92 protein-coding genes (1 of these 92 running past the window's edge) are annotated in these 115,343 nt (G+C 35.2%); 32 read left to right on the forward strand and 60 right to left on the reverse strand.

Annotated elements, in window-relative coordinates; translation table 11 throughout:
• Nucleotides 1-303 precede the first annotated feature (303 nt).
• The 9 genes from DWB61_RS09280 to fbp form a co-directional block, all read right to left on the reverse strand.
• Nucleotides 304-882, reverse strand: coding sequence for a PhnA domain-containing protein (locus tag DWB61_RS09280; RefSeq protein WP_125030630.1), 579 nt, complete (start codon nucleotides 880-882; stop codon nucleotides 304-306).
• A 70-nt stretch (nucleotides 883-952) separates the two neighbouring features.
• The gene (locus DWB61_RS09285) at nucleotides 953-1,318 is read right to left on the reverse strand and encodes a cupin domain-containing protein (RefSeq protein WP_125030631.1); all 366 of its coding nucleotides are present in this window, start codon (nucleotides 1,316-1,318) and stop codon (nucleotides 953-955) included.
• Nucleotides 1,319-1,531: 213 nt separating this feature from the next.
• On the reverse strand, nucleotides 1,532-3,655 hold the full coding sequence (locus DWB61_RS09290) for a peptidylprolyl isomerase (protein ID WP_125030632.1): 2,124 nt from the start codon (nucleotides 3,653-3,655) through the stop codon (nucleotides 1,532-1,534).
• A gap of 272 nt (nucleotides 3,656-3,927) precedes the next feature.
• A complete protein-coding gene (locus DWB61_RS09295) occupies nucleotides 3,928-5,187 on the reverse strand; it encodes a hemolysin family protein (protein WP_125030633.1) in 1,260 nt (419 codons plus the stop codon).
• A gap of 356 nt (nucleotides 5,188-5,543) precedes the next feature.
• Nucleotides 5,544-6,125, reverse strand: a complete 582-nt coding sequence (gene lptC / locus DWB61_RS09300; protein WP_125030634.1) for an LPS export ABC transporter periplasmic protein LptC — start codon at nucleotides 6,123-6,125, stop codon at nucleotides 5,544-5,546.
• 73 nt (nucleotides 6,126-6,198) lie between these two features.
• A complete protein-coding gene (locus DWB61_RS09305) occupies nucleotides 6,199-7,530 on the reverse strand; it encodes a tetratricopeptide repeat protein (protein ID WP_197091175.1) in 1,332 nt (443 codons plus the stop codon).
• 219 nt (nucleotides 7,531-7,749) lie between these two features.
• Nucleotides 7,750-8,478 (reverse strand): type III pantothenate kinase, encoded by a 729-nt coding sequence (locus DWB61_RS09310; RefSeq protein ID WP_125030635.1) that lies wholly within the window; start codon nucleotides 8,476-8,478, stop codon nucleotides 7,750-7,752.
• Nucleotides 8,479-8,484: 6 nt separating this feature from the next.
• The gene (gene mfd / locus DWB61_RS09315) at nucleotides 8,485-11,844 is read right to left on the reverse strand and encodes a transcription-repair coupling factor (protein ID WP_125030636.1); all 3,360 of its coding nucleotides are present in this window, start codon (nucleotides 11,842-11,844) and stop codon (nucleotides 8,485-8,487) included.
• 152 nt (nucleotides 11,845-11,996) lie between these two features.
• On the reverse strand, nucleotides 11,997-13,019 hold the full coding sequence (fbp, locus tag DWB61_RS09320) for a class 1 fructose-bisphosphatase (RefSeq protein ID WP_125030637.1): 1,023 nt from the start codon (nucleotides 13,017-13,019) through the stop codon (nucleotides 11,997-11,999).
• 211 nt (nucleotides 13,020-13,230) lie between these two features.
• Between fbp and DWB61_RS09325 the strand changes: the two genes are divergently transcribed.
• The gene (locus DWB61_RS09325) at nucleotides 13,231-14,493 is read left to right on the forward strand and encodes an aspartate kinase (RefSeq protein WP_125030638.1); all 1,263 of its coding nucleotides are present in this window, start codon (nucleotides 13,231-13,233) and stop codon (nucleotides 14,491-14,493) included.
• A gap of 458 nt (nucleotides 14,494-14,951) precedes the next feature.
• A complete protein-coding gene (locus DWB61_RS09330; protein ID WP_125030639.1) occupies nucleotides 14,952-15,275 on the forward strand; it encodes a hypothetical protein in 324 nt (107 codons plus the stop codon).
• 371 nt (nucleotides 15,276-15,646) lie between these two features.
• Here DWB61_RS09330 and DWB61_RS09335 read toward each other — a convergent pair whose 3' ends face one another.
• The 24 genes from DWB61_RS09335 to DWB61_RS09450 form a co-directional block, all read right to left on the reverse strand.
• Entirely contained in the window at nucleotides 15,647-16,546 is a 900-nt protein-coding gene (locus DWB61_RS09335; RefSeq protein WP_125030640.1) for an SPFH domain-containing protein, read from the reverse strand.
• Nucleotides 16,547-16,644: 98 nt separating this feature from the next.
• On the reverse strand, nucleotides 16,645-17,241 hold the full coding sequence (locus tag DWB61_RS09340; protein ID WP_125030641.1) for a tyrosine-type recombinase/integrase: 597 nt from the start codon (nucleotides 17,239-17,241) through the stop codon (nucleotides 16,645-16,647).
• A gap of 311 nt (nucleotides 17,242-17,552) precedes the next feature.
• On the reverse strand, nucleotides 17,553-19,307 hold the full coding sequence (locus DWB61_RS09345; RefSeq protein WP_125030642.1) for a prenyltransferase/squalene oxidase repeat-containing protein: 1,755 nt from the start codon (nucleotides 19,305-19,307) through the stop codon (nucleotides 17,553-17,555).
• A 13-nt stretch (nucleotides 19,308-19,320) separates the two neighbouring features.
• The gene (locus tag DWB61_RS09350; RefSeq protein ID WP_125030643.1) at nucleotides 19,321-20,292 is read right to left on the reverse strand and encodes a prenyltransferase/squalene oxidase repeat-containing protein; all 972 of its coding nucleotides are present in this window, start codon (nucleotides 20,290-20,292) and stop codon (nucleotides 19,321-19,323) included.
• On the reverse strand, nucleotides 20,289-21,893 hold the full coding sequence (locus DWB61_RS09355; RefSeq protein ID WP_125030644.1) for a polyprenyl synthetase family protein: 1,605 nt from the start codon (nucleotides 21,891-21,893) through the stop codon (nucleotides 20,289-20,291). Before DWB61_RS09355 ends, DWB61_RS09350 begins: the two co-directional genes overlap by 4 nt.
• Before the next feature lie 69 nt (nucleotides 21,894-21,962).
• Nucleotides 21,963-23,156 carry a radical SAM protein gene (locus tag DWB61_RS09360; protein WP_125030645.1) on the reverse strand — a complete coding sequence of 398 codons (1,194 nt, stop codon included), beginning with the start codon at nucleotides 23,154-23,156 and terminating at the stop codon, nucleotides 21,963-21,965.
• A 15-nt stretch (nucleotides 23,157-23,171) separates the two neighbouring features.
• Nucleotides 23,172-24,014 carry an ATP-binding protein gene (locus tag DWB61_RS09365; RefSeq protein WP_125030646.1) on the reverse strand — a complete coding sequence of 281 codons (843 nt, stop codon included), beginning with the start codon at nucleotides 24,012-24,014 and terminating at the stop codon, nucleotides 23,172-23,174.
• Between the two features lie 71 nt (nucleotides 24,015-24,085).
• The gene (locus tag DWB61_RS09370; RefSeq protein WP_125030647.1) at nucleotides 24,086-25,300 is read right to left on the reverse strand and encodes an outer membrane protein assembly factor BamB family protein; all 1,215 of its coding nucleotides are present in this window, start codon (nucleotides 25,298-25,300) and stop codon (nucleotides 24,086-24,088) included.
• A gap of 67 nt (nucleotides 25,301-25,367) precedes the next feature.
• Nucleotides 25,368-28,652: an ABC transporter permease gene (locus DWB61_RS09375; protein WP_125030648.1), complete on the reverse strand. Its 3,285-nt coding sequence runs from the start codon at nucleotides 28,650-28,652 to the stop codon at nucleotides 25,368-25,370.
• Between the two features lie 91 nt (nucleotides 28,653-28,743).
• Complete coding sequence (locus DWB61_RS09380; protein WP_125030649.1) at nucleotides 28,744-29,430, reverse strand: ABC transporter ATP-binding protein; 687 nt, start codon at nucleotides 29,428-29,430, stop codon at nucleotides 28,744-28,746.
• A gap of 21 nt (nucleotides 29,431-29,451) precedes the next feature.
• A complete protein-coding gene (locus tag DWB61_RS09385; RefSeq protein WP_125030650.1) occupies nucleotides 29,452-30,558 on the reverse strand; it encodes a beta-alanine-activating enzyme beta-propeller domain-containing protein in 1,107 nt (368 codons plus the stop codon).
• A 95-nt stretch (nucleotides 30,559-30,653) separates the two neighbouring features.
• Nucleotides 30,654-30,965, reverse strand: coding sequence for a GIY-YIG nuclease family protein (locus tag DWB61_RS09390; protein WP_125030651.1), 312 nt, complete (start codon nucleotides 30,963-30,965; stop codon nucleotides 30,654-30,656).
• A 120-nt stretch (nucleotides 30,966-31,085) separates the two neighbouring features.
• Complete coding sequence (locus DWB61_RS09395; RefSeq protein WP_125030652.1) at nucleotides 31,086-32,597, reverse strand: 2Fe-2S iron-sulfur cluster-binding protein; 1,512 nt, start codon at nucleotides 32,595-32,597, stop codon at nucleotides 31,086-31,088.
• 164 nt (nucleotides 32,598-32,761) lie between these two features.
• Nucleotides 32,762-35,110 carry an NAD(P)H-dependent oxidoreductase subunit E gene (locus tag DWB61_RS09400; RefSeq protein WP_125030653.1) on the reverse strand — a complete coding sequence of 783 codons (2,349 nt, stop codon included), beginning with the start codon at nucleotides 35,108-35,110 and terminating at the stop codon, nucleotides 32,762-32,764.
• A 60-nt stretch (nucleotides 35,111-35,170) separates the two neighbouring features.
• Nucleotides 35,171-37,066: an outer membrane protein assembly factor BamB family protein gene (locus tag DWB61_RS09405; protein WP_125030654.1), complete on the reverse strand. Its 1,896-nt coding sequence runs from the start codon at nucleotides 37,064-37,066 to the stop codon at nucleotides 35,171-35,173.
• Between the two features lie 414 nt (nucleotides 37,067-37,480).
• Complete coding sequence (locus DWB61_RS09410) at nucleotides 37,481-38,782, reverse strand: 4Fe-4S binding protein (RefSeq protein ID WP_125030655.1); 1,302 nt, start codon at nucleotides 38,780-38,782, stop codon at nucleotides 37,481-37,483.
• Between the two features lie 30 nt (nucleotides 38,783-38,812).
• On the reverse strand, nucleotides 38,813-39,382 hold the full coding sequence (locus tag DWB61_RS09415) for a 4Fe-4S dicluster domain-containing protein (protein ID WP_125030656.1): 570 nt from the start codon (nucleotides 39,380-39,382) through the stop codon (nucleotides 38,813-38,815).
• An 11-nt stretch (nucleotides 39,383-39,393) separates the two neighbouring features.
• Nucleotides 39,394-39,600, reverse strand: coding sequence for a hypothetical protein (locus DWB61_RS09420; RefSeq protein ID WP_125030657.1), 207 nt, complete (start codon nucleotides 39,598-39,600; stop codon nucleotides 39,394-39,396).
• 91 nt (nucleotides 39,601-39,691) lie between these two features.
• Nucleotides 39,692-40,657, reverse strand: coding sequence for an NHL repeat-containing protein (locus tag DWB61_RS09425; RefSeq protein WP_125030658.1), 966 nt, complete (start codon nucleotides 40,655-40,657; stop codon nucleotides 39,692-39,694).
• Between the two features lie 109 nt (nucleotides 40,658-40,766).
• A complete protein-coding gene (locus tag DWB61_RS09430; RefSeq protein WP_125030659.1) occupies nucleotides 40,767-42,194 on the reverse strand; it encodes an outer membrane protein assembly factor BamB family protein in 1,428 nt (475 codons plus the stop codon).
• Between the two features lie 10 nt (nucleotides 42,195-42,204).
• Nucleotides 42,205-43,452 carry an outer membrane protein assembly factor BamB family protein gene (locus tag DWB61_RS09435; RefSeq protein WP_125030660.1) on the reverse strand — a complete coding sequence of 416 codons (1,248 nt, stop codon included), beginning with the start codon at nucleotides 43,450-43,452 and terminating at the stop codon, nucleotides 42,205-42,207.
• 207 nt (nucleotides 43,453-43,659) lie between these two features.
• Nucleotides 43,660-44,865, reverse strand: coding sequence for an outer membrane protein assembly factor BamB family protein (locus tag DWB61_RS09440; protein WP_125030661.1), 1,206 nt, complete (start codon nucleotides 44,863-44,865; stop codon nucleotides 43,660-43,662).
• A 290-nt stretch (nucleotides 44,866-45,155) separates the two neighbouring features.
• Nucleotides 45,156-45,746, reverse strand: a complete 591-nt coding sequence (locus tag DWB61_RS09445; RefSeq protein ID WP_125030662.1) for a class I SAM-dependent methyltransferase — start codon at nucleotides 45,744-45,746, stop codon at nucleotides 45,156-45,158.
• Between the two features lie 48 nt (nucleotides 45,747-45,794).
• Nucleotides 45,795-46,232 (reverse strand): hypothetical protein, encoded by a 438-nt coding sequence (locus tag DWB61_RS09450; protein ID WP_125030663.1) that lies wholly within the window; start codon nucleotides 46,230-46,232, stop codon nucleotides 45,795-45,797.
• Nucleotides 46,233-46,570: 338 nt separating this feature from the next.
• On the opposite strand from DWB61_RS09450, the gene DWB61_RS09455 reads away from it, so the two are divergent.
• The 15 genes from DWB61_RS09455 to DWB61_RS09525 all read left to right on the forward strand — a co-directional run bounded on the left by DWB61_RS09455 (nucleotide 46,571) and on the right by DWB61_RS09525 (nucleotide 63,638).
• The gene (locus tag DWB61_RS09455; protein WP_125030664.1) at nucleotides 46,571-47,029 is read left to right on the forward strand and encodes a division/cell wall cluster transcriptional repressor MraZ; all 459 of its coding nucleotides are present in this window, start codon (nucleotides 46,571-46,573) and stop codon (nucleotides 47,027-47,029) included.
• A gap of 50 nt (nucleotides 47,030-47,079) precedes the next feature.
• Nucleotides 47,080-47,985, forward strand: a complete 906-nt coding sequence (rsmH, locus tag DWB61_RS09460) for a 16S rRNA (cytosine(1402)-N(4))-methyltransferase RsmH (RefSeq protein ID WP_125030665.1) — start codon at nucleotides 47,080-47,082, stop codon at nucleotides 47,983-47,985.
• A 21-nt stretch (nucleotides 47,986-48,006) separates the two neighbouring features.
• Nucleotides 48,007-48,387 carry an FtsL-like putative cell division protein gene (locus DWB61_RS09465; RefSeq protein ID WP_125030666.1) on the forward strand — a complete coding sequence of 127 codons (381 nt, stop codon included), beginning with the start codon at nucleotides 48,007-48,009 and terminating at the stop codon, nucleotides 48,385-48,387.
• A gap of 4 nt (nucleotides 48,388-48,391) precedes the next feature.
• Nucleotides 48,392-50,509: a penicillin-binding protein gene (locus tag DWB61_RS09470; RefSeq protein WP_125030667.1), complete on the forward strand. Its 2,118-nt coding sequence runs from the start codon at nucleotides 48,392-48,394 to the stop codon at nucleotides 50,507-50,509.
• 44 nt (nucleotides 50,510-50,553) lie between these two features.
• Entirely contained in the window at nucleotides 50,554-52,011 is a 1,458-nt protein-coding gene (locus DWB61_RS09475; RefSeq protein WP_125030668.1) for a UDP-N-acetylmuramoyl-L-alanyl-D-glutamate--2,6-diaminopimelate ligase, read from the forward strand.
• A gap of 2 nt (nucleotides 52,012-52,013) precedes the next feature.
• The gene (gene mraY / locus DWB61_RS09480) at nucleotides 52,014-53,267 is read left to right on the forward strand and encodes a phospho-N-acetylmuramoyl-pentapeptide-transferase (RefSeq protein WP_125030669.1); all 1,254 of its coding nucleotides are present in this window, start codon (nucleotides 52,014-52,016) and stop codon (nucleotides 53,265-53,267) included.
• On the forward strand, nucleotides 53,268-54,611 hold the full coding sequence (gene murD / locus DWB61_RS09485) for a UDP-N-acetylmuramoyl-L-alanine--D-glutamate ligase (protein ID WP_125030670.1): 1,344 nt from the start codon (nucleotides 53,268-53,270) through the stop codon (nucleotides 54,609-54,611).
• Between the two features lie 10 nt (nucleotides 54,612-54,621).
• Nucleotides 54,622-55,794 (forward strand): FtsW/RodA/SpoVE family cell cycle protein, encoded by a 1,173-nt coding sequence (locus DWB61_RS09490; RefSeq protein ID WP_125030671.1) that lies wholly within the window; start codon nucleotides 54,622-54,624, stop codon nucleotides 55,792-55,794.
• Nucleotides 55,781-56,884, forward strand: a complete 1,104-nt coding sequence (gene murG / locus DWB61_RS09495) for an undecaprenyldiphospho-muramoylpentapeptide beta-N-acetylglucosaminyltransferase (protein WP_125030672.1) — start codon at nucleotides 55,781-55,783, stop codon at nucleotides 56,882-56,884. The genes DWB61_RS09490 and murG overlap by 14 nt, the downstream gene beginning before the upstream one ends.
• A gap of 44 nt (nucleotides 56,885-56,928) precedes the next feature.
• The gene (murC, locus tag DWB61_RS09500; protein ID WP_197091176.1) at nucleotides 56,929-58,305 is read left to right on the forward strand and encodes a UDP-N-acetylmuramate--L-alanine ligase; all 1,377 of its coding nucleotides are present in this window, start codon (nucleotides 56,929-56,931) and stop codon (nucleotides 58,303-58,305) included.
• On the forward strand, nucleotides 58,302-59,030 hold the full coding sequence (locus DWB61_RS09505; protein WP_125030673.1) for a cell division protein FtsQ/DivIB: 729 nt from the start codon (nucleotides 58,302-58,304) through the stop codon (nucleotides 59,028-59,030). The genes murC and DWB61_RS09505 overlap by 4 nt, the downstream gene beginning before the upstream one ends.
• 4 nt (nucleotides 59,031-59,034) lie before the next feature.
• Nucleotides 59,035-60,285: a cell division protein FtsA gene (gene ftsA / locus DWB61_RS09510; RefSeq protein ID WP_125030674.1), complete on the forward strand. Its 1,251-nt coding sequence runs from the start codon at nucleotides 59,035-59,037 to the stop codon at nucleotides 60,283-60,285.
• A gap of 106 nt (nucleotides 60,286-60,391) precedes the next feature.
• Entirely contained in the window at nucleotides 60,392-61,705 is a 1,314-nt protein-coding gene (ftsZ, locus tag DWB61_RS09515) for a cell division protein FtsZ (RefSeq protein WP_125030675.1), read from the forward strand.
• Nucleotides 61,706-61,858: 153 nt separating this feature from the next.
• On the forward strand, nucleotides 61,859-63,133 hold the full coding sequence (gene ftsZ / locus DWB61_RS09520; protein WP_125030676.1) for a cell division protein FtsZ: 1,275 nt from the start codon (nucleotides 61,859-61,861) through the stop codon (nucleotides 63,131-63,133).
• 58 nt (nucleotides 63,134-63,191) lie between these two features.
• Complete coding sequence (locus tag DWB61_RS09525) at nucleotides 63,192-63,638, forward strand: GatB/YqeY domain-containing protein (RefSeq protein WP_125030677.1); 447 nt, start codon at nucleotides 63,192-63,194, stop codon at nucleotides 63,636-63,638.
• 76 nt (nucleotides 63,639-63,714) lie between these two features.
• Here DWB61_RS09525 and miaB read toward each other — a convergent pair whose 3' ends face one another.
• Nucleotides 63,715-65,049, reverse strand: coding sequence for a tRNA (N6-isopentenyl adenosine(37)-C2)-methylthiotransferase MiaB (gene miaB / locus DWB61_RS09530; protein ID WP_125030678.1), 1,335 nt, complete (start codon nucleotides 65,047-65,049; stop codon nucleotides 63,715-63,717).
• Between the two features lie 339 nt (nucleotides 65,050-65,388).
• Here miaB and DWB61_RS09535 point away from each other — a divergent pair, with 339 nt between their 5' ends.
• Both DWB61_RS09535 and DWB61_RS09540 read left to right on the forward strand, forming a co-directional pair.
• Nucleotides 65,389-66,222, forward strand: a complete 834-nt coding sequence (locus tag DWB61_RS09535; protein WP_125030679.1) for a 1-acyl-sn-glycerol-3-phosphate acyltransferase — start codon at nucleotides 65,389-65,391, stop codon at nucleotides 66,220-66,222.
• A gap of 190 nt (nucleotides 66,223-66,412) precedes the next feature.
• Entirely contained in the window at nucleotides 66,413-67,393 is a 981-nt protein-coding gene (locus tag DWB61_RS09540) for a GNAT family N-acetyltransferase (RefSeq protein ID WP_125030680.1), read from the forward strand.
• A 94-nt stretch (nucleotides 67,394-67,487) separates the two neighbouring features.
• Here DWB61_RS09540 and DWB61_RS09545 read toward each other — a convergent pair whose 3' ends face one another.
• Both DWB61_RS09545 and DWB61_RS09550 read right to left on the reverse strand, forming a co-directional pair.
• Complete coding sequence (locus tag DWB61_RS09545; RefSeq protein WP_125030681.1) at nucleotides 67,488-69,389, reverse strand: amidophosphoribosyltransferase; 1,902 nt, start codon at nucleotides 69,387-69,389, stop codon at nucleotides 67,488-67,490.
• A 122-nt stretch (nucleotides 69,390-69,511) separates the two neighbouring features.
• A complete protein-coding gene (locus tag DWB61_RS09550; RefSeq protein WP_125030682.1) occupies nucleotides 69,512-70,078 on the reverse strand; it encodes a hypothetical protein in 567 nt (188 codons plus the stop codon).
• Between the two features lie 878 nt (nucleotides 70,079-70,956).
• Between DWB61_RS09550 and DWB61_RS09555 the strand changes: the two genes are divergently transcribed.
• From DWB61_RS09555 to DWB61_RS09570, 4 genes are all read left to right on the forward strand, one after another.
• Complete coding sequence (locus DWB61_RS09555) at nucleotides 70,957-72,474, forward strand: sensor histidine kinase (protein WP_125030683.1); 1,518 nt, start codon at nucleotides 70,957-70,959, stop codon at nucleotides 72,472-72,474.
• Nucleotides 72,475-72,479: 5 nt separating this feature from the next.
• Entirely contained in the window at nucleotides 72,480-73,166 is a 687-nt protein-coding gene (rprY, locus tag DWB61_RS09560) for a response regulator transcription factor RprY (RefSeq protein ID WP_125030684.1), read from the forward strand.
• Between the two features lie 172 nt (nucleotides 73,167-73,338).
• Complete coding sequence (locus DWB61_RS09565) at nucleotides 73,339-73,710, forward strand: BlaI/MecI/CopY family transcriptional regulator (RefSeq protein WP_125030685.1); 372 nt, start codon at nucleotides 73,339-73,341, stop codon at nucleotides 73,708-73,710.
• Nucleotide 73,711: 1 nt separating this feature from the next.
• Nucleotides 73,712-74,986 carry a M56 family metallopeptidase gene (locus DWB61_RS09570; protein ID WP_125030686.1) on the forward strand — a complete coding sequence of 425 codons (1,275 nt, stop codon included), beginning with the start codon at nucleotides 73,712-73,714 and terminating at the stop codon, nucleotides 74,984-74,986.
• 65 nt (nucleotides 74,987-75,051) lie between these two features.
• Here DWB61_RS09570 and DWB61_RS09575 read toward each other — a convergent pair whose 3' ends face one another.
• Nucleotides 75,052-76,596 (reverse strand): hypothetical protein, encoded by a 1,545-nt coding sequence (locus DWB61_RS09575; protein WP_125030687.1) that lies wholly within the window; start codon nucleotides 76,594-76,596, stop codon nucleotides 75,052-75,054.
• A 157-nt stretch (nucleotides 76,597-76,753) separates the two neighbouring features.
• Between DWB61_RS09575 and DWB61_RS09580 the strand changes: the two genes are divergently transcribed.
• Nucleotides 76,754-77,074 (forward strand): hypothetical protein, encoded by a 321-nt coding sequence (locus DWB61_RS09580; protein ID WP_125030688.1) that lies wholly within the window; start codon nucleotides 76,754-76,756, stop codon nucleotides 77,072-77,074.
• A 312-nt stretch (nucleotides 77,075-77,386) separates the two neighbouring features.
• Here the strand turns inward: DWB61_RS09580 and DWB61_RS09585 are convergent, their stop codons facing one another.
• From DWB61_RS09585 to DWB61_RS09600, 4 genes are all read right to left on the reverse strand, one after another.
• Nucleotides 77,387-79,870, reverse strand: coding sequence for a TonB-dependent receptor plug domain-containing protein (locus tag DWB61_RS09585; RefSeq protein ID WP_125030689.1), 2,484 nt, complete (start codon nucleotides 79,868-79,870; stop codon nucleotides 77,387-77,389).
• Nucleotides 79,867-80,718, reverse strand: coding sequence for a FecR family protein (locus tag DWB61_RS09590; protein WP_158614390.1), 852 nt, complete (start codon nucleotides 80,716-80,718; stop codon nucleotides 79,867-79,869). Before DWB61_RS09590 ends, DWB61_RS09585 begins: the two co-directional genes overlap by 4 nt.
• Nucleotides 80,719-80,735: 17 nt before the next feature.
• Nucleotides 80,736-81,254, reverse strand: a complete 519-nt coding sequence (locus tag DWB61_RS09595; protein WP_125030691.1) for an RNA polymerase sigma factor — start codon at nucleotides 81,252-81,254, stop codon at nucleotides 80,736-80,738.
• A gap of 125 nt (nucleotides 81,255-81,379) precedes the next feature.
• A complete protein-coding gene (locus tag DWB61_RS09600; protein WP_125030692.1) occupies nucleotides 81,380-82,297 on the reverse strand; it encodes a hypothetical protein in 918 nt (305 codons plus the stop codon).
• Nucleotides 82,298-83,132: 835 nt separating this feature from the next.
• Between DWB61_RS09600 and lepA the strand changes: the two genes are divergently transcribed.
• The 3 genes from lepA (at nucleotide 83,133) to DWB61_RS09615 (ending at nucleotide 88,194) form a co-directional block, all read left to right on the forward strand.
• A complete protein-coding gene (gene lepA, locus DWB61_RS09605) occupies nucleotides 83,133-84,920 on the forward strand; it encodes a translation elongation factor 4 (protein ID WP_125030693.1) in 1,788 nt (595 codons plus the stop codon).
• 136 nt (nucleotides 84,921-85,056) lie between these two features.
• Nucleotides 85,057-87,402, forward strand: a complete 2,346-nt coding sequence (locus DWB61_RS09610; protein WP_125030694.1) for a cache domain-containing protein — start codon at nucleotides 85,057-85,059, stop codon at nucleotides 87,400-87,402.
• Nucleotides 87,403-87,531: 129 nt separating this feature from the next.
• Nucleotides 87,532-88,194, forward strand: a complete 663-nt coding sequence (locus tag DWB61_RS09615; protein ID WP_125030695.1) for a hypothetical protein — start codon at nucleotides 87,532-87,534, stop codon at nucleotides 88,192-88,194.
• 283 nt (nucleotides 88,195-88,477) lie between these two features.
• On the opposite strand, the gene DWB61_RS09620 is transcribed toward DWB61_RS09615, so the two are convergent.
• Nucleotides 88,478-89,101, reverse strand: coding sequence for a DUF6266 family protein (locus tag DWB61_RS09620; protein WP_125030696.1), 624 nt, complete (start codon nucleotides 89,099-89,101; stop codon nucleotides 88,478-88,480).
• A gap of 77 nt (nucleotides 89,102-89,178) precedes the next feature.
• Complete coding sequence (locus tag DWB61_RS09625) at nucleotides 89,179-89,424, reverse strand: hypothetical protein (RefSeq protein ID WP_125030697.1); 246 nt, start codon at nucleotides 89,422-89,424, stop codon at nucleotides 89,179-89,181.
• Nucleotides 89,425-89,548: 124 nt separating this feature from the next.
• Between DWB61_RS09625 and DWB61_RS09630 the strand changes: the two genes are divergently transcribed.
• On the forward strand, nucleotides 89,549-89,998 hold the full coding sequence (locus tag DWB61_RS09630; RefSeq protein ID WP_125030698.1) for a DUF5675 family protein: 450 nt from the start codon (nucleotides 89,549-89,551) through the stop codon (nucleotides 89,996-89,998).
• A gap of 354 nt (nucleotides 89,999-90,352) precedes the next feature.
• A complete protein-coding gene (locus DWB61_RS17895; RefSeq protein ID WP_262701948.1) occupies nucleotides 90,353-90,481 on the forward strand; it encodes a hypothetical protein in 129 nt (42 codons plus the stop codon).
• 802 nt (nucleotides 90,482-91,283) lie between these two features.
• Here DWB61_RS17895 and DWB61_RS09635 read toward each other — a convergent pair.
• From DWB61_RS09635 to DWB61_RS09695, 12 genes are all read right to left on the reverse strand, one after another.
• The gene (locus DWB61_RS09635) at nucleotides 91,284-92,618 is read right to left on the reverse strand and encodes an HlyD family secretion protein (RefSeq protein WP_125030699.1); all 1,335 of its coding nucleotides are present in this window, start codon (nucleotides 92,616-92,618) and stop codon (nucleotides 91,284-91,286) included.
• A gap of 23 nt (nucleotides 92,619-92,641) precedes the next feature.
• Complete coding sequence (locus DWB61_RS09640) at nucleotides 92,642-94,831, reverse strand: peptidase domain-containing ABC transporter (RefSeq protein ID WP_125030700.1); 2,190 nt, start codon at nucleotides 94,829-94,831, stop codon at nucleotides 92,642-92,644.
• The gene (locus DWB61_RS09645) at nucleotides 94,831-95,712 is read right to left on the reverse strand and encodes a thiopeptide-type bacteriocin biosynthesis protein (protein WP_125030701.1); all 882 of its coding nucleotides are present in this window, start codon (nucleotides 95,710-95,712) and stop codon (nucleotides 94,831-94,833) included. The genes DWB61_RS09640 and DWB61_RS09645 overlap by 1 nt, the downstream gene beginning before the upstream one ends.
• A gap of 10 nt (nucleotides 95,713-95,722) precedes the next feature.
• On the reverse strand, nucleotides 95,723-97,945 hold the full coding sequence (locus tag DWB61_RS09650) for a lantibiotic dehydratase family protein (protein WP_125030702.1): 2,223 nt from the start codon (nucleotides 97,943-97,945) through the stop codon (nucleotides 95,723-95,725).
• 41 nt (nucleotides 97,946-97,986) lie between these two features.
• A complete protein-coding gene (locus tag DWB61_RS09655; protein ID WP_125030703.1) occupies nucleotides 97,987-99,177 on the reverse strand; it encodes a lanthionine synthetase LanC family protein in 1,191 nt (396 codons plus the stop codon).
• A gap of 264 nt (nucleotides 99,178-99,441) precedes the next feature.
• Nucleotides 99,442-99,639, reverse strand: a complete 198-nt coding sequence (locus DWB61_RS09660) for a class I lanthipeptide (protein WP_125030704.1) — start codon at nucleotides 99,637-99,639, stop codon at nucleotides 99,442-99,444.
• A 58-nt stretch (nucleotides 99,640-99,697) separates the two neighbouring features.
• Nucleotides 99,698-99,955: a class I lanthipeptide gene (locus DWB61_RS09665; RefSeq protein ID WP_225423374.1), complete on the reverse strand. Its 258-nt coding sequence runs from the start codon at nucleotides 99,953-99,955 to the stop codon at nucleotides 99,698-99,700.
• A 17-nt stretch (nucleotides 99,956-99,972) separates the two neighbouring features.
• Nucleotides 99,973-100,182 (reverse strand): class I lanthipeptide, encoded by a 210-nt coding sequence (locus DWB61_RS09670; protein WP_125030706.1) that lies wholly within the window; start codon nucleotides 100,180-100,182, stop codon nucleotides 99,973-99,975.
• 334 nt (nucleotides 100,183-100,516) lie between these two features.
• Nucleotides 100,517-100,876, reverse strand: a complete 360-nt coding sequence (locus DWB61_RS09675) for a LytR/AlgR family response regulator transcription factor (protein WP_125030707.1) — start codon at nucleotides 100,874-100,876, stop codon at nucleotides 100,517-100,519.
• Nucleotides 100,877-100,943: 67 nt separating this feature from the next.
• Nucleotides 100,944-102,659, reverse strand: a complete 1,716-nt coding sequence (locus DWB61_RS09680) for a S41 family peptidase (RefSeq protein ID WP_125030708.1) — start codon at nucleotides 102,657-102,659, stop codon at nucleotides 100,944-100,946.
• Between the two features lie 2,034 nt (nucleotides 102,660-104,693).
• Nucleotides 104,694-105,389 (reverse strand): HNH endonuclease, encoded by a 696-nt coding sequence (locus tag DWB61_RS09690; protein WP_125030709.1) that lies wholly within the window; start codon nucleotides 105,387-105,389, stop codon nucleotides 104,694-104,696.
• Nucleotides 105,390-106,652, reverse strand: a complete 1,263-nt coding sequence (locus DWB61_RS09695; RefSeq protein ID WP_125030710.1) for an AAA family ATPase — start codon at nucleotides 106,650-106,652, stop codon at nucleotides 105,390-105,392. It lies immediately after the preceding gene.
• Nucleotides 106,653-107,064: 412 nt separating this feature from the next.
• On the opposite strand from DWB61_RS09695, the gene DWB61_RS09700 reads away from it, so the two are divergent.
• From DWB61_RS09700 to DWB61_RS09710, 3 genes are read left to right on the forward strand one after another with little or no spacing between them, the layout of a single operon-like run.
• Entirely contained in the window at nucleotides 107,065-108,651 is a 1,587-nt protein-coding gene (locus DWB61_RS09700) for a DNA cytosine methyltransferase (protein WP_125030711.1), read from the forward strand.
• A complete protein-coding gene (locus tag DWB61_RS09705; protein ID WP_125030712.1) occupies nucleotides 108,651-111,416 on the forward strand; it encodes an ATP-binding protein in 2,766 nt (921 codons plus the stop codon). Before DWB61_RS09700 ends, DWB61_RS09705 begins: the two co-directional genes overlap by 1 nt.
• A gap of 3 nt (nucleotides 111,417-111,419) precedes the next feature.
• Nucleotides 111,420-112,271, forward strand: coding sequence for a response regulator (locus DWB61_RS09710; protein ID WP_125030713.1), 852 nt, complete (start codon nucleotides 111,420-111,422; stop codon nucleotides 112,269-112,271).
• 208 nt (nucleotides 112,272-112,479) lie between these two features.
• Here the strand turns inward: DWB61_RS09710 and DWB61_RS09715 are convergent, their stop codons facing one another.
• From DWB61_RS09715 to DWB61_RS09735, 5 genes are all read right to left on the reverse strand, one after another.
• Complete coding sequence (locus DWB61_RS09715; RefSeq protein WP_197091177.1) at nucleotides 112,480-112,626, reverse strand: SHOCT domain-containing protein; 147 nt, start codon at nucleotides 112,624-112,626, stop codon at nucleotides 112,480-112,482.
• Nucleotides 112,627-112,958: 332 nt separating this feature from the next.
• Nucleotides 112,959-113,546: a hypothetical protein gene (locus DWB61_RS09720; RefSeq protein ID WP_125030715.1), complete on the reverse strand. Its 588-nt coding sequence runs from the start codon at nucleotides 113,544-113,546 to the stop codon at nucleotides 112,959-112,961.
• 190 nt (nucleotides 113,547-113,736) lie between these two features.
• Nucleotides 113,737-114,498: a hypothetical protein gene (locus DWB61_RS09725; protein WP_125030716.1), complete on the reverse strand. Its 762-nt coding sequence runs from the start codon at nucleotides 114,496-114,498 to the stop codon at nucleotides 113,737-113,739.
• 118 nt (nucleotides 114,499-114,616) lie between these two features.
• Nucleotides 114,617-114,907 (reverse strand): helix-turn-helix domain-containing protein, encoded by a 291-nt coding sequence (locus tag DWB61_RS09730; protein WP_125030717.1) that lies wholly within the window; start codon nucleotides 114,905-114,907, stop codon nucleotides 114,617-114,619.
• 336 nt (nucleotides 114,908-115,243) lie between these two features.
• On the reverse strand, nucleotides 115,244-115,343 hold the 3' end of the coding sequence (locus DWB61_RS09735; RefSeq protein WP_125030718.1) for a nucleotide exchange factor GrpE. 881 nt of this gene lie beyond the right edge of the window; only the last 100 of its 981 coding nucleotides appear in the window; the start codon falls outside the window, past its right edge — the gene reads right to left on this strand; the stop codon is at nucleotides 115,244-115,246.

Raw genomic sequence — 115,343 nt, forward strand, 5'->3', positions numbered from 1 at the left:
TCGTGTCCTATCTGATTTACCCTATGGGATTACGGTTGAATTTTGGGCGTTCCCAATCTATGGCTCGGTTACCCTTCCCATTTGAGCCTTATATCAGATTTCTGTTCGTTAGAACATCGACTTTGCTGATGGCTTCCTTCAGATTTGTAGTCACCTACAACACCCTTGCCAATCGCTAGTACTTCCTATCAACTCGGCGTACACAGGAACTTACATCCTGCTAGTATATCACCATGCCCGACATACCAAAAAAGCGAGATGGTTTTACCATCTCGCCTTAAAATATATTTATATCAGAGAGCCTTAAGCCTTCTTCACATATTGTGTCAGAATCACAATCATCTGTCCGCTCACACGACCTTCGATTTGTTCAGCATTATCATGAACCAAAGAGATATTACGAACATGGGTACCACGCTTGGCTGTAAATCCACCACCTTTTACGTTTAAGTCTTTTATCAAGACAACTGAATCGCCAGCTTGTAAAACTGCACCATTGCTATCGATGTGTTTCACTTTATCGTCATCATCTTCTCCCTCACCTGTTGCCTGAGCCCAAGCCATTGTGTCTTCATCTAAATAAAGCATATCCAACAAGTCCTGTGGCCATCCTTCAGCTTTTAACCTATTCAACATACGCCATGCCATTACCTGAACCGCTGGCACCTCACTCCACATACTATCATTCAAACATCTCCAGTGGTTAGAATCTACTTTATCAGGATTTTCTAATTGCTCAGAACAGGTTGAACAAAGCAATAGGCACTTTTCACTACCCTCTTTGGCTGCTGGTGGCACTTCGTATACATTTAAATTATCAGTCGCACCACAAAGTTCGCAAACCGAACCACTTCTTGCCTGTAATTCCTTTAAAACACTCATATCCTAATTGTCTTTTAATTTTATTATTCTAATATACAATCCCCAAACGAGATAGTATCCTTTATTGAGCCTACACCGATTTTAATTGCTGATCAGTAGACTTTGTAATCTCTGACACAACATCTCCAGTATGAGCCGTCCCTTTATTCTCAATCAGCATTATCTGACATTCATCTGTTGAAGAAACACGATGATTGATGCCTCTTTTAATAATATAAATATCGCCGGTCTTCATCTCAAAACACTCTTCACCTTCAACTTCCATAAAAAGCGTACCCGATATAATATAAAAAAGCTCATCTTCATTGGTATGATTATGCCAGGGCACTTTATCACCTTTAATTTTAGCTACTTTCACATATACGTCATTTACTTCACCTATCACCTCAGGAGAGAAATAATCCTTTACATGACTTAAATATGCTTGTAAATTCATAGCAAGTAATTTTATTAAAGCTGTAATGTGATGAAAGCAATTAACTTAAAAACAAGCTTTAAATTAAGGCAAAAGTAACAAATCTATCGGAATTATTATTCGCAGATTTTAAACGCCATCTAAGGCTTTTATCAGAAAAAGCGAGATAGTTTCCCATCTCGCTTTTATATATTCTTAATATAAAGAGTAAAACCCCGATATTAAGCTTATCTACTAATAGAATTTGTAACGCTTATCATCAATATTTGCATTTTCTCTAAGAACTTGCATTGACTGATAGTTTGTACGATATTGGTAATTCTGATTCATACGTGACTTGAACACTTCAATAGCATCTTCGGTAAGTGCATCTTCTTTCACATCATTTACAAGAATCATATAAACACCTTGGTTTCCTTTAATAGGAGCCGAAATCTTACCTTTCTCAGTATTACTAGCATTAGCAATTACGTTAGGTTCGATACCTGCGCCAGGAATCTGGAATGACTGGAATGAAACATCTGCAGCATTCTTCACTTCTAAATTTTCTTTTTGAGCTATAGACAATAAAGACTGAGCACCAGCAGAATTTTTAGCCATAGAAGCGATTATCATATCAGCTTTCTTATTCTTTCTAACTTCTCTTTCGATAGATGCCTGAACATCATTTATAGAAGCAAATCCTTCTTCTTTGATATCAGAAAGAATAGCAACAACAAATTTTTCACCAAACTCGAATACTGCCGAATTATCATTATTCAAAAGAACAGATTCAATATTCTCAGTTTTATATGCAGCACGAACTAAATCTCTTGAATTTTCAAGACCGGGAATCAATTTTGTATCCTTCTTAAGATTTGCAACACGACGTGTTAAGTTTTGCTCAGAAATGGCTTTAAAGAAAGCATCTCGATCTTGATTCTCACCAGCAAATTTACGAGCCGCTGCATAAGCCGCCTGAAATGTTTTCTGACTAGCTTCAACCTTACGATCAAGAACAGCAACCTGAACTTTCTTAACTGCCTTGCTCAAGTCTACAACCTGAATAAGGTGAGCTCCAAATTGAGTAGTCACAATCTTAACTTCGTTTTTATTTGAAGAAAAAGCAGCATTATTGAACTCAGGAACCATACGCCCTTGAGTAAACCATCCTAGATCACCACCATTAACAGCAGAACCTTGATCATCAGAATTAGTTTTAGCCAATTCAGCAAAATTTGCACCCTTACTAATTAGTTGCTTCAAACTGTCAGCCTTTGCTTCAGCAGCTTTGAAATCACCATTAACTGGACGAATTAAAATATGACGAGCTTTCACCGAGTCAGCCATCATTTTAATATCAGAAATCTTAGCTAGTTTATAAGCATCTTTCTCATCGTAAGGACCGAACACATCACCTTTACTACCACCAAACATGAAAGCATCAAGCTCTTTGTTTGAATTTTCACCCTTAGCAAAGTAATAAGTATTAAGTTTTGTATCAGAATTTAACTCTAAGAATTGAGCTACATTTTCTTCAGCAGTGAAATCTGCTTTCATATCTGCAATCCATTTCTCAGTGTATTTGTAGTCATCAGTTGATGGCTCAATATTGAAAGGAACATAGTCAATTTTTCTTGACTCACCTTGCTTGAAAAGCTCTTTATTTTCTTTATAATAAGCCTTAATCTCTTCAGCAGTTACGTTAACCGTAGAATCAGAGATCGAATTATAACTTTTCACAACATAGTCGAAACTTACTTTCTTAGAACCGTTACCAGCCATGTTTTTGGCGTAAGCGGCAGGAATATAAAGACCTTTTGCAATCAAAGTATTGTACTTAACCAATGTTCTTTGTGCAATAAGTTGCTCCTCGATATTCAACCAATAAGCCTTTTGAGGTGTTCCGTCAGGAGCAGAAATCAATTGCTTAAGCGTTCTAACAACATTGTCTTTGTCGAATTGTCCATTCTCACCTGTAAACAACTGACGAATAGTTGGATCAATATTATTACCACTAACCATATCCCATAATTCCTGAGAAGTTAAGCTAATTCCTAGCTCATCATACTCACGATTCATTACGATCTCTTGAACCATTTGTTGCCAAACTTGCTCTTTAATCTTATCCATCTGATCAGAGGGAATTGAGCTTTGCCCACTCATTAATTTGGTCACTTCAAGATTGTGGTTGAATCTGTTTTGGAAATCGCGAATATTTACAGACTCCCCTGCAATTTCAGCCATCTCATTTCGTGAGTTTGTCAAAAGAGAACCACCCGATTTTAAGGCATCACCGGCTATAAATGCCAACAAGGCTCCACCAATAATAATTCCTATAAAAACTCCGCGGTTTCTTATTTTCTGTAATGTTGCCATCTAAAAAGATTTAATTATTCTTAAAATAGGCTACGAATATACAAAAAAATGAACAAGAACAAGGCTTTTCTCAAAAGAGGTTTTAGGCTTTTTATAGATAAATATCGAACCAACTAAATATTAGTAAATAAGAAGACAAATCAAAGTAGTATTATTCTAATAATGAATAAGAAAATCTCAATATTAAGATAACATTATGACAAAAGACCAGGTATCATTATCCTAATTTCAATGGCTCGAAACCAGATTTAGATCTAAAAAAATATAATGAATTATGAGATCAGGGTGAGTTTTACTTTACTAATACGTGTATTGGAAACTTCAATAATTTGAATTTTAAATCCTTCAATTCGGATAATTTCATTAACACTTGGAATACTTTCATGATTAAATATGATAAAGCCATTCAAAGTTTCAAAATCATCTGACTCTGGCAGCTCTAGTCTATACTTATCATTCAAATAGTCAATCTCAATTCTACCAGAAAAAATAAATTCAGTTTCACTCAACTGTTCTTCAACCAGATCGATACTATCATGCTCATCTTCAATTTCACCGAATATTTCCTCCATAATATCCTCAATAGTCACCATGCCAGATGTTCCTCCAAATTCATCAACAACAATAGCCACGCTTTTTTGTTCACGGGTAAATAGCTTCAATAATTTATGAGCAGCCATCGTTTCTGGTACAATTAAAACACGACTTAATGCTGCTTTTATACTCTGTGGATTTCTAAAAAGGACTGATGAATGCACATACCCAATGATATTATCGATAGATTCTTTATATATCATGATACGAGAATATCCTGTTTCAATAAATCGCTGTGTCAATTCTTGGATTTCACCACCAATCTCCATCGCTTCAATTTCTGTTCGAGGCACAAAACACTCACGCAATTTCACGTTAGAGAAATCCAATGCATTTCTGAAAAGCTTCATATTATGTTCCTCATCTTCCATTACTGTCTGCCTATCCTGTCCCTCCTGAACCAAATGATCTAAATCAACTTTACCAAAAGCACGAGACTCTGCCTCTTCTGTAATATCAGTATTTAAGACTCGACTAATTATGCTCTTAGAAAACATCATTATTACCACTGTAACTGGATAAAAAATGACATAAAAAAACATGACTGGCACCGCAAAAAAGTTCAGAGAGAAGTTGGGATTTAATCTGAAAAGTGTTTTTGGTAAAAACTCGGCTGTAAAAAGAATCAAGAAGGTAGAGAAAAGGGTCTGTAACGTCATTATAAACAACTCTGATTCGACCCACAAGGCTATCGTTGGTTCAAGAATTTTTGCCATCATGATACCATAAACAACCAAGGCGATATTATTCCCTACCAACATAGTAGAAATATAATGACTCGGATGACTCGTAAAAACATTGATGATCCGGGAGGTCACCGTATTCTTACTCCTATCAAGTTCCATTCTCAACTTATTGGCAGCAATAAAAGCAATTTCCATACCAGAGAAAAATGCAGAAAGAGCCAACATGGCTAGAATAATAAAGAGGTTGTTCATTATTTTCTATCTTGATTTATGGCTTCTCTCGTTTTTCGTAGATATCGGCGAGATCCATACATTAAACATGCAAGCATTGTAACAACATACAACATGATATTTTCTTTAAACCCAAAATTGTAGGTTCTAACAATAGCAAACAGGATACTAAAAATAGCAACAAGTAACCAGATAATTTCTAGAAGGAAAGGCATTTTTTTTTTCATCTTTTATTTTAAACTTTAAGATACTCGTTTATCTACCCTGCGAAAGTACATTTAAAGATGGAGATTTTGATCTAAAATAAAAACCTCTGAAAAAAAAAAAATTACTTACATCTTATCTGTAAGTAATTTTATAAAGCTCAGTTGAAGCTCCTATTTTTTTAAGTTCTTGTCTTCGAGAAAAACTTCACCGCTAACTCGACTCAATAATATTTGATTTAATTTGTCATCGGCAGTAAAACTATCTCCTTCTATCATTTGACCATCCTCTTCGGTAATTCGAACATATTGGTCAGAATAAATTGTTTGCTTTTTCTGATCCCAATACATAAGTTCACTGTTTATGGTTTTGCCATCATCACTAACAGCAACAACATCATTTCGAAGTTCCCACAGCTGTTCATCATCCATGAATTTCGCATAATTAGATTTGATATTCCAAGCTTGAGAACCATCTTCATTATATGAAATTACATTACCTCCTTTAGGAAATTCTTTATAAACTTCTTCTTCTGTTTTGATCTCCAAAAATTCAATAGCATATGCCTTATACTGAATTCGAGTTGAATCGGTAAAAGTGAATTCTACATTTTCACCATAAATTTCGGGTCGAGTTTCTTCAGCTGTTATACTTTCAACTTCTTTAATACTGTTTTCACAAGACAAAAGCATTGTCGCCCCCAATAGGGCAACAATGCTTTTATATATAAGTTCTATTTGAATCTTTTTTTTCATGTGTCTATAATTTCATGTCTCTTGCCACATGGAAGTTGCCATTGAAATTTATTTCACGGCACATTTCAACAAATTACTCGTTTAGTCTGATTTTTGTTGTTTCATTAATCCAAGAACCGATTTTGTAAGTTTCTCCTTCTTTAAGACCTTGCATAAATGCTTCTTCTTTAGCTGGGAAATACTTTGAATAAGTCTGAATCAATTTATTCGCTTCAACAGCACATTCAGGATCAACGCTTTTCGCTTTCATAAACTTATCTACAGCTACCCAGTATAAAGCTTGCTTCTCGTGCAATTTACCAGGAAAATCTTTACTAGCAGCAGCATAACACTTACCAATTAGCAGGTATGCATTACCCAAATTTGGTTTATTTTTAATAGCATCTAAAGCATTCTTTTTAGAATCAACTAAGTTGTTTTCCATAAGAAGGATACTTCCCAATTTAAAATGAAGATCTGCTTTAACTTCAGCATCCCCTTCTAATTCAATTGACTTCTGAATATATTCCTTACTCTTAGAGAATTGCTTTTTCTTAATAAACATTTTAGCTAAGTCATGAGCTGCATCAGCACTTGGCTCAAGTCTGTATTTTTGCTCAGCTACTTTTGCATATAAGGCACCATCTTCACACTCCTGACGGTTCAACATCTTCATAATCTTGTCGATCAAAACCATATCCTTAGGATTAGCTTCAAACTTAGGAGTGAAAATACTACTTAAAGTTTCACAGTCAGCTACACCAGCAGCAAAGAAATCATTCTCAACATTAACAATAGCTCCTTTTATATTTTCAGCCTTCTTAGGATACTTCTCAATTTGAGCTTTCAAAAGATCCATGAATGCTAAGTAATCATCGATTACTAGATCAGGAGCTAATTCACCAGCCATCACTAAAAGCTTGCCAGCTTCCATTGTTTTATTAACAACTGCAGCTTCAGTATCTAAACCACCCATTGCAATTGACTTCTTCATAATATTATAAGCTTCTTTAATTGAAGCCATATTATTCTTATTGAAAGCAAATAAGTCACCACCTTTACGTCCTAGAATCCATGCTTCATTGTACGTTTTGTGAACTCCAAAATATTTAATTCTCTGATCGTAAACCATCATCAGAGTATCAATATATTTTTTATCCTTAGTTGCATAGTACATGCCACGCATGATATCCACACCCTTTGAATAAGTTGATCTTTGAAATTTAGGTGCATTATTAAAAATATATCTCCAACTAGGAAGAGCTTCTTTATAATTTTTTTGCTTTACCATCTCACCATAAAGAGAGGCACTCAAAATTGTTTTTGCACTATCTACTCCATACTTCGACTCTTTGGTCTGGGCGTTTACCCCGAACATTGTCGAAAGTAATAAGAGAGCTGTTAGGATTGTAAGTCTAGTTTTCATGATATTTTATATCTAGTTAGTTATTGTGTCAAAAAATACTTTAATGATTTTAAATATAATTAATCCCATGGCAAAGCATATACCATTTTCAATATCTAATAGTTAAAAAAACTTAACAGAAGATAGTATCACTGGCAGCCTAGAGATCTCAAAATTCTGACAAGTGCAAAACTATAAATAAATTAACAAGCTGCAAAACCTTATCGAATAATCTCGATATTAGGAATTATTATAATTAAGAATAGAATTTAATCCACTCAATAAAAGCTCATTACTTAAAAAAACCTTATTATTCAATTTCGAAGATATAAAATTCGAATCGCCTCCTGTTAGAAAGATTCTGGCATCAGGGTATTTTTCTTTTAGCTGATTGATATAAGTATCTATTTCAAAAAGCATACTATTCTGAACCCCAGAGGTAATTGCTTGTATTGTATTCTTCCCTATTAAATCAAAAGAATCAGATTTTTCGAGCAAGGGTAATTTCTTGGTAAATGTGTTAAGTGCTTTAAATCTCATACTTAAGCCTGGAGAAATTGTTCCTCCTAAATATTGATTTTCGGCACTAACAAAATCGAAAGTCATTGCAGTACCTGCATCAATTACTAGGAGATTTACATGAGGGCATATTGCATTAGCCCCCACGCAAGCGGCTAAGCGATCATACCCCAGAGTTTCTTTTGATTCATAAAGGTTCTCCAAAGGGGTTGGTGTATTCTGATCGAAAAAAATCAATCGAGAAAATTTGGATCTCAAAATATAGAGGAAGTCATTAGGCTTCCCCTGTACTGATGATACAATGGCCGCACTCAATCTTGCATATTTATTTTGCCATTCTTCAATCAAAGCAACATCCTGAAATTGAGACACACAAAATTCAAGCATCTCTTCATTATCAAAGAGTGCATATTTTGTTTGCGTGTTTCCTATATCAATAATTAAATTCATATCTTCTTACAAAGTTACTGGTTCTGAAAATGTGGACAAAACCTCCGTTGCATGTTTAATGCTTCTTACGTTCTCAAAACTCAAACTTAACCTATGTTTCGCCTCCTTCATTTTACAAGGCAAAGCTTGTGATTGCACAAAAGCAAGTACTTTTGAAAACTGTGGAGACTGATAATAGGCCGACTGATGGTCGTTCACGAAATATAGCACCATTTTTTTCGATTTAAGAATCAACTTCTCAATACCCAAATCCAGAGCAAACCATCTTAATCGAACAACATTAAGCAACTCAATAGATGCTTCGGGTATTTCACCAAACCTATCTTTTAGTTGAATCGCAAAAGTTTCAATTTCTTCTTCGCTTTGAATATTATCTAACTCACGATACAAACGAATACGCTCAGATATGCTTTCTATATATGACTCAGGGAATAGAATTTCCAAATCAGTATCAATCTGACAATCTGCAATAAAACGCTTTATTTCACCGACTTCTTGAGCTTTTTCTTCTTCAAATACATCTTTAAACTCCGTTTCCTTAAGCTCCAGGATAGCCTCATTAAGAATTCGCTGATAAGTTTCGTAACCAATATCAGAGATAAAACCACTTTGTTCTCCACCCAAAAGATTACCAGCTCCACGAATATCCAAATCTTGCATCGCAATATTAAAACCACTTCCCAGCTCAGAAAAACTCTCAATAGCACTCAAGCGTTGACGAGCTTCCTGAGTCATTGACCCCATTGGTGGAGTCAGCAAATAACAGAACGCTTTTTTATTTGATCGACCCACTCGACCACGCAACTGGTGCAATTCACTCAATCCAAAATTCTGTCCATTATTAATGATAATGGTATTTGCATTTGGGATATCAAGACCCGATTCGATAATGGTCGTCGCAATTAATACATCGTAATCACCTCGAATAAACTCAAGCATAATCTTTTCCAATTTCGGACCATCCATTTGCCCATGAGCTACAATGGTTGAAATACCCGGAACCACGCGATGCAACATCGCTTCCACCTCATGAATATTCTGAACCCTGTTATGAATAAAAAAGACTTGACCATTTCGTTCAACCTCGTAAGTAATGGCTTCTCGAATGATATCTTCGTTAAAATTATGAATTTCAGTGGCAATAGGGTAGCGATTTGGAGGAGGCGTATTAATAATAGATAAATCACGAGCTCCCATCAGTGAAAACTGAAGCGTACGCGGAATAGGCGTAGCCGTTAAAGTTAAAGTATCCACATTAACTTTCATTTGCTTCAACTTCTCTTTTACTGAAACGCCAAACTTCTGCTCCTCATCAACGACTAATAAACCCATATCCTTAAACTGAATATCTTTACCAATAATTCGATGTGTTCCAATTAAAATATCAATTTTACCTGTCTTTAAATCTTTAAGAATCTCTTTCTGATCCTTAGGTTTTCTCATTCGAGAGATATAATCAATTCGACAAGGAAAATCCTTCAATCGATCGCTAAAAGTTTTAAAGTGTTGAAATGCAAGAATGGTTGTTGGCACAAGAATAGCAACCTGCTTATTATCGGCAACCGCTTTGAATGCAGCCCGTATCGCAATCTCAGTTTTCCCAAAACCAACATCCCCACAAACCAATCTATCCATAGGGAAAGGCGATTCCATTCCTTCTTTCACCGATTGAGTTGCCTTAACCTGATCTGGAGTATCCTCATATATAAAAGAAGCCTCGAGCTCCTGCTGCATATAACTGTCAGGACTAAACTGGAATCCTTGTTCTGCTTTCCGTTTTGAATAAAGTAGAATCAGATCCTTAGCAATGTCCTTAATCTTAGTCTTGGTTTTATCTTTCAGCTTTTGCCAGGCACCTGTTCCCAGTTTATAGATTTTGGGAGCACTACCATCTTTGCCTTTATACTTTGATATTTTATGCAAAGAATGGAGACTTACAAAAAGAATATCATCATCCTTATACACTAAGCGAATAACTTCCTGTGATTTCCCATTTGTTTCGATACGCTGCAAACCACCAAAACGGCCAATACCATGATCGGAATGCACTATAAAATCGCCTGGATGAAGTCGATTTATTTCTTTTAAGGTAACTGTTTCTTTGGCTTTATGAACCGTTGCATTTTTTAATTTGAACTTATGATGTCTGTCAAAAATTTGATGATCGGTATAACAAGCTATCCTAAGATCAGAATCTGAAAAACCCTGATGTAAAGTTCGATTCACGTCAGTAAAAATGACTTCAATACCTTTATCCTCAAAAATATTGTGAATACGTTCTATCTGTTTTGGATTATCAGAAAAGATATAATTCTCAAAAGCTTTGGCATTATTATTTAATAACTCTTGACCCAGCAAATCAAAATTCTTATTGAAAGCTGGCTGTGGGCTTTGGTTGAATTGAATCATGTTTTCGGCTGGAAAATAAAACTTCTGCCCGAATTCCAAACCCTTAAAAGCATTAACCTGATCAATAAAATCAGCCCCTTGAATTAAATAATCTTGAGCGGCAACTCTATCCTCACCAAACTCAATATAAGCTTTCTTTTCAATTGTCTTTGCAAAAATCGAATTGATTCTGTCTGCGATAAAGGCAACATTCTTAATCCAGCAAATAGAATTCTTAGGTAAGAATTTGAAAAAAGAAATTCGAGCCTCATCATTCAAATTCTCTTGAATATTAGGAATGATATCAACCGTCTTCATCTTGTCTTTTGATAACTGATTCTCGACATCGAACAAGCGAATTGAATCCACTTCCTCTCCAAAAAAGTCAATACGATATGGGTATTCATCCGAAAAAGAGAAAATATCGATAATCGAACCACGGATGGAATATTGCCCTGGTTCAACGACAAAGTCGGCTCTCTCAAATTTGTAATCAACTAATACCTCTTCGATAAACTCAGGAGACAATCTCTCTCCAACTGAAATCTTCAGTGTATTTTCCTCCAACTGTTCCTGACTAATCACCTTTTCAGCTATAGCCTCAGGGAAAGTCACAATATAACTTGGATACTGATTAGAAAGCAGACGATTTAAAACCTCAGCACGAAGAATTACATTCGAATTATCAGTCGTTTCGTATTGAGCCGATCGCTTAAAGGATGATGGAAAGTATAAAACTTGTTTATCATCAATCAGAGTACACAGATCATTGTAGAAATAAGCTGCCTCTTCTTTATCGTTCAAAACAAAGACTTGAGCTCTATTATCATTAGGTAACGAAGCTGCTAAAACTGCCAAGAATGAACCTTGCAAGCCCTTTATATGAACCTTATTTTGAGATTCCTGTTCTAAAAATTTCTGGATAGTATAACGAGCGGGATGCTCATTAAATAAGTTGATAATCTGATTTAATTCCAATGTTTCTCCTTTTTTGTAATGCTCACAAATTTAAGGAAATTGTTTGGGAATAGATAATTGTATCAAATTATAGCATAAGCCAGTTAACCTCACAAAAAAAAGCAGAGCTGTAAATTTGCTCTGCTTTCTCTATTTTTTCAATCTAAAAAGTATTAGATATTATTAAAAAAGTCTAAAAAATCTTCAGCCTTCTTCACCATATTAAGAGATCCTGTATAAAAAGGAACACGCTGATGAATAGACTCAGGCTTGATCTTTAAAATACGACCAGTCCCATCTGTTGCTTTACCACCCGCCTGTTCAGCAATAAATGCAATAGGATTGCATTCATAAAGCAAACGCAACTTTCCGTTACTATTTTTGCTGGTATTAGGGTAGATAAAGATCCCACCCTTCAATAAGTTTCTGTGAAAATCGGCTACTAAGGATCCAATGTATCGAGATGTATAAGGACGATTCGTCTTTGTATCATCTTCCTGACAGTACTTAATGTACTTTTTTACACCTGCAGGAAGATTAATATAATTCCCTTCGTTAATGGAATAGATGTTTCCATTTTTAGGCGTCTTGATATTAGGATGCGAAAGACAGAATTCGCCAATTGAAGGATCAAGCGTAAATCCATTTACACCATTACCTGTTGTATAAACAAGCATAGTCGATGATCCATAAATCACATATCCTGCTGCAACCTGCTTGGTTCCTTCTTGCAAGAAATCTTCTTTTGTTGGCAATTCTCCTTTTTTACTTACTCGAAGGTAGATGGAAAAGATTGTTCCTATCGAAACATTCACGTCAATATTTGATGAACCATCAAGAGGATCCATACAAAAAACGTACTTGGCGTTACGTCCCATTTCATCATCAAAAATGATAATTTCTTCATTTTCTTCAGAAGCAATTGCAGCACATTCACCACTTGCTCTCATTGCATTTATGAAATGATTATCTGCAAAAACATCTAATTTCTGTTGGTCCTCACCCTGTACATTTTGATCTCCATGGGCGCCTAAAACATCAACTAAACCTGCTTTATTTACGGCACGGTTAACAATTTTAGATGCAATCCCAAGGTGATGTAGCAAACGTGATAATTCTCCTGAAGCGTTAGGATAATCAGCCTGACGCTGAATAATGAATTGATTCAGAGTTTGAACGTTATTGTGTTCAGTCATTTTTTTTGGCTTTTGGTTTGGTCTTGTTTGGTGCCATAAAGTTAATTTATTTTATTAAACCTCCTAAAGCTTATTTCAAACGTGTGCGACGAAGATTTCTGTTAAAAAAACACAAGATGAGTTTCCCTCTGCAGTTTATTTACTACTTTCATATATCGATAATCTTTATGATTATCGTTTTTTTTTATTTTAAGATTTAATAAGGATAAGAATGGATGTTTTTAAATTCGGGGGAGCCTCGGTAAACTCGGCAGAAGGTGTTCAAAATTTCTTTAAGATTGTACAATCGTATAAGAACGAGAGCCTAATTGTTGTTTCAGCCATGGGGAAAACCACCAATGCTCTGGAACAAATCGCAGATAATTTCTTTCACAAGAAAAATGATTTGGTTCAAAAGCAATTTGAAGAAGTAAAGGCCTATCATTTCGATATAATAAAAGCTTTGTTCTCAAAAGAGAACACATTATCTGTCGCAAAAATTGATGTTTTATTCAATGATCTAAATGCCTATCTTCAAAAACCGGCATCACTAAATTATGAGTTTGAATACGATCAGATTGTAGCCTATGGAGAACTTTTATCGACTACAATTATATCTGAATACCTACGACAAAAAGGTGTGAAAAACCAATGGGTTGATATCCGAAGATATTTGAAAACGAACGATACTTTTGGAGAGGCAAAAGTTGATTGGGAGCTATCAAGACAATTAATCCCTACTGCTTTTACTTTTCAAGATACCTTTATTTATATTACTCAAGGTTTTATTGGAGGAACCAGTTCCAATCTAACGACAACTTTAGGCCGGGAGGGTTCAGATTATACAGCTGCAATTCTTGCTAATATTCTAGATGCTCGCGAAGTTTCTATTCTCAAAGATGTTCCTGGAGTGATGAATGCTGATCCCAAATGGTTACCTGATGCAAAACAGCTTAAACGTATCTCGTATCAGGAAGCTATTGAACTTGCTTTTTTCGGAGCTAAGGTTATTCACCCAAAAACAATTCAGCCCATTCGAGAAAAGAACATACCCATGCATGTCCGTTCTTTCATCAACTTCTTTGATCAAGGAACACTTGTAAGTGAAGCTTCAATTGAAAAGTCTGCTAAAATTCCAATTTTCATTCAGAAAAAAGATCAAAGATTGATCTCGATTCGTCCAAAAGATTATTCCTTTGTTATTGAGGAAAACCTAGGTCCGATTTTTTCAATGATAGCTAAACATCGTTTAAAAGTAAACTTGACTCAGAACTCAGCCATTAGTTTCTCACTGTGCGTTGATAACAGTAAGAATATCGACAAGCTGATTGAATCGTTGAAGGAAAATTACGAAGTTAGATATAATGATAATTTGGAATTGATCACCATTCGTCATTACGATAGCGATTCGATAAATCAAATGACAGAAGGGCGCAACATACTACTGGAACAGAAAAGCAGAGATACGGCTCAATATGTACTCGAGTGCAACTAAGACCAAATTAACATCAAAACTGCCCTTTTGTAAGCCGATATTTTCCCAAGGGAAAAACAATTCATACGAAGAAGTACTTAGGACGCTTATCAAATATGATTTTTTTTGATTAAAACGAATCGCATTTTCAAGTCATTAAAATTCCGCTCTTTTTTTTAAAAGTAGAGGTAGGAAATTTTGCTTGACGTAATGGTTCTAGCAACATGCTTTTGTATGCAGATACTTTGTATTTTTTCCAAGGCTTATAGTCTTAGGTATTCATTAGATCTTGTTTACAAACTTATTTTCATAAATTTGCACTGTTTATAATAAGGTGTTGCTATGCCACTTATTTGATGGTACTAGAGCATCATTTAGTTCGACATATTAATAAGTTGTGCGAAACGACCCATGGAAAAATAATCGAATGATATTACTAAACTACATTTAGCTACTTATTTTAATACATTACACAGAGTATGACAAAATTATCATCAAGACCATCAACAGAAGCGAAAGCGCTTTCACTTTTTTTAATGGCTTATAAAACGATAGACCCAATCTACAAGGAAAAATCTAAACGTATTAATAAACGCTGGAGCATGGTGTTATCAGATGAAATAAGCAGAGCTGAGTATAATGAAGAGGTGCTTGAAATGTTAACATCTTATGGTGGTTATGCAGAAGTTGTAGAAAAAACAGTTAGATTTTATATTGAAAAAACCGGCGAATGGCAATTACAAGGTGATGACAAATATTGCCGAGACGCTAAGGTAATTGCTGATAAAATCTTGAAAAAGTAGAAAGACTAAAAGCAAGTCTTGCCTTTTAGAACATATGGCCCATTCTCCACAAAAGAGTTTGGGCTTTTTTTATGTCCTTCTATTTAATTCACAGGCTCCCCTGCGTTTTATCTGAGTCTTTCCAAAAACTTAGGGAAGTACCCTCAATCAGTGATTTGCCATTTCCTCATATCTGCAAATCTCCAATCGTGTAACAATTAGGTCAACTAGATTTCGCTGGTATCACGTTCCTTAGAAGCTAAATTCAAAACCAGACGATACAAACAAAACTAATCGTACAGGAGCAACTCCAACATATATCTCTGAAAATGCTCTCTCACAATTTAGCAAGAGGGCATTATTTTTAATAATATCTATTTATGATTCTAGCTTTAATTTTTCTGATGATTAGAAACAATATCTGCCCCAACCATAGCCTCCATCACTTGTCCTTTTATGCCAATATCAGAGGTCATGAAAATGACATTTTTATTCTTCTCCCCCATGCTGATTAGCGTATCCTGATCAATAAGTTTCATTACTAACTCAGTAGCATCTTTAATTTGCATATTAGTACCAACCGTTAAATCTTTAATCGCCTTTTCACGCCCTTTTAAAACAGCCATTTGTTGTAATGCTACACCTTCACCTTGTAATTTTTTACTTTCTTTTTCAGCTTCAGCCGCTTTGATAATTAAGATTTTATCAGCTTCACCTTTTTCTTCAGCAGCTTGTCTAAGTCTTTTCTGCTCATTAATGGCATTCATGGCACCTACAACTTTAGCGTCAGGTAAAATATCTACGACTAAAGTTTTTTTGATATCAAATCCGTAATTGGATAATAAAGAGTTAAGACCTTCCATTACTGTGTTGGCAATATGGTCTTTATTTTCGTAAACCATATCCAATTCCATCTTGGGCACTTCAGCTCTAACAGCGTCAAAAACAAAGGATTCAATCTGCGAAGTAGAGTCTGCAAGCTCGTAAAAAGAATTCTGAATACTCTCCATATCAGCCTTAATAAGGTACTGAATAGCCACTTCAATTTTCAAAGTCACTTTATCTTGAGTAATGGTTTCTACAGGAACACGTAGTTCTTGAATTTGTAAATTCTGAATCCCTGCAACCTGATCGATAAGTGGAATTCTAAAACTGATACCCGCTCGACGTACAGAATGAAACTTGCCTAAGCGTTGCATAATTTTAGCCTCCTTCTGGTTGACAATAATCATCGATAAGAAGAAAAATAATATTGCGATTACGATAAAGATAATGATTAATACAGTTTCCATTTTAAAGTTTTATAAATTGATTAATAATTAGGTTTATTTTTACTATAAAATTATATTGGGTTAATAATTGCACATATTTTCAATACTTCATTGTCATATTAAAAATCCATATCCATAGAAAAAGCGTTATAATTGTCCTTATCCTCTGAATCATTTGAGTAGCCTAAAAATTGGGCCGTAATGGTCCAGGAGCCATGCCCTAGTATTTTTGATATCCACCTTTTAGCTTCGCTTGTAAAATCTTTCAATTCTAAATATTTAATACAAAAAGTTTTTAAAAAACTATCGGACGAAAGATTCTGATAAGGTATTTCATACTTTGTAAAAAGCAATTTGACTTGCTTATTGACATATTGTGAGGACAAAACCTGCTTGCCACTGTTGTTTAAAAATATATATTGATCCAGCTCTGCAGACCCCAATTTGATATAAATCCTACGAATGAGATTTCGAATATCATCTACGATAAAGATGGTCCTGACCTTGCTTTTATCTTTTATTTCGAAAGATTCCTTATTAAGGACATCCTCCCAACGAAGAGTTAATATGCTCTTTAATCTAAGACCAAAAAAACATCCAAAAGCAACAATTAGAGCTATTTTGTATTTCTTATCCAATTCTAGCTTTTGAATAGTAATTGGAATGTATCTCCAATCAATATGTTCAGATTTTGATATATCTCCTTTTAGTGTCATCCTCTCTTCTTACTTGTAATTCCTTATGTGAAGTTAAATAAATAGTTTCAATAAACAAATATTTATATCAAAAGTGAAACTTTTTCTTTTATTTTACACTCATCTAAAAACCAATTTAAGCTTGGGATATCATGTACCGAATTCTATGCCTAAGCCATATTCGCATAATGACAAAATTTACAGAAATTTTGATAGTTATGAAAATCCTTTAATTTATGTGATTTTCTTCTGCTTTTTGTGTAAGGCTATATCAGGACGAGACAGTAAAAAAGAAAAAGGGAAAAGACTTAAACATCTTTTCCCTTTTTTCTTTACTCCAACTCCTTAAGTGCTGCACAAGCAAACACCAAAGGGTACATATCTTCGTAATACCAAAGCGAGGCAAAATAAAGCCCGATTGGTGTCGCTTTAATGTCGTCCAGATTTTCTGGAATAATCTTCATTAAACAGTCAGCTGCACGATTAGCCAAACTTGTCTTACCACAAGCTGCCATGGCTCTAAGTGCCAAAGAGGTTTCCTCTATACTTGGTGGCAAATCTTTATCAGCCCCCCATCCTCCATGGTGATGTTGAACCATAGCTAAAAAGCGAATGGCTTTCTCCATCATAGAATTTAGTCCTGAGTAGCCAGCCTTTTTAAGATCTGAAAGACTATATAGAACGATAGAAGTTCCATAAACAGGGTTTTGATGATGTTCGGCCAGTTCGTTTCCAAACCAAAGCGGTGCAAACGATCCATCGCGATACTGCGCTTTGCCTAAATAGGCAATCGCTTTCTTTATTCTTTTATCAATTTTCTTTTGGAACTTTTTATCAAATCGTTCTTTCCAAACAACAAATGATTTAATCGCATGAGCCGTGATATCGGGACATGAGCTATCGAAAGGTAATTTCCCCCAACCCTTACAAAAGGTTGGGAATCCACCATCGCTATTTTGCATGCCCATCAGCCAGTGGATGCCATTTTTCACAACATCCAAAGAAATATCCTCATCTTTATTGAGGTGATGCAAAGCTATTAAGGCCCCCGATGTATCATCAGTATCTGGTACACCACCTTGTAGATTCGTCCAGGCCCAACCACCAGGTTTGATTTTGGTAAACGGATGAACCACTTTATATTGTTGTTCTATTAGGTTTATTTTGATTTCAGCCTTATTATCCAGTTTTGCCAAAGATTCCGAACTCAAAGCATTCAGAGACAAACTACTTACCCATGTGGATAGATTCGTATCGATTGGCCAACTCCCATCTTCTCGAATAGACTGAGCTAAAAATTGACTTGCTTTATCACAAACTTCAAGCTCGTGATAATTCGCCTTAACCAGACTCATTAAAACAAAAGCTGTTAGGGGTGTTGCCTCTAAAAAGCCACCATTATCAGGCTGTTTTGCCTTAAGCACATTTAAAACTCTTTTTCTACAAGCGGCTCTAACAATTCGACGAAAAACACCCTTATTCGAATTCTGACTTTTAACTAAGCCAATAGCAATTAGAGCTGGAATGGCATAACTCACCACGGAGAGGTTAAGCCATCGAAACAGGCGATTTGGAAAAATAGCCAGATGATAAGGCAGTTGAGGAACCAATTTCCATCCTTTCTCACCCAATCGTCCAGAAATGGCACACATGGCCAATATAGGAACGGAAAAAGTTTGATCGCTTTTATAATGGTCTAATATGGCTTCACTAATTGCTTCAGGGTCCAAGCTTCCCACTCGTCTTTTCAACCAGATTTCAGCATCCTGAATGGGTTCTTGAAAGCCCTTTTCTCCATTAACTATAGAAAAAGTAGCCCATGTCAAAAGTGTTGTACTTAAATTACTCTGACTTCTAATGGTATCACCCCAGCCACCGTCTGGATTTCTATTAGCTATAAGCCACGAAAGCCCTTGATCAATTTCGCTCCTATATTTTTCTTTATCGAATTGACACAAAGCAAAAACAGCAAGAGCTGTTGACAAAGCACTACTCGACAAACGTCCAGTCCACATGCCCTTTTCGTTTCTCAACGAAAGGATTTTTTGCTCTAAGCTCTGAAAAAGTTGTTTCCTCTTTTCGTCCATAAATTCAGTAGAATTATAATAAGATTCCAATTCCTAAAAGGGCATAATAAGTATACTCAACATCACAGGTCATATCAGCAATACTGCCAAAGAAACCTCCCGATTCGTCCCAATGCAAATTAATAAAATCAATAGATTTATCGGATAGGACTTGTAAATTTTCACCAGTCATATAAAGTGCTAATAATGCTGTACTTGTAGAAAGAATATCGGCTATAGGTAAATCTGAAGCAGCTTTAAAACCTCCTCTTCGCGTGCTATTCTGCTTTAAATAAGCAATTGTACTTTTCCAATCGCTATCCTTATCGTATGTCATAATTAGGCCTGCAGCAGTTGCAGAAGTCACACCTGATTGTGAGGAATTATCATTAGCAAAAGAAGCATCTTTACATCTTAAAGTTTCAATCTGATGGGTTATTCTATTCAATCGAGACGTTTCTTCATTCAAATCATGATAAAGTGTCCAAACCAGAAATGAAGCATAGACTGTCGCTTGTTCTGCTTGTTTTTCATTGTGATTGTATCCGCCATCATTTGATCTGTAAGACTCAACCAGCTCGAAATAAGGTTGACAATATTTCTTCACTTTTTTAATCAAACCTTTCATGAAAATCTTACCAAGAAAGCTGTCAAAGTCCGAAACATTGGGTTTAAAACCGAACTTTTGCTTTTGCTGCATAATCAAAAGCAACATGTAACAACGTATAAAACAAACGGCATGAATTAAATCTGCTTCTTGAGTTTCCTTCCATCTCTCTAGAAAAGTGAATTCTTTTTCAATATCAAGCTCAATGTCGTAAACGAAAGCTAAAGTGTATCCAAATACGGTGTAATAAATATCAGGCTTTCCAGCTCTATCCTCAAAGCCTCCTTGCTGATATTTTGCACGATCTACAAAAGTTCGAATCTGCAACAAAGCCTCATCGCTTAATAATTCTTTAGTCTTGAAAAGAGCTTTTAATATCTCCTGATTGCAGTTTGTCATCCATTCAGAATTTTATTCAAAAAGCGAGTCAATAATATTTTCAAGGCAGGACTTTTCAAATCCGCGATACTGCTCAGGGCTTGCAATTTGTAGTCCTCCAGCATCTGTTCGGCTTCTTTTATGCCTTCACGAATTTCGGTTTGCTTCCAAATTTCTTTTTTACTTAAGTCATCGCCGTTTTGGAAATCCTTAAACCAAACTTCCATTTTATCTGGATATTTTCGATTAATAAGAGCCGTTACCAATGAGGGTTGAATTGTATTAAAGGCATTATCTAAATTATCATGATTAAAATCTTCCAAATCATCTTTAATCTGATAGGCTATTCCCAAAGCAGAACTGTAGGCTGTCAGAATTTTCATCACCTCGTCATCAGCATCGGATATAATCGCACCAAACTGCAGAGCCACTTCAAAAGCCGGAGACGTTTTCAAACTAAATATCTTAATAATTTTATCCACAGACAGCAGTTTCTTATTTCGTCGCCAAAGCAATTCTTCCCCTTGACCTATAGACAAATCTCTATGCCCAAGTGCTGCTATTTTCAAAAGTTTCCGAATATGTTTCGCACCCGATTCTGCTATCAATTGATAGCCGTAACCTAAAATTAGATCACCAATATTAATAGCAACTGAAGTATCGTATTGCTTATGTAGTGTAGCCTTTCCGTAACGTTCATTATCATCATCAACAATATCGTCGTGAACCAATGATGCCTTATGAAAACTCTCAATTGAAACGGCTAATTTTTGAATGCATTCATCCAAATTGACTTCTGTTCCCTTCAGAGCTTTATAAACAGCCACCATAATTAATGGACGCCAACGCTTTCCTCCTTCAGCCAACCAATCTCTGGAAATCTGTGAGCTTTTATCATCACCCTCCAGCATATACTCTAATTGCTCTTTCTCAAACCATGAATCAACTTCTGACCTTAAAGCATCAATGTTGATCCATCCTCGCCAATTACTTTCCCTGCGAATAGGCAAAACTTCATTCAACCAAATTTCATCAACTTTAGAATCCTTACAGTCGTTATTATACAAAGGGATGGCAATGGAAGGAACTCCCTCTTTTACAGCTAAAGGAAATGATCGTTCGAAAGAATGTAAACAGCCAACACCAATCACACATTCAACCTTTCCAGAAGTTAATAGCGTTGTAACTGTCGTTGTGCCTTCGCTCACAAGTGTATGATAGCCTAATTCGTCAGCTTGAGTTAAAATATCAGCAATATCACATTTTCCACACTGTTCACAAAGCAGACCCAATTCGTCGAATTGAGCTGGACAATCTGTAGAGTGAGAAATACATTTCGGAAGTAATAAGATGCGTCGATTGAAAGGAATGCCAGAAACAATATCGCGCCAAGAATGATTGTTGATCATGACAGCCAATAGCTTTTGATATAAAAAAAGCTCAGGATGCTTCTTAATCAATTCGCCAGAATGAAAGATAACTTCTTCCTCCTGCAAAGGAGGAACTAATTCTTTCTCTGCCGCATAATCACAAATCAAATCCCGTATTTGTTTCAACTTTTCAGGCGATTGAGGCAAACCATTTCCCAATTTCCCTGAAGGCTTATCTTTTCTTAATATCATTTTACAAATAGCTAAATGGTACGAATAATATAGTGCCTTGAGTACTTATAAACCGTTTATACACTTCGGCTAACCGTAAGCTCCAAATCCAAAAAAGGAATATTTCTTGGCAAATCGATAAACAAAACTCTTTTCTGGAATCTCTTTCCCTGGAATATGATGGCCGGCACAAGGTCTCATCTGACTCAATTCGTTAAAACCTGCATTTCTATTGGAAGAATCATAGGCCCCAGAGTCCTTCAATATGGTATTTAAATATTCTGGATCGTCGAGTAAAATACAGCCTTGAGTTTTATTATTGATTCGAGTTCGCATACTCTTTAGGAAATCAGAATTCTCAATCACAGAACCTAAATCTTTTCCATTGCCAATATTCTCTTTAGCAAATTGAATGGGCGGACAGAATTCGATATCGCCAAAAGGGTTAATATGATGACTCAAACCAATGGCTCCTGGACACAAAGCTTTCCCTTTTTCATCCCAATAGGTGTCGATAATCATCAAGGGTGCTTTCACTCGAATATCAACCATAAACTGTCTGAGTTCAAGAATTTCTTCTTCAGACAAAGCCAAGTCAGTCGTAGGGCGTGCTCCAACGGGTCTATAAATATAGTACCACAGGTAATGAACTCCCTTTGCTATGCATGCATTTATAAAATCTTCGCTAACTAATTCCTTAAAGTTCGATTTGCAAACCGAAGTCGCAACACCCGTAAATAGCTTATTATTCACAGATGCTTCAATACCTTTCATGGTTCGACCATAAACATCATTGGCTCCTCTTCTAACATCACTCACATCTTTTAGCCCCTCAACACTTATAAGTGGTGAAACATTTCCTAAAGACCTCATCCGCTTAGCATACTCATCAGATAAAAGAGTGCCATTCGTAAAGAGCTGGAAGTAACAGTCTGAGTGTTTCTCCATCACATCAAACAAATGTGGGTACATTAAAGGTTCTCCACCCAAAAGTCCGAAAAAATACGATCCCTTCTTCTTTCCAGATTCTATCACATTATTAAGCGTATCAACATCCATTCCTTTGGATTTATTATCGATACTCACCCAACAACCCTGGCAGTTCAGATTGCAGTTATCAGTCAATGAAATCATTAAAAAAGCAGGAAATAACTCGCCCTTCTTCAACCTTTTCTTATGTTTTGCCACAGTGCGCATACCTTTCCAACCAAGGTTATAAGCTATCTTCCAAAGTAATCGAAAGTCCACTTGTCGCATAATTCTACTTCCTAATTTTAAAATCATATTCAAATTCTCTTATTAGCAGCAACAGTTCTTATCCGATCCCTCATCCTTACAATCACAATCAGGCTCTGTTTCTGTTTTGCAAATACAATCGCATTCGCAGGCCTTATCTTGTGGCTCTTCTTTAGTGCTACAGTTTATTCTTTCTTCCTCTGCCATTTTCAGCTGCTCCTTTTTCAAAAGCGAAACCTTAAAATTGCTGCGTCGAGCACTTAAAACAGAATAAACATCGTCGTTCTGAATTTGCTCCAAAATATTATCTCCCGATAACATTACACCTTCTCCACCATCAATAGGGCTTTCGGCGTGCTTGGGAAAAATAATGGCATTTTGTGGACAAACACGAGCACAAGCCGGGCACATATCCTTACAATTGGCCGAAGCCGAAACAACAACGCTTCCATCATCTTCTACTGAATAAACACTAAACAAGCAAAAGTTAAGGCATTTTCTGCAACCATTACAGCGCTCATAATCGATAACCGGATACCAAGGTTTCCATTCATCGGCATATTTAATTTTCAGAGCTTTAGGATTATCTGTTTTTACCGATTCAACAAGTTTGTTGCCATCCGCATCGTCTATATGATAGTATTCTGTTTTATTCTCGTGAATTTTCTTCCCACTATTGCTTATTAGATTCTGCATAGCACGAGATTGACAACCAAAAACAAGTGCATCTGCAGCAGTAAATAAGCTTTCCAAAGCATCTGGCGTTTTAAGTACAGTCCCACAAAGATCTTCGATATAAGTGTAACCCATATTCTTCTCCTCTAGACTATGAATCAATCTTTCTACAGATTTCTTCTCAATCTTCCCATCTTTCTCACAACCGCAAATAAATATTTTCTTAGTCATATTCTTTAGATTTGAATAATTTGAAATGAAATGAAATGTGAGATTTGAAACCTCACACCTATAAGTCACATCTAGCCTTGAGCTTTTATATTATATGCCATTAAAACATTGCCATGACGAATGTACAAGATACCATTATTAATAACGGGTTGAGCAAAATGCTCTTTGGTTCCTTTTTCTACTTTAAATGAACTAATGATCTCCATTTTAGGCTCAGTTTTTACCAAAGCTACTTTTCCTTGTTCGTTATAGCAATACAAAAAACCATTTGCTGCGATAGTTGCTCCTCGTCCGAACTTTAAACTGTCAACCATATCACCTGAATTGGAATCAATTGCTTTCCATTTCTTTTTACGATGACCAGAAGCAAAGATCTTATCATTCACTTTTACCGCCCCACCCATAATATTATCAAGCTGCTTATTTCTCCACATTTCTGTGATCTGACTTCCGTCCTTTGAGATTTGAAGTTTCACCGTACCATTACCACATCCGGCAACATAGTACAAATAGCCATCTTCGAATATTGGTGTATTTCCATGAATATCACAAAGTGTGTCTTGCATATGAGACCATAGCAATTCCCCTGTCTGAGATTCCAGTCCGAAAAGAGCATTATCTGAAAAAGTAACCAGAACATTGCGAGTTGGGAATTCAAGCAATAGTGGAGAACAGTATGCTGGAACCTCACCAAAAGCTTTATTGGTCCACTTGGTTTCACCTGTAAAACGATCTAAGGCAACAATATTCACATCCTCTCCTCCCGGAGCACAATACACCAAATCGCCATCAATTTCTAAAGATTGAGAATAACCAAATCGCGTGTTCTTCCCTTTGAATTTCTCAATCATATTCAATCCCCACTTTTTCTCACCTGTCTCCGTATCGATACAAGCAATATCTCCCATACTTGATGCAACATAGACCAAACCATTAACTACAGTTGGAGCTGAACGACTACCAACAAAGTTCTTTGTCCAATCTCTACCAAATTCAGTCTTCCAAAGCATTTCCCCCTTTAAGTCGAAGGCCATTAAATAAGCTAAACTATCAATTTCGCCATTAATAAAAAGCTTATCGTGAGTGATCACAGGTGATCCGTATCCATTACCAACACCTTCGTGTTCCCATAATAAGACTGGGCCATCTGCAGGCCATTCTGTCAACAAATTCGATTCATCGTAGATTCCCGTTCGATTTTCACCACGCCATTGACTGACTTCTTTCTTTTTTGGAGTACATGAAAAAAACAGTACCAAACAGATTAATAAGCTTAAATTTTTCATTGTTCATTCAGTTAGGTTATTGATTTGGGTCGGTTATTCTTTGAAATATATTTGGTGTATTATATTCTTATTCATTTTTTAAACTCTCTATCAAATTCTGTTTCATAGCCAGTTTTGCTGGGATATAAATCGATATCAAAGCAAAAACTAGAATAGCAAGTGTTACTTGTAAAACAAAGCCTACAGGTATACTAAAGGCATCGGAAAATAGTGATGGTAGCATTCCTACAATTGCAGCTAAGGCACCACTTAATAAGCCAACTATCAATAAAAACAGATTCTCAATCATGATCAATCTGAAAATGCTTTTTTGTTCAAAGCCCAATGCTTTCAAAAGAGCCAGCTCTTTTTTACGCTCTAACATGTTTCTAAGCAAAACGATACCCAATCCCAGAGTTCCAATTATCACCCCAAAAGCACCCAATAACATAAACATGTTTAGGTAAGTATTCTCAACAGAATAGAAAGCTGCCAAACGCTCACTTGCTTTTTGAATCTGTGGCCCATAATCTTGTAACTGGTCTTCAATAATCTGAATACCATTTTTATTTATTCCATCAACAAGAATCAATTTTGAGCCGCTTACCGAAGGGTAATTGGCTTGGAAATTTTGATCAGAGATCAGGATATTCCCCTGAAAGATAGAATTGTTCAAGCCTCCTATCAGAAGCAACTTGATTGTCTTTCCAAATTCGTTTTTATATTGTAGCGTATCGCCAACCGCTTTTTTAAGTCCCCAAACAATCACTGTTTGGTCAGCATAGGCAGGAATTACATCAGTTCCAAAGTCTTGATTTAGGGCTAACCAAGGGTGATTCTTATCTACTGATTCATGTAATGATGCAAATGAGAAAGCAGAACGTTTATCGAAAGTCTCAGAATTGAAACCCAAAACGCGAGGACGTTGCACCTGATTCAGGTTTAAACAGCTCGCATCGTCTCCAGCCAGACTTCGGAATTGTACAAAACCAACAGCATCAATAATTGAATCTCCAGTCAGACCAAGTTTTTCTTTTCCCTCATCCGTATTAATATCATTCAAGACAGGCAAAGTGGTTTCTATCCAATATTTATAGGCTCCCGTTCCCGATTGAGCAGAATTTTCAGCATCGACAAATGTTTTACGATTGGCTCCGGTAATCATCACAGAAAAACAGCCAAGAGCCAGAAGCACAATAGTCGTTAAACTTCGCCCCTTATTTCTCGCAGCATTCTTAATTGCCAATTCCATTATGGATGGCACATGTCTACTGTTTGTTTCGTCCTTAACAATCAGAAAGTAATAAAAGGCCGCAAAACAGGCTATCATCAACAAACCACCAGACGACATCAGCAATTCAGCATTCAAAATCTCAGAACTTGCAAAAGCATAGGCAGCAATTAAAATAGAAATCACGAAAGTCAATCCTGCAATTAGAAGTGAAAAGCTTTTCTTCTTTTTTGAGTTCGAATTAGCTTGTGTATTTTGAATTAAGCCCACTACCGATCGCTTCAAATTCTTACGACTCACCCAGTAAACGGATAGTAAGGCGATAATCATTCCTATTAAAGCACCAACAATTAGCGTTTGTATTTGTACATCAAGTTGAATCATATTGGTACGAACCACATCTTGCCAAACAGAGTTCAATCCCCAAATAACGGCCTGATTGTAGGCTATCCCAATGATACTACCCAAGATTCCTCCCAATACTACAGTTGGCATCGATTCTAAAAATCGGAGACTTAATATCTTTCTATCACTAAAGCCTAATCCTTTAAGAATCCCAGTTTCCTGATTCCTATTCTCCAGATTTAAGGCATAAATCAATAAGGTAAGTAGAATACCTGCAGCGATAATGAAGAAACTCAGACTCAGAAAGAGTTCTCCAAAATCAACCATATTGTTAGCTGCATTCTCGCCCTGATTTCGTACTGAAATGAAGTTCAAGTTCAGCATAGAAGGATGTAAGCGTTCCAAAATTTGCACTTCAATCTCATGAGCAGAAAGCTCTTCTTTATAAAAGCGGAAAGCTGTGTATTGGCCATATTTATTACTCCACATATTTAAGGCACTCGACATACCTATCATCGCCTTAGGCGTTCCTTTATATTTCTTCCAGTAAGCCTCATCCTTATCGCGGATCTTAGTAAAATCGATAGGAATACCCGCATCCCAGTCGTTACAACTTCCAGCATTCGATAATCCGGGAAATGAAGGCATCATGGCCTTATCAAGTTTCTTTGTCTTTTCAGAGAAGATACCTGAAACCAGAAAACTATTGCTCTCTTCTTCCAAAGAACGTAAAGCACCAATCACAAAATAATCCAACTTCAAACTGTCACCAACTTTCAGTTTCAAATCCTTGGCTAACCATGAACTAATATGAATTCGATCGGTTCGAATATCGGAGAAAACATCTTCATTCTCAATCGCCGTCACAAATGAGTAGGGTGTTTTACCATCTTTAGACTCGATGCCATTTACAAAATAAGTGAGCAAGGCATCCTTAGGCAAACACATCTTTTGAATTTCACTGGCAATAGGCTCATCAATAAAGATTCGATCAGAACTCAACTCATAAACCGATTGTTCTTTCAGTTCTTTGAACTTCAGACCTGCATCTCCCACCTGCCATTTTTTAGCCAAGCTTTCATTCAATTTTATCTCGGTCAATCCATCTTTGCCTTTAGGATTTGCTAGCAATAAATTAGCTTTCTCTTGCAGGTCCATTTCTTCAGCAAGAAATTCTCTTGAGATAAAAATATTATAAGGAGCAACCTGATTACTCCTCAGACTAAAACGTCCAAGTTGATCATCACCCAATACGGCACTTACTGTCAAACGAAGCGCTATGGACTGATCTTCATCCGAAACAAAGGGTGCATTTACTGGAACCAAGTTTGCCTTTTCAACTCGTAATAAAAATTCTATTCCAACTGCCAGACCTAATTTATCAGCAAGGTTTTCACTTATCGCCACCTCATCTTTTTTCAGATCTATCAATGATTCTTCTGATAAATCTGAGAAAGTTTTGTCGATACCGTAAACTTGCACGCCATTAGCGCGAGTTTGAGAATCTGATTCAATAGCCAAGCCTTTTACACTCAAAACTGGAGAAACATGAATTCCCAATTCTTTCGAAATGTCATTGGCCAATTCAGCTCGCACAAATCGATCACCTGTTGGCATGGCATATTCAATCTCACCCAATCGCATATTCAGCAATTGATGCAAGCTATACTTTACGGAATCGCCAATAATTAGCGCTCCTGTTAGAACAGCTGTACTTATAATCGTCCCCAACAGCACTGCTAAATGCTGCTTCCTGAAAAACCAGAGACTCTTTAATATGTATTGATAGATGCTCATATTCTTTAATAGACTATTAGATCTGAGATATAAGATTAATTACTAAATGACAAGCATTCATTCGGACATCGTTTATAACGAACACACAAACCTAAGTATTCTGCTCTTTAATCTTACCATTTTCAATTCGGCAAATGCGGTTCATATATTGAGCCAATTCCTGAGAATGGGTCACAACAATCATGGTGACAGCTTGCTCTTCGTTGATTCTCACAAATAGCTTTGCTAATTGATCAGCGCTTTCCTTATCCAATGAGCCAGTCGGTTCATCGGCTAAGATCAATTTAGGTTGATGAATTAAGGCCCTTACTACAGCAGCACGCTGACATTCCCCGCCTGACATTTGCCCTGGTCGTTGATGAATCTGATTCGATAGACCCACAAAATCCAATAAGTCCAAGGCTCTTTTCTCTGCTTCTTTTTTCACAGCCTTATCCTTCTCTGGCAAATAAGGCAATAGAACATTCTCAAGCAAACTCAGCTGAGGCAATAAATGATGAGATTGAAACACAAAGCCAATTTTCTTATTTCGAAACTGAGCCAACTGATCAGAACCATAATTTGAGATTTCCTCACCATCAAACTTTACAGTTCCTGAATTGGGCAGATCAAGAGAACTCATCACATTCAGTAAAGTACTCTTCCCAGAACCTGATGGTCCCAAAATCGCAATTCGATCTCCCTTTGCTATTTCCAGGGAAAGTTCATCGAGCACCGTTCTCCGAATAGTCGTTTCTGGTACTTCGTAATATTTTGTGATTTTATCGAGTTTAAGCATCTATTTCGTTTTAAGCTGATTTTATTTCTCGCCAAAGGCATAAATTCGCCCATCCATAGCTGTCACAATAATTAAATTATTGACCACGGCTGGCGTTGATATAATGGCTTTACCTATTTCGTAGGACCATATTTTAGTTCCAGTTTTCAAATCCAACTGATAGATTCGTCCATCACCTGAAGCAATCAAAACTGATTTATTAGTGATCACTGGTGAACCTTCAATTTTCCCCTTAGTTTTATATTGCCAGATGAGATCACCTGTTTTCTTATTATAGCAATACACGACTCTATTCTCTGCGCCAATAATCACTTTATCCTCATTTACTGATGGTGAACCTAAAAAGGAAATTCCACCTTCTTTTTGCCAAAGGATTTTTCCCGCTTTCAGATCGGCACAATAAAATAGCCCATCATAATTTCCAAAATAAGCTCTTTGCCCATCCAAAGCGGTAGACGAGGCAATATAGGATCCCGCATTCAAGGTATCTTTCACTCGTCCTGTTTTTACATCAACCTGATGAATAAAACCATCGCAACCACCAAACACCGCAATTTCCCCATTGCAAGCCGGAGCTCCATTGATATAATTGTTCGATTCATATTTCCAGAGACCTTTACCAGTCTTGGCATCCACACAGTGCAGGAAGTAATCGTAGCTACCAAAAAGCAGTCGCTTCTTCTTTTCTTCCGAAGAGTAGAACCAGGATGCCGAACCTGATATTTGGCCTTCGCTTATATACTCCCATTTCTTCTCACCCGAACTGGCATTCAAACAAAAGAACTTGCCCTCTAGCGAACCAAAGTAAATATTTCCATCCAAATATAAAGGTGCAGCTTCAACCGAATTCTTGGCATCGAAGGTCCATTTAAGCTCTCCATTTCTCGAAATGGCATATAGCTTCCCATCGTTTGATCCTACAAAAACAGTCCCATTACTGATGATGGGTGATGATTTAATGGCATCTCCCGTTTTATAAGTCCAAAGTAACTTTGGAGCCTTTGGAACCTCAGCATTTGTGCAGCCCGTCAATTCCGAATTGCCTCGGAAAGCCAACCAGTTGTTAAAGTTTTGAGCTGTGCCTCCAATGCTTAGACAGAATAGTATTACAAATATTAGTTGTTTCATATATTTTAAAAATCGTTTCGACTCCGCTCAACGAACGGCTTATTCAACGTAATCTGAAAATCTAAACCCGTACCCTGAGCGGAGTCGAAGGGTTTTCATTTTTTTTGTAAATTCTTAGAATGACTATCATTTTTACATTCTGATAATTCATTTAACAAGCTAGTTTGCTCCTTAATTAATGCTCTCTTTTTCTGTCGTCCCCAACCCTGCACTTGTTTTTCTCTGTAATAAGCCTCATCAATCCGATCAAACTCCTCAAAATAGACCAAACGAACGGGTAAATGTTTTCGATTAAAATTTGCTCCTTCCCCAGCTTGATATTCTTCAAGTCGTCTATCTAAATCCAAAGTACTACCTGTATAAAATTGCCCTCCAGCACATTCTAATATATACATATAGCCTTTCATGATGTTTCGTTTATTTATTTTTACATTATATCGTTTCGACTCCGCTCAACGAACGGTTTATTCAATGTAATATCAAAATCTAAATCCGTACCCTGAGCGGAGTCGAAGGGTAAAATATTCCTATTTCAAAGCCAAAGCACCCGTTGGGCAAGCTTCTGCACATTTTTGCGCTGTTTGTGTAAGGGCCTTACTCATATTCTGATTAAAAGGAACGGCCATTTCCATATCGAAACCTCGACCAATAAATGTCACTCCTGTTAATTCATTATTCTTCTGGGCAATCTCGACGCATAAACCACATTTAATACACTTTTCAGGTTCATAAACGATACTCTCGTGATTGAAATATTTCTTGAGGGATTCTCTATCTCCCATCAAGAATTTTCTTCTATCTGCCTGATATGTCTCAGCACAGTCACGAAGCTTACAGTTATCGATCTTTCTGCAATCGCAATGCAAACATCTTTTTGCTTCAGCGATTGCGTCTTCTCTACTATTTATATCTTTCCTCTCGCCCTCCTCTGATTCTTTCAGGTATTCCAAAGCTTCAGTTTGACTTAGGACACCAAAACGAGAATTGAATTTTCTCTTCGTTGCTTCAACCTCTTCTCCTCTCAAAAACTGATTCGCAGAATGAGCAGCCTCTTTTCCCTGAGCCAAAGCTTTCACTGCCATCTTTTGTAATCGAAGCAGGCTTCCACAAGCAAAAACATCAGGTAAATTGGTTTTAAATGCGTCTTTCTCACCCTTAAAATCGAGATTCAAGTTACTTATTTCGTCGGAAATCGAACCTGTTGCTATAATCACAGCATCATATTCCTTTCGGATATTCTCAAAATTTTCTATTGATAATGGCGTGTTTAAATTTATCTCAAGACCCGATTGCTGAAGAATCATCATTTCTGAATCCAAGATCTCCTGAGGCATCTCTCCTTTCTTGATTGCGGTTTGCAGTGTTCCTCCCAAAACAGACTCTCTTTCGAAAAGACGACAAGCATGTCCTTCTTTAAGAATATGAAAGCTCGCTGCCAAACCAGCAACTCCTGAACCAATCACTGCAACCTTTTTTCCACTTGCTGCATTCAATTCAGGTAGGTAAGTATTTTCTGATTCTTCTGCTACCGTTCTCTTCAAAACACAAATGGAAACGGCTTCATCCACATCTTTTCGACGACAGACTTTCTCACAGGGAGCCGAACAGATATAACCCAATATATGTGGCAAGGCGATTTCTTCTTTCACAATCTCAATGGCCTCATCGAAGTTTCCTTCTGCAATAAATCGGTTCATTTTGGGAATATCCATAAAAGCAGGACAAGCGACACGGCATGGTGCTTCACAATCACCTACATGATCGCTCAAAAGAAGTTCTACGGCCTCTTTTCTGGCATCAAATACTTCTTCATCCTCGCTTGCCAATTCCATTCCCTCAACAACTTTCGTTGCGCAGGATGGCATCATTTTTCCCGATTTAATATCCTTAACCATGCAAACCATACAAGTTGGATGATTTGAACAGCCATCTAAATAGCACATGGAAGGAATGTAGATACCTACAGATTCAGCAGCTTTTAAAACTGTTGTACCAGCAGATACCTCTATATCTTTATTGTCAATTTTTAGTTTTACCATAATCTACTTCTATCAGATTACTGATTTTAAATTGAACTTATTTATACCAAATTAACATCAAAACCTATCTCCTAAAACAACAAATACTGAGAGTCCACAAATTACACAGATTATCACAAATTATTTTTCATATGATTATCCTCTAATGACCTTATCCTCAATAGTTATCTTATCACAACAGCATCAACAGGACAAATTTGTCTGCAAATGTCACATTTAATGCAAAGCTCATTATCAACTTCGTGCAATTCATAGGGCTTAGCCTTTATAGCATCTACCGGACATCGTTGTGCACATTTCGTACAACCAGTGCATTCATCCTTTATTTCATACTTAATCAGACTTTCGCACTTTCCTGATGGGCAAGTCCCATTGATATGCGCTTCGTATTCGTGTCTGAAATATTTCAAGGTTGATAATACAGGATTCGGTGCTGTTTGTCCTAAACCGCAAATACTCCCTTTCTTAGTATTGATTGCCAATTTCTCTAACAAATCCAGATCTTCGAGTTTGCCCTTACCTGTTTTAATCTTATTCAGAATCTCAAGCATACGACGCGTTCCAATTCTACAGAATGTGCATCGTCCGCATGATTCCTCTTGAGTGAATGATAAGAAGTAGTGAGCAATATCTACCATACAATCCGATTCATCGAGAACAATCAGGCCTCCTGACCCCATCATAGCACCAACTTCTTTCAAAGAATCGAAGTCGATGCATGTATCAGCCATTGAAGCTGGTATACATCCACCTGAAGGACCTCCAATTTGAACGGCTTTAAATTTCTTTCCGCCAGCTACCCCTCCTCCAATTTCTTCTACAATTTGGCGAATCGATATCCCCATAGGAACCTCTATCAATCCACCACGATTTATTTTGCCCGCCAAGGCAAAAACCTTAGTTCCCTTACTTTTTTCAGTTCCAATCTCACAGAACTTATCCGATCCATTTCTCAGTATCCAGGGAACAAGGGAGAAGGTTTCCGTATTATTTATAAGTGTGGGTTGATTCCAAAGTCCTTTTTCAGCTGGATAAGGTGGGCGCAATTGCGGAATGCCTCGCTTACCTTCAATAGAAGCAATCAAGGCTGTTTCTTCTCCACATACAAAAGCGCCTGCTCCTTCGAAAATTTCCATATCGAAAGAAAAACCTGAACCCAATATATTTTGACCAAGAATACCCTTTTCTCTGCATATTTTAATGCCTTCACGAATTCGCTCTACAGCTAAAGGATACTCTGCACGAATGTATAAACGACCTTCAGTCGCACCAACGGCATAGGCTGCAATAATAATCCCTTCGATGATTCGAAATGGATAGGATTCCAAGAGCATTCTATCCATAAAAGCACCAGGGTCACCCTCATCGCCATTACAGATAATGTATTTTTTATCGGACTGAACTTTATTCACCATACGCCACTTAATGGCAGATGGAAAACCAGCTCCTCCACGACCTTTCAGTCCGCTCTTTTCAATTTCATCAATAATTTGATTGGGACTTAAGTCTTTCAAACATTTTTCAAGGGCAGAAAAACCCTCTTTACTTTTATATTCTTCAAAATCTGAAGGTCGAATTTCACCTCTGTATTCAGTAGCAATATTAATTTGTCCCTTTAAAAATTCAGCAATTGGCGTATCAGCTTCATTCACACTGTAGTGATCTGACGACAGAGGTATATTGCTAAACGTTAAATTCTCCGCGTAATTGTAAAATCGACTTTTGAATCGATTCATAAATCCATCAGATTTAAAATGCCTTTGAATAATATCACCAACATCCTCTGATTTCAATTTGGTATAATAAACAGCATCCTCACCTGGCTTATGAATCTCCATCATTGGAACCTGGTTACAGACACCAACACAACCGACTTGTTTCACATCTACATTTATACCGCTATTACTTAATGTATCTTCTAAAGCTTCCTTCACTCCAGAGCTACCGCTAGCAATACAACAAGAACCCAATCCAATTCGGATCTCACCCTGAGGCAAGCCTTTTTCTGAAAGGGTTCTCACTTTCTCTTCACTCTCACGTCCCTCTTTTAAAAGAAAATCTTCAAGCACATCCTTAACCGTTCCCGTTTCAACATGTCCATAGGTGACATCGTCTATCTGAACAACGGGTGCCAAGGTGCAACAGCCTAAACAAGCGACTTCTTCAAGCGTAAATTTTTTATCACTATCCGTTTCTTCACCATCAGCTAATTTCAATTCTCTTCGAAAAGCATCGTAAACCTGTCCTGCCCCCTTAACGTGACAAGCGGTACCTACACACACACGAACAATATGCTCACCTACTGGTTGATGACGAAATTGAGAATAAAAAGTTGAGATGCCAGAAATCTGTGCTTGTGTAATCTCAGTGATTTCACAAACTCGCTTCAAAGCCTCTTCTGGCAAATAGTTTAGCTCAGCTTGAATGGCCTGTAAAATAGAAATCACCTTTTCTGAGCTAATCCCTTTCACTGCAACTATTCTGTCAACTATATCGTTTATATTATTATTCATTGTTTCTTTTTCAAGCATCATCACATTAACACATCATCAGATTACCATATCAGCTCATCATCATTTTCCTATACAATAAAGGTTCTTTCCTGCGCGGATAAAAATATGACCATCAGCAAAGGCAGGTGTTGAATCTGTCTTTTCACCTATATTTGATGTCGCAATGGATACAAATTCTTTGTCAGCTTTAAAAATGTGCATGCTTCCGGCTCTGTCTATTAAGTATATTTTACCATCAACCCAAATTGGCGAAGCATAAAAACCACTGTCAAACTCGTGCTCCCAATACAGTTCTCCTGATAAAGCATCGTAACAAGCCACAAGCCCATATGATGTCACAACAAATAAATATTTATCCGTGGCAACAGGACTTGGCACATCAGACAGGTAATCGTATGCTTCCCAAAGAACTTCAGGTTTATCACCCGTCTTGATAGCAACCAAACTGGCATATTCGTTAAGAGCAAACACAATTCCATTGGCATAAGCGACCGATGGTCCAACCTCTCCTGTGATGCAATCCAATTTCCACAACTCTTCACCTGTTTGTGCATCATAGGAAGCCACACAAGGATCAGCTGCTAATAGAATTTCAGCACGTTCGCCATTTTGAACAATAACCGGAGACGCCCACGACACTTTCACTTTTCTGGCTGTACTCCACATTTCATCTCCCGTTTTAGTCGAAAGAGCCATGATTTTTCCAGCCTTTTTGTGATCAAATTGTACAATCAGCTTATCTTCAAAAACAATTAAGGAAGACGAATGCCCATAATGATTCTCAGGAACACCTAAATTCTTAGACCAGACCGATTTTCCATTCATATCCAAAGCGATAAGATCACCATTAGAAAAAATGGCAAAAACAAAAGTACCATCCGTACTTACACTCGATGCTGCATGTCCCGTATCGGGAGTTACTTCTGGTGCCGCAGCACTTCCTGATATGTTTTTAATATCAGCTGTCCATAACAATTTACCAGAATTTCTATCGTAGCAATAAACCTGTTTTTTGCTTGCATCAGCTCCCGATAAGAATAGTTTATTCCCCCAAATCACAGGTGAGTTATAGGCATGTAAAGGCGTACTAACTTTCCATTTGATATTCTTCCCGCTGGCTCCATCCCATTCGGTAGGCATATTTTTGTGATAAGCGATACCATTCCCTCCAGGTCCTCTGAAAGAAGGGAAGTTTGCCATCATCTCCTTACTTGGATATTGACCTGTATATTTTGGGGCAGCAGGTGTTTCTTCAGTTTCTACAGCTTTTTCAACAGACTTCGATTTTGCTATTTCTTCAACAGTAGTTTCAACAATCTTTTTCGTTTCAATTTTTTCAGCATTGACTTCTTTAACAGCAAGCTCTTTCTCAATTTCTTCTGGTTTATCTGCCACTACGGCATCTGGCGACACTTCATTGGCAAGTTCAGTTTTCGCCTTTGCTATTTGAGCCGCATCGGTAAATCGTGTCCCTAAGTCTTTATGTGTGATAAAAGCCAATATCAAAGTCACAAGCACTAAAGCTGATCCTCCAATACCAACCCATTTCCTGGCATTTTGCTGATAGCTGATTATATTTTGACTGTACTCTTCATCAACAGAAGGCAATGTTTTTTTGCCCATTTTCATGATCTGCATGGCAATGATCATCACAATAAGAGAAAACAGTAAAAGGTAGGCTCCCGTTCTCACTTCCCACTGGTTGGTGAAAAAAGCTTTACGAACCAAAAGATCCATCTCTCTGATTTGTTCCCGCAGTTGATTATCATTAGGATTGTCGTTCAATCGTTCCACCAAAGCATTAATCACTTCGGTATTGACAGGATCAACCTTATTAATTTGCATATAATTGACAATAACCATGGCACAAATCAAGATGGCAAAAACGCCAGATACTATGGCAACTCCTCGCCATAGAGGAAGATTGATTGTTTTACTTGAAAATTCTGTTTTCATATATTTTATAAATATTAGTCTCTCAATATTTAATATCCTTCGTAGGAATCTAATTTTTCTATTTTATCCTACACCTTTATTATAAAAGAGTCCTATTTCACTATCCCCGGGATGTTTTTATTACTCCCCGGAACGTTTGCACCCTTCCCCGAGATGTATTTTCCATCCCCGGGACGTTTTTAGTACTCCCCGGAACGTTTTCACCCTTCCCCGGGATGTATTTTCCATCCCCGGGACGTTTTTTGTGCTCCCCGGAGCGTTTGCACCCTTCCCCGGGATGTATTTTCCATCCCCGGGACATTTTTTTGTGCTCCCCGAAGCGTTTTCACCATTCCCCGGGATGTATTTTCCATCCCCGGGACATTTTTTTGTGCTCCCCGAAGCGTTTTCATCATGCCTGGGGTAATTTAGAGATCATCTCTCAACAGGGCAATATTTTAAACAGCGAGCACAGCTCACACACTCAGCCTTATCAGGCGTGTAATCTTCACGATATTTAAATACAGATAAGCTTGATAGTGTCAATCCGAAAACTAGACCTAAAAAGCCTCCCAAAATCCAAGCTCCTAAATAAAATTGCTCTACAATAACAGCTGCTTCAGAATACAATTCCTGAACCGGAGTTCCCGCTGTTTTGAAAGCTTCTATCTCCACTGAAGGCAACATCACATCAGGTTTAAATAGCATGAGTTCATTCGCCAAGCGAACTTTCGTATTTACCTTGGCTAAATTCTCATGAAAGTTTGAAAGTGTCCAACCACCCAATATCATCAATAAGGGTATGATCAAACTCAATCTTATAAATCGTTTAGTTGCCGATGGTCTGTCTTCCATCACCTTTACCGGAACGGGCTTATTGATGGCTCCCAATGGACAGGAATCTTCACACAATCGACATTGAATACATTTATTGGGCGTAATGGTCAGGTGATGTTTCGAGAAACGACTCATCCAATTCAGAAGAACGCCATATGGGCAAAAGAATCGACAATAAGGACGAGCGACAAAAGCACTCAGCAAAAGAAAAATAGCCCCGATAGTAAACATGAAAAAAGTGGCATCGAATCGGTAGATTCCTACAAAAGGATCGTATCTGCAAATGATAAAATCGGTAGCTGTTGCTGCATACAAAACAGACAATCCTAAATAGATATAGGGAATTAAACCTAAAACTTTCTGCAACCAAGTTTTCATTGTAACAGGACGCAATAACAAAACATCCTGAATGGCTCCCAAAGGACAAACACCTGCACAAAAGGTTCGTCCAAAAAATAAGGTATAAACAAGAGGGATAACAAAAAATGCCAAGGCTGATATGGGTATGCTATATTCAGGTTGAAAGAGTGCCAATGTCACATTTTGCAGAGACCCCACCGAACAAATACAGCCCTCACGAAAGAAGCCAAAATAAAGAATAGAAAATACCGACATAGCCAGAACGCCTCGCCTTGATCGCTTCTTTAAAATCAGCCAAGTAATTAATGATAATGCAATAACAAGAATCAAAACATCGAACCATGCATAAAAATCAGCTCTAGCCTCGGGCATTGAAGTGACGGGCTGCGTATAGCCTGATTCAAATTCCGGTTTTGGAAATCGCTGTTGTTGCGCAAAAAGAGGAAAACCTGAAGTCAATAATAAAATAAACATTGACAGCATAGTGACAAGCTTCTTTATATTCCCGGTTTGTGTTAAGTATTTTAAAATTTCTGACATTAAGAAATCTGTTTAAGGTATTGAGTTAAGTTAGTCTTTCTGTTCTTTTTTAAAACCGGAAAACTTATAAGGTTCATCAGCTGGCACACGTGAAAATGCATCGGAAGGACAATCACGTGCAATGGCACATTGATTGCAATTCACACACAAATCGTGGCTTATCTGCAATTGAAGCGATCCGTTTCCAAAAGCACCACAACCTTTCACACATTTACCACAGCCAATACACAAATCTTCAATTATTTCATATTCAAAGAATGGATCTTCAACATACTTCCTTTTAATTGCGCCAGTTGGGCAAAGTTGATTTTCAGCACCCGTGGTAATATTTTTCACATTGGGACGCAAATAGCCACCACACAAATCGCAATAGCCACACATATCGTATACATGAATACATTTCACCGCTGAAGGTGTCATTACACATGAGGTGGCACATCGTCCACATTGGGTACACTTTGTGGTATCAATTTGCCAAAGCGTATTCCCGGACACAGTCTTATGTGCCAAAACACCAGTCACCCCAACCAAGCTAGCTCCTGCAGCAAAGCGAAAACACGTATTGATAAAATCTCTTCTATTTTTTCCTTTTTCAGCCATTCTACTACAAATTATTGTATCGAATTTTTCTTCTTATAGTCAATGCCATCAGGTAAACGACAGCCTTTAACTTTTTTACAATTACGACAAACAAAATCAAAATCACAGCTATCGCCATTTGAGTTTAGATTTCGAAAAATCATCGTTCCTGAGAAAATAGCTAGAACGCTTAAAATTGTTCCTCTCCCTATATTGTGTAAAAAACGTCTTCTATTCATTATTTATAGATATGAGACCAGCATTGAGCGAAGTCGAAATGTGTAAGACTTGAGATTTAAGATCGATTTCAAATCAGCAAGGGCATAAACTTTAATATTTTAGTTCAAAAATTCGAACCATTTTACGTGAAGGATCTAAAACTATAATTCTATCATTAGAATCAACTGCTAAATCCAAACCTGTTGTACCAGCATCGAATTGATTAGGAGCTGCAACTACCGATTTAAAATCGCCCGATGGCAAATGAATTTTTATTCTCTCCAATCCTTTTTCACTTGTCACAAATGAGCCATCAGATAACATAGCCACATGACTAGGATTACAACAACCACCAAAACCATCAACTTGCATGGAAGTTCGCTCCCATGAAGAAATCAAATCACCTTTATCGTTATAAGCTTCCAGAGCATGTCGCCCAGGGTTCACAACCCAAAGCTCGCCTTGTCGACCAAACATGAGGTCGAAATAAGGACTTGGTATAACAAAGCCACGAATGCCTTTATCAAGATTCTTAGCACCAATAATATTGATTTTATTTCCATCTATTGTATACTGATGAACGATCTTTTGTCCTGCGTCAGCAATAAAAACATGGCCTTCTCTTTCTACCAAACTACTGATATAGGCTTTCGCTCCTTTTATTTGAAAACTATTATTCAACCCGCCGTCTGGTTTACGCACATCAACACGATTTCCAACACCTAACAGAATATTACCAGATTCAGAAATACTCACAGCGTGTGCATCGCCTCGCACTTTCATGCTTGATTGAACTTGTCCTTGCGAATCAAAAATCCAAAGCTTATCGGTACCACTCACATAGATTCGATCTTCAGCATCTATGGCAAGTCCGAAAACAGCTTCTGAATTAATTTTAAAAGAGAAGACTTCCTTATAAGCAATCAATGATGAATCTACCTTCCTCAACTCCTTAAGATCGTACTCATAGATATTTTTTTGTGGCTTTGGTTTCTCAAGAAACAAGTCGCCTGCAATTAAGCCTACCAAAAGAAGTAAGAGAACAATAGAAAAAATTAGACCTAGCTTATTCTTCATCTGTTTGAAATTAGATTTGAGTATCAAGAAGTGAGACATGAGATGATTTACATCTTCTAGTGTATTTAATTATAGATTGCTTCATATCTCGCTTTTTCATAATCTGATATTAATTTGCACGCAAATCGATACAAAGCATGTGTTTAGAATCTCTCATCAGCAATCGACCATCAGTTATAACCATAGGCCCCCAGGCATCATGTCCATCAATAAGTTTCACTTTATCGAGTAATTCAAACTTCTCAGTTGTTGCTCTGGCTATGGTTAATTCACCATTATCTTTCAGAATAAAAAACTTCCCATCGGCGACCAAATAAGGACCTAAACCAAAGCGATCCGTCTTGCCACTTGTCCACAAAATCTTTGTACAATCGTTCGGATCGCAACAAACAAACTGATTACGCATAGCTCCCGCATCCTTTGGCAGAATTGTAAACATGCGACCTTTATATATAATTGGCGTCTGTTGTTCAGATGCCATTCCATCTTTTGGCTTGTATTTCTGTAAGGTTTCAACCTGATAAGAATTACCTGATTTTTTCACTTGAAAGAGAACTCCTCCAGCACCATATCCTGCAGTCATAAACACTTTCCCATCACCATAAATTAAGGGAGATGGAGCAATAACTGATGGAGAAAAATCTTTTGTTTTCCAAAGAATTTGCCCAATGTCATCGCCTTCGGCTGATACGCCACAGATTCCACCAACGGCTGCATAAACCCACATTTTTTTTCCATCCAAAACCATTGCCATGATTGAAGAGTGCGACATTTTCCATCCATCAGGATTAGGTGTTTCCCACAAAACCTTACCTGTAGCACAATCAACACCAATAAGCAGAGCTTTACCTCCAGGTGCAATTATGGCAACATTATTATCGATAATTGGACATTGCCCGGTATACCAAAAAGGAATTTCAGACTGATATTCTTTGACCAAATCCAATCCCCACAAGAAATCTCCTGATTCAGGATTCACACACATCACATGGCAACGAGGTCCCATACTTACAAGATACTTGTCGTTAATTGCAGGAACAGTTCTTGACATTCCGTGATTTCTTTTCACATGAACCTTATACGATCGTTTCCAAATTTCTTCACCAGTTTCCAAAGAAAAACATCGAAGAGCATCTGCCTTTTTCACCTCATCGTAATCGAGCAAGTAAACCTTCCCATTATAAACAACGGGTGCAGCATGGCCTTCTCCCAAATCATGTTTCCACAATATTTTAGGTTCAGATCCGATTTTATCGACAAGCTCAATTTTTTCCTTAGAGATATTATCAAAATTAGCACCTCTAAACTGGGTCCATTTTCCAATTAAACTTGAAGTATGCTCAATATATGATTTAAATTTCTCTCCAATGATCACCTCATCTATAGCTTCGGTTCCAGCCTTTGGACGATTATCCAGACCTGGCACACTCGCTGAGAAATCCTGAACTGGATCGTAGCGTAACCAGGAAACAAATATTGAGATGGCTATAACAACAACCACAGTCAGAAAAAGAATATTTATCGTTTTTTTACTCATGGAAATACGGCTATGCTTTAATTTTATAGGCCATCAATGCATCTTCGTGACGGACATATAGAATACCATCTTTTATAACCAGATGTGACCAATGAGGACCTTTACCCAAAGGCACTTTAAAAGAACTAATCACGTTAAAGCCATCAGGACTTGCTTTAGACAATGCGATATTCCCACCTTTTTCATCGTAGCAATACAACATCCCTTCAGCTGAAATGATCGAACCCTTATTTTCCCATTCTGTCTCGTACATAGCCTTACCAGTCTTCCATTCCAGGCAAACCCATTTTCCCATTCGGTTGTGTTCCCAATTAGAGCCATATACATAATTGCCTAAGCGAACCGCACCACCATGATGTACATCTAATAAAGAATCAACATAAGCTAGTTTTACAGAAGAAGCATCTTCATTTAAATCAAGCATTACCGATTTATGATCGTAACCGTTGGTCACAAATATTTTCCCTTCGTGATAAAGCGGTGTATTGGTTTGAATATTTGCTTTCCACTCGCCTCCTGCGTATTCTGCATAATTGAAAGTCCAAACTATTTCGCCAGTTTCAGGATTAACGCCTATGACATTATTTTCTGTAACAGTAACAATAAGTTTCGTTCCATTACGGTCAACCATAAGAGGCGAAACATAGCCTGGTTTATCTTTTAAACTTTTAGATTGCCAAACAGTTTCACCCGTATTCTTATTTAAGGCAATCATAGTCGTTTTCTCACCACATGGTGTATAATAAACGTAATCGCCATGCAATAATAGAGATTCTGAGATTCCCCACTGACCATATGTTCCTTCGAATTTCTCACTCGCTTTCACCTGCCAAAAGATATCTCCCGTGAGGGCATTCAAACAAGCTAAATCACCCTTCCCACTCGAAAGATAAATCCTATCATCTTGAATTGTTGGCGTACAACGACTATCAGGAAAGGTGTTATCCCAACGGCGACCATAAGGCACTTGCCATTTAAGCTGTCCTTTCATATCAACGGCCATCAAAACATCCATGGAATCTTTGATTCCTGTTAAATAAACCAAATCGTTAACGACTGCAACCGATGAATAGCCTTTAGGAATATCAGTTAATGACCACAACATTTCGGGCCCCTTCTCAGGCCATACTTTCAATAAGCCCGTCTCATTATAAACCCCTGTTCGGTTTGGTCCACGCCATTCACTTTGGGATTTTGGAGAGTTACATTGAGAGAAAATTGTGATGGCTGCAAAGCCAAGTAAAAACAGTCGTTTCATTTTTATATTTTTAATATTTTTAATTATCAGAATGAAATCTTAATCTTATAAATAATAGCGACTCAAATTTATCAATTCCACCAGAAATCTAAACAAATAACAAACTTGTTAACATTCGATTAACAAGATTTCATCCTTAATCAAACTAAAGAAGAATAGTATTAAGATCGAGTCTTATTAAGACAGTAAATCAAATCGTATTTAAACCTAAATTCCGTAAACCATAAATGCACCACCATGACGGACATACATTCTATTTTTATGAATCACCAAGTGCGCCCAATGCTGTTTTGTTCCCATAGGAACACGGAAAGAACTAACTTTATTAAATGAATCCCCCTTAATATCAATTAGTCCAATTTCACCATTATCACCGTAGCAATACAACATGCCATCAGCAAAAATTACATTCCCCTTGGCTATTGCCTTTGATGAATAAATTTCTTTACCTGTCTTCCAATCGACACAATACCACATGCGATTATTATGTCCTGACACATAAATTTTACCATCGACTAAAACTGCTCCTCCCATTTGATTATCGACAAAAGCATTTCGCCACAACTCTTTAACAGCAGAACCATCCTCAGATAATTGAAGCATCACTCCACCTTTGCCATAACCACTGAAACAAAATAGTTGCCCATCTTTAAATAAAGGTGTATTGGGGTGAATATCGTATTGATTCTTATGCTCGAAATTCCAAAGCATCTCACCATTCTTAATATCAATTCCAATAATAGATCCACCGGTATGTGTTACCAACAAGGAACGTTTTCCACGCTTAACTAGAAGAGGAGAACAATAAGCTGACTTTTCACCCATCGCTTTTGTTTTCCAAATGAGTTCACCCGTTTTCTTATTTACGGCAATGACATTAGCCTCTTCACCTCCTGGAGTACAGAACAATCGATCACCTTCAATCAAAAGATTTTCGGTCATACCGAAACGAAGATTTCTACCTCCATATTCAGTCAACATATTTTTAGACCAAACTTTCTCTCCATTTTCAGCAGACATTGCAACTAACTCACCATGGCCACTCATAATGTATAAAAGACCATCATTCAACAAAGGTGTACCTCTAACACCATCGTAATTATCCATCCACTCCTTGGCGTAGTTCTTTTTCCACAACTGTTTTCCCGAATGATCAAAAGCGATAATAAAACCCTGATCACCATCAACGCCTCCGGTATACACTCTCGAATCTGTTACTGTAGCTGATGCATGCCCATCACCCAAGGCATCATAATGCCACAAAAGTTTAGGTCCAGCTTCTGGCCATTTTTTCAATAAACCTTTGGCATTATATTTCCCATCACGGTTTACGCCGCGCCATTGCGACATATTCTGAGAATGAGACTGAAAGACAATCATCAAACTAGCAACTAATAAAAAAAGAGATCTCATATTTTAACATTTAGGTTTCCAAATCATCATTTACAATTACAAGATTCTAAAGATAAGACCTATCCACATCAAATATCAACAAGAAACACCCATAATCAGGAATCCATTATAAGTCTAAATAAGCTCAAGCTTACCCCCAACAATGAGCAACACAAGCAATCTCAAAATAAAGCACAAAAAAAGCCAGTTGATTCAATCAACTAGCTTCCATCTTATTTTGAATATGATTCCTAAAAAATCAAACGATAACTTTCCTAAAAACAAACACATCGTCCTTAACAACCTCAAGTTCAGCTCCACATCTTACAGCCAAATACTTCAAACTTTTGACCGAAAAAAAAACACACATGAGTCATATCTCGCTTATAAAACCATTGAGGAAAAGTCCCATCACATGGAGACAATTGCGTTTTAATGGCTAAAACGCCACCTGGCTTCAACATTGAAAACAGTCGGTCGAACTCCATTCGTGGCTTATGAAAATGCTCTACAACCTCACAAGCTGTTATAAAATCATACGATCTTGCAAAAACTTCTTCATTGGGAGCAAAGTAAGCATCATAAATATCCATCTGACAACCCTCAATTTCAAACATTTGCGACAAAGCTGGACCAGGGCCACAACCGAAATCCAAACCTTTAGCTCCTACTGAAATTCTTTCAAGAACTGGATCCATTATCTGTTTTAGATATTCCTGATACACCAAATCTTCGGGCTCATTTTGATGATGCTCATACTTTCTCATTTCAACACTAGAAGTAAAAAAGAAGCCTGCAGGCACAAATACTAAATCACAATTCTCACAAGAATAATATTCTCGCGATTCCCCTTCACAATAAAACGAAGTATTTTCAGAACAGCACAGAGGGCATTTTTCCACAAAGAAGGTTTAGGTAAGAACAAAGCTTATTTTTATTCACTCAAAGTACTAATTCTTCTCAAACAATTTAACTTGCCTTAAACCTAAAACAAACAAAGCGACTACTTTTAAAACTTCCATCACGATATAAGTCATATGTACTGAACTTTTCTCAGGCTGCATACCTTGCATTATCAACTGAGCATTCTCACTCAACTCAGGCAGCAAGTATCCAGATTGAGCGACAATAAAAGTAAAAATCAAAACTCCAGCTGTCACCACAACTTTATCGGTAAATTTATAAAAAACAACCACCAAAAGAAACACAGAAAAGACACGTTCAACTGCATTTAAAGCACCAAAAACATGCCTCCCTACATCAAGAGCCGTAGGTAAATCAAGACTCTCAGCTCTAAACTTCACCCAAGCTTCCATAAAACTGATAGACAGTATAAAACCTATCCATACAAAACTCACTACAAACCCGTAATTCACTAGTTTTTTCATGCCATATATTTTTATATTTTTGCAGCCAATCTAGAATTTCAAACTGCTTAACCTTATTTTGAATGAGTAAAAATAACAAAAAGAAGATCTAATCCACATTCAAAATCATTTTAAGACTCCAAATGTTAAATTATTATTTAAAACCTTATACAAAGCCTTATCTCAGAAGCAAAACTAAGTTTTAGAAAACCAAAGACATAGCGCCGCTCATTAGTTCTCGTGATTGCTAGAAAAAACCACAAAGCAAAAAGTTTTCAACAATCCAATTAAAGTGGTTGAAAGTGGTTGAAAGTGGTTCGAAATTTTCTTACTTTTACATTTGTAAACCATTTTTGTCAATGCTAACATTCATAGGTGATTACCCCTGCAAACTAGACGCAAAGGGACGAGTACTTCTCCCCTCTGCATTTCGAAAGTTGCTAGCAGCTTCTTCCGAAGATGGTTTTGTTATGCGAAAAAACCTGTATGAAGACTGTCTTGATCTCTACCCTTCATCGGAATGGAACAGACAATTAGCAATGATTCGAAGCCAACTAAATCCATTCAATCGCAAGCACGCAAAATTCTTACGAGAGTTTTACAGAGGGACAGCCGAAATCCAGATTGATGGTAATGGCCGAATTCTAATCCCTAAAAAAATATTTGCAGACACTAATCTATCCAACGGGCTAACTCTTGTTGGACAAGATGGTAAAATCGAAATATGGGATACAAAAAAATACAATAACTCCGGAATGAACCAAGAGGAATTCAACCAATTGGCTAATGACATTTTGGGAGACAATATGGCTTTATAAGCCCAAATACCAATTAGAATCTATTTTCAAATTTTGTAATATCATCTGGCATGACATCATATCACGTACCTGTACTTTTAAATGAAAGCATTGAAGCTTTAGACATCAAACCAGATGGGATATATGTCGACTTAACCTTTGGTGGAGGAGGCCATTCAAGAGAAATCATCAAACACCTAACAACCGGAAAACTAATTGGTTTCGACCAGGATGTTGATGCAGAAAGAAATATCATAGACGATGAACGATTTATTTTCATTCGTCACAACTTCCGATATTTTAAAAATTTCCTAAAATACATTGGCTACGAGAAAGTTGATGGCATACTTGCCGACTTAGGCGTATCATCTCACGAATTTGATGTTGCCGAACGAGGTTTCTCATTCCGTTTCGATGGTGATTTGGATATGAGAATGAACCAAAGTGCCGATTTCGACGCAGCTGATCTTTTAAACACGTATTCATCTGATGAATTATTTAGAGTGTTCAAATATTATGGCGAAGTTAAAAACCCAGGCAAACTCGTTCGATTAATTCTGGCGCATCGTGAGGATAATGAATTTAAAACCATACAGCAACTTAAAGAAGTCATTCTGCCATGCACCCCAAAATTCAAAGAACACAGGTATTGGGCACAAGTTTTTCAAGCTTTAAGAATTGAAGTGAATGCTGAAATGGATGTTTTGAAAGATATGCTTAATCAGATTCCTGATGCTCTCAAACCAGATGGTAGATTAGTCGTAATCACGTACCATTCGTTAGAAGATAGATTGGTAAAAAACTTCATTCGAGATGGAAAATTTGCTGGTGGAGCTGAGAAAGATTTTTATGGGAGAACCAATGCACCTCTAGAAGCTGTAAACCGCAAAGTAATTCTACCTAGCGAAGAGGAATTGGAACTCAATAACAGATCGAGAAGTGCGAAACTGAGAATTGCACAACCAAGAACAAATTAGAACCATTCAAATTAAAATAGAATGTTTGGATTCAAACGAAAATATAAAGACTTCATCAGCCCTAAAGAAGAAATAAAAGAAACCCCTTCGGGTTCTTTTAAGGATATCATTTCGGGTAGCGTGTTGTCAAAAGATGTGGTTGTACACCATCTCCCATTTATTCTTTTCATTGCTATCCTAGGCATCTATTACATCAGTAACCGATATCATTCTGAGCGAGTTTATCGTGAAATGGTAAGCCTTGAGAAAGAACTAAAAGAACTTCGTTTTGAATCTATAACAACTGCATCAGACTTGATGTACATGAGCAAACAATCAGAAGTTGTAAAAAGAGTAGAAAAAGAGGGCTTGGATTTAATTGAATCAACAGAGCCTCCAGTAAAAATCTATTTAGAAAAATAAAACTGTGCAAATAAAGAACGACATCATGTGGCGAGTGGGCGTCTGTTACACTCTAATTGTACTTCTCGCATTCTGTGTAGTTAGCCGAGTAGTTTATCTGCAAGTTTTCGAAGGAGATGATTGGAGGGGACGTGCACAGTCTATCAGTAAGAAGGATATTACGGTCTATGCGAATAGAGGTGATATCTGTGCAGCCGACGGTCGCCTTTTAGCCAGTTCTATCCCCTACTATGAATTACGTATGGACTTTCAGGCCATGGGGTTAACTAATGATATTTTCAAAAAAAATGTAGATTCTCTGGCGATTTGTTTATCCAGATTTTTTGGTGACAAAAGCAGTTCTGCTTATCGCAGACAACTATGGGATGCCAAATTTCATTCGACCAGAAATCGTTATGTATTAATCAATCAACGAAAGGTTAATTACAACGAACTTAAACAGATCAAAACCTTTCCACTCTTTCGATTATCCTCTAATAAGGGAGGTTTAATTTGCTTACAAGAAAGTAAAAGGGTTCAGCCTCATATCAATTTGGCAAGTAGAACCATTGGCTATTTAAACAAGGGCAATGGCAACGAACTTATTGGAAAAGTTGGACTCGAAGGCTTATTCGAGAATGAACTAAAAGGTATTGATGGTATCTCCATGATGCAGAAAATGTCAGGCAAATGGCTTCCTGTGAATCAGGCCGATCCTAAGGATGGGAACGATATCATTACAACCATAGATGTCAATTTTCAGGACGTAGCTCAATCCGCCTTATTACAGCAACTTCAAGCCTATCATGCAGACCATGGCTCTGCCATACTTATGGAAGTAGAAACTGGAGCCATAAAAGCAATAGCTAATTTGGGTTTAGATTCTGAAACCAATAAATATGAAGAAATTTACAATTACGCTATTGGTGAAGCCACAGAACCTGGCTCAACTTTCAAGTTAGCATCAATAATGGCTCTACTAGAAGATGGTTATGTCCAACCAACAGATTCTATTGACACGGGCAATGGGATTCATCGTTTTTATAAAGATAAGATGCGCGATTCTCACGTCGGAGGCTATGGTATGATAAGTGTTCAGGAAGCCTTCGAAAAGTCATCGAACGTCGGAATCTCAAAATTAGTCAATCAACATTATAAAGATAAACCTCGCGATTTTATTAATCGATTATCTGCATTCAGACTAAACAAAACTTTAGATTTAGATATCAAGGGTGAAGGTCGTCCAAAAATAAAATACCCCGGTGAAGAAGGTTGGTCTGGAATCTCTCTCCCATGGATGTCCATTGGTTATGAAGTACAACAAACACCACTTCAAACATTATGCTTCTACAATGCCATTGCAAATAATGGTAAGATGATGAAACCCATATTTGTTCATGAAATCAAATATCATGGAAAAGTATTAAAACATTTTGATGAAGAGGTGCTCAAAAATAGTCTATGCTCAAGAGAAACTCTTAGAAAAGTGAAATCAATGCTTGAAGGTGTCGTTTTGAGAGGCACAGCAACAAATCTAAGAAATTCGAGTTACAGCATTGCTGGAAAAACAGGAACTGCTCAAATAGCTGACAAGAATAAAGGATATGGTCACAAAGTCTATCAAGCATCTTTCGCTGGTTATTTCCCTGCTGACGCTCCAAAATACTCTTGCGTAGTAGTGATCAACAGCCCTGACAAGAAGAAAGGATTCTACGGAAATCAAGTTGCTGGCCCTGTTTTCAAAACCATTGCAGATAAAGTTTATGCCATGACTTATGCCATGCATCCCCCAAAGCAAGATGAACAAATATGCGAAATAAAAGTTCCTATCTCATTAAATGGAAATAAAGACGATTTAGATATAGTATTTAAAGAACTCAACGTATCAATAGATGATCGCGAAGTATATGGCGATTGGGTTTTAACCTCTCGCCAAGATTCTATAATCAAATATAAAAATAGAATAATAAACAACCATCTTGTCCCTAATGTAAAAGGGATGGGTATTCAGGATGCCTTGTACATACTAGAGAACGCCGGATTGAAGGTGAAAATTAATGGCTTTGGTTCCGTGAAAAAACAATCTCTAAACCCAGGTTCTAATTTTAGAAGCGGTGATCTAATTTACATTGAGTTATCCTAAAAACGATCAAAAGTAAGACCAACATCATATAAGAAACAAATAAGATGACTAAGAAAATAACAGACCTATTAAGATCCATCAACATACTAGAAAGTGTAGGTGAGCTCAATACAGAGATCAACATGTTGCATTTCGATTCGAGAAAGGTGGCAACAGGTGATTTCTTTATTGCACAGGTCGGAACGCAATCCGATGGTCATGATTTTATACCAAAAGCAATTGATCAAGGCGCTAAAGCTATTCTATGCCAGCATCTTCCTGAAGATATTAATCCTAAGGTAATCTACATTAAAGTAGAAAATACATCAAAGGCTCTTTCCGCATTGGCTCATAATTATTACGATTGTCCATCTAACAATTTAAAACTTGTAGGGGTAACCGGAACGAATGGAAAAACAACTATTGCCAGCTTACTCTATGAACTATTTAGAAAGCTGGGTTATAAAGTTGGTCTTCTTTCAACAGTTACCAATTTTATCGACACAAAAGAGGTTAAGGCCACGCATACCACTCCTGATGCCATTCAAATTTCGAAACTATTAAGCGAGATGGTTGAAGAGGGCTGTGAGTATTGTTTTATGGAGGTCAGCTCTCATGCTGTTGATCAGCACAGAACAGGGGCTTTAAATTTCAAAGGTGGTATTTTTACTAACCTGACTCACGATCATTTAGACTATCACAAAACTTTTGACGCCTACTTAAGAGCAAAAAAAGGATTTTTCGATCAGTTGGGCAAAACCTCATTTGCCATTACCAATGCTGATGATAAAAATGGAAAAATAATTTTACAAAACACCAAAGCACATAAGTTCACTTATTCAACCCGCGCTTTCGCTGATTTTAGAGCTCAGATTCTTGAGAAGCACTTTAATGGCATGCAATTGGAAATAGATGGCCTTGAGTTATGGACAAATTTCATTGGCGATTTTAATGCTCATAACCTGTTAGCCGTTTATAGTGCTGCCCGACTTCTTGATCAATCAAAAGAAGAAGTCTTAATGAAGATGAGTGAGCTGAATTCTGTTGCTGGAAGGTTTGAGAGTATTATTTCTCCCAATGGTATTATGGCCATTGTCGATTATGCTCACACGCCTGATGCCTTAAAAAATGTTTTGCTAACCATTGACCAACTTCGCACCAGAAACGAAACGGTAATTACTGTTGTAGGGGCTGGTGGTGATAGAGATAAAACGAAGCGACCTTTAATGGGTAAAGTTAGTGCTGAATATAGCGACAAGGTGATTTTAACCTCTGACAACCCAAGATCTGAAAATCCTGATACTATTATCACTGAGATGAGAGAAGGTGTTTCTGCTAATAATCTAAAAAAAGTACTTGCTATTACTGATAGAAAAGAGGCTATTAGAACGGCTATCATGCTAGCTAAAAAGGATGATATTATCCTTGTTGCTGGCAAAGGCCACGAGGATTACCAAGAAATTAATGGTGTGAAACATCACTTCGACGATAAAGAAATTATTAACGAAATATTCAATCAATAAACATGCTATACTATCTTTTTAAATTCCTACATGAGTTAGATTTTCCAGGGGCTGGGATGTTTGATTATATTTCATTTCGTGCTGCTTTAAGTATCATCACTTCGCTTTTGATTGCGACTGTATTTGGTAAAAGAATCATTTATTATCTCCAGAAACAACAAATTGGAGAAGTCGTAAGAGACCTAGGTCTTGCAGGACAAATAGAGAAAAAAGGAACACCTACAATGGGTGGGATCATTATTCTAATTTCTATTCTGGTTCCTGTCTTATTATTCGCCAAACTCGATAACATTTATATTATTTTGATGATTATCACAACCGTTTGGTTAGGCTTGATCGGATTCATAGACGACTATATCAAAGTTTTCAAGAAAGATAAAGAAGGTTTAAAAGGTCGATTCAAAATTGCTGGACAAGTAGGCTTAGGTTTGATTGTAGGTTTAACTTTATATCTAAACGATGATGTGGTTATTCGCGAAAGAGCCAATATTTATGACATTGGAACAAAAACTGAAATCGTTGATGAAGGCTTTGTTGCTGATAGAGCTGATGCAACAGCAATGACAAAAGATATTAAATCTACCAAAACAACGATTCCATTCTTTAAGAACAATGAATTCGATTATGAAAGTCTTGTTCGTTTTGGAGGCGAATATTCATCAATTCTTGCCTGGATACTCTTTATTATTGTCACCATATTTATCGTAACCGCTGTTTCTAACGGAGCTAATATGACAGATGGACTAGACGGCCTCGCAACGGGGACATCAGCCATCATAGGTGCTACACTTGGTATTCTGGCCTATCTTTCAGGACACTTAGTTTATGCGAGTTATCTAAATATCATGTATATTCCTCACTCAGGAGAGTTGGTTGTTTATATCGCTGCATTTATCGGATCTACAATTGGTTTCCTTTGGTACAACTCCTATCCTGCTCAAGTTTTCATGGGAGACACAGGAAGTCTTTCATTGGGAGGTATTATCGCGGTATTAGCAATTATCATTCATAAAGAACTATTAATACCTGTACTCTGCGGAATATTCTTGGTGGAAAACATTTCGGTTATGATGCAAGTTTCCTGGTTTAAGTATACCAGAAAAAGATACGGTGAAGGTCGTCGAATATTCAGAATGGCACCTCTACACCACCATTATCAATTAAAGGGATATCCTGAAGCTAAGATTGTAACTCGATTTTGGATTATCGGTATTTTATTAGCAGTTATCACTATTGTGACCCTTAAAATCAGATAAATGAATAGTCAGGAAACCATAGTTGTTTTAGGTGCAGGAGAAAGTGGTGTTGGTGCAGCTATATTAGCTAAAAGCAAAGGCTTTAATGTATTTGTTTCAGATAAGGGACAAATCACATCAAACTATATCAAAATTCTGAACGAATACGAAATTCCTTTCGAAGAAGGTAAACATAGTGAGGAACGCATTATTGAGGCTACCGAGGTTATTAAGAGTCCAGGTATTCCAGATACTGCACCACTTATAAAGAAACTAAATAGTTTAAACATTCCTGTTATTTCAGAAATCGAATTTGCAGGACGCTATTCAGATGCTAAAATGATTTGCATCACCGGTAGCAATGGGAAAACCACAACAACGCTGCTTATTTATCACATGCTGAAAAAAGCAGGTATCAATGTGGGATTAGCTGGTAATGTAGGACATAGTTTGGCGCGTCAAGTAGCCGAGAATAATTATAGTCACTATGTTGTTGAATTGAGCAGTTTCCAACTTGATGGCATGCAGCAATTCAAAGCTGATATAGCCATTTTAATGAATATCACACCTGACCATCTGGATCGTTACGATTATAAGATGGAGAATTATATTGATTCTAAATTCAGAATCATTCAGAATCAGACTGAGAATGATGCTTTCATTTTCTGTCAGGATGATGAAATCATTACAAAAGAGTTAAAGCAAATATCAATTCAGGTTCAAAAACATCCGTTTAGTATTTATGAATGTTTACCAAAGGGGGCAAGTTTGAGGGATGAAGATTTAATTATTAAGAATGAAAATATCAATCTTAATATGAAGCAGAAAGACCTTTCTTTAAAAGGGAAACACAATATTTACAACTCAATGGCTGCGGGCATTGCAGGAAGTATTCTTGGCATTCGCAACGATGTCATCAGAGAGAGCCTTAGTGATTTTGAAGGCGTAGAACACCGCCTAGAAAAACTAGTAAATGTTCGTGGTGTTGATTTTATAAATGACTCTAAAGCCACAAATATCAATTCAACTTGGTATGCACTTGAAAGCATGAACGACAAAACCGTTTGGATTGTTGGTGGTGTTGATAAAGGCAATGACTATTCAGAATTGATGGATTTGGTGAAAGAAAAAGTAAAAGCGATTGTATGCTTAGGCCTTGACAATTCAAAAATCCACGCAGCTTTTGATGGCGTCATCAATTCAATTGTAGATGCAGAGTCCATGCCCGATGCCGTTAAAAAAGCATTCGAATTAGCAGACGAAGAAGCTACAGTATTACTATCTCCCGCTTGTGCAAGTTTCGACCTGTTCAAAAGTTATGAAGATAGAGGCAATCAATTTAAGGATGAAGTGCGAAAACTATAGCAAGAATTAAATGGGACGATTTATAAGCAATTTTAAATTACAAGGCGATAAGGTCATATGGATCATCATATTTCTACTATCTATCATTTCGCTTTTGGTAGTCTACAGTTCAACCGGAACCTTAGCTTATAAGGTAAAAGGAGGAAATACGTCCTATTTTTTCATCAAACAATTAGTCTTATTATTGGGCTGTTATTTTATTATTTGGGTCACCCACAAGATTCCCTATAAACATTATTCAAGTTGGGCGAATATGGGATTATTCATAGCGATAGGTATGCTTTTATTAGCCAAAATTGTTGGGGTTAATTTAAATCAGGCTTCCAGATGGATCACAATTCCTGGCATTGGCTTTAACTTTCAACCTTCTGAATTAGCAAAACTGGCATTAATTCTATTTGTCTCACGAATACTATCTAAATTCCAAACAGATAGAGAATGTCAAAAAGAAGCTTTCTGGAAAATAATTGCCGCCATTGGTGTCGTGTGTGGTATTATCTTTCTCGATGACTTTTCTACTTCAGCTCTATTGGGTGGTATTTGCCTAATGCTCATGTTTATTGGTCGAATAGCAGCCAAGTACCTACTTGGAACTTTTGGAGCTGGTTTAGGACTGATCATCATCTTACTCATAATTGCCCCATTCTTACCCAATAGCTTTGGGCGTATACATACGGTCAGAAATCGTATTTTAAACTTCGCTGGCATCGGGGAGAAAAAAACAGATGACGGACGAAACTACCAAGTCGATCAGGCAAAAATAGCCGTAGTTTCAGGAGGTATTATAGGCAAAGGTCCAGGCAACAGTGATCAACGAAATTTCTTGCCTCATCCTTACTCTGATTTCATTTATGCAATTATACTTGAAGAATTAGGATGGTTTGGCGGATTTGGTATACTAGCACTCTATCTTTTCCTAATCTATCGGGCAGGCTCCATAGTGCGGAAATGCGATCGAACCTTCCCCGCTTTTCTCGTCATCGGTCTCAGTTTAAGTATTGTTGCGCAAGCTTTAACCAATATGGCCGTTTCGGTCAATTTAATTCCAGTAACAGGTCAACCCCTGCCTCTGGTCAGTATGGGGGGAACCTCTCTGATATTTACAAGTGCAGCTCTGGGTATGATTTTAAGTGTGAGTCGATCAGTAAAAGAACAAGAAGAATTAAACCATGCGGAAGATTAAAATAATAGTTAGTGGAGGTGGAACTGGAGGACATATCTTTCCAGCAATTTCAATTGCCAATGCCCTAAAAGCAAAGCAAGACGATATAGAAATTTTATTTGTAGGTGCCGATGGTAAAATGGAAATGGAAAAAGTTCCAGCCGCAGGTTACAAGATAATTGGACTTCCAATTAGAGGCTTACAAAGAAATTTCAACAAAGAGAATTTAAAATTTTTTTCTCGATTATTCCGAAGTTTACGTAAGGCGAAAAAGATTATCAAAGAATTCAAACCTGATGCTGTTGTTGGTGTGGGTGGTTATGCCAGTGGTCCTTTATTGCATGCGGCAAACAAAATGGGCATTCCATCATTGATTCAGGAACAAAATTCTTACGCAGGGATAACGAATAAGCTATTAGCTAAGAAAGCCGACAAAATTTGTGTAGCTTATCAAGGTATGGAACGTTTTTTTCCTGCTGATAAAATCTTGATGACTGGGAATCCTGTCAGAAAAGATTTAATACAATTAGAGAATCTAAGAGCAGAAGCTCAGTTTTTTTTCAATCTCAATCCAAACAAAAAGACACTACTGGTTATTGGTGGTAGTTTAGGAGCAAGAACCATTAATCACAGTATTATTGAAAATATTGAAGACTTTAAAGACAAGCCGATTCAAGTCATATGGCAATCTGGTAAATTCTACCATCAAGAGATGAAAGAGAAGCTTGCTAAAGCCAATATTGACAACGTACAAGTCTCAGATTTCTTAACACGAATGGATTTAGCTTACGCTGCATCTGATCTTGTTATTTCAAGAGCAGGAGCAGGAACCATTTCTGAACTTTGTATGGTAAAGAAAGCTTGTATTTTGGTTCCGTCACCGAACGTTTCAGAAGATCATCAAACTAAAAATGCCATGGCTCTTGTTCATCAAGATGCGGCCATGATGATTCCTGATATTGAAGCGAAAGAAAGATTGGTTAAAGAAGCCTTATTACTATTAGACAATGATTCAGAGTTGGAAAAGCTTGAAAAGAATATTGCTCTATTGGCAAAACCCAATGCTGCAGATGAAATTGCAGATGAGATATTAAAAATGATTAAGCAATAAGTTTAAGTATTAAAACTTAAACTGATTCACATATAGGCAGAAAAATGATGAATATAGAGGATTTTAAAAACATCTATTTTGTAGGAATTGGAGGTATTGGAATGAGTGCTATTGCACGATATTTCAAAGCTATTGGGAAAAATGTGTATGGTTACGACAAGACACAAACTTTACTGACTAGTGAATTAGAAAAAGAAGGAATCAGTATTATTTTCTCTGATGAAGTTGATCAAATTCCTGAGATTTATCTCAATAAAACAGAAACCCTGGTTGTTTATACACCTGCTATTCCATCCAATCATGAACAATTGTCATTTTTCAAAAACGAAAACTACCATTTGATGAAAAGAGCCCAGGTTTTGGGTTTTTTATCGGATCCTTTGAATGGAATTGGTATAGCTGGCACACATGGAAAGACAACTGTATCGAGTTTAACAGCTCATATTTTTAAAAACTCGACTCAAGACTGCAATGCTTTTTTGGGTGGTATTGCAAGAAATTACAACACGAATTTGCTTCTATCTAAAACGAGCCCATGGGTGGTCTTAGAAGCTGATGAGTTTGACCGATCATTCCTTCAACTTCATCCACAAGTAGCTGTTGTTACTTCTATGGATGCGGATCATCTAGACATCTATGGTGAAAAAGAAGAACTGGAAAAAACGTTTCAAAATTACGTTCGCCAAATAAAAAAGGGGGGGCACCTTGTCTATAAAAAAGGTTTACCATTAAAGCCCGAAGGAATCAATCTTCATTCCTATTCTCTTGAAGAAGAAGAAGCCGATTTTTATGCCAAAAACTTAAAACTAATTAAAGGTCTATATCAATTCGACCTAGTGCATCCTAATGGTTGCATTGAGGGATTAAATCTATCTTATCCTGGCCGAATAAATGTTGAAAATGCAATTGCGGCAAGTGCGGTAGCCTTAATCTGCGGCATCAATCAGGAAGAACTTCGTTTAGCACTAAATAATTTCATGGGTGTTCGCAGAAGATTCGACTATCGTATTAAAAGTGATAAATTGGTTTTTATTGATGATTATGCTCACCACCCAAAGGAGCTTTGGGAAAGTATTTCTTCGGTTAAGGCCATATACCCTGATAAAAAAATAACAGGTATTTTTCAACCTCATCTTTTCACAAGGACACGCGATTTTGCTGATGGTTTCGCGGAAAGTTTAGATCTATTGGACGAGCTAATCTTACTTGATATATATCCGGCTAGAGAACTTCCTATTGAAGGTGTCGATTCAAGTCTAATTCTTAGTAAGATGAAAAAGAAGGGCCGAATATGCTCTAAGGATGAATTAATTGAGCAAATTAAACAGGGTGAAATAGAAGTATTATTAACTTTGGGTGCAGGCGATATTGACAAGCTGGTTGAACCTATCGCACAGATTCTGAATCAAAGAATAAAATGATAAATAAAATCAAACCCATATTAATGACCTTGGCATTATCAGCCTACATCATTTTCACTTTTTCCTTTGTGAATAAGAAAAGTGATGCCTTGCTTGTTACAGGCATTAATATTGATATTACTGATAGTTTAAACACTCATTTTATATCCGATTCTGATATTAAAAATCTCATATTAAAGAATCACCCAGATATTATCGGCAAGTATACAACCAGCATAAATAAAGAAAACCTAGAACGTTTAATTAATAAAATACCATCTGTTAAAAACACCGAAGTGTTCACCTCACTAAAGGGTTGTTTACATATAGAGATTGAGCAACGCAAACCTATTGTTCGATTATTAAAAGGTAAAGGGTTTTATATTGATGAAGAAGGAAGGCGAATGCCGCTATCTTCAAATTTTACATCCAGGGTTTTGGTTGTCTCTGGACACATAAAAGATAAGACGATTGAAAGAGATTTAATGCCACTTGTCAATTTTATTACAAAAGATGAATTTTGGTCTTCGCAAATCAATCAAATCTATGTAGATTCGAATGATGAATACATTTTAATACCTAGAGTAGGTGGACAGAAAATTGAGATGGGAAAAATTGATAATTTCGAAAGGAAATTTGACAAGCTCTACGCCTTATACAAAGATGGATTTTCAAAAGTGGGTTGGAATAAATACGAAAAGATAAATTTGAAATACGAAAATCAGATCGTATGTACAAAAAGATAATAGGATGATCAACACAAACGAAATTATAGCGGCTATAGATATTGGGACAACTAAAATTGTTGCCATAGCTGGGAAAGTTACATCCAACGGAGAACTCCAGATATTAGGATTGGAAAAAACCAAATCAACAGGTGTTGTTAAGGGAGTGATCCAAAACATTAACCAAACAATTGGAGCCATTCGTGAAGTGGTAGAAAAATTACAACAGAATACAAATCTTAAAATAGATAAGGCATACGTTGGCATTGCCGGACAGCATATTAGAAGCCTAAAGAATCGCCAGTTTAAATACATTCAAAACGGTTCTGAAATTATTACTCAAGAAGATATTGATACCATTCTGAAAGAAAACTTCAGAATTCCAATTCAAGTAGGCGAACAAATCCTCCACGTGATACCACAAGATTATGTGGTCGATAAAGATAAGGGAATTACAGACCCTCTGGGTATGGCTGGACGTAGACTTGATGGCAACTTCAATATCATTATTGGAAGAACTGCATCTGCTAGAAATATAGAAAACTGCGTAAAAGCTGTTGATATTGATATTGAAGAGTTGGTTCTTGAACCTTTAGCATCTTCACTTGCAGTACTTACTCATGAAGAAAAAGAAGCTGGTGTTGTACTTGTTGATATCGGCGGTGGAACCACAGATATCACTCTTTATTTCGATGGTGTTCTTCGTCATACAGCTGTCATTCCTTTTGGAGGCGATGTTGTGACCAAGGATATAAAAGAAGGCTGTCATCTTTTGCTAAAACAAGCTGAAGCACTAAAAGTACAGTTTGGCGAAGCTGTTGAACAATTAGCAGATAGTGACAAGGTGGTCAATATTCCACAAACTGGTGGCTGGGATCCCAAAGAAATTGCTTTTAAAACCGTTGCACAGATTATTCAGTGCCGTATGGAAGAAATTCTAGATCGTGTGAAATATCAAATTGACATGACCCCTTATGGCGATAAGCTTGGAGCAGGAATTGTTCTTACTGGAGGTGGCGCAATGCTTAAGAACCTTGATGTTTTGACCAAAGAAAAACTCGGAGTAGATGTTAGAATTGGTTATCCAAATGCTTCCGCTATGATTAAGGTTGATGAAGCCATTAATATGCCCATGTATGCAACAAGCATCGGTTTATTATTGAATGGTTTAAACAAACTTCAACACAGGCCTAGCGATGGCGTTTCGAACCAAGTAAATACTAAAACAAAAAAGAGAGGCTTAAAACGTTTCTTTGAAACTATATTTGATAATTAAAATTTGAAAGACAAATCTATGATGATATTGAATTCCCCTAGATATTCATATCAAATTCAAGTCTCATCAATTGGTCTATTAATAAAAACATTATAATCCCTAAATTATGATTGACGATATACTACCTGTTGATTTTGAAACAAAAGAAGAATCAATGATCAAAGTTATTGGTGTTGGAGGCGGTGGAAGTAACGCTGTCAATCACATGTATAAAGAAGGTATTAAAGATGTAGGTTTTGTAATTTGCAATACCGACTCTCAGGCTCTAATTGATAGTCCAATTCCTTTAAAAATACAATTAGGTAAAAGTTTAACTGAAGGTCGAGGGGCAGGCAATAAACCTGAAAAAGGTCGCCAGTCTGCCATCGAAAGCATCGACGATGTCAATAAACTTTTTGGAGAAAAAACCAAGATGGTATTCATTACTGCTGGTATGGGTGGTGGCACTGGAACAGGTGCTGCACCAGTAATTGCAGAATTGGCTAAAGAAAAAAACATACTAACTGTTGGGATTGTAACGATTCCTTTCCTATTTGAAGGGAAACGCCGGGTACAACAAGCTCTCGAAGGCATTGAAAACTTAGAAAAACATGTGGATGCTTTATTGATCATTAATAATGAGAAATTAAGAAGCATGTTTGGAGACCTGAAACTCTCTGAAGCTTTTGCTCAGGCTGATAGTGTTTTATCTATAGCTGCCAAATCAATTGCTGAAATCATAACCGTTCATGGCTATGTAAACGTCGACTTTGCCGACGTTGAAACGGTAATGCGTAATTCAGGAGTTGCAATCATGGGATCGGCTAGCTTAGCTGGTGAAGACAGAGCCATAAAAGCAATTAAGCAAGCGCTGAATTCTCCATTATTGAACAGCAATAATATTTATGGAGCACGTAATATCTTACTTAACATCATTTCTGGTGCTGAAGAAGCAACCATGACTGAGGTAACAGATATTACTGAATACGTTCAAGCAGTCGTTGGTAATGATGTGAATATTATATGGGGAAATGGTTACAGCGAATCGTGCAACGATGAATTAAGCGTAACTATTATTGCTACAGGTTTCACAGACAATCCAATTCCAGAGTTGAATATTCAACCTCGGGAACATGAGCTAAATAAAGCCCCTCAATTGGAGTTAATTATCGAAAATCCAGAAATGCTGGAAGCAGAAGCCAACAATTCAAAAAGAAAAACGACTGCTCCTAAAATGAAAAATCTTAATCAAACAGAAACGGTCGAAGCTTACTTTGAAGATGAAGAGATTGTTGGCGAAATTGAAGAAAAGGTAAATGAAAGTAAGTCGAATAATTCTTTTGTTGCTGCACAAGCCAAAGAGGTGAAAAAGGATAAAAAATCAGGTTGGTTCAAAGATACTTTAGGTTCATTATTCGATACCGAAGATACTTCAATGTAAATTATGATCTGGAAATAATTTTATTTCTTTAGTCTAATTTCACTTAGAAAATCTAAATAAAAATTAAGACATAGATAATTAAGTATTACTTTTGCAGCGCAAAACGTTAAATACAATTACACACATTCAACAGAGGATAAATAAGATAAATTAATGAGCGAGGAATTAATGGATTTTGGCCTAGTAGAAAACGAAGCTTCAATTATTAAAGTAATTGGAGTTGGTGGTGGTGGAGGCAATGCTGTTAACTACATGTATCAACAAGGTATCAAAGATGTTGATTTTGTCATCTGTAATACCGATGCACAAGCTTTAGCAAAAAGCAATGTGCCTAAAAAGATTCAACTAGGTGAATCTTTAACTGAAGGACGAGGAGCTGGTAACAAACCTGAGAAGGGCGAACAATCAGCTATCGAAAACCTTGATGATGTAATAGAGGTTCTAGCTGACAATACTAAAATGGTTTTTATTACTGCTGGAATGGGGGGTGGTACTGGAACTGGAGCAGCTCCTATCATTGCTAAGGCAGCAAAGGATATGAAGATCTTAACGGTTGGTATTGTAACTATTCCATTCCGTTTCGAAGGCAGACAACGAATTAGCCAAGCAATTGAGGGCATCAGAAAACTTAAACAAAGCGTCGATTCTCTTCTTGTTATCGATAATGGGAAACTTTCAGAAATATATGGAGATCTTAAACTATCAACAGCCTTCTCTAAAGCTGATGATGTTTTAGCTACCGCAGCAAAAGGTATCGCTGAAATTATAACTTTACATGGTTATATTAATGTTGACTTCGAAGATGTTAAAACCGTGATGACTGATAGTGGTGTTGCTGTTATGGGATCGGCGAGTGCGGAAGGTGAAGGACGAGCAGTGACGGCTATTCGTGAAGCTTTAACCTCTCCTCTTCTTGACAACAACGATGTTCGAGGAGCAAAATCTATTCTTCTTAATATCACGTCAGGAACCGAGGAAGTCACAATGGATGAAGTTGGTGAAATCACCGATTACGTTTATGAGGCTGTAGGTGATAGCGGTAATATTATTTGGGGTACTGGTCAGGATGAAGCTTTAGGAAATAAAATTTCTGTAACTATTATTGCGACTGGTTTTGAGCATGATGATTCTGAAAACTACGATCCAAAACCTCAGCAAGCTATACTTAATAAGCCAAGTGCTTTCAAAGGCGGTAAAGGGCCAGCTAAAGTAACTGAGACTCAAAAATTACAGTTGGAATTAAATCCATTACCTGAGCAAGAAAATAAGCTTGATGAAAAACTGGATGCCAGTAATATGAATGAGGCTGAAATTCAAGAAAACGAAGATATACCTGCCTTCAAGCGTAAACAAATTAATTTGCAACGAACCGAACCTTCAAGAACATCCAACGTGGTTCACTTCGACTTAGGTGATTTCGATAATTAATACAAATCTATATAAATCCGATCTACATACTCGGTTTTATATAATAATCTGATACATCATGACTTTATTAGAACAAATAAATAGCGATATAAAGGCTGCAATGAAAGCCAAAGACAAAGAAAAGCTACAAGCTCTTAGAGCGGTAAAAACGGCTTTTACGCTTGAAATGACAAAAACCGGTAGTACTGAAATTGCTGATGCCGATGCTTTGAAAATTATTCAAAAACTAGCTAAACAAAGAAAAGACTCTGCTGATACTTACATAGCAGGTGGACGTCAAGAATTAGCTGATGTTGAGTTAAAAGAAATGTCTTTTATCGAAGCATATCTTCCTGCACAAATTAGTGATGAAGAACTAACTGCTGCCATTAAGGTTTTGATTGAGAAAACTGGAGCTAGCTCTATAAAAGATATGGGTAAAGTTGTTGGTATGGCCTCTAAAGAATTAGCCGGTCGTGCTGAAGGAAAAACGATAGCCGACAAGGTGAAAGCATTGCTAGCATAGCTGAATAATTTAGAAAAACCGAGAGGCTGTCAATAATAATTGACAGCCTCTTTTGTTTTATTTTTATCAGAATCGTTTATTCAATAATCTCTGCTATTATGGTTGCAGAGTTACAGCTAACTGCTTTTACTTTTACAAAATCACCAACTTTAAGATCGCTTTTAGGTAAAACAAAGGCTTTATTCTGTGAGCTTCGTCCATACAGTTCTTGATCCGATTTCTTAGAAACACCTTCAATTAAGATTTCAAAAGTTTTCCCAATATCACGCTGGTTACTTTCTAGTGACAATTGTCTTTGTAAGGCAATCATTTCATCCAAACGCTTCGATTTTACATCTTCAGGGATATTATCTTTCAGATTTTTATAGGCAAATGTTCCAGGACGCTCCGAATACTTAAACATATAAGAATAATCGTACTTCGCCCATTTCATCAAATCTAATGTCTCTTGGAACTCTTCTTCAGTTTCATTATGAAATCCAACAAATATATCAGAAGTTAAGCCACAGTCAGGAATATATTTACGGATAGCTTCTACACGATCCATATACCATTCTCGAGTGTATTTACGACGCATATTTTTTAAAACCTCGTTACTACCAGATTGAACTGGCAAATGAATACTCTTACAAATATTTGGATTAGCAGCCATCACCTTAAGTGTATCATCACTCATGTCTTTAGGATGAGAGGTTGCAAATCGAATGCGCATATTGGGTTCTGCTTTAGCTACCATTTCCAATAGTTCAGGAAAAGTAATTTCAGAAATAGAGTTCTTAAAATGATATGAATTCACATTCTGACCCAACAAAGTAACTTCCTTATAGCCTTTAGAAGCCAAATCGTGCACTTCTTTCAAAATACTTTCGAAGTTACGGCTACGTTCTCGGCCTCGGGTATATGGCACAATACAATAGGTACAGAAGTTATTACATCCTCTCATAATTGATACAAAACCAGAAATAGCTGTTTCATCAATACGAGAAGGACAAATATCCTTATATGTTTCTGTCAATGATAAATCGATATTAATGGCCTTTTCGCCCTTCTCAGCTTTCTTCACCAACATAGGTAAATCCATATAAGCATCAGGTCCTACAACAATGTTGACATTTTTCTCCTGCTCAAAAAGTTTCTCTCCTAAACGTTCAGCCATACAGCCTATTATCCCAACCAAGAGATTCGGATTCTTCTTTTTTAATATACTAAAACCTTGAACTCTCCCTCGAACTCTTTGCTCAGCATTCTCACGCACAGAACATGTATTTACCAAAATCAAATCCGCCTCAGTTCGTTCATTAGTTCTCTCGAAACCATCGTGTTCCATAATGGCAGCAACGACTTCACTGTCGGCAACATTCATTTGGCAACCATAGGTTTCCATGAATAGTTTTTTATTGCTTGTACTCATTGTTTTTTTCAATTATCCTTAAAAGTCCACACTCAAACATCCTGAAGGAAGACCTATTGTTTTTTGTTTAATCCGCAAATATAGATCTTATTAGCTGAATGACAATTGAAGACTAATAAAATCCCTTGATATAGATTCAGTAAACACAAGCACTTAACTTATAAAAATGCCTCTTAGTGTACTTTTATATTGATTGAGTCTATCTTTTTTAAGGAAGTCAATATAAAATTCCGATATTTAAGCCGTAATTGACTTTAATGGGTTTGATTCAAGTATTTATTGATCACCATCAAGTCAAAATAAATCATAACTAAGCCTTATTTTTAGATTTATTTCAAAATGCAAGACCAATTAAAATCGCAGGATTTTCAGAAGATAGATATCAAGCAAGTCTTTGCCAGTAAAAGCGAAAAGATCGCCAGACTAATCCCTGGCTTCATCATATCGTACTTAAAACGTATCATCCATCAGGATGAACTAAATGACTTTCTTTCTAAAAATCATCAAAAACAAGGCATCGATTTTTCTCAAGCTGTTTTAGATGAATTATCGATTACCTATGATATCAATGGACTAGAAAAACTAGATAAAAACAAGCGCTACCTTTTAGTAGCGAATCACCCGCTTGGTGGACCTGATGGGCTTATTCTAATCAGTCTTTTTGGAAAGCATTTCAAAACCATTCGCTTCTTGGTTAACGATCTTCTGATGAATATTAAAAACATGGGACAGGTATTTGTTCCTATAAATAAGCACGGTGGTCAAGCCAAAGAAGCCGCTAAAATTATTGAATCTGCTTACCAATCTGAATCTACAATTCTGACATTCCCTGCAGGACTCGTTTCCAGAAAACAAAAAGGAGTAATTAAAGATTTAGAGTGGAAAAAAAGCTTTGTCGTAAAAGCCAAGAAACATCAGCGCGACATAGTTCCTATACACATCAGTGGTAGAAATTCAAATTTCTTCTACAACTTAGCTAATTTTAGAAAGTTTATTGGTCTAAAAGCCAACATCGAGATGTTGTATTTAGTAAACGAACTATTCAAACAAAGAGGAAAGCAATTCAAAATTATAATTGGTGATCCTATCCCATTTGAGAGTCTTGATAATAGTTTAACTCATAACCAATGGGCCGAAAAAATTAATAAGCAATGTTACGATCTTGCTGACTAAGGTATAAAAGACAAATCCACAAGAAGCACTATATTTGCACCGATTTAAAGATCTTATCATAGTCGATACGTAAAATTAGCTATGGAGATATCCTTAATTTCACTTATATTGCTAGAAATACACCACAAGCGAATTTCAATATTCTTAATTTAAGAGTATGAGAATTGTAGCCATCTAAAAAAGAAAACAAATGAAAGATATTATCCCACCAGTAGATAGAGAGCTCCTTGAGAAAGAACTAACCGAGGATCGATTTGTAAGAAAGACCAATAAGGGATCGAACGAAATTTATTGTTTTACTCACCATGACTCGCCAAACTTAATGCGCGAGGTAGGACGCTTACGTGAAATTACATTTAGAAAAGCTGGTGGTGGAACCGGTAAAGAAACCGATATTGATCATTACGACTTAGATGAGAGACCTTATCACCAACTAATTGTCTGGGATCCAAGTGCAAAGGAAATACTAGGTGGTTATCGTTATATTATCTGTAAAGATGCTCACACGAATGAACAAGGTGATCTACAATTAGCGACTTCAAGATTATTTGATTTCTCAGATGAATTCAAAAAAGAATACATCCCAAATATGATTGAACTTGGTCGTTCATTTGTTCAGCCTGAATACCAATCGATACTAAAAGGTCGAAAAAGTCTTTATGCCTTAGATAATTTATGGGATGGACTTGGAGCTCTTATTGTAGAATATCCTGAAATCAAATATTTCTTTGGGAAAGTGACCATGTACCCTCATTTCAACACAGAGGCTCGCAACCACATTCTTTATTTTATGAATCGTATGTTCAATGATCCAGACAATCTTGCCTGGCCATTGAACCCTCTAAAGACGAATACCGATACTGCTGCAATGGATGCAACTTATAACGGTGTTGATTTCAAAGAAAATTATAAAATATTATCAAGAATTGTACGTGAGAATGGCGCAAATATTCCTCCACTTATTAATGCTTATATGGGCCTATCCCCATCTATGAGAAGTTTTGGAACAGCCGTGAATACTCACTTTGGTGATGTTGAAGAAACGGGAATCATGATTACAATTGAAGATGTATATGAAAACAAAGTTGAACGTCATATTTCATCTTATTTAAATTTCTTGAAAATTCGCTTCCCCAAAACGAATTTCCACCTTTTCAAAAAAAGACACTAGGCAATATCTTATTGCCACAAACGAAAAAAGTCATCCAATTGGATGACTTTTTTATTTATATTAAAACTGAAAAATGTGTGAATCATCTTATAGCTTAATAAGCTCTTTTAGTGTTTCCTTCAACATAGTTAATGTAAGATGTATTCACTACTTTGTTTCCACCAGGAGTTGGATAGTCGCCAGTAAAATACCAATCACCATTATTCTCAGGACAAGCAGAATGAAGATTTTCTACAGTTTGGAAAACAATCTTAACCTCAGCTTCCATATTATCAGGAGTAAGTTGTTCTGAAATTTTATCAGAAATTTCTTCAGCAGTGAATGGCTTATAAATCTCTGTTACATAATTCATCACCTCTTCCTTAGGCAAGTTCTCTTGAGCCTTACATTTCTGATAAACCTCATCGATAATATATTCCATATTTCTTTCCTTAAGCAATGCAATGGCAGCATTAAAAGCACAGAAATCACCCATTCTTGTCATATCAATTCCATAACAGTCTGGGTAACGAATTTGAGGTGCAGATGACACAACCACAATTTTCTTAGGATGAAGTCTATCTAAAATTCTTAAGATACTTTTCTTAAGTGTTGTTCCACGAACAATTGAATCATCAATAATAACTAGGTTATCAACACCGTTACGAACAATACCATAAGTTACATCGTAAACATGACCAACTAAATCATCACGACCTTCGTCACCAGAGATAAAAGTTCTAAGTTTAACATCTTTAACCGCAATTTTCTCAACACGAGGTTCTACAGAAATAATCTCTTGTAATTTTTCCTCGGTCCACTCACCATTCAGATCATGAATCTTACGTTTTTTATCCTCCATCAAGTGATTTCTTACACCTTCCATCATACCATAAAATGCAGTCTCTGCAGTATTGGGTATAAAAGAGAATACCGAATTTTTGATATCATTATCAATACTCTCAAGAATTGCTGGTGTTAATAATTCACCCAATTTCTTTCTCTCAAGATATATATCCTTATCGGATCCTCTTGAGAAATAAATACGTTCGAAAGAACAAGATCTTCTTTTTTCCGGAACACGAATAGGAACCTCCGAAACGTCACCGTTCTTGCGGATAATAACCCCCTTACCTGGATCGATTTCCTTAATATCACATGCTCTAACATTCAAAGCCGTTTGAATAACCGGACGCTCTGAAGCGACTACTACAATCTCATCGTCCTGATAATAATAAGCTGGACGAATTCCCCAAGGGTCGCGCATTACAAATGAATCGCCATGTCCAAACATACCTGCAATGGCATAGCCACCATCCCAATCGCGAGATGCACTAGCTAATACTTTCTGCACATCAAGATTATCCTCGATTAAAGGAGAAATTGCTTGTGAAGTATGACCTTCATTTTTATATTGTCTAAATTTAAGTTGGTTTTCTTCATCAAGGTAATGACCAACTTTTTCTAGAATAGTTACTGTATCCGTATAATCACTTGGGCTTTGACCTAATGAAACCAATAAGTTAAACAACTCATCTACATTAGTCAGGTTGAAGTTACCTGCCAACACCAAATTACGAGAACGCCAGTTGTTTTCACGCTTTACTGGGTGAACAAAATCGATACTATTACGACCGAAAGTTCCATAACGAAGGTGACCTAAATAAACCTCACCTGCAAAAGGCACATTCTCCTTTGCCCATTTAGCATCTTCAAATTTCTCTGGATTAGTAGAACGTACGGTTGCTAAATCTCCATAAATACTATCGAAAACATCTTTTATCGGCTGACTCCCATTTGAACGATGACGATTAATATATTTCGTTCCTGGCTTTTGATCGATTTTAATACTAGCTGCTCCTGCTCCTTCTTGACCTCGATTGTGCTGCTTCTCCATCAAAAGACAAAGCTTCTGAATTCCATATTGCCAAGTCCCATACTTTTCCTGATAATACTCAAGAGGTTTACGCAAACGGACTAAAGCAATTCCGCACTCGTGTTTAAGTTGATCACTCATTTCGATTTATTATAATGGTTATTTAGTACTGTTCTTATCTTTTATTGAAGGCAAATTTACAATTTACTTTACAATTTTTTCAATAAAAAAAAACCGCTTAGAATCATCCAAGCAGTTTAATATTATTTTATTTCTTCAATCACATTTTTTTCCTGCGCTTCAAGGTCAGCCAAATCAATTTGGTCTCTCCTAATGTAACTATTAGGATATAACTTCAAGCATTTTTTATATAAATAAACAGCCTCAAAATTGGTTCTAAAATTGCCAATGAGAACCCGAAAATCTGGGGCATGATATTTAAGATAAACTCTATCGTTGGGAAATCTCTCTTCTAACTCATTTTTTATAAAGACAGCTTTTTCTCTATCACGACCTCCTCCTGAAAAAACCTGAATTCTCCACCCATAAAAACCGGGTGCTTCTGAATTTTCAGATCTATCAATTTTAAGCAGATCATCAATTCTATAATCTTGTATAATTCTAACTTGTCCCTGTCCTTCTTCCTTTTGCCTTAGTCTCTCTAAAAACTCAATATCTCCCTCGTAGAATTTTATCTTCTTCATACGACTTGTTTCATGAATTTGCTGATCAAGAGAATCTACACTTTGACTTGCATCATACACTTGTGCATACACTGATGTGATACAAAGAGCAAATACGAAAGTGAGTAACGAAAAGATATACTTCATTTGATACGTGTTTCCAAAACTGATTACTTCTCTATTCTTTTATATTTCATACAAGTATCATACAAATACAACTGATTATCAACACTCGTAATATTTCCAGAATAGATGTCAAAAATAATCAAAATTTTTAAGCTTCAAATATTATTTAACGATTGATAAGACTTCTCCATTTCAACATGATATCACTCGAATTTAAAATATCGACACACACCTCAATATAAGTCTATTACAAGATGTGCAAGCTTTTAAACCAAATACTAAGATGCTAAAAATTTAGCTTTAATTAAGGTAGTTATAGTCTTGGAATAACTACAGCGTTTATACTTATTTTTGATAGAACGTCTAATTTGATTTTAGACAACTGGGGAAAAGAAAAAGGATGGTAACCACAACCATCCTTTCTTCTAACTATTAACCAAAATTTGAAGATCGATTCCGAGGATCCAATCTTCGTCGCAAAAATAAGACCTATAAATTAAATTCAACATTATAATGATGAAAAATAAGATAAAATGTCCTATAACATATTATCAATCAAACAAAAATCGTTCAACTGATAGTCTAATTTATATTCGTATCGAGCATGTACCCCCCAATATTTACGCTTACTTATTGATAGGCAAAAAACTATCTCTCATTAATTTATCATTGTGAAAAATATCGTCTTGTAAACAAATAACAATAAAAATTTACAATTCAGATATACTTCAAAGCTTTCTTCCTCCGTTAAAGATTGTTAAGCATGAACGACCACCTAAGTATTTTTCTATATTTGTATCTATGAGTTGAATTTAGAGGTTGCAAAAAAATTACAAATTCATTTTCATCTCCAACAAAAACCCCATCTATAAGGGGTACAGAATTTCATAAATGTATATATGAGTAAAAAATACATATGGTTAGTAACTATCGTTTTGGCGATATCTTTATGCGGATTGATCTTAATTCAGATCAAATACTATCAGTCTACAGCAAAAATTAAAGAGGATCAGTTTTTTCTTACTGTGAGTATAGCACTTGATCAGGTTGTTGATGAGATGGAATCTGATGACGAAGCCAAGAGTATTCTCGAAGGGACAAGCAGTGACCAAGTTCGCGAAGGAGTAAAAAAGAATAAAAAAATTAATAGCTACGGTTACACAATTGATTTTCCTGCAAATCCTGACAAGCATCCTACAGCTGCGGTTAGCTACTATCAAGAGGATAAAATTCTATACACAAAAGAAACTGAACTCAACTCAAAAAGTTTTAACGAATTACTAAAGAAAGCTCAAGATTCCCGATATCAATTCCCTAAGAACAGAATGGGATATCAATATCAAACCTCCTTTCTCGCAACAAGTATAGCTCGTCAGAACATGCCTCTGAAGGAACGAATTGACTTGAATTCAATCCAGGAATTGGTTAAAGAAAAACTAAAGAATAATGGAATTAAATTAGATTTTGAGTTTGCTATTATATCCAATAATATCTTTTTAAAGAAATCGAAAGATTACTTCAAAAATGAACAACAAGAAAAATATTCAAAACAACTATTCCCTAACGATTCATTCAAAAATTCACATTACATAAACATCTTTTTTCCTGGGATGCATAAGTACATCATCCAATCATATACGATGTTAATACCTTCAATGATATTATCATTAATTCTGATTCTCTGTTGTGCTCTAACCATTTATATCATATTTAGACAGAAGCGTTTGTCCAAAATTAAAAACGACTTCATCAATAATATGACTCATGAGTTTAAAACTCCCATTTCAACGATATCCTTAGCTTCTCAAATGCTTAGAGACAGTTCTGTAACGACAACAGCATCGAGTATTGATCATATGGCAAAGATCATCAATGATGAAAGTCGCAGATTAAGTTATCAGGTTGAAAAAGTATTGCAAATGGCTATTTTTAACGAAGGTCGTTTAAAATTAAAATTGAAAGCGATTAATCTTCATCATATTATTGAGAATCTAATGCCTAACTTCACAATTAGAGTTGAAGACAGAAAAGGGAATACATACCAACATCTTGATGCCAGAGAAGATTTAGTCATGTTAGATGAAATTCATATAGGCAACCTTATTTCAAATTTACTTGACAATGCCATAAAATATAGCAAAGACGTACCTGAGATAAGTATTAGTACAAGAAATAAAGACAAAGGAATTGTGATATCAATTACCGATAATGGTATTGGAATAGCAAAAGAAGATCAAAAAATGATTTTCGAACGTTTTTTTAGAGTTCACACTGGAAATGTTCACGATGTGAAAGGCTTTGGACTAGGTTTATCCTACGTAAAAAGAATTGCCGATGCTCACGGTGGACATGTTAGTGTTGATAGTAGCCTTGGAAAAGGCACAAAATTTGAAGTATACCTGCCATTTAAAAAATAGACATTATGAAGAAAGAAATTAAAGTCTTATTGGCTGAAGATGATGCAAATCTCGGCCTTTTGCTTAAAGAATATTTAGTAGCTAAAGGCTACGACACAACCTTATGCGAAGATGGAGATAAGGCATACGATGCATTTTTAAAGAACCCTTTTGATATTGGCATTTTCGATGTTATGATGCCTCATCGTGACGGTTTTACTTTAGCTAAGGATATTCGTTTAATCAACTCTGAAATTCCTATTATCTTTCTTACAGCAAAATCGATGAAAGATGATGTACTGGAAGGTTTCAAATTGGGAGCTGACGATTATATGACCAAGCCTTTTAGTATGGAAGAGCTTTTGGTTCGTATCGAAGCTGTTTTAAGAAGATCAGGAGGTAAGTCAGAAAATAAGCAGGAAGAATTCAAACTTGGTCGTTTCCTTTTCGATTCTAAAAAACAATTGCTTCACGATGCTGACAAAACGATTAAACTAACCACGAAAGAGTCGGAACTTCTTAAGCTACTTTGCAATAATGCAAATGAGGTATTAGAGCGTAATTTCGCACTTAAAACCATCTGGTTAGACGATAATTATTTTAATGCACGAAGCATGGATGTCTATATTACCAAATTACGTAAACATCTTAAACCAGAAACAAATATCGAAATCATCAATGTTCATGGTAAAGGATATAAACTGATCATGTAATTTTTCAAAAATATAATTCAATAAAAAATCCCCAAAATAAAGACTTTGGGGATTTTTTGTGAGAGCAACCTACTATAAAAATAGTAGAAGAATTGGTTATTAAAATTTATTCTACTATATTTGTAGTAGACCGTGAATTTAAAATCTATAATTGCAATAAATAGAGTACCGTATGAAACAAATGACAAAAGCCGAAGAACAGGTGATGCAGATATTGTGGGATCTGAATGAAAGTAATGTTAGAAACATTGTTGATCAATTTGACATACCTAAGCCTGCTTACACAACTGTTGCTACGGTTTTAAAAGTTTTGGAAAAGAAAGGTTTCGTCACTATAATTCCACAAGGTAAAACACATTTATTTATACCACAGATTACTAAGGAAGAATATTCTAGTCTCCAAATGGGGAGTTTATTAAAGGACTACTTCAATGGTTCTTTCTCTAAGATGGCTTCATTTTTTGCTAAGGAAAACAACTTAAGCATTTCCGATTTGGAAGAGATGATTGAGATGACTAAAAAAGAAATTAATAAGGATAAGTAATATGAATGACTTTTATATTTATCTACTAAAATCATCAGCTGCTTTAGCTTTATTCTATGGGGTTTATCATTTCTTTTTACAAGATGAAAAATTCTACAAGGGTATCAGACTTTATTTGGCCTCTTCTCTACTAATGGCTTTCATCTTACCTCTAATCAAGATGAATTTTGAGGTCACTGAAGCTGCAAATAGTTCGAACATTGTTATACTTCTAAATTCAATCAATCTAAGAGCCGAAGGAACAAGCACAACGGGCCTTTTAGAGAACATATCATTAACTCAATTCACTGTTGGCTTTTACACCTTCATTTGTCTCATCTTATTCCTAAGATCTATTATTCGAATTAATAAGACCAAAAATATTATCAGAAACAACCCTAAGGATGAATATGAAGGGCAAGAGTTGATAAAAGTTGATAAGGAAACCCCTAATTTCTCTTTTATTGGAAAAATTGTAATTAGTGATAAAGAATATAATACAGAATCATTTAGAAATATTATAGCACACGAAAGAGTGCATGTGAAACAAAAGCATTGGATCGATCTGCTTTTGGTAGAATTAACTACAATTGTATTGTGGTTTAATCCTTTTGCATGGCTATTTGAGCGTGCCATTAAACAAACGCATGAATTGTTGGCTGATGAAGGAGTTATTGCGCAAGGCTGCAACATTGGACAATATCAGGCGAGTATTTTAAACCAAATAATGGGTGTTGAAGTGATGGGCCTAGCCAATAACTTTAATTGCTCTATTACTAAAAAACGAATGATAATGATGACGAAAACCAATACATCAAAACACAGAATATTTAAACTTCTGTTAGTAATACCAGCAATTGCAATTGCATTGACACTTAATCTAAAGTGCACATCTGAAACTGAAAATCCAGTTGAAGAAGAGGTTGTTACGATAACTAAAGCAGATCAAGCTCTAACAAAATCTGAAACTGTAGATGAAGAAACTGTTTTTACCGTTGTTGAAGATATGCCTCAGTTCCCTGGGGGTGAAAAAGCACTACAAACTTGGATAAATCAAAATGTGAAATATCCTGAACTTGCACAAAAGAATGGCATTGAAGGCCGTGTTTATATTGGATTTGTTGTTAATAAAGTTGGTGGTGTAGATCGTGTTAAAGTCTTGAGAGCCTCCAGTCCTTCATTAGATGCAGAAGCTCTTCGAGTTGTGAGTGCAATGCCTAAATGGACGCCTGGCCAACAAAAAGGTGAGACAGTAAATGTTTCTTTCACTATTCCTATCAATTTTGCTTTAAGATAAAAAGTATTTATACCTTTTAAGTATGTAAAAAAAGCTCTCAGACTATTGTCATGAGAGCTTTTTGCTTATTTATTATTTCTAGCTTTTTCCATTATGACATCCTGCACAGGGCGTCTTTCAATTTTTGAATCCAACCACGAAATCAAATCGAGATAAAGAAAAGCTCTCTTTTCAAATGGATCATCCACCCATTTCATTAAATCTCGCCTCGACTTAATAAATTCCTCTTTCAACTGATCAGGACTGATACCACTTAAGCGTCGGATAAAACGAAGAATATATTTTTGAACCTCTTGCAAGTCTTCCATCTTTACCAAAAAACGATACGTCGACCTGATTTGATAATCCAAATGATCGGTATGCTCCAATTCATAATGACTAATCAGATTCAAAATACGAGCAAAACAATGAATATCGGTTCTTAACGAGGTATCTTTCTCATCAATAATTCGATTTAGGTATTTAATCGCTTCCCGATAATCACCACAACCAAAATAAAGACAAGCAATTTTATAGTAGAAAACCAGATTTCGATGCTTATCCAAACTATATTTATTGGCCTCAATAAAGCTTTCAATTTTGGGAACAATTGAAGTCCCAGCTTTAAATTGTCCCTCCATAAAATACTGGTTAATTTGATGTATGTAAGAAAACTGTTGCTGTAAAATACTAAGGTTAGAGTTTGCCTTTACATGCTCTTGATTTTCAAGATTCTTAAGTATTTTCAAATTTTTCTTAAACTTACTTAGATGATTGGTATAAAATAAAACGACCAAAACATTATTCAGAGCTTTTAGGTACAGATCACACTGACTTGTAATCATATCCGGATTCATTTGAAATAAATCGACCCACTTCTGTGCATACTTGTAACACATCAGAAAATCCTGAATAATCAGATAATACCAAACGTAGGACTGATAGAGATATAGCTTTTCGTAGAAACTCAGTTTCGTCATATCCACCGACTGGATATTGGCATTAAAAAACTCACTCACCATCACAAGATCCTTATCGTTTCTGGCATAACCAACCTTAAGGTATAAAGCATACAAACGAATGGACATGTTGGAGAAATAGATAATACCTCCCATTTCCTGGTTAAGTCCTTTCGACTCAGAGGTAATCTCATCAGCTCTGGTCTCCATACTTTTAGTGATGTATTGAGATTCAATCAATTTCTCGAATTCAACGATTTCCAGATGAAGCAGTTTTCGTTCATATTTCTCTGCCAAAACCTTGCTTTTCTCCAACATTCGCAAGCTTTGCTGATACAAACCTTTGTTATATAAAACCTTAGCATGATCAATCTGTTCACGAATACTAATCGTGATATCGTGATTCACTTGTGTGAGTCGCAAACTCGTCAGTAACTGCTTGTAAAGATGAGCTTTCAGGTTGGGAATTTGAGACAACTTAATATCCTTTGCCCGTTTAGTAATGAGTTCCTCCTTATAAGTTTCCATCTTATCTATAGAGTCGAAAACCTGTATGAATTTACTTTCTTTTCCGCTCCCTATTCGATTAGCGTAAAGTTTAAAATTCCTCTTTTCCGACTTAGTCATCGATTTGATAAGCTGGAATAAGGGTTCAATTTGATGCTTAGACATAGTTGTTTTTTTTCCGTATCTAACTAATAAACAAGTTATTTATCGCACAAACGAACTTTGAACTTCGGAAATAACTCATAAAAATGATTTTCCAGAGCCTAAGCTATGTGCTACATTCATGTCGTTTTTCAAATCAACCAAGTCAGCAACATAGGATATGCGCTCAAATTTAATAAAATTCGGCAAACCTGTTTTAACTAATGAGATTGAATATGATTCAATTAACACCAGTCAAAAACAATCCCTTCATAAAATGGTCTTAGATAAGCTATCGGTAATCCTGAATCAGGATATCGATAAAGGACTAAAACTCATTGAGCAACTAATTAGCAAAGAGGAGATGTCTGTTTTTAGATCAGAGTTGGATGCAAAATTCTCATCAAAACAAACAAAGGAATATCAGTCTGTTAATTTTAATAAACGTCTTAAGACGCTTAGATCATGTTTTGAAGGGCTTTCTGCAGATAGTATTTTATAAAATTAAAAATATTTAAAATATCAATAAATCTACATTTCAAACATCTAGCTTTTAAAAGAATTTAATAAGCCTCTGAGAAGTTGAAAAGTCGGTTTAATGGTGTAGTCAACTGAAACAGTTTTTCCCTCTGTTTGGCTTGTCTAATTATTAACCAAATCTGAAGAATACTAAGTCGTGAGGATAGTGAACAAATCGCTTTCAAGGGGCAATTTAGATACAATTGTGAATCATCCCTTCTGTTAGAATTAGTAGTTTATTTCTGAAGCGTTATCACTTATCCGATCACTTAGATTCTTCGAGCTTAAAATTTTTCTAAAACGCCATTTTTAAGAATAGGCGCACCGAGAAAGGTGTGGTCTTTTCGTTCACACTCAATATCGTCTCCTGTCCTATTTTTACATGATAGGAGTTGAAATAATTAATATTTTCACTATCAAACACGTTGAGGAACATCAATCCGAATTCTGTTTTAACTTTCATTGGTTTCATTTTATAAATAATGGAAGCATCAAATCGACTGTAATTCGGTTCTGACACAAATGAGTTCTGAAGTTCGCTATAGATAGGAAAACCTGATCCCCAAATGTAATTGGCAGAACAATAAAAACGGCCAAGATTAACCAAACCTGCAAATTTAAGTTCATGAGTTTGATCGTGAAGTGCTCTTTGGAAAGTTTGTACACGACCATACTCAAATTTCTCTTCGGTTCTTCCAAGTGTATAAGCGAGCCAAAAGGCGTGTTTATCTATCGTTTTTTTCAAATATAAATCGAGACCATAAGTCTGACTTTTACCGATTGTTATCCCCTGAACTCTTCTATTTTTGAAATAACGAGTATGTCCTTTAGTGTACTTGTGATAGGCTTCCAAACTCATCGTAAAATCATCCTGATGAAAAGAGCTTCCCAAAACCAGATGTTGAGAATGTAAAACAGGAATAATAATATTATCTGCACCTACCCAAAAATCACGACGATTTCCTTCATCATCCCAAATAATACTGCGACTCATAAATTGCCTGTAAATTCCCCAAGCAGAATTCACAGATACTGACGGCGATATTTCATAACTCAGGGAAAGCCTAGGATCAAAATACAATCGTTTAATTAGAGTTGGGTAACTTAAATTGGCACCTATTTTTGCACTTAGTTTCCCATTGAATGAAATTTTATTCTGCAAAAATCCACTCAGCCTTCCCAAATCTGAATCATAATTCATTGTACTCACATCCAGTGAATCTTCAGAATATTCAATTTTGTTATACAGGTATGTCATTCCAGTTTGCACTAGAATTTTTTTTGATAGATTGAAATCATGTCTCAATCCAGCTTTATATTCCAGAACCATTGTGTTCCTCTCATCTTTACGACGAATTTCTGTTTCCTGATTTCTTATCCTATAAATCTGCACTAAATTAGTCAGAGATGATTTAAAACCTGAACTTGTAACAAAAAGCTCACTTCTACCTCCTTTTTTCCATTGCTTATTATACAAAGCAGAAGCCCCAGATTGTTTTATATCTTCATCCTTGCTCTTTCTAATTTGATTATATCGTCCATCAGCAAAGCCATAATCGTATTTATTGAAACCATGAAGCAAACTTATCTGAAATGCATCCCCATTATCTCCGGAATAGGAATATTTTAAATTCATATCCCTAAATTGGTAATTAGGGACAAGGGTAATATTTGAAGTTCCCGGTGAATTACTCTGAGAATTAGGGCTTATAGATCCCACAGACTCATCTTCATACAAATTATAGTAAGTCTGTCGGTATGCAGCAATTAGGGAAGACTTTTTACTTAAAGGCAATTCCAACGAAGCATTAGCAGTTACATTGCTCAATACTAAATTAAATGCAGGTGTGTTCTTATTTCCGTTCTTACCCGTAATATTTACAAAACCACCAACTCTCCCGTCATATCGAGCATCGTACCCCCCCTTTTCAATATCAATATGCTTTGCCATTAAGGGATTAATATCTCCAATATCCTGATAGGAGTTCTTTAGCCCCCAAAGGGTTATTTTGTCGAATAAGACCTGAGTTTCTCCATCATAAGAACCCCAAATGATCACTCGGTCTGATTGTTCATTTGAAGCTGCAATACCAGGCTGCATTCGCAATAATTCAAAAACAGAGTTATCGCCATTTCCAGGCAAAAAATTGACTATTTTATGGTTTAGACTAATATGACCAGCTTCGTTCCCAATCTTAATAAAATTTTGAACCATTCTGTCTGACACCAAAATTTCAGGCAAGTCTGCCTTGGCTGGATGAAGGTAAAGTTTATGAATATTGCTGGTATTTAAAACCGTATCCAAAATAAAATAACCCAAGTGTGAAGCCTGAAAATGCAGGCTTCCATCGTCTTCAGAAGTGAAGGTAAAACCACCACTCATATCGCTAATTTGGGGTATATCATTTATGGCCAAATGTGAATAAGGAAGACTTTCATTGGTTTCAAGATCGTATAAATTCCCTCTTAGGTGATACTTCTTTTTTCTTCTATCTGCATAAATAAGAAAAATACCATCTGAATATTGATAATCAAGTGAGGTATTTTTTAATAAGAATATAATTGCTTCTTTAGGGTCTTGGAAAGTTTGGGATGTTGTAATAATGAATTTAGAGAGTAATTCATCATTAAAAGAAAATTGGACATCATACCTATCTCTCAAATCAATTAGAACTTGATTTAAGCTTTGTTGTTTCGCATCGACTTTTATTTCTTGAGAATATGAGTAGAGTCTTATTACGAAAATGAAACAGAGTAGAATAACGATTTTTAATCTCACTTAGTTTGTTTTGAACCTACAATGTACTTTTTTGATGAAACTTTCGAATATTCTAATCCTAAAGGTAAACAAACCCAATTCAATATTTCATCAACTGAATTACTTTTTTTGAAGTTTCCCGTATAAAGAATTTTCGCTAAGTCTTTTTTTACAATCCGGATATCATATTGCAACTCTATTTCCTCAAAAACTTGATGGATTGGTGTAGCCGTAAAGAAAAATATATGATCGCGCCACATCGTTTTTTCTTTAATATTTATTCCTGTTTCCAATTCTATTTGACCATTTCTATTAATCGAAGCAAAATCCTTTGGGTATAGAATAACCTCGTCCTGAGTTAAAGTCGAAAGAACCCTAACTTTACCTGTAAAACAGCTTACTTTATAGGTGTTCTTTCGAGTATAAATATTAAAACTTGTACCTAAAATACTCGTGGAACCAGAACGAGATACAATCTCGAAGCGACTCCCTTTACTGATATTAAAAAATGCCTCGCCTTCGAATTTCACTTCACGAGAAACTCGCCACCAATAAGGGTGGTAAGTCAGGTTGGAGTTTGCATTAAGCTCTACTCTGCTATTATCTGGCAATAATACGGCCAAATGCTGTCCTTTAGGGCAATATATGCTTTCAGTATAAAAACGCATAAAAGCAACACATGCCACAACGAGCAACAAACTTGCAGCTAGGGAATAGATCAACCAATGGCTTCTGATTTTCCTTACTGGTTTTTGAATATCTTCAATATCAGTAAACATCTTATTCCAAATTTCATCCTTCGATTTTGAATAAGGCAATTCAATCTCTGGTAAGGCGTTTAAAAACTCCTCATCAGAATATCGATCCATATTTTTTAAGTCAAAACTCATCGGAATTTTATCGGTTGATTTAAAATCGTTTCGTTTTTTAATGCATTTCTCAAAAATTGAAGGGCATTCTTCATTCGTTTTTCAACTGCTTTTACTGAAAGGTTTAATCGCTCCGCAATTTCTGAATATTTAAACCCTTCATCCCTGCTCATTAAAAAAACCACTCTTTGCTTTTCAGATAATTGAGTCAAAGCCAATTCATATTTACGACTCAACTCCTTGTATTGCAATATATCTTCAGGTGATTCCGTTTCATCATATTGCTTTTCGTTAGCAATATAATTCTGTGCAACAACATTTTTTCTATATCTGGAAATAAAAAGATCATTTGCCATCTTGTAGAGTAAAGCTTTGCATGGAGGATCTTTAAAACTAGCTCGCTTTTCCCAAACCTTCATAAAACACTCCTGTGCAATATCAGTCGCCAATTCTGAATCTCCTGATCGGAAATACAAATAGTTTCGAATAGCATCGAAATAAATGTCAAAGAGATATTTGAAATGTTCTTTATTCAAAACAGTGTCTAAAAAGGTTCCCTTAAAAATAAAATAAATTTTAGATAAAGAACTGAAATCTAGTCATTATCTATATGGAATAGCAATCAGCAAGCTTGCCAATCACTATTCCATATTCCCCAAACTTATTTATTTCTTCCGTGTCTATGTTTTCCAAGAGTAATCTCTTCTTCTCCATCAGCTGTCGTCTTTACAGCTTTATCATCACATGTTTCAGCTCCAAAATCAACTCGGGCAAACTCTTCTCCATTCTGAGAATAAACGACAATACCACTAACGATATATTTACATGTACCTAAACGTGCTAAGTAATCAGCAATCTCTTTCTTAAACTCATTATTTTCAGAGTCAACAAAAACATCCTGTCCTGTAATGTGAATTTTATCATCTGCTCTGTCGTAACTTGTGTCTAATCCTTCTACCCATTCCTTCGTTTTATTTCCGACGCAAGAAACCTCTGTCTCATCAGCAAAAGTAAAGTTCAAATCATACTCATGCTCAAACTTTCTTGACACACCGCTTTCGCCAGAAAATACAACCTTTTTATAACCTGCTATTCCAATAGAATCCACTTTAAAATTTTGATAAGTAAATTCACGCATCGCTCCATCAATTCTAGGAGGTGCAGAAACGACTATAGTCACAATACCACTTATAACTCTACCGTTTCTTAAAGTAATACCATCACCATAATCGATAGTAATTGTCATTGGGAAACCATCATTATCACCTTCTTCAATGGTAACCTCAGGTCCTAAATCATTTTGATAACAACGCCATCTTTTATATAGTTCTGCCAAATTTCGCAAGCGATATCCATAACCACCTGATTTAGTAGAACTCTCTTCTAAAGTAAACATATCACTTTCGTAGTCCACTTCTGTCATAACGTTGGCGATAGCAACTTCCGTATCAATAACTGATGCAACATTTGTTATACTAATCTCGTCTTCGCCAATCAATTTCACACTGTCATCCGATTTATCACATGATGTGAATGCGAAGGCTATTCCTAATAAAAAAACAAATAATAACTTTTTCATGACTATAGATTTTTATGGGTTTAACTCATTTTATTCCGGAAAGAATGATCCATTATTCCTTCTTCTACATGTATACCGCATGAATCATCTTTTACCCTACCCTTTTATTCAAAAAAAATCAATTCATAGAAACCTCAGAGATAGATTGACCATTTCAACAAAATTTTAAAGACAATCATCAAGCTTTTCAGAAGTTTCATCAACAGCTTTTATACGTTAAAAGAAATCAGCATTTTTCTGGGTTACTTTTTCCCGTTATAAGGAATTAAGTAGATGACAGGGATTGTTACATGTTGGTTAAAAAAGAACGATAAGTGAAAGAAAGGAAATTAAAAAAAGCTCAGATTTATTCAATTTTGGGTTTCAGCATTATTACAGTCGCCATTGGTGTTCAGTTTTATTCAAATAATAAAACTTATACGTATTCATTGCTAATTTTAGGATCAAGCATTTGTTTTTTTGCATTGATTAAAGCCATTAGAAATTTTAAGTAGAAACACATTATGCCAGGATTGAAAACTTTATCTCAAATTCAATCCTGGCAAAATTATTTAAGTTAGATTATAGAAAATCAAGCACATTCGAAATCTCATTATTTATCCTATTTAATAAATAAATCAAAGACTTAGGATCTACAAAATCAAGAAAACTACTTCAAACAAGAAATTAGCTTTCATCTCATTAGTTATACTTCTTATTTAAAGGATCTTAATCATCTTGTCTAATCCAAGGAATTGAATATCTTTGTTGATTGGTTAAGAAGCTCCGTAAATGAAGTTGAATCAGTTGTAAAACGATTAGGAGTCTCAAGCATTATCTAATTTGATTTTTGAAGATGAAGAACATTCGTAATTTTTGCATAATAGCCCACATCGATCACGGGAAAAGTACACTTGCCGACCGTTTGTTACAGGTAACTGAAACTGTCAGCGAACGCCAACAGCAAGCCCAAGTACTTGATGATATGGATTTAGAACGTGAACGTGGTATCACCATTAAGAGTCATGCCATTCAGATGGATTATAAAGAAAATGGTGAAGATTATGTATTAAACCTAATTGACACTCCCGGACACGTCGATTTCTCTTATGAAGTGTCAAGATCGATTGCCGCATGCGAGGGAGCCTTATTGATTGTTGACTCCACTCAGGGTATACAGGCTCAGACCATATCGAATCTGTATTTAGCTATTGAACATGATTTGGAAATCATTCCTATCCTAAATAAAATTGACTTACCAAATGCAAATCCTGAAGATGTGAAAGATCAGATTGTTGATCTTTTGGGTTGTGATAGAGACGACATTTTGTCGGCAAGTGGTAAAACTGGAGAAGGTGTTCCTGAAATATTGGAAGCCATTGTCGATAGAGTTCCAGCTCCAAGTGGCGACAAGAAAGCACCTCTACAAGCCTTAATCTTCGATTCTACCTACAATGCTTTTCGTGGCATTATCACCTACATCAGAATAATGAATGGTGAAATACGAAAAGGAGATATGGTTAAATTCCTAAATACCGATAAAGAATATTACGCTGATGAAGTTGGGGTTTTACGTCTGGAACGAGAACCTCGCCAAATACTGAGCACAGGAGACGTTGGTTATATCATATTAGGGATAAAAACGTCTACAGAGGTGAAAGTAGGTGAAACCATCACGACCAAGGAGAATCCTTGCGAAAAGGCTATTGAAGGATTCGAAGAGGTGAAACCTATGGTATTTGCTGGTGTTTATCCAATCGATAGTGAAGACTACGAAGACTTACGTGCTTCAATGGAAAAATTAAAACTAAATGATGCTTCGCTTACTTTTGAGCCTGAATCATCATTAGCACTTGGTTTTGGTTTCCGCTGTGGCTTCCTGGGCCTTTTACATATGGAAATTATTCAGGAGCGTTTGGATCGTGAGTTCAACATGAATGTAATTACTACCGTTCCTAACGTATCGTACATTGCTCATACAAAAAAGGGCGATACATTCGAAATGCATAATCCATCAGATATGCCTGATCCGAATTCGCTAGACTTTATAGAAGAGCCCTTTATTCGCGCACAAATCATCACGAAATCAGAATTTGTTGGATCATTAATGACCCTATGCATGAGCAAACGAGGTATGATGACCAATCAACAATACCTAACCAGTGATCGTGTTGAGTTAACTTACGAAATGCCTTTGGGAGAAATTGTATTCGACTTTTACGATAAACTAAAAAGTATATCGAAGGGGTACGCGTCTTTTGACTATTTCCTAATTGGTGTGAAACCAGCCAAGTTAGTAAAACTGGATATTCTTTTGAATGGTGAAGGCGTTGATGCTCTTTCTACATTAATTCACTTCGATAATGCTCAATCATTTGGTCGAAGAATGTGTGAAAAATTAAAAGAACTGATCCCACGTCAACAGTTTGATATTGCGATTCAAGGTGCAATTGGAGCCAAAATTATTTCTAGGGAAACAGTAAAAGCTGTTCGTAAAGATGTAACGGCAAAATGTTATGGAGGTGATATATCTCGTAAACGTAAGCTACTTGAAAAGCAAAAGAAAGGAAAGAAAAAGATGAAACAAATTGGTAATGTCGAGGTCCCTCAAAAAGCATTCCTTGCCGTTTTAAAGTTAGATTAATTAGGATTATTCCTTATGCAAATAGATTCAAACCCTTCGATATTCGAAGGGTTTTTTATTTAATACTATTTTCAAAAAAAACATTTTTATTCTGTTATTTAATGTAACTTAATCTTCTGAACAAAAAACGTCTAATATGAAATCAAGATTAATTGATATTCCACGTTTATTTCGCAACTACAACATACTTATCTTACTGCTACTAAGTATCGGATTTGGAAGTCTGGTTATTATTATTGATTACCAGAATCACGAAAAAGATGTTATAAGATCTCGTGAAGCCATTGAAAATGAAAAGAAACAATTCCTAAAGCATTCTGTCGACAATGCAATTTCTTATATCAACTACAACAATTCTAAAGTTGAGGAAAAATTAGATGAGGAACTCTCTCTTAATATCCAAAATGCATGGAAGCTTGCCACTGGCATTTACAATAAATTTAAAGATACAAGATCAGAACAAGAAATAAAGACTCTCATTAAAGCAGCCTTAAGACCTCTCAGATATTTTAACGATAGAGGCTATATCTATATTATTAATATGGATGGCTACACCCAAATGCATCCAGTCAGCCCTGAGAAAGAAGGCCATCTTTTAACAGATATACAAGATATATCTGGCAAGTATGTCATTCAGGACGAAATTAAATTAATGCGCGAGAAGAAAGAAGGTTTTATCAATTATTTATGGACAAAACCTAATTCCACTGATGATGTTTCACATATGAAAAGAGCGTTTCTAAAACGTTTTGAGCCTTACAACTGGTTTTTTGGCTTGGGTGAGTATCAAGATGATTTTAAGGAAGATTTAAAACAAGAAACATTAAAATGGTTTCGCCAGTCTTACGATCCAAGTAAATGGCATTTATTTATAAATGACTATGACGGGAAAGCACTTATAATCAACTCCGATAAATACAAAGCAGGAGTAAACATTAAAACCATATCTGATGATAAAGGGATTAAAATATTTAAGGAAGAGCTCAATATTGCCAAAAATACTGAGGGCGATTTCTTAAGATACTCATGGCTTGATGCAACTACAGGGAAATATACCCCGCGAGTTACCTACATAAAAGGATATAATCAATGGCAATGGATGATTGGAGCATCATCTAGTACAGTAACTATAGATAAAGCTATTGCCCAAAAGGAAAAGGATCTTTTAAGAAATTCCCTCCAAAGAATCACTTATCTCCTGCTAGCAATGCTTGGAGCATCTGCATTATTCTTTATCATCAGTCAATTTATAAATAACAGAATCAGAAATAATTTCAACAGCTTTATTTCAGAATTTGAATCTGCAATTTCAAAACAGCAACTACTACAAGAAGACAAGTTTAACCTCACTGAATTAAGAAGGCTATCAAAATCAATCAATAAGCTTTTAAAGAATCATTTAAAAAACTTAGATGACTTAAAATTGAGTGAGCAAAAATTCCGAATCGTGGTTGAAAATGCCCCCGTCTACATTTTGGGTTTCAATCCTAAAGGATTAGTCAAACTATGGAATAAACAATGCGAAGATTTTTTTAAGTATAGCTCAGGCAAAATATTAAACACCCCACTACCTTTTGAAGAAATATACTATTCTGATTCAATTGAAACCATCAAGGAATTCATAAACTCCCCTTCCGAAGAGTACCGACTCTCTCATGTCAAACTTAAAAATGGACAGGAAAGTTATAAATACTGGGCATCTTTTGAATTAAATAAAGATCTTCGCATCTGGGTCGGTCACGATGTGACAGCTCTCAAACTTACAGAACAAAAAATGAGAGCTCTAAATGCAACAAAAGATAAATTTTTCTCAATTATTGCTCATGACCTACGAAATCCTTTTAACGCACTAATCACTCTAAGTTCTTATCTTATAGAAGCAATTGAATCAAGTAATAAAGCAGAAGCTATCGAACTTGCCAAAATTATTGAAACTTCTTCAGAACAAGGATTCGAGTTATTAGTAAATCTGCTCGAGTGGTCACGAACACAAACTGGGTCAATCCAATATAATCCTGAACTAATCAACTTAAAGAAGGAACTCAAAAATCCCATTCAGATTGTAGAGGGAATAGCCGAATCCAAGGATATAATATTAACACATAATATTAACGAAGATATCACAGTGTTGGCAGATCCAAACATGATAAGAACTGTTGTCCGCAATCTACTTTCAAATGCTGTAAAATTTACGCCTAAAAATGGGAGAATTTCTTTTGAAGCATTTGATAATGATGATGAAGTATTGATTAAAATATGCGATAATGGTGTTGGTATGTCGCAAGATATAATTGATAATCTGTTTTCAATAGAAGTGAACACAAGCTCTACTGGTACAGCTGGCGAAACGGGAACAGGATTAGGCTTAATATTATGTTTTGAATTTGTAAAAAAACATAATGGGAACATATGGGTTGAGAGTGAAATTGGCAAAGGCTCTTGTTTCTCATTTTCAATACCAAAGCGAACAATCAACACTTAAATTAATGTCGTTCCACGTCAAAACATTAAGGTTTTCTTAACTCTTTTTAGTCAAAGCTTAACACCTTTTAAGTTAGACAATTTCTAATTTTGGAAGTAGTTATTTAATCAAAACTAAATATTAGAAATTATGAAACGACTATCGATCTTACTATTAATAATTGGACTCATCTTTGTGTGCTCACAAAGTATAACTGCTCAAGAAACCAAACAGAAAAAAGAAGCTAAAGTCAAAGTTCTCATTAATAAAGATGGTAAATCCATAAAATTCGACACCATCATTCATGATTTCAGAGATCACAAAGAAATCATGAAAATCATCAGATCGAAGCACCTATCGGACTCTCTATTCGAGGTAATAGAAGGTGAGGATTTTATGTGGATTTCTGATGATGACTCACATGGGGAACACAAAGTTATCATCAAAGAACTTCATGGCTCAGACCCTTCTCTTCATTCTAAAATGAGTAAACACATTAGAGTCATTTCTGATAATGATGAAAACATCATTATCTCTGATGGAGATGGCGAGCACAAAACCATCAAAATTGAAATCATAGACGAAGATGGAAATATCCATAAGAAACATTCAAAGGTAAAGAAAGTTTACATCATTAAAGAAGATATCGATTTAGACATCTCCAAAGATGGTGATATGAAAATTATCAAGATTCAGTGCAAATCAGATCATGATGAGGATATTGATATAGAAGTCGACATTTCTGAAGATGGTAAAACGACAAAAAAAATTAAGAAGAGAAAAGCTAAGAAAACAGAGAAAAAGGAAAAATAGACTTACAACTCCTTTAAAGACAAAAGAGGATGATAGCCTGCTATCATCCTCTTTTGCTCTGCGAGCATAAACACACATAAACTAAATAAACCTACCAAAATCTCAAATACCTGCAACAACAAGGCATACAAGAACTCCTAATCCTTTACAAGAAAACATAAGACAGATGAAAAACACGAAAGTTTAAACATGGTTTAAACTTTTATTTCATTTTAAGGTCAATTTTAAGAAAAGCTGCAACGCATAGCGAAGCAGCTTAAAGAAGTTAGAATTGAGATAAATTCTAAGAAAGAACAATTTTTGAATAGCTATCTGGAGAAAACTTATCTCCATCTGCAGTTCCAAAAAATGCATACACATGAACATCACCTGCTGAAACTGGCAAGGTGATTTCGGCTGACTGATCCGAACGAACTGAAGCGGTATTTAAGATGTGAACTCTCTCAGGAGTCATCACCAAAAGATGCAGTTTATCATCGGCATTACCGACACCTGTAGCACTATCATCCTTCCAGGATAACTCAATACCAGATACCACATCTACATCATCCTGAAGAGTCAAGATTTCAGGAAGAGGTAAAGCTCCCATCGAAGCATGAAACTCCGAATAATTCACCAAAGCTCCACTTTCATCGAAAGCTGGCATATTGGTTTTCACAAACAGATTGTAACCGGTCATTTTGCCACCGACTAAATTCCATACAGGACGGATTAGACTTTCCATCAAAGATGAGGCTAAACTGACCACCGACTTAAATCGGCTTCTCTGTTTTTGCTGCGCTTCACTATTTGAAGCATTTGGACCAGGAAGTGATTTGATATAATTCACGCCTCGCCATGAACTGCCCACTATGGCGCCAACCTTTCCTGTGAATGGGCCCAGGATCCCTTGATTGTATTTTCCCATGACATTTTAAATTTGGGTTAGTAATTGATTAGTTAACATAGAATTGAGACAGGTACGGAGCAGGTACCCACTTGTCCTTACTCCTTTTTGTCTCCACGCTCTCGCTTTTTACGATCACGTTTTCTCTCTTTTTTCGTCCAGAGTCGCTTCAATAAAGCAATGACTATAGTCGAAACGGTTCCACCCACAACTGAAACCATGGCTTCGGTGCTGTCAAGTGGAAGACTTTGTGCCGCATCAAGAACATCTGGCTGAATTCCAATGGATTCTGCTATGCCCATCGTTGATGCAGTGCCAATCAGAAAAGAAGGTATATTTTTCATTTTCAATGACTTTAATGGTTAAACATAGACTTAAAATACATACATTAAGGTCGAAAAACACTACCATAAAGCTGATTTACAGCGCATTACACCCAACCGCATCAAATTGTATAATTACCTGATTATGAAAGCACATGATATTTTACATCTAAGGATTATTCGAGAAGAATTCACCAGTCAAACGACTGTGGGAAAAATGTATATCGATGGTCATTTTTTTGGCTACACTCTGGAGGATACCGTCCGGGCATTTGGTATTAAAGTAAAAGGTCACACAGCCCTACCCGCTTACCAATATCAAGTCAAATTGAGCTTTAGTCCCAAGTATGAAAGAATGATGCCTTTAATTTTCAATCAAAGCGATGAAAGCGTGAATGCTATGGGTATCCAATTTAAGGGTATTCGATTTCATGGAGGGAATAGACATTCCGATACGGAAGGTTGTATTCTAGTGGCCAAACATCGAGTGACTAATCAGATTATTCAAGGTAGCCTGGAAAAAGAGCTCAGTCTAAAGATTGCTGAAGCTGAGAATCAGAAGAAGCAAATTGCTTTGGAGATCATAAACGGCTAAATTCAACTACAGATCTTTTGCTACTTCCTGTTAAACACCCTTTTCTATTACCGCGATGCGGGTTGCCCAGTCAAGGTTTTTATCGGATTTTTCATACCCTAAGAAATAGACTTGAATCAAAAATCGGATAAAACCGAAGGCCCCGACCTTGACTTGCTGATTGAGATAAAAAGCTCGTGCGTGAGAAATAGATTCATCCTGCTACTGACAAGGGAATAACTTGTTTATCAGGCAGGAGGAAAAATCCCTGATCAGAGTCACAAAGTTATAAAGTCCAAATGTCAAAAAAGTCAAATTTCTAAAAAAAACACTACCAATACATTACTGCTAATCATTTGTTTCTTTTTGTTTTTAATGCCTGCATTAAAAATGGGTGGTGGTGGGGTTAGTTGGTGGTCATTAAGCCGAGGTTTCATAAAAGGCGCGAGCCGCCTGCGAGTGGGAGGTCGTGACTGGCAAGTAAAACAAGGCACTTGTGATTGACAGCCAGCGGTTTTTGGCGGCTTTTTTGAGGCTGGGTGGTTGTAGCTGGGTGGAGGGCAAGTCCAGCTATGTTTCATATCCTCATCTGATCAATACTAATTATGAAACATATTGGGCAGTAATTGCCCTTGGCCCAGGTGCGTAGGTAAAGGGCTTGCGATAGAGTTAAAATATGCTGTGGTATCTCCTTTTAAGAAATGGAAATCTATAAATTATCATTTTCAATATTAGATTTCCAGCGGTGGAGATAGCATGATTTTACGAAGAGCAAGTTCTGTCCGTGGCCTCTCAAAAAAGATGACAAAAACCGATAGCGGCCGACCTAGCAGGCGAGCCTAAAATGAGCAATGGAGGCACTTTTGACTGGTGTATTTTATCTGATAAAAGAATCTGATTTACGTCAACCTATACTACACTAACGAAACACCTTGGGATAATAATCAAACACGAGACAAAAGGGCTGAGAATTGCTGTGAACGACGAAGGGCGGAGCGCGAAAAGTATGACAGGGTTGCTTTAGCAACTTTAGGTAACAAATACCTATTGGCTGTGTAAGCTCTAAAGATAAAAAGTAAAAAGGATGAGGTTTAAAAGCAGTGGAACAGACAATAGGATTTTGGAAACCCTTGGCGAACTTTTTGCGGCAGCCCAAGGAGAGAACACCATATTTCCTTTTTAATCATGTGGGGAATTAATGATCCTTAAGCCACATGCTTTAAAAGTTAAAGATTAGTAAAAAAATAGCAGAATGTATACTCTACAAAAAATAGGACCAAAAATAGCTGAACGATAAACCGGTCACTTAATCTCTTTCATCTTGTTCAATAACATTACTGAACAAGATTGCCCTTAATGGATCTACAAATCTCTGTATTAGTCGATTTTCTCTAGTTACAATCTCTCCAACACCTTTCATTTCCTGATGAAATGATAATACTTTCTTATAGTTGGTATTTAGATTATTATTCATTAGAACCTCCGCAGAATAATATGTTCCATTTTTATCAACAGAAGGCACCAGGGATATATTACTAATTTTCCCATGAAGCATTCCGAATTCCATATATGGATAATTGTTAAGTTTGATATTTACTTTTTGTCCAATTGACACTTTACCCGAACCAGACATAGGGATACGCATTTTTCCCACTATTTGAAAATTATTCATCGGAACAACAGTAAATACAATACTGCCTGAAGACAGATATTGATATTGAGACCAAACATGCGTAAAAGTAACAATACCATCAATTGAGGATCGAAGAACATATTTATTTTCCCAAATTGCAATTTCATTAACTAATGAATTTAACGACTTTTTTAAATCCGCCAAGATTTCAGCATTATCTTTTTTCTTCTGTAGTTTAAGCGTTGTAATCTCTTGAGAAAAATTATTAATTTTGATTTCAAGATTTGTTAAGTTTGCAATAACTCCCTTATATGCATATACTTGTTTTAAATAGTTAGACCTAGATGTTGAGAAATTTGATAATGCCAACACTCCTTTCTGGCACAATATTGAATCAGTCTTATACTTATCTTTCATAATTGTAAGATCATCTTCAAAAATGCATGCCTGATCTTTCAACTGTTTTAAATATCTTAAATAATCATTAATTTGATTGTTTAGCACCTCTACTTGCGCGTCATTATATTTAATCTCTTTAAATAAATTATATCTACTCCATTGAGATAAAAAGATAGAATATTTATTAAAAAGATCTCCCAATTGATACTCATTCTTCAATTTTATATTTTTACTATAACATTTTTCATTCTCCAATATTTTGCTCAAAGTATCTATTGTACATTTTAAATCACAAATATCTTCATAATTAGAAGGATTATCAATTATTCCTAGTATCTGATTTTTTGTTACAACCTGATTGTCTTTAACAAATAAAAGATCCAAATTCCCACTGACCTTTGGAATTACGGGTATTGGTGGACTACTTGATATTAAAGTAATATCAGAAACAATTAGATCTGGATAGCGAAAAAAATAACTCCCCAATAGTAATAGTATTATTACAGAAGTAATAATGGTAATACCCCATCTCAAAATCCATCTAGGAGGTTGGCCTAAGATAGCCTTAACTCTTTCACTTCTATTTACAAGGTTACTTACTCCAGGCATAATAAATATTTAAACTAAATAATTCAATTTTCCAACTCCAACTGATTAACAATGAGATCGTAATACTTTTTCCGATTAATAATTAGATCTTCATGTGTGCCAACTTCAACAACTAAACCTTTATCTAGTACTACAATTTGGTCTGCATTTTTTACAGTACTCAATCTATGGGCTACAACTACAACAGTTTTCCCTTTAAAGAAGTTGTTTAAATTAGTCATTATGACTTTTTCATTATTTGAATCTAAGGCATTTGTTGCTTCATCAAAAAATATGAAATGTGGATTTTTATAAATAGCTCTAGCAATTAAAATCCGTTGCTTTTGCCCTTGACTTAAACCACTTCCTTCTTGTCCAATTTTGGTATCATACTTCATTGGAAGACCTTCAATGAAATCCTTAATATTTGCCTCTCCTACAGCACGTTCCAACCGATCCTCATCTATATCATCACCACTAACAGCAATATTTTTTGCTATTGTATCTGAAAAAATATATCCTTCTTGCATAACAGTACCACAATTATTCCTCCACGATTCAATATTATACTGACTAAATTCGTGGCTACCGATTTTTATAACACCATTAGATACTTCATAAAAGCCTAATAGAAGTTTTATTAATGTAGTTTTGCCACTTCCGCTCGCACCAACAATAGCAGTTATTTTATTTTGAGGGATTTTTAATGATATATTATTCAAAACTAGAGGAGATTTTGGACCTCCATACCGAAAATCAGCATTCCGAAAGTAAATATCTCTATCTGCCGGTATCTCGGTAATCTTTTTATCTAAAACATTTTCTTCTTCTTGTTTTTCGTAAATCTCACCTAATCGTTCTAAACTTATTCTAGCATCCTGGGCACTTTGCATAAACCCAATGAATTGTTCAATGGGACTATTCAGTTGCCCAATAATATATTGTACTGACATCATCATCCCTAAGGTCAAATTACCATTTATAACCTCCCTTGCAGCCAAAAATGATATCAAAATATTCTTTATTTGATTAATGAAAATTGAGCCTGCCTGTTGCGCTTGATTTAACGACAACCCTTTTATGTTGACGCTGAATAATTCGGCTTGAATATCTTCCCATTCCCAACGTTTCTGTTTTTCACATCCATTCAACTTTATCTCCTGCATACCAGTTATCAACTGATAAACGTTACTTTGATTCATAGCCGCAACCGAAAATCTTTTATAATCAATTTCGGCTCTTTTTTTAAGAAAGATAACAATCCAAAGTACGTATAAAGCACTACCACAATAGAAAACAAGTAATATTTTAAGATCATATATAGCAAGCACGATACTATAAATAATAAAAATAAAAATGCCAAAAGACATACTAATAAGACTATCCGTCAGAAATGTCTGAATTCGATTATTATCATCTATACGCTGGCGTATATCACCTATCATTTTTGTGTCAAAAAATCGAATAGGAAGCTTCATTAATTTTATTAAAAAATCTGAAATGATAGAAATACTGATTCTAGTACTTACATGAAGCATAATCCAACTCCTAATAAACCCTACAGTTGTTTGACTTACGGAAAGAATCAATTGAGCAACTAAAACTAAAACAACAAAGTTGATATTATCATTAGAGATACCTATATCTACAATCGCTTGAGTTAAAAAGGGCAGAATTAAACTTAAAATACTACCAATTAGAAAACCTAAAATCAACTGAAGAATAAAACTCCGATAAGGTTTGATATATGAAACTAAGAACGAAAAACCAATCTTTTCTTTCTTATCTCCAAGATCTCCATTATAGAATTCTGGAGTTGGATTTAAGGTTATCGCAAAACCAATAAGCTCTTCCTCAATTCTAGTAGATGCCCAACAATGTAAAAAGTCAGCTACTGAATAAGAAATCAATCCAATTGCAGGATCAGAAATATAAACTTTATCTTTTTTGATTTTATATACAACTACAAAATGATTGCGATTCCAATGAACAATAGTTGGTGTATTAATTTCTTTTAATTTTTCAAAATTTAATTTTACTGCTCTCGATCTAAAACCAATTTTATCAGCAGCTTCACTTATCCCTAATATTGAAACACCTGATTTAGATTTGAACGTAATATCTCGAATATGTGAAAACAAAATATCCTTACCATAATATTTAGCTATAATTTTCAAACATGAAGGACCACAATCAGTACCATCTAATTGTAATTGTATTGGAAATTTTCTCATTACACATTGATGGCATTAGTATTGCTATATTTTAATCTTGCAATTTCAGATTTATAATATTTATTCATAAAATAGTAAATTATCATTTCATGTAATCTCTGCTTAGTTCTAAATAATCGATTAAAATGCATATGAATAATACTTGAAAGAATCGAAAATAAATCCGCATCACTATTATCTATCTCATTCCGTAATTCTTTAATCAAAGAACCAATGTCTAATATAAATCGATTTTCAATAGATTCTTCAAACCTTTCTCTACAAATAAATTTCCTTATTTCTTGTTTTTCTTTACGGAACTTTTGGTCGATTTGTAATCTTAAATTTTTATCCCCATTAACCTCTTCAAAATAAGCATCTGCTAATATCTGGAATAAATGTTGTTTCCCGTATATATCAATTCCCCACTCATCTAACAAACTATCCATCATCTTTATCCCCCATTTCCATTTGTTATCATCATTCTCACTGGATAAATATTTAATTACAGCAACACTATCATAAAAGAAAATTTTCTCTATCAGGCAAATTGTTGATTCTCCATATCTCTCAATTTCTCTATTATAAGTATCATAAGTTATTGTAGAAATTATTTTATCATTAACGAATTTCTTAAGCTCAGTGTTAATTAATTTTAAAACTAAATTAAGATCTTGCAATTTGATAATATGAAATCTAATTCTAATATGATAATCTGGATCAGCAAAACGAATGAAAAAAAACTGATCAATAATAGCTTTGTCAATTAAGTAATCAACAATAGGTTTAATTTTTTCGATCAATATTACTTCAGCAATTTTAGGTCCGCAGTAAAATTTGAAATATAACCATTCATCACCAACAATAAATTTCCTTTTTACTCTCCCTCCCGTACTATTCATAAATTAATGATTATAAATCTTGATTATTGCACTTATAGAAATTAATAATAACTTGATTCGTATAATTCTTATCTTTTTGATTTACAAAAGAATTATCAATATCGAACAAAACCTCTTCAACTTGAAATGAGTTCTTTTTAACAATCGAAAACAGCATCTGAGCGGATGATCTTTCATTCAAATTTATTAGCAGCTTATTATCTCCTTGAATTAAAAAAATATTATTAGGTAAATTTAAATCTCGCTTAAATTCTGAAACTTTACTTTGAAAATCTGGATCAGTAATTTTAGGAACACTTTTTGATTTTTTACTATCAATATTCCATGTAGCAGGGGATATAATTAAGTTTTTATATATTACACGAGGTAAATAATTTCTACCAATTAATAATGGTCCCCAATTAAATCCAATCCCCCCCCTTTTATTTTGATTTTGAAGTGCTCCTAAAAAACTATATATGGGTAATGATTTAGTTGAATAATTATGAGCAGTTGATAGTCTCGGTATTATTTCACATTTCAGTCTTTTTGATGTTAATATAATTCGCTCACCATTAGGTACAGAAACTAATAAATCAGAAACTTCAACTCTATATCTCGAATCTAAAGATGAAGATGCTAGATATGGAATTTCATATTTTCGAATGGGTGGTCTCATTAAAATGTTACCAACTCTAGATTCAGGCAAGTGGACTACTTCAGCCAAAATCTTCTCTTCTGATAGTTTATCTTCCTTCTCTGCAATTTCATTGACTAATGAATGGATATCAGCATTTATATGACAAAAACGAGCTAATAAGCTTGCAGCTGTAGCCCCTCCTGCATTTCGAATCAGAATATTTGGTTTTTCTATGTTATCTTCAGATGATAACACTTCAATCATAGTTGAAAAGGTATCCGGTAAATCATTCCAGTCAGATTTATATTCCTGTAAATCCGAATCTAATATTTCTATTATTGACAGCTTCGAGGAGATGAACTTTTCATATTTTTTTACGAGAAGATCATGAAATGGGTACAATTCTACTTTTTTTGAACTTCTTCTTTTTTCTGGTATATATATGCCTTTTAAAAGTGGACTTATATCGTTATGTTGAGGATTTGAGTTACCAAACCCCACACCTGAATCAGAATCTAGTGCAATATTTAAAGGAATTTTTTCATTTTCATATTTATTATAAAAATCTTGTTTAAACTTATCTAATTGTCTATCCTTAATTTTTGGAGTAATCTTATTAAAAAATTCAATCCCTTTTTCTACATCAGATATTATCTTTTCATTTAACGATAAGTGTTCTGCTTCTACATTAAGATCTGCTTGAAATATTGTTTTTTGATCATAGGGAGTTTTCAATAAGTCTAAATGTTTAATAATTTCGTTATACTTATCTAAAGAACTTCTTTCGTAGGCATCATCAACTTCCTTCAGTAATTCCTTGATCGATTTTAAATTTGAAACAATTTCATCTAAACCATCAAGTTTAGATATTTTTTGAATCGTTTGCTTCAATAAATCAGGACAACTTACCTGTGGCTCTAATTCGCTAACTAAAATTTGATTATCAATCAGCTCTTGGATAAATAAAACGGATTCATCAATTGTGACATCCTCATCTACAATATTGATTGCCAATTCATTTATTGTTCCACCATGTTCACAACTTTTGAATATTTTACTTAGATAGCTAGATGATTCAACTTCACTTAAGGTGTAATTCCGAATGCCATTCTTCAAATCAAATTCGTGATATCTAATTCTTTCGCCTATAGCATATAAACTTGTGTTAGGATAAAACCGTAACTGATCTTTAATTAATTTATTATTGGTTAAATCGAAAATTAAGGCACAAAGGTAATCCATGTCTAATCTCGTTTTACTTTTAAAACGTAATTCTTTTTTTTCCAGCTCAGAATTTGTTTTTTTTATATTTCCAACACCACAAGCAGCAAACAATCCAAAAGGAGTGCAACGCCAAGACATCCTAGCAAGGTACTTAAGAATTGATATTTGAAACATCAAAAGGTCTTTACCTTTGAGTTTATTCTCATTATACTTCAGTAATTCACCATGTAATACAGGAGTTGCCATATACAAAGCCTTAATGAATTTAGAGTCTTCAATTTTTTCACAAGAAATAAGTTGCTTTGCTATTGGAAGGTACTCCTCAATTCCCCATACAGGTATTCTAAATGCAACTTTGTCAAAGGGCTTATAATATACAGTATTATTCATTCTAATCAATTATTCTTTTTTTTTAACATAAGTATAGTCAATTAAGACAATAATAAAACATTGTCCCAATTAATGTGATTGGAATCAATAAATGACAAATAGGACAAAGCAACACCGCAATTCCCCTCCAAAAGACTATCATCTACCGTGAAATCTCTTTCCTCAAAATTACCTGCCAAATATTTATAATCATTCTCACCATATTTTACTGTTTCGTCATACCAATAAAGTGCAGCTTGCTGAAAATCAGAATCGGAAACCTGTCTCCATAGTTTATTATAAATGTATGCAATACCCGAAGAACCATGACAAAACCCAGCATCAACAACGGAGGTATCGTCGAAACCTCTTCTTTTACTCGTAATCTTTAAGCCATCGATAGCCAATTTAACAAAATCATTCAAACCAATGCCTGATGCAATATTATATATTGAATACCAGACACCTAGATCTCCATAGCACCAAGCAAGACGACTATATTGAGTAGAATTTTGACCACTATTATATGAATTAGCTAAAACCTGATTCGGGAAAAAACATTTTGATTTAGTAATATCTTGAATATTATTTGTAAGAAAATTAAGCCCTTTAATTATTATTTCCTTACACAAACTTTTCTTTACACCCAATTGAAAACATTGATATAAGAAAGCTAATTTACCTGTTATACCATGAGCTAGGCTAAAGTCGTAAACAAAAGTATCCCTCTTATTCCACGGTTCCCATTCCCAAACATTTTCATCATTAATTGTAACTACTGTTTTTGCTAAAAAGTCAACAGAAAACTCCAGAATTTTAAGATTTCCCCTTTTTATAAAATATTGCGCAATACCAAGAGCTTCATTTAATTGATCAACTTGATTGTTTTCAAACATAATTTTAATCTGCTTCTCTAAAATCAAGTCAAAATTTTCAAAAAAGTCATCATCACAATCAATAATTCCATTTTGACTTAATAGTGAGATACACCAACTAAATCCAGCTATTCCACTCGTGAGAGTTGTATTAACCTTTTTTTCATCATCAAAGGAATCAATGATATATAATACGCGTTCATTTAAACAATTCAAGTATATTTCATCCTTCGTTCTTAAATACTCCAATCCTAAGAGTAAGATTTCCCCAGATAATCCATTAAAAAGTCCAATTTCCTGATTTTCTCTAAAATCTTTTTTTACAAAATAATTTGACATTTTTTCTAATTCAGAAAAAATCTTTTCATCTATATTCATAATAATGCATAATACAAAAAGTGAGGATACATCTTAACTTGAGTTATTAAGATCTCAAGACTATAATATCGCTTAAAATTTACTGACAAGTCCTTTTGGACTCTATAACTCTGATAGAAACTATCAAGAATCTTAATATTTCTAAAAAATAGATCCGTTTAAAACAAAAATCTACAAAATCTGTTTCAAATGCATATATGCCAAAACAACTATTTTTTTTATACTTTCAAATAATTGACAAAAGAATTCAAAAATCAGAATAGACTAATTCTGCTCCAATTCTTCATCATATACTATTTTAATATCTTGATTAGTACAATTGGGACAGGATTGAGTGGGTTCAGGATTGCAACACAAGAATCCAGTGCAATTTCTCCTTGAAGAAAGACCACCTTGAATTTCTTCTTGCTCAGAATCAGTTAAATTTGAAATAATTGTTTTCTTTAATGATAATTTTTTCATATCCTTTTTTTTAAAGGAAGACTATATCTCAAACCTCACACTATTTTTTTTTAATATATTAATTCATACCTCCATCATCATCAAATGATTTTTTAATAAAATCGCAAGAAATATTTTTCCCACTTGTACAACAAGAATCACCTGTAAAACATTGATCACAACATAAGAATCCTGTACAATTTCTTCTTGAAGAAAGACCTCCTTGAATTTCTTCTTGCTCAGAATCAGTTAAATTTGAAATAATTGTTTTCTTTAATGATAATTTTTTCATATCTCTTTTTTTTTTTAAAGGGAGACTATATCTCAAGCCTCCCATTAATTTATTAAAATATATTAATTCATACCCCCGTCTTCATCAAATGCTCTTTTAATAATATCGCAAGAATTGATATATTTACTAGTACAACAAGTATCTGAAAAACTAGGATCGCAACACATGAAACCTGTACAATTTCTTCTTGATGAGATACCTCCTTGAATTTCTTCTTGCTCAGAATCAGTTAAATTTGAAATGACGGTTTTCTTTAATGATAATTTTTTCATGATTATTTATTCTTTTTAAAATGTTTAACATATCACAACACTGCAGTAGTCATGTTTATTTAACAAAACTAACAAATCTCATCTCATACAAATCATAACTTTTAAGCAAATGACAAATGGTACGACAACACACATGAGTGGTTAAAAAAAGTTACATTTTAACCATGTATAAATTTCAGTGGAAAATTAATCGTGTAGTTATTAGGATTTCTAATTCAATAGCTCCTTTTGACTTCTCATATTACTTACACTTGGTGTAATAAAAAAACTTTCAGTATTTCAACACTAACTGCATCAAAAAACACACAACACAAATAAAACAAAATACTATACACTAATTAGAATAAAAGCTAATCCATTGCTTTAAGAAATCTTGCTTTCTGCGCCTTGACACTACAATCTCACTGTTATTTAACAATAAAACACAACATTTACTTGACAAAAATTCTTCTGCATACAAAAGATTAATCACAGTAGTTCTGTTTACTCTATAAAAAAAATCTTGAGAAAAGCTTTTAGCCAAATCAGAAAGGGTACTAGAAGATTCAATTTTGTCATCATTATTCAAATAAATTTCGGAATATTTATCACTAGATTTCATATATATTACATCTTCAGTCTTGATTTTTTTTATTCCTTTCCAAGTAGAAATAAATACAATATTTGAAAATTCACTACTAACTTTATTATTCATCACACATAACAGACTTTAAAAACATTTACAATATTCTATTGTATCTACGATAACATATAAATAATTATCAATCCATATTGATTAATTCAATAGCTTTTTCTATCAACTCATCTTTACCTGCACGAATTCCCTCAATAGTTGGTTTAATTCTAACATCTGGGATAATACCAACTTGCTGACATTCCTTCCCATTAGGATATGTTATTCTGATACTTGAAAACCATGTTTGAATATTTCCTGGGAGAATCATTGACACGATATCACCATCTGCTCCTGAAGTTGTACTTCCAATAATTGTTGTATTAGGTCCTAATTGAAGAGCCATTGCAGTATATTCGGCAAAACTATGAGTTTCTGAATTTATCAAAATCATGACCTTACCCTTATAATAATTTTGTTTACTTCCTCCAACGTATGTAAGCATGCTTGAAGTAAAGTAACCTGGATTTTTAGCATTACTCCAAGAACATCTGGCAAACGCTTTTCTATCACAAACAATCAGGTTTCCAAGTTTATTTATAAGATTATCCCCCGGATAACATCTCAAATCAACAATAACACCTTTTTTAGATAAAATTTCTTTTGAAATCAACTCTAATTGTCCTGGTTTAAGAGAACCCGTATTAATATATGCAATACTATCATCAAATAGTTTATTCGTATTATCTATTTTTTGAACTATACCTGGTCGATATTTTATGGTATGAATTTCTTCAATAAAAGAACCATTATCAGTATCCAATTTCAAGTTTATTTTAGACTTATTACTTCTTAATAATAACGCAGTAACATCTGCTATCATCCTAGAATCATTTGAAGCTGGACAATATTTAATTTTATTTTTAATTAACTCTGCAACATCTTCATAATCGATCTGAGTTATAATATCACCAACATTTATATTATATATTTGATAATTATCTGGGATACCTGTTACAACAGGAACATTTTCAATCATCTCAATTCTTAATGGTGCAATAAATTCACCAAAAAAAGTATTAATAGTTTTATCAAAAGGCGAAATAGTGGAATGCGTGTCATTTAATTCTCCAAATAGACTCAACATCGTTAGCTTATAGGTTAATTCATCATCGCATTTAACTATTTTTGGTATGTATTGAATAAATATTTCGTCCCAATCCTTCTTAAGAAGGTGTTTGTAAGCAAAAAAATACTCAACATAATTCCAATATCGAAACAAGGATAATATCTTCATACTTGCATCAGTATAATCTATATTTGGATATTTTACTTCATTTATAAATTGGATTCTTTTCTTTTTAGATAAAGAAACGTAATGAGAATTCCTCTTCCTTTTCTTTTGCATTAAATAATCAAGTTCATTCATAAGCGTTGAATCCTGAAATGAATCCTCACGAAACCAATCTGTGACCCCTTGGTTTTTATCACATCTTTTATATTTATTTTCTGATTCTTTATTTCCAACATTTTGTACCCACTCTAGAATTTCGTTATCAAAATCATCTTGAAAAACCAATTCAATTTTCATAAGTAATTCTTGATCCCAATCAATCTTACCACTCCTAACAAAAGGATGATAGTATTTTAAAAAACCCCATAATTTACCCAACTTAAACAATCGATTAATATTAATCTCGTTAAATTCAAAATCTGATCCATTAAGGGTAATAGATTGTTTTTCACATTTTCTATTTTCAGAATTAAACTTTTCATTAATCTCCTTTGAATTAGCTATAGTATTGAATGCAATTAACATTACAATAATTAGCAATAAAGATTTCATCTTTCTTAAATTTTTCATAACTCTAACTATTATACTTTTTCTGACTACAGATATCTTATTATTACAATTGGAATTAAAAAATCAAATTCACCAATAACATTAGTTAGCTTATGTAAGCTGAAAAAAATGACAGGCACATATTATTATACCATTGTTCAGTTTTTACTGTTGAAATAAAGCTTCCCTTTTTAGATTATAACTACTCACATTAGTCACTCCTAACGATCTCTACTAGAGTAGACTAACACACACACACACACACACACACACACACACACACACACACACACACACCTTTAGACAACTCATATACAATATTTCATCAACTTAAGAATCGTAACAAAACAGTTTGTAATTCCTCTAAGACAACAGCCTTTTTAGTAGTCGTAACTAAATATAATATCAGATTATTTTTTACGATTACTTAAAAAATTAAAGTAATAAAACACATTAATTAATTTGTCTCAGAAATATTAAACATGAACGGAATTATTCAAATAGAACGACGAATATAACCTTACAGTAGGTCATCTAATGACCCACTGTTTAATTTAAAATCATTATTAACAGTATAGCTTTTTCTGTATTTACAAAATTGAATATCATGACCAACATTCCGCAAGCATTTTATCATTCTTTTAACCGAACTTTCTGATATTTTAAATCGTTTCGACAATTGTTTTACAGTCCAGATCTTTTATTTTTCGATAAATAAATAAACGAATAACAGTTTATTAAAAATTCTTCATTAGACATACACCAGCTCACATAAACGGATACAAAACACACATTAGATACAACTAAATATTAACAACCAACTAATTCACTTCTCTCAAGTGCATTTTTATGTTTATTGCTTACATACACAGTATGTATTTAAACTTGACATCTATTTATTCCTTTTAAAAACGAAAAGTAACCCAACATATTTGTTTTTTTATTAACAATAAAACTAACACGCTACAAGTCAGCAGTTTGACATATAAATATTTACGTAATAAAAAAAAATCACAACATAATAACACACTACCCTTTGCTTAAAATTCAGTAAACACTAAAGCCTATAACACCTACTTTAATTATGAAAGAGAATTGATTTGAATGTTTGTACAGAGAACGTATAAACTGTTCATAATTAATTTTTATTTTCGAACTTTAAACTAAAATCTATCAACTTAAAAGAAGACATACTTTGACAATCCTGAAAAATGAGTTTTGTTATGCGATGGCATTCTTCAGTTAGGTTAGCTGAATAAACTTGTTCATAAACGATCTTATGCAGTATGCTACAAAGCCCTCCCTTCTATTTTTTCGGCTCTTAGAGAGTCTGTTTTGATATAATGGTGGTAAATCATCAACGAGTTGATGATTGGCGTTGAACATCTCCTTAGAACATTCATTGGCGAATACCATGAAGTTATTTAGGACTGGTACACTGCCTCCTTGCCCAAAATGCAATCACACAGAGTTTAGACCATAGTAAAATAATAGCTCATGTTTTCATGGGCTATTATTTTTTTTAAAAGGTTAATTGACTAGACCTGAAACTTGGTCAAGAATGGTAAATTTTATAAAAATACCAAGATATTACGTAAATAGAAATGAACAGCCTAATGGAGATCATGAGGTGCATAAAGAGGGATGCAATTGGATGCCTTCCAATAAAATTGATTTGGGTATATTTTCAAATTGTTCATCTGCTGTAACAGCAGCAAAGAAACATTATACTACAGCTGACGGGTGTGTACATTGCTGTGAGGCTTGTCATACTAGTTGATAAAAGGTAGTATAAATAAACGCTGACAGGTGCAAAAGTACACTGTCAGGTTGAAAAACAAATCCTGTCAAGAGATGAATACCTGACAGGATTTTTATCTAGATTATAAATTTTAATATTTTTTCTTATTAAATCATATTAGAGGTTGGCTCATATTTTATTCATACTATCACTTGAAGTAAGAGAACCAAAGGGATTAGAAATTTGCGGGAATATGGTTTTCTGCATGCGCAGAGTACGAGATACAATCTCGCACTGGCAGATGTATATCTAATTTAATTATTACCGGGATTCAAAATATTCTGAAAGTAGGCTTGATTTGTTCCTGGGAAAGCAAGAATTAATACTCTTTGCACTTCAGGATAAGCAGAAAAAGCATGCATCCAGATGGACCAGAAGCCATTGTCCCTAACTTTTGAAACTAATAAATCCCTATAAAGAGTTTTATCCTGACAATTTGCATATGCAGAAGCGAATTTAGTAGATTCCATTAATGCTTGAATACGATGCTCTTGTCTTCTATCAGAAGCTTCCTGCCATCGTACTGTCCCTTTCTTAGGTGTTGGGTTATCTAGCCCTACCAAGGCGATTGTGGCATTCACTCTTACTTGATCTGCTTGAGATAAAGTATTTATAACAGATACTAAACCATTACTATTGTAATCGAAAAATTCGAATGAATTATCTTGATCAGACCAAATAAAGTCATTTAAGACTACTGGTTTATCTCCCTTGGTTGAATTACAATTAGTACATCCCAAGAGAAAGTTATGCCAATCCAACCTCAGACCTGGATTTGTTGCTTTGGGTTTAACATGTTCTACGGCCAGATTGGCAACCAATTTTCTTTCGCAATAGGAACAATACTCTCCTATTCGATCAATAAGATAGCGCCTAGCTCTAGAATATTCTTTAAATATGATATCTACACCCTTTTCTTGCGGAACGTTTCCTTTATCTACAGGTCTCATTTATTTTCCAAATTTTGCTAAACGCTCCAATTGTAGCTTGGCTTTGAAGACAGGATCGGTTGTTTTATCTATTAACTGTTCTAATTGCTCGAAAACTAAATCGTCAGGTTCATTTTCCAGAAGTTTCATGTAGTCGTATGCAATTTTTTCTTCCTTGGAAAACTTATCACTATATTCATTTTCTACCCCCATAAAAATAGCATTATCCTCTAAACTAAGATTATCAGGCTCTTCAGCAGGGACATTACCATCCAAATTAATTAATTCATCCGCTTTTAGTGATTGAACAATAAATGGAGAGTGAGTAGTTACGATAAATTGAATTTTTGGGAATGCCTTTTTCAAGTCCCCAACAATAGTTCGTTGCCATTTGGGATGAAGGTATAAATCCATTTCATCGATTAGAACAATTCCTGACGTTTTTACAACAGCATCTTCACCCCAATGAGGATTTAAGGTAATAGCACGATATGCTATATCCATTACAAGTGCAGCTATGGCCTTATAACCCGAACTTAAATAACTTAATGGGGTCCAGCTTCCATCAGGAAATTTTCCAACGACCTCATCAATTTTTAAGTTGTATTGTACACTTTCCCAATCAGTAATCATGCTAGCAAGAGTGTTGGTAAAAGCCGTATACAGTTGAGAATCTTGAACCAATGTTTCATCTTGTATTTGCTGCAGAACAGCAGTTTGTGCATTTTTAAACCATTGCGAGGCTTTTTGATGCATGGTACGAGGATCCAAAGCATTTTTATAGCCATCTAAACGAGATTTTGTTTTACTAATTCTCTGCTTTTCATACAACATATTGCTGGCTCTTCCAATACCATAATAGGCTAATAAAGGAAGATCTTCTTCCTCACCTGCTCTTACTTTTTGAGTTAAAACTCTAGCTTTCTCAATTAGATCTATGGCATTTTTATATGATGTAGAACCTCCTGTTGCTTTATTTGTATCTCTAAACCATGAATATTCCAAACCTTGTAGATTGTGTTCTACATCCATTCGAAAAGGCAATTGAATTTCGCTACTATTAGGAGCCACAAAAACTCTTCTTTTATCAGCAGCACTGATAGGATAAGTTGATATACCATCAACCCCAAGAAAAAAAGTACCCATCGCGAAAGCCAAAGCATCGAGAATAGTTGTTTTTCCAGCTCCATTTTCTCCAATCAATACCGTAAGATTTGGATTAAATAAAAAACTTTCATTTTCTATACTCCTAAAGTTCTTTAATGTAATTCGATTAATTTTCATTGGTCTACTTTGAATTTAACTCAAAGATATAAATTTAATTGTATTTTACTTTTGGCTCAGGAGCCATTGGAGTTTCGACATTTCGTCTACGCTTAATGCAGAGCAAAAAAAGGATTGAAAATCCGAAACTCATGCCCCATAGATTACAAATCTACAGGAACAGGGGTAATTCTAATTATTAAGGAAACAAATATTCATAATATCTGCTTCAAACTAAATATTATATTATTAAATAATAAGGATAAGATATTCGTATAAATCACAAATTTAATTTTACTTTTAGTTTTTGTAATTTACTTCTGGGATCTAAATCGTATCAGGCTTATGATTAGAGATTTGGTTCATATATTTTAAGAAGTAAAATATTGATTATTTAGAATAATTGACTTTCATTTTAAAGATTGTGGGATTGATGGTAGATAGTAGGAAACATATTGAGCTTTTTGCAGGGTGTGGGGGAATGGCTTTAGGAATGGAAGCAGCCAAGTTTAAATTGTTTTTCGCCAATGAGCTTTCGCCTATGGCGGGTGAAACTTTTGCTTATAATATATTAGGAGAGAATTTACAAGAAGCTTTAGAGAATAAAAAAAGTGCAAAAAATGTAAAATGGGTTTCTTCAAAATATGATGCAACAGATCTTGTAAATAGATTACGAGAAAATCCTTTGGATAGTATCAATAGAGATTATACAGATTTAAAAGATTTTGAGAATTTCAAAGAAAAATTGATTATTGGAGATATTAATGAACTTCTAGAATTCTTCAATAATAATCAGGAAGTTGTAAGTCAAATACAAAAGAAAAATATTGATCTTTTATCTGGAGGACCACCTTGTCAGGGATTTAGTTTGGCTGGTTTAAGAAAGAAAGATGATTATAAGAATAAACTTCCAATGTCATTCGTGAAGATGGCAGCCTTAATACAACCTAAGGTTATTTTACTTGAGAATGTAAAAGGGATTACGTCTCCTTTCACAGAGAATGGGAAAAAGCATTATGCATGGTTAGAAGTGTCAAAAGCTTTTGCTTTGAATGGGTTTGTACCAGTTTGTATGATGCTTAATTCAAAATATTTTGGTGTACCCCAAAATAGACCACGTTTTATTCTATTCGCATTTAGAAGAGATATTTTTGATAAATTGTTATTAGAGGAATCTTTGAATGAAATTCTTAATATTTCTGAAGGGTTTTATAATAAAGTGGTAGCTTCGGAAAAGGAGTTAGAGAAGATAACAATTAAGGATTTTAAGTATTACAATATAGAGGATGAATCTGAATATTTTAATGGTAATGTTTTACCTGAAATAATAACAGAAAAAGGAGAGTTTATATCAGCTAGTTCTGCTATTGATGACATTTCTAATCCAAGTAAGAAATATAAGTTTAAAAATATTAAAGCTGATTACTCTTTGAAATTAGCTGAACATTTTATTAATAAGGATTATTTGGAAAATGGATTATTAAAGAATCACGAAGAAAGAAATCATGGTAAATTAGTAAAAGAGAGATTCAAAATATATCAGGCTATAAGTAATCTTAACAATGGATTACAAGTAAATGCATACCGCTTAATTACTAATAAGGTGATAAATGCTGAAGATGAAGAAGAGGTGCTAAATGCATTGAAACAGTTTAAGTTTGGGATTAAAGGTGAGATTAGATTTAAATCAAATAAGGAGTTGAGGGCATATATTAGTGAGCGTTCAACTCGTAAGCACTCTCAAAGAGCTTTACAAATAAAAGAACCTGCACCAGCTCAACTAACGATACCTGACGATGTTTGTCATTATAAAGAAACAAGAACTTTGACCGTAAGAGAAATGGCACGTTTTCAATCGTTCCCAGATTGGTTTGTTTTTAGATCGAAAGTAACAACAGGTGGAAACATGCGGAGGTTTGAAGTGCCGCAATATACACAAGTTGGTAATGCAGTACCACCTCTCTTAGCAGAGGTTTTAGGAAAGACAATTAGCAAATTATTAGATAAAATAGATGAATAATGGCTAGATACGAAAGAGTTAAAGGAGGAGAGAAAAATAAAAAAACAGGCACTCCTTTTACAAAACCGGAATTAGAAGAAATTTGTCAACTCTACATCGAAATTGATGGTAAGGGAATTCATGAGAATAATCCAAAGATTCATGCTCTCGCTGCAAAGATAGAACGAACGATTCGATCTGTCGAAAATCAACTTTTAGGATTTAGATCTTTCGTTACAGGTAAAACGGGCCGCACTAATTACAATACACTTATCCCTGAAGTTTGGAGAAATAGAGAACTCTTTCAAGAGAAAGAGCAAGAAGAGAGCCAGCCCAAAATGACTAGAACAAAATTCCCTGCAAGCCAAAATAGAGAACTCTTTCAAAAGGAAGAGCAAGAAGAGAGTCAGCCCAAAATGACTAGAACAAAATTCCCTGCAAGCCAAAATAGAGAACTCTTTCAAAAGGAAGAGCAAGAAGAGAGTCAACCCAAAATGATCAGAACGAAATTTCCTGCAAGTCAAGATGGTAATTTGAAGTTTAGAGTTAGCTCTGGATTAAAGTCAATTATAGGTAAAGATCTTATTACAAATGACTTTATTGCTGTTTATGAGTTGGTGAAAAATTCATATGATGCTTATGCTACCCAAGTTGATATTATTTTTGAGAATGTACTTAAGGGTGATACAAAAATAATTATAAAAGATAACGGGAAAGGAATGAATTATAACGACTTATTAAATAAGTGGTTATTTGTTGCTTATTCTGCGAAACTAGATGGTACAGAAGACGCTAATATAACTCGTAGTACAAAGAAAAAATTTTTTGCTGGAGCTAAGGGAGTTGGGCGTTTTTCTTGCGATAGACTAGGAGGTAGTCTTAAATTGATTACACAAACAAATACAGATAATTCATTTACAGAGGTGCTACATACAGATTGGGATCGCTTCGAAGAAGATTCTCAAAAAGAATTTGCTGATATAGGGGTTGTGCATGAAAGATTAAATTCGAATCCTTACGATCTTACTCATGGCACAGTACTTGAAATAACAAATGTTCGAAGTAATTGGGATAGAGAAAAATTTTTGAAACTAAAAGAAGCTCTAGCTAAATTAATAAACCCTATTCAATCTGAAACAGATATTCCTGATTTTGTTATCAATTTGGATGTAAAAGAAGCAGTCAAATTAGATAAAATTGAAACGGAGTATTATAAGACCATAAATGGTCCAATAAAGAATTTTTTATTCGAAAAATTGGGACTGAAAACTACTCAGATTATTACAGAAATATCTGATGATGGAAAAACAATTACAACAACACTTATTGATCGAGACATTGTAATTTACAAACTTGTTGAAGAATTAAGTAAAAAATATTCTTATCTCCACAATATAAAATTCCATTTATTTTATTTGAATCAAGGGGCGAAAGTGAACTTCAAAAAAATAATGGGGGTTAGAGTTAAAGAATATGGTTCAGTATATCTATACAAAAATGGATTTCGTGTAAATCCATATGGCGATCATGGTGATGATTCTCTAGGAATCGATGTTAGAAAAGGCCAAGGTTATGGTAGATATCTGGGATTAAGAGAACTAATTGGACGAATAGAAATTAATGGGGAAAATGATGATTTTAAGGAGACTAGTAGTAGGGATGGTGGTATAATTAAAAACCGAGCATATTCACAATTAAAATTATGTTTCGAAGATTATTGTTTGAAAAGGCTAGAGAAATATGTTGTTGATGCAATCAAATGGGGAACTTTTGATTATGATGATGTTGAAGATCTTAATGATGATGAAACTAAAGAAAGAATTTTAAGTTTAATCTCAAAACTAGCAGACACCGATACGGTTATTAGTGGAGAGTTTAATGAAGATATTTTAAGTATTGTTGGTGAAAAACAAGAAAATAGCGCACTTAATTTATTAAATAAACTAAAAGATAAAGCTAAGCTTACGAAGGATGTTGAGACTATAAAGGAAGTTGTTAAAGTTGAAAAACGATTAGACGAACTAAAAACGATTAGAGCTGAATTAGAGGAAGAAAATAAGATAAAAGAGATTGAAATAAAAAGAAATTTAAGTGAAAACCTTGTTTTAAAATCGCACGTAGGTGTAAGTGAGAAGGAATTATTAAGTTATCATCATCATATTGGAATTTCTACAAGTGTTATTGAAGGTTACTTGAGTTTGATGAATGAAATGGTTAAATCAAAAGGACTCGTACCAGTAGCGGAATTTAATGATTTTATTAAAGATGCAAGTTATGAGTTAAGTAAGATAACAACCATTACAAATTTTGCAACAAAGAAAAATTACAACCTTGAATCAGAATTCATTGAAGATGATCTTTTGTTTTTTATACAGAGTTATATAAACGATGTGAGCAAAAAGGTCTCAAAAACCTTTGATGAAGATCCTATGAATTTTGAGATCTTGGATAAAGTAAAAGAACCTTTCTATCACGAATTTGCAATTCTTGGAGTTACTATCATTCTGGATAATCTATTCAAGAATGCATCTAAGGCTGGTTCTACTTTAATTTCAATTACAATGAAACTTGAAGGGAATGCCTTAAAAGTGTTCGTCATAGATAATGGGGAAGGAGTTAAACTCTCTGTTTTAGAAAGAATATTTGAGTTTGGTGTTACTACTACTGATGGTTCAGGTATGGGATTATATCATGTAAAGGAATTAATGCAACAGATGAATGGGACTGTTGAAATAAATCCTACAAATAAAAAAGGTGCTGAATTTATTTTAACTTTTAACAAATAATATATGGAATTCATTAATTATAATATCCTATGCTTTGAGGACACTGATGCTTATTTTAATCTTTTTAAAAAGAGAATTCTAAATGCGTATGAAGGCTCTGATTTAAAAATTAATATAACTCAAAGTAAGGATGATAGTGCTTTGAAAAACTTAAGTAAAGATTCCGATATTGATTTAATAATAGTTGATCTCAATCTTGATAAAAAAATAAAAGGCAATAAGGTAATTCAACAAATTAGAGATTTAAAACTGCTAACTGATATTATCTTCTATTCTTCTGAACCTGGGTTTAAAAAGAAAATTATACAAAATGGTTTTGAAGGGCTCTATTTTTCTAATAAAGATAATCTGGTATCAAAAACAAAAAATATAATTGATAAGATTTTTAGATCTTTTGATCAAGTTGCATTACAGAGAGGAAATTTTATAGCAGAGGCTATTACTTTGGAGGCTAAAATAGATTGTATGCTTCTTAAGCATTTTACACCCATCGAAGACTTTAAAGAGAAAATATTAGATTCCGAATCTTTTTCCACTTTTCAAAAGTACAACTTACTTAAATCTCTTGTAACTGATAAAATTAATGCTCTAAAGCTGCTGAGTGATGATAAATCAACTTCTGCATTACAACAACTTAATGCGAATAAAACTATATTAAATAAATTCCAGCAAGAAGTTATAGAAATCCGAAATAAACTTGCTCATGTTTCCGGTGAATTAGATGGTAATGTATTAAAGTTTTGTACTAGAAATGATGAGTTTACAATAGATGGGAATGGTGTAAAAGCTAAAAGGAAAGTTCTTGAAAAACATGCTAAAAATTTAACTGATCTTGAAAGTTATTTTAATAATTAATTCATTTTTTTTATATTAAAAGCACTTAATTATTTAATGAGTGCTTTTTTTGTTTAAATATTATTGGCGCACTCTTAGTCCAAATTGTATTTGTAAATCCATCAGCAGTAAATCTATCCAATGTGACTTATACGTCAAGGGACTATGAGTCCAACCCTTGAAATTTTAACTTACACCGTTTGCGGGAAAGTATCATAAAGCAAGTTGTTTAGGCTTCCAAAATATCAGCTTTTTGTTGCTGAAATTCTGTATCGGTTAGTATTCCCTGTTCTTTCAATTTAGCTAGACGCTCTGGTTGATCAACAACATTATTAGTTTGATTTACCGTAAAAGGAACGTCCTCAGCTGACATCATTTTCATATCGTTATCGATAGCTTGCTCATCTTAAATTTACTATCTAATCTAAAGAATTTATAGTATTCTCTACCTGAGGCAAGAGCTATTTGTCTATCCGTACCATCAAGAGTTTGACAATACTCTTTTGTTAATCTTTCTTTTAACATGCTCCACTCCTTTCTACTTCTATATATGTATCTCAATAAAAGAGGAAGCTTGGGTAATGAAAATATAAAGTAAGGATTCCATTGTTAATTTTTAAGTTCCAAATTGTTCTTCATTTCATCATGAAATGAGGCCTTTTCAAAATTAACAAAATATGAATATAAGGAGGTAACACCATTCATCACTTATGTTAAAATAGTCAGATTTAAACTTGATCCAATTAATTTAAAAGAATCCTTACACTTGCATTGTTTTGAGATGAGGTTTGTTATACGATGACATTCTTTGGTTAGGTTAGCCGGATAGACTTGCTCATAGATAATATGATGCAAGACCTTACAAAAACCCTCTCTCCTATTCCTTCGGCTTTTAGAAAGGATATTTTGATACAATGGTGGTAATGTTTCAACGAGCTGATGATTGGCGTTGAGCATCTCCTTTGCGATGTCATTAGCATATACCATAAAGGTATTTAGAACTGGTGAGAAGCGTCGGAAGTGCTTTTCTTGAGAATAGGTCTCAACCAACTTTTTAGGTGAATCGGACATAAAGTATCGAGGATGCTTGATCACCGTTTCTATTGCTTCGAACAAAGACACTTTTCTCTCGAGTTCGAACTTGAGATCTAAAAGATCCTTAAGTTCCAATTGTGATTGATCCAGGATTCGAATAAGTCCTGGAGATAATAAGGTTTCGTTTTCCAGAAAGAAACTGATTAGGATATTTATCTGTTGGGATAGGTTGTGGAGGTAGGATTTGATTGTTGATTTCATGACGAAAAAATTACGAATTAATAATTACGAATGACGGCTAATAATTATGAGTTAGGAATTATGAATTATTGAGAGGTCGGAAAGGTCAAATAGTCCAAGAGTCAAAAAAGCTTACACTTCAAATATGGATTTCGTCAAATCTTCCGATTTGAGGTTTTTAAGGGAAAAGCTGCTGAGCGCAGTCTTCCCTTTAAAACCCTTCATATAATGGGTCCACTTTTTTCCATGAGTGAATATGCTTTTTCAAGCTGGGTTTTGTGCGCAAATGAATGTAAGATGTGATAGCGTTTGAAAGCTGGATTTTGACTTGGTTGTTGTGTATAACCAATTGCCAGGCTTCCTCATCACCATAGATGCGACAAAACTCGAGTTCCTCGATGGGCAAAAGCAAGGGTTTGTATCGGTGCTTCATTTTTATAAAGCCCGCATCCCATGCTTTTTGTCGGTATCTGACAATCGTGGATTTTCCTAAATTCAGCACTTTAGCCAAGTAATCGGCTGGAAGATCTCGGTAGCGACAATTCGTAGTGGTACGCCCTTTTTTTCGTGCCGACTGCCTTGCTATCCGATATTTGTACTGGAGGTAATAGGTCACCACCGCTGCATAGATGAATGGGCGGAAGTTTTTTAAATTTTGAAGTTCACAAACGGCTCCTGTGGCGCATTGAAAATCGAGTTTTTTAGCCAAGACTAAATAACTCACCACGCGAACAGCGCCTCGTTTGGTATTCATGCTCACCCAGCCATTCCTTAAAAGCCAATTCAAATTAGCTTCTATGGTTTTCGGTGATTTCAGATCCAAGCCTGAAAGTATCTTTTCCTTTTGCTCAGTATTCCACGAAACATAGCCCGAGCCATGGCTTTTCAAATACAAGAAAAGTCGAAGGGGATTGACCTTCCGATTGGAAAGGGCAAAGACCAAGAGCTCTATGGGGATGTTCATTTGTTTCATCGAAACAATTATGAATTAGGAATTAATAATTACGAGTTAGAAATTACGAATTACGATGAGTTGCAAGGCTGCTGCGATAAATGGCAACATTGCTAGATGGCTAAAAACTAATAGTTGATTAAGAGTTTAGTGCGGGTTGGTAGTTCTTTTCCAGAGCTTCTTTTATGTCACTGGTTCTGTAGAGGGTTTTACCTCCAAACTGAATAAAGGAGATACTGGCCTCATCACGATACTTTTGAAGTGTCCGTTTACAGATCTTGAGTAAAGTACAAACCTCATCGGTATCCAGATAGATATCGCCTAATGGGTTTCTATCATTTAGGGAAATCTGCTTGAGTTGGTTCTCAACAGATTTCACTTTGTCTGTAAGTCCTAGGAAGACTTTAATTAATTCTTTGTCTTGTTGCATAACTGAAAATTTTAGGTGTTCAGTTGTCGGGTTTCAATTTTCATTTGATTGAAAATATACCCGAACATGATGTAACAAGTTTAGAGATGCTTTGTCGAATTAAAGGGTAAGTGTCATATAAAAAAAATCTGCTTTTACGATCTGATTAACTTAGATATCAACAAACATAGAACTTCTAGTACTTAAATTATTTTCAATAAATGTTTGATTTACACCAACATGCACCCAACTGCTTCGCCGAATGGGTCACTTACCCATAAGACCATCTGACTATCAGTGCATTAAACGCCTACTTAACATACATAATATTGGGAACTTAAAATAAAGTGATGCGATTCAATTTTTATCCTTTACAAAAAAGAGATCTATAGTTTGAATTAATCGCTGAAGAAACGATGTATTATTCACTCTGGAAATTAATTTATGAATTCGACTT

It is taken from the genome of Ancylomarina euxina (genome assembly GCF_003863355.1).
Lineage (GTDB): Bacteria > Bacteroidota > Bacteroidia > Bacteroidales > Marinifilaceae > Ancylomarina > Ancylomarina euxinus.

Excerpts from the sequence above, each read along its gene's own strand:
- DWB61_RS09355 (WP_125030644.1), bottom strand. The coding sequence starts at position 21,893 with ATGATATTAAGAAAAGATAAGCCTTCAGGGAAATTGGGAAATGGTTTG.
- DWB61_RS09290 (WP_125030632.1), bottom strand. The coding sequence starts at position 3,655 with ATGGCAACATTACAGAAAATAAGAAACCGCGGAGTTTTTATAGGAATT.
- DWB61_RS09705 (WP_125030712.1), top strand. The coding sequence starts at position 108,651 with ATGGCTAGATACGAAAGAGTTAAAGGAGGAGAGAAAAATAAAAAAACA.
- DWB61_RS09730 (WP_125030717.1), bottom strand. The coding sequence starts at position 114,907 with ATGCAACAAGACAAAGAATTAATTAAAGTCTTCCTAGGACTTACAGAC.
- DWB61_RS09575 (WP_125030687.1), bottom strand. The coding sequence starts at position 76,596 with ATGTCTAAGCATCAAATTGAACCCTTATTCCAGCTTATCAAATCGATG.
- DWB61_RS09590 (WP_158614390.1), bottom strand. The coding sequence starts at position 80,718 with ATGGATCGATATTCTGATGAGGAGTTTTTAAACGCCTTACCAGAGATT.
- lptC (WP_125030634.1), bottom strand. The coding sequence starts at position 6,125 with ATGAAAAAAAAGATTCAAATAGAACTTATATATAAAAGCATTGTTGCC.
- DWB61_RS09640 (WP_125030700.1), bottom strand. The coding sequence starts at position 94,831 with ATGAGAAAATTTCCAATACAATTACAATTAGATGGTACTGATTGTGGT.
- DWB61_RS09385 (WP_125030650.1), bottom strand. The coding sequence starts at position 30,558 with ATGAAACAACTAATATTTGTAATACTATTCTGTCTAAGCATTGGAGGC.
- DWB61_RS09505 (WP_125030673.1), top strand. The coding sequence starts at position 58,302 with ATGATAAATAAAATCAAACCCATATTAATGACCTTGGCATTATCAGCC.
- DWB61_RS09570 (WP_125030686.1), top strand. The coding sequence starts at position 73,712 with ATGAATGACTTTTATATTTATCTACTAAAATCATCAGCTGCTTTAGCT.
- DWB61_RS09720 (WP_125030715.1), bottom strand. The coding sequence starts at position 113,546 with ATGAAATCAACAATCAAATCCTACCTCCACAACCTATCCCAACAGATA.
- DWB61_RS09280 (WP_125030630.1), bottom strand. The coding sequence starts at position 882 with ATGAGTGTTTTAAAGGAATTACAGGCAAGAAGTGGTTCGGTTTGCGAA.
- DWB61_RS09650 (WP_125030702.1), bottom strand. The coding sequence starts at position 97,945 with ATGAATAATACTGTATATTATAAGCCCTTTGACAAAGTTGCATTTAGA.
- DWB61_RS09725 (WP_125030716.1), bottom strand. The coding sequence starts at position 114,498 with ATGAAACAAATGAACATCCCCATAGAGCTCTTGGTCTTTGCCCTTTCC.
- DWB61_RS09660 (WP_125030704.1), bottom strand. The coding sequence starts at position 99,639 with ATGAAAAAATTATCATTAAAGAAAACAATTATTTCAAATTTAACTGAT.
- DWB61_RS09340 (WP_125030641.1), bottom strand. The coding sequence starts at position 17,241 with ATGACACTAAAAGGAGATATATCAAAATCTGAACATATTGATTGGAGA.
- DWB61_RS09555 (WP_125030683.1), top strand. The coding sequence starts at position 70,957 with ATGAGTAAAAAATACATATGGTTAGTAACTATCGTTTTGGCGATATCT.
- DWB61_RS09325 (WP_125030638.1), top strand. The coding sequence starts at position 13,231 with ATGGATGTTTTTAAATTCGGGGGAGCCTCGGTAAACTCGGCAGAAGGT.
- DWB61_RS09630 (WP_125030698.1), top strand. The coding sequence starts at position 89,549 with ATGAAAGCACATGATATTTTACATCTAAGGATTATTCGAGAAGAATTC.
- DWB61_RS09440 (WP_125030661.1), bottom strand. The coding sequence starts at position 44,865 with ATGAGATCTCTTTTTTTATTAGTTGCTAGTTTGATGATTGTCTTTCAG.
- DWB61_RS09670 (WP_125030706.1), bottom strand. The coding sequence starts at position 100,182 with ATGAAAAAATTATCATTAAAGAAAACCGTCATTTCAAATTTAACTGAT.
- DWB61_RS09345 (WP_125030642.1), bottom strand. The coding sequence starts at position 19,307 with ATGGACGAAAAGAGGAAACAACTTTTTCAGAGCTTAGAGCAAAAAATC.
- DWB61_RS09390 (WP_125030651.1), bottom strand. The coding sequence starts at position 30,965 with ATGAAAGGCTATATGTATATATTAGAATGTGCTGGAGGGCAATTTTAT.
- DWB61_RS09525 (WP_125030677.1), top strand. The coding sequence starts at position 63,192 with ATGACTTTATTAGAACAAATAAATAGCGATATAAAGGCTGCAATGAAA.
- ftsA (WP_125030674.1), top strand. The coding sequence starts at position 59,035 with ATGATCAACACAAACGAAATTATAGCGGCTATAGATATTGGGACAACT.
- DWB61_RS09365 (WP_125030646.1), bottom strand. The coding sequence starts at position 24,014 with ATGACTAAGAAAATATTTATTTGCGGTTGTGAGAAAGATGGGAAGATT.
- lepA (WP_125030693.1), top strand. The coding sequence starts at position 83,133 with ATGAAGAACATTCGTAATTTTTGCATAATAGCCCACATCGATCACGGG.
- DWB61_RS09330 (WP_125030639.1), top strand. The coding sequence starts at position 14,952 with ATGACAAAATTATCATCAAGACCATCAACAGAAGCGAAAGCGCTTTCA.
- DWB61_RS09405 (WP_125030654.1), bottom strand. The coding sequence starts at position 37,066 with ATGAAAACAGAATTTTCAAGTAAAACAATCAATCTTCCTCTATGGCGA.
- DWB61_RS09545 (WP_125030681.1), bottom strand. The coding sequence starts at position 69,389 with ATGAGTGATCAACTTAAACACGAGTGCGGAATTGCTTTAGTCCGTTTG.
- DWB61_RS09350 (WP_125030643.1), bottom strand. The coding sequence starts at position 20,292 with ATGACAAACTGCAATCAGGAGATATTAAAAGCTCTTTTCAAGACTAAA.
- DWB61_RS09430 (WP_125030659.1), bottom strand. The coding sequence starts at position 42,194 with ATGAGTAAAAAAACGATAAATATTCTTTTTCTGACTGTGGTTGTTGTT.
- DWB61_RS09295 (WP_125030633.1), bottom strand. The coding sequence starts at position 5,187 with ATGAACAACCTCTTTATTATTCTAGCCATGTTGGCTCTTTCTGCATTT.
- DWB61_RS09540 (WP_125030680.1), top strand. The coding sequence starts at position 66,413 with ATGAAAGATATTATCCCACCAGTAGATAGAGAGCTCCTTGAGAAAGAA.
- DWB61_RS09615 (WP_125030695.1), top strand. The coding sequence starts at position 87,532 with ATGAAACGACTATCGATCTTACTATTAATAATTGGACTCATCTTTGTG.
- DWB61_RS09380 (WP_125030649.1), bottom strand. The coding sequence starts at position 29,430 with ATGCTTAAACTCGATAAAATCACAAAATATTACGAAGTACCAGAAACG.
- mraY (WP_125030669.1), top strand. The coding sequence starts at position 52,014 with ATGCTATACTATCTTTTTAAATTCCTACATGAGTTAGATTTTCCAGGG.
- DWB61_RS09335 (WP_125030640.1), bottom strand. The coding sequence starts at position 16,546 with ATGGAAACTGTATTAATCATTATCTTTATCGTAATCGCAATATTATTT.
- DWB61_RS09450 (WP_125030663.1), bottom strand. The coding sequence starts at position 46,232 with ATGAAAAAACTAGTGAATTACGGGTTTGTAGTGAGTTTTGTATGGATA.
- DWB61_RS09550 (WP_125030682.1), bottom strand. The coding sequence starts at position 70,078 with ATGAAGTATATCTTTTCGTTACTCACTTTCGTATTTGCTCTTTGTATC.
- ftsZ (WP_125030675.1), top strand. The coding sequence starts at position 60,392 with ATGATTGACGATATACTACCTGTTGATTTTGAAACAAAAGAAGAATCA.
- rprY (WP_125030684.1), top strand. The coding sequence starts at position 72,480 with ATGAAGAAAGAAATTAAAGTCTTATTGGCTGAAGATGATGCAAATCTC.
- DWB61_RS09695 (WP_125030710.1), bottom strand. The coding sequence starts at position 106,652 with ATGAAAATTAATCGAATTACATTAAAGAACTTTAGGAGTATAGAAAAT.
- DWB61_RS09565 (WP_125030685.1), top strand. The coding sequence starts at position 73,339 with ATGAAACAAATGACAAAAGCCGAAGAACAGGTGATGCAGATATTGTGG.
- DWB61_RS09370 (WP_125030647.1), bottom strand. The coding sequence starts at position 25,300 with ATGAAAAATTTAAGCTTATTAATCTGTTTGGTACTGTTTTTTTCATGT.
- DWB61_RS09310 (WP_125030635.1), bottom strand. The coding sequence starts at position 8,478 with ATGAATTTAATTATTGATATAGGAAACACGCAAACAAAATATGCACTC.
- DWB61_RS09610 (WP_125030694.1), top strand. The coding sequence starts at position 85,057 with ATGAAATCAAGATTAATTGATATTCCACGTTTATTTCGCAACTACAAC.
- DWB61_RS09360 (WP_125030645.1), bottom strand. The coding sequence starts at position 23,156 with ATGATTTTAAAATTAGGAAGTAGAATTATGCGACAAGTGGACTTTCGA.
- DWB61_RS09435 (WP_125030660.1), bottom strand. The coding sequence starts at position 43,452 with ATGAAACGACTGTTTTTACTTGGCTTTGCAGCCATCACAATTTTCTCT.
- DWB61_RS09285 (WP_125030631.1), bottom strand. The coding sequence starts at position 1,318 with ATGAATTTACAAGCATATTTAAGTCATGTAAAGGATTATTTCTCTCCT.
- murC (WP_197091176.1), top strand. The coding sequence starts at position 56,929 with ATGATGAATATAGAGGATTTTAAAAACATCTATTTTGTAGGAATTGGA.
- fbp (WP_125030637.1), bottom strand. The coding sequence starts at position 13,019 with ATGACTGAACACAATAACGTTCAAACTCTGAATCAATTCATTATTCAG.
- DWB61_RS09400 (WP_125030653.1), bottom strand. The coding sequence starts at position 35,110 with ATGAATAATAATATAAACGATATAGTTGACAGAATAGTTGCAGTGAAA.
- DWB61_RS09415 (WP_125030656.1), bottom strand. The coding sequence starts at position 39,382 with ATGGCTGAAAAAGGAAAAAATAGAAGAGATTTTATCAATACGTGTTTT.
- DWB61_RS09580 (WP_125030688.1), top strand. The coding sequence starts at position 76,754 with ATGCGCTCAAATTTAATAAAATTCGGCAAACCTGTTTTAACTAATGAG.
- DWB61_RS09680 (WP_125030708.1), bottom strand. The coding sequence starts at position 102,659 with ATGAAAAATTTAAGAAAGATGAAATCTTTATTGCTAATTATTGTAATG.
- rsmH (WP_125030665.1), top strand. The coding sequence starts at position 47,080 with ATGACATCATATCACGTACCTGTACTTTTAAATGAAAGCATTGAAGCT.
- DWB61_RS09690 (WP_125030709.1), bottom strand. The coding sequence starts at position 105,389 with ATGAGACCTGTAGATAAAGGAAACGTTCCGCAAGAAAAGGGTGTAGAT.
- DWB61_RS09625 (WP_125030697.1), bottom strand. The coding sequence starts at position 89,424 with ATGAAAAATATACCTTCTTTTCTGATTGGCACTGCATCAACGATGGGC.
- DWB61_RS09665 (WP_225423374.1), bottom strand. The coding sequence starts at position 99,955 with ATGGGAGGCTTGAGATATAGTCTCCCTTTAAAAAAAAAAAGAGATATG.
- DWB61_RS09465 (WP_125030666.1), top strand. The coding sequence starts at position 48,007 with ATGTTTGGATTCAAACGAAAATATAAAGACTTCATCAGCCCTAAAGAA.
- DWB61_RS09620 (WP_125030696.1), bottom strand. The coding sequence starts at position 89,101 with ATGGGAAAATACAATCAAGGGATCCTGGGCCCATTCACAGGAAAGGTT.
- DWB61_RS09305 (WP_197091175.1), bottom strand. The coding sequence starts at position 7,530 with ATGAAAACTAGACTTACAATCCTAACAGCTCTCTTATTACTTTCGACA.
- DWB61_RS09475 (WP_125030668.1), top strand. The coding sequence starts at position 50,554 with ATGACTAAGAAAATAACAGACCTATTAAGATCCATCAACATACTAGAA.
- DWB61_RS09410 (WP_125030655.1), bottom strand. The coding sequence starts at position 38,782 with ATGTCAGAAATTTTAAAATACTTAACACAAACCGGGAATATAAAGAAG.
- DWB61_RS09490 (WP_125030671.1), top strand. The coding sequence starts at position 54,622 with ATGGGACGATTTATAAGCAATTTTAAATTACAAGGCGATAAGGTCATA.
- DWB61_RS09535 (WP_125030679.1), top strand. The coding sequence starts at position 65,389 with ATGCAAGACCAATTAAAATCGCAGGATTTTCAGAAGATAGATATCAAG.
- murD (WP_125030670.1), top strand. The coding sequence starts at position 53,268 with ATGAATAGTCAGGAAACCATAGTTGTTTTAGGTGCAGGAGAAAGTGGT.
- DWB61_RS09375 (WP_125030648.1), bottom strand. The coding sequence starts at position 28,652 with ATGAGCATCTATCAATACATATTAAAGAGTCTCTGGTTTTTCAGGAAG.
- DWB61_RS09675 (WP_125030707.1), bottom strand. The coding sequence starts at position 100,876 with ATGAATAATAAAGTTAGTAGTGAATTTTCAAATATTGTATTTATTTCT.
- murG (WP_125030672.1), top strand. The coding sequence starts at position 55,781 with ATGCGGAAGATTAAAATAATAGTTAGTGGAGGTGGAACTGGAGGACAT.
- miaB (WP_125030678.1), bottom strand. The coding sequence starts at position 65,049 with ATGAGTACAAGCAATAAAAAACTATTCATGGAAACCTATGGTTGCCAA.
- DWB61_RS09700 (WP_125030711.1), top strand. The coding sequence starts at position 107,065 with ATGGTAGATAGTAGGAAACATATTGAGCTTTTTGCAGGGTGTGGGGGA.
- DWB61_RS09425 (WP_125030658.1), bottom strand. The coding sequence starts at position 40,657 with ATGAAGAATAAGCTAGGTCTAATTTTTTCTATTGTTCTCTTACTTCTT.
- DWB61_RS09645 (WP_125030701.1), bottom strand. The coding sequence starts at position 95,712 with ATGAATAGTACGGGAGGGAGAGTAAAAAGGAAATTTATTGTTGGTGAT.
- ftsZ (WP_125030676.1), top strand. The coding sequence starts at position 61,859 with ATGAGCGAGGAATTAATGGATTTTGGCCTAGTAGAAAACGAAGCTTCA.
- DWB61_RS09600 (WP_125030692.1), bottom strand. The coding sequence starts at position 82,297 with ATGAAAAAGTTATTATTTGTTTTTTTATTAGGAATAGCCTTCGCATTC.
- DWB61_RS09635 (WP_125030699.1), bottom strand. The coding sequence starts at position 92,618 with ATGCCTGGAGTAAGTAACCTTGTAAATAGAAGTGAAAGAGTTAAGGCT.
- DWB61_RS09395 (WP_125030652.1), bottom strand. The coding sequence starts at position 32,597 with ATGGTAAAACTAAAAATTGACAATAAAGATATAGAGGTATCTGCTGGT.
- DWB61_RS17895 (WP_262701948.1), top strand. The coding sequence starts at position 90,353 with ATGCCTGCATTAAAAATGGGTGGTGGTGGGGTTAGTTGGTGGTCATTA.
- DWB61_RS09420 (WP_125030657.1), bottom strand. The coding sequence starts at position 39,600 with ATGAATAGAAGACGTTTTTTACACAATATAGGGAGAGGAACAATTTTA.
- DWB61_RS09710 (WP_125030713.1), top strand. The coding sequence starts at position 111,420 with ATGGAATTCATTAATTATAATATCCTATGCTTTGAGGACACTGATGCT.
- DWB61_RS09715 (WP_197091177.1), bottom strand. The coding sequence starts at position 112,626 with ATGATGTCAGCTGAGGACGTTCCTTTTACGGTAAATCAAACTAATAAT.
- DWB61_RS09455 (WP_125030664.1), top strand. The coding sequence starts at position 46,571 with ATGCTAACATTCATAGGTGATTACCCCTGCAAACTAGACGCAAAGGGA.
- DWB61_RS09655 (WP_125030703.1), bottom strand. The coding sequence starts at position 99,177 with ATGAATATAGATGAAAAGATTTTTTCTGAATTAGAAAAAATGTCAAAT.